The sequence below is a fragment of the Arcobacter sp. L genome, from assembly GCF_000284235.1.
Lineage (GTDB): Bacteria > Campylobacterota > Campylobacteria > Campylobacterales > Arcobacteraceae > Aliarcobacter > Aliarcobacter defluvii.
Genome location: NC_017192.1, coordinates 288,358 through 403,700, shown reverse-complemented (window position 1 = coordinate 403,700; position 115,343 = coordinate 288,358). Strand labels below are relative to the sequence as shown.

The 115,343-nt window shown below is 26.6% G+C and carries 121 protein-coding genes (2 of these 121 only partly in view); 47 read left to right on the top strand and 74 right to left on the bottom strand.

Translation table 11 applies throughout. The annotated features are described in order from the left end of the window. The 4 genes from ABLL_RS02160 to ABLL_RS14605 all read left to right on the top strand — a co-directional run. Nucleotides 1–930, top strand: the 3' portion of a protein-coding gene (locus ABLL_RS02160) for a citrate/2-methylcitrate synthase (protein ID WP_014473137.1). 180 nt of this gene lie to the left of the window's left edge; the window shows 930 of its 1,110 coding nt (coding positions 181–1,110); its start codon lies beyond the left edge, outside the window; the stop codon is at nucleotides 928–930. 90 nt (nucleotides 931–1,020) lie between these two features. Further along, nucleotides 1,021–3,630 (top strand): Fe/S-dependent 2-methylisocitrate dehydratase AcnD, encoded by a 2,610-nt coding sequence (gene acnD / locus ABLL_RS02155; protein WP_258239363.1) that lies wholly within the window; start codon nucleotides 1,021–1,023, stop codon nucleotides 3,628–3,630. A gap of 117 nt (nucleotides 3,631–3,747) precedes the next feature. Then, the gene (prpF, locus tag ABLL_RS02150) at nucleotides 3,748–4,926 is read left to right on the top strand and encodes a 2-methylaconitate cis-trans isomerase PrpF (RefSeq protein ID WP_014473135.1); all 1,179 of its coding nucleotides are present in this window, start codon (nucleotides 3,748–3,750) and stop codon (nucleotides 4,924–4,926) included. Between the two features lie 109 nt (nucleotides 4,927–5,035). Further along, nucleotides 5,036–6,040, top strand: a complete 1,005-nt coding sequence (locus tag ABLL_RS14605; protein WP_014473134.1) for a GGDEF domain-containing protein — start codon at nucleotides 5,036–5,038, stop codon at nucleotides 6,038–6,040. A 6-nt stretch (nucleotides 6,041–6,046) separates the two neighbouring features. Here the strand turns inward: ABLL_RS14605 and ABLL_RS02140 are convergent, their stop codons facing one another. From ABLL_RS02140 to gdhA, 6 genes are all read right to left on the bottom strand, one after another. Next, nucleotides 6,047–6,589 (bottom strand): hydrolase, encoded by a 543-nt coding sequence (locus ABLL_RS02140; RefSeq protein WP_014473133.1) that lies wholly within the window; start codon nucleotides 6,587–6,589, stop codon nucleotides 6,047–6,049. Nucleotides 6,590–6,631: 42 nt separating this feature from the next. Continuing rightward, entirely contained in the window at nucleotides 6,632–7,570 is a 939-nt protein-coding gene (gene hemC, locus ABLL_RS02135) for a hydroxymethylbilane synthase (RefSeq protein ID WP_014473132.1), read from the bottom strand. 18 nt (nucleotides 7,571–7,588) lie between these two features. After that, entirely contained in the window at nucleotides 7,589–8,428 is an 840-nt protein-coding gene (locus ABLL_RS02130) for a thioredoxin domain-containing protein (protein WP_014473131.1), read from the bottom strand. Between the two features lie 66 nt (nucleotides 8,429–8,494). Next, nucleotides 8,495–10,501: a DNA polymerase III subunit gamma/tau gene (locus ABLL_RS02125; RefSeq protein WP_014473130.1), complete on the bottom strand. Its 2,007-nt coding sequence runs from the start codon at nucleotides 10,499–10,501 to the stop codon at nucleotides 8,495–8,497. After that, a complete protein-coding gene (gene murI, locus ABLL_RS02120; protein ID WP_014473129.1) occupies nucleotides 10,498–11,286 on the bottom strand; it encodes a glutamate racemase in 789 nt (262 codons plus the stop codon). The genes ABLL_RS02125 and murI overlap by 4 nt, the downstream gene beginning before the upstream one ends. 112 nt (nucleotides 11,287–11,398) lie before the next feature. After that, nucleotides 11,399–12,751, bottom strand: coding sequence for an NADP-specific glutamate dehydrogenase (gdhA, locus tag ABLL_RS02115; protein WP_014473128.1), 1,353 nt, complete (start codon nucleotides 12,749–12,751; stop codon nucleotides 11,399–11,401). Nucleotides 12,752–12,871: 120 nt separating this feature from the next. On the opposite strand from gdhA, the gene ABLL_RS02110 reads away from it, so the two are divergent. Further along, on the top strand, nucleotides 12,872–13,537 hold the full coding sequence (locus tag ABLL_RS02110) for a uracil-DNA glycosylase family protein (protein ID WP_014473127.1): 666 nt from the start codon (nucleotides 12,872–12,874) through the stop codon (nucleotides 13,535–13,537). A gap of 16 nt (nucleotides 13,538–13,553) precedes the next feature. Here the strand turns inward: ABLL_RS02110 and rho are convergent, their stop codons facing one another. Then, a complete protein-coding gene (rho, locus tag ABLL_RS02105; RefSeq protein WP_014473126.1) occupies nucleotides 13,554–14,882 on the bottom strand; it encodes a transcription termination factor Rho in 1,329 nt (442 codons plus the stop codon). A 177-nt stretch (nucleotides 14,883–15,059) separates the two neighbouring features. Further along, nucleotides 15,060–15,656, bottom strand: coding sequence for a peroxiredoxin (locus tag ABLL_RS02100; RefSeq protein ID WP_014473125.1), 597 nt, complete (start codon nucleotides 15,654–15,656; stop codon nucleotides 15,060–15,062). A gap of 250 nt (nucleotides 15,657–15,906) precedes the next feature. On the opposite strand from ABLL_RS02100, the gene ABLL_RS02095 reads away from it, so the two are divergent. The 6 genes from ABLL_RS02095 to ABLL_RS02070 all read left to right on the top strand — a co-directional run bounded on the left by ABLL_RS02095 (nucleotide 15,907) and on the right by ABLL_RS02070 (nucleotide 19,303). Further along, nucleotides 15,907–16,179: an NADH-quinone oxidoreductase subunit I gene (locus ABLL_RS02095; RefSeq protein WP_014473124.1), complete on the top strand. Its 273-nt coding sequence runs from the start codon at nucleotides 15,907–15,909 to the stop codon at nucleotides 16,177–16,179. A 112-nt stretch (nucleotides 16,180–16,291) separates the two neighbouring features. Then, nucleotides 16,292–16,705, top strand: a complete 414-nt coding sequence (gene ndk / locus ABLL_RS02090; protein ID WP_014473123.1) for a nucleoside-diphosphate kinase — start codon at nucleotides 16,292–16,294, stop codon at nucleotides 16,703–16,705. Between the two features lie 68 nt (nucleotides 16,706–16,773). Beyond that, nucleotides 16,774–17,109 carry a hypothetical protein gene (locus tag ABLL_RS02085; protein WP_228712349.1) on the top strand — a complete coding sequence of 112 codons (336 nt, stop codon included), beginning with the start codon at nucleotides 16,774–16,776 and terminating at the stop codon, nucleotides 17,107–17,109. 11 nt (nucleotides 17,110–17,120) lie between these two features. Further along, the gene (rpmF, locus tag ABLL_RS02080) at nucleotides 17,121–17,273 is read left to right on the top strand and encodes a 50S ribosomal protein L32 (protein WP_004510349.1); all 153 of its coding nucleotides are present in this window, start codon (nucleotides 17,121–17,123) and stop codon (nucleotides 17,271–17,273) included. Then, nucleotides 17,273–18,277 (top strand): phosphate acyltransferase PlsX, encoded by a 1,005-nt coding sequence (plsX, locus tag ABLL_RS02075; protein WP_014473121.1) that lies wholly within the window; start codon nucleotides 17,273–17,275, stop codon nucleotides 18,275–18,277. Before rpmF ends, plsX begins: the two co-directional genes overlap by 1 nt. 27 nt (nucleotides 18,278–18,304) lie before the next feature. Further along, complete coding sequence (locus ABLL_RS02070; RefSeq protein WP_014473120.1) at nucleotides 18,305–19,303, top strand: beta-ketoacyl-ACP synthase III; 999 nt, start codon at nucleotides 18,305–18,307, stop codon at nucleotides 19,301–19,303. Nucleotides 19,304–19,321: 18 nt separating this feature from the next. On the opposite strand, the gene ABLL_RS02065 is transcribed toward ABLL_RS02070, so the two are convergent. Genes ABLL_RS02065 through ABLL_RS02055 form a run of 3 tightly spaced genes read right to left on the bottom strand, consistent with a single transcriptional unit; the run spans nucleotide 19,322 to nucleotide 20,771 of the window. After that, a complete protein-coding gene (locus ABLL_RS02065; RefSeq protein ID WP_014473119.1) occupies nucleotides 19,322–19,645 on the bottom strand; it encodes a branched-chain amino acid transporter permease in 324 nt (107 codons plus the stop codon). Further along, nucleotides 19,638–20,324 carry an AzlC family ABC transporter permease gene (locus tag ABLL_RS02060; protein WP_014473118.1) on the bottom strand — a complete coding sequence of 229 codons (687 nt, stop codon included), beginning with the start codon at nucleotides 20,322–20,324 and terminating at the stop codon, nucleotides 19,638–19,640. Before ABLL_RS02060 ends, ABLL_RS02065 begins: the two co-directional genes overlap by 8 nt. Nucleotides 20,325–20,336: 12 nt before the next feature. Continuing rightward, nucleotides 20,337–20,771 carry a hypothetical protein gene (locus ABLL_RS02055; protein WP_014473117.1) on the bottom strand — a complete coding sequence of 145 codons (435 nt, stop codon included), beginning with the start codon at nucleotides 20,769–20,771 and terminating at the stop codon, nucleotides 20,337–20,339. 40 nt (nucleotides 20,772–20,811) lie between these two features. On the opposite strand from ABLL_RS02055, the gene ABLL_RS02050 reads away from it, so the two are divergent. Beyond that, on the top strand, nucleotides 20,812–21,453 hold the full coding sequence (locus tag ABLL_RS02050; protein WP_041654625.1) for a transglutaminase-like cysteine peptidase: 642 nt from the start codon (nucleotides 20,812–20,814) through the stop codon (nucleotides 21,451–21,453). On the opposite strand, the gene ABLL_RS02045 is transcribed toward ABLL_RS02050, so the two are convergent. The 3 genes from ABLL_RS02045 to ABLL_RS02035 are packed head-to-tail and all read right to left on the bottom strand — an operon-like array spanning nucleotide 21,435 to nucleotide 23,869. Continuing rightward, nucleotides 21,435–22,007: an aminotransferase class IV family protein gene (locus ABLL_RS02045; RefSeq protein WP_014473115.1), complete on the bottom strand. Its 573-nt coding sequence runs from the start codon at nucleotides 22,005–22,007 to the stop codon at nucleotides 21,435–21,437. The two genes, ABLL_RS02050 and ABLL_RS02045, sit on opposite strands and share 19 nt — an antisense overlap. 11 nt (nucleotides 22,008–22,018) lie before the next feature. Beyond that, nucleotides 22,019–22,987, bottom strand: coding sequence for an aminodeoxychorismate synthase component I (locus ABLL_RS02040; RefSeq protein WP_014473114.1), 969 nt, complete (start codon nucleotides 22,985–22,987; stop codon nucleotides 22,019–22,021). 3 nt (nucleotides 22,988–22,990) lie between these two features. Then, nucleotides 22,991–23,869, bottom strand: coding sequence for an aspartate carbamoyltransferase catalytic subunit (locus ABLL_RS02035; RefSeq protein ID WP_014473113.1), 879 nt, complete (start codon nucleotides 23,867–23,869; stop codon nucleotides 22,991–22,993). Nucleotides 23,870–23,965: 96 nt separating this feature from the next. Between ABLL_RS02035 and ABLL_RS02030 the strand changes: the two genes are divergently transcribed. The 3 genes from ABLL_RS02030 (at nucleotide 23,966) to ABLL_RS02020 (ending at nucleotide 28,731) form a co-directional block, all read left to right on the top strand. Continuing rightward, nucleotides 23,966–26,296 (top strand): fatty acid cis/trans isomerase, encoded by a 2,331-nt coding sequence (locus ABLL_RS02030; RefSeq protein WP_014473112.1) that lies wholly within the window; start codon nucleotides 23,966–23,968, stop codon nucleotides 26,294–26,296. A gap of 61 nt (nucleotides 26,297–26,357) precedes the next feature. Beyond that, nucleotides 26,358–27,557: an aspartate aminotransferase family protein gene (locus tag ABLL_RS02025; protein ID WP_014473111.1), complete on the top strand. Its 1,200-nt coding sequence runs from the start codon at nucleotides 26,358–26,360 to the stop codon at nucleotides 27,555–27,557. Then, nucleotides 27,529–28,731: a TolC family protein gene (locus ABLL_RS02020; RefSeq protein ID WP_050989840.1), complete on the top strand. Its 1,203-nt coding sequence runs from the start codon at nucleotides 27,529–27,531 to the stop codon at nucleotides 28,729–28,731. The genes ABLL_RS02025 and ABLL_RS02020 overlap by 29 nt, the downstream gene beginning before the upstream one ends. Nucleotides 28,732–28,752: 21 nt before the next feature. Here the strand turns inward: ABLL_RS02020 and pyk are convergent, their stop codons facing one another. Beyond that, a complete protein-coding gene (pyk, locus tag ABLL_RS02015; RefSeq protein ID WP_014473109.1) occupies nucleotides 28,753–30,219 on the bottom strand; it encodes a pyruvate kinase in 1,467 nt (488 codons plus the stop codon). Nucleotides 30,220–30,346: 127 nt separating this feature from the next. Here pyk and ABLL_RS02010 point away from each other — a divergent pair, with 127 nt between their 5' ends. The 8 genes from ABLL_RS02010 (at nucleotide 30,347) to mqnE (ending at nucleotide 36,016) form a co-directional block, all read left to right on the top strand. Then, entirely contained in the window at nucleotides 30,347–31,072 is a 726-nt protein-coding gene (locus ABLL_RS02010; RefSeq protein WP_014473108.1) for an OmpA family protein, read from the top strand. Nucleotides 31,073–31,115: 43 nt separating this feature from the next. Continuing rightward, the gene (locus ABLL_RS02005; protein WP_014473107.1) at nucleotides 31,116–32,123 is read left to right on the top strand and encodes an SAM-dependent methyltransferase; all 1,008 of its coding nucleotides are present in this window, start codon (nucleotides 31,116–31,118) and stop codon (nucleotides 32,121–32,123) included. A 52-nt stretch (nucleotides 32,124–32,175) separates the two neighbouring features. Beyond that, on the top strand, nucleotides 32,176–32,376 hold the full coding sequence (gene thiS / locus ABLL_RS02000) for a sulfur carrier protein ThiS (RefSeq protein ID WP_014473106.1): 201 nt from the start codon (nucleotides 32,176–32,178) through the stop codon (nucleotides 32,374–32,376). Nucleotides 32,377–32,380: 4 nt separating this feature from the next. Continuing rightward, the gene (locus ABLL_RS01995) at nucleotides 32,381–32,713 is read left to right on the top strand and encodes a YraN family protein (protein ID WP_014473105.1); all 333 of its coding nucleotides are present in this window, start codon (nucleotides 32,381–32,383) and stop codon (nucleotides 32,711–32,713) included. A gap of 180 nt (nucleotides 32,714–32,893) precedes the next feature. Next, on the top strand, nucleotides 32,894–33,991 hold the full coding sequence (locus tag ABLL_RS01990; RefSeq protein ID WP_014473104.1) for a pyridoxal phosphate-dependent aminotransferase family protein: 1,098 nt from the start codon (nucleotides 32,894–32,896) through the stop codon (nucleotides 33,989–33,991). After that, complete coding sequence (locus ABLL_RS01985) at nucleotides 33,985–34,638, top strand: carbonic anhydrase (protein ID WP_014473103.1); 654 nt, start codon at nucleotides 33,985–33,987, stop codon at nucleotides 34,636–34,638. The genes ABLL_RS01990 and ABLL_RS01985 overlap by 7 nt, the downstream gene beginning before the upstream one ends. Then, nucleotides 34,628–34,948, top strand: coding sequence for a hypothetical protein (locus tag ABLL_RS01980; RefSeq protein ID WP_014473102.1), 321 nt, complete (start codon nucleotides 34,628–34,630; stop codon nucleotides 34,946–34,948). The genes ABLL_RS01985 and ABLL_RS01980 overlap by 11 nt, the downstream gene beginning before the upstream one ends. Nucleotides 34,949–34,954: 6 nt before the next feature. After that, a complete protein-coding gene (gene mqnE, locus ABLL_RS01975) occupies nucleotides 34,955–36,016 on the top strand; it encodes an aminofutalosine synthase MqnE (protein ID WP_014473101.1) in 1,062 nt (353 codons plus the stop codon). A 13-nt stretch (nucleotides 36,017–36,029) separates the two neighbouring features. On the opposite strand, the gene ABLL_RS01970 is transcribed toward mqnE, so the two are convergent. The 4 genes from ABLL_RS01970 to ABLL_RS01955 are packed head-to-tail and all read right to left on the bottom strand — an operon-like array spanning nucleotide 36,030 to nucleotide 39,804. Further along, complete coding sequence (locus tag ABLL_RS01970) at nucleotides 36,030–37,595, bottom strand: hypothetical protein (RefSeq protein WP_014473100.1); 1,566 nt, start codon at nucleotides 37,593–37,595, stop codon at nucleotides 36,030–36,032. 20 nt (nucleotides 37,596–37,615) lie between these two features. Continuing rightward, nucleotides 37,616–38,170: a lysophospholipid acyltransferase family protein gene (locus ABLL_RS01965; RefSeq protein WP_258239362.1), complete on the bottom strand. Its 555-nt coding sequence runs from the start codon at nucleotides 38,168–38,170 to the stop codon at nucleotides 37,616–37,618. A 56-nt stretch (nucleotides 38,171–38,226) separates the two neighbouring features. After that, the gene (gene miaB / locus ABLL_RS01960) at nucleotides 38,227–39,537 is read right to left on the bottom strand and encodes a tRNA (N6-isopentenyl adenosine(37)-C2)-methylthiotransferase MiaB (protein WP_041654623.1); all 1,311 of its coding nucleotides are present in this window, start codon (nucleotides 39,535–39,537) and stop codon (nucleotides 38,227–38,229) included. 24 nt (nucleotides 39,538–39,561) lie between these two features. Then, on the bottom strand, nucleotides 39,562–39,804 hold the full coding sequence (locus ABLL_RS01955) for an HP0268 family nuclease (protein WP_014473097.1): 243 nt from the start codon (nucleotides 39,802–39,804) through the stop codon (nucleotides 39,562–39,564). A 151-nt stretch (nucleotides 39,805–39,955) separates the two neighbouring features. On the opposite strand from ABLL_RS01955, the gene nusA reads away from it, so the two are divergent. Together nusA and cysS are read left to right on the top strand one after the other, a co-directional pair. Then, complete coding sequence (gene nusA / locus ABLL_RS01950) at nucleotides 39,956–41,134, top strand: transcription termination factor NusA (RefSeq protein WP_014473096.1); 1,179 nt, start codon at nucleotides 39,956–39,958, stop codon at nucleotides 41,132–41,134. Between the two features lie 4 nt (nucleotides 41,135–41,138). Further along, nucleotides 41,139–42,542, top strand: a complete 1,404-nt coding sequence (gene cysS / locus ABLL_RS01945; protein WP_014473095.1) for a cysteine--tRNA ligase — start codon at nucleotides 41,139–41,141, stop codon at nucleotides 42,540–42,542. Nucleotides 42,543–42,616: 74 nt separating this feature from the next. On the opposite strand, the gene rpsR is transcribed toward cysS, so the two are convergent. The 4 genes from rpsR to holA form a co-directional block, all read right to left on the bottom strand. Continuing rightward, complete coding sequence (rpsR, locus tag ABLL_RS01940) at nucleotides 42,617–42,883, bottom strand: 30S ribosomal protein S18 (protein WP_014473094.1); 267 nt, start codon at nucleotides 42,881–42,883, stop codon at nucleotides 42,617–42,619. A 14-nt stretch (nucleotides 42,884–42,897) separates the two neighbouring features. After that, on the bottom strand, nucleotides 42,898–43,401 hold the full coding sequence (locus tag ABLL_RS01935; RefSeq protein ID WP_014473093.1) for a single-stranded DNA-binding protein: 504 nt from the start codon (nucleotides 43,399–43,401) through the stop codon (nucleotides 42,898–42,900). Nucleotides 43,402–43,420: 19 nt separating this feature from the next. Further along, a complete protein-coding gene (gene rpsF / locus ABLL_RS01930) occupies nucleotides 43,421–43,777 on the bottom strand; it encodes a 30S ribosomal protein S6 (protein WP_014473092.1) in 357 nt (118 codons plus the stop codon). An 81-nt stretch (nucleotides 43,778–43,858) separates the two neighbouring features. Continuing rightward, nucleotides 43,859–44,839, bottom strand: coding sequence for a DNA polymerase III subunit delta (holA, locus tag ABLL_RS01925; RefSeq protein ID WP_014473091.1), 981 nt, complete (start codon nucleotides 44,837–44,839; stop codon nucleotides 43,859–43,861). Nucleotides 44,840–44,905: 66 nt separating this feature from the next. Here holA and fliW point away from each other — a divergent pair, with 66 nt between their 5' ends. Next, complete coding sequence (gene fliW, locus ABLL_RS01920) at nucleotides 44,906–45,280, top strand: flagellar assembly protein FliW (protein ID WP_014473090.1); 375 nt, start codon at nucleotides 44,906–44,908, stop codon at nucleotides 45,278–45,280. Here fliW and ABLL_RS01915 read toward each other — a convergent pair. Further along, the gene (locus ABLL_RS01915) at nucleotides 45,270–47,120 is read right to left on the bottom strand and encodes a ribonuclease R family protein (protein WP_014473089.1); all 1,851 of its coding nucleotides are present in this window, start codon (nucleotides 47,118–47,120) and stop codon (nucleotides 45,270–45,272) included. The two genes, fliW and ABLL_RS01915, sit on opposite strands and share 11 nt — an antisense overlap. A 134-nt stretch (nucleotides 47,121–47,254) precedes the next feature. Here ABLL_RS01915 and ilvC point away from each other — a divergent pair, with 134 nt between their 5' ends. The 3 genes from ilvC to ABLL_RS01900 all read left to right on the top strand — a co-directional run bounded on the left by ilvC (nucleotide 47,255) and on the right by ABLL_RS01900 (nucleotide 50,322). After that, nucleotides 47,255–48,277, top strand: coding sequence for a ketol-acid reductoisomerase (gene ilvC, locus ABLL_RS01910; protein ID WP_014473088.1), 1,023 nt, complete (start codon nucleotides 47,255–47,257; stop codon nucleotides 48,275–48,277). 173 nt (nucleotides 48,278–48,450) lie between these two features. Beyond that, on the top strand, nucleotides 48,451–49,506 hold the full coding sequence (locus ABLL_RS01905) for a divergent polysaccharide deacetylase family protein (RefSeq protein ID WP_014473087.1): 1,056 nt from the start codon (nucleotides 48,451–48,453) through the stop codon (nucleotides 49,504–49,506). 42 nt (nucleotides 49,507–49,548) lie between these two features. Next, nucleotides 49,549–50,322 (top strand): DNA-processing protein DprA, encoded by a 774-nt coding sequence (locus ABLL_RS01900; RefSeq protein WP_014473086.1) that lies wholly within the window; start codon nucleotides 49,549–49,551, stop codon nucleotides 50,320–50,322. Between the two features lie 27 nt (nucleotides 50,323–50,349). Here ABLL_RS01900 and nhaA read toward each other — a convergent pair whose 3' ends face one another. From nhaA to ABLL_RS01875, 5 genes are read right to left on the bottom strand one after another with little or no spacing between them, the layout of a single operon-like run. Then, entirely contained in the window at nucleotides 50,350–51,531 is a 1,182-nt protein-coding gene (gene nhaA / locus ABLL_RS01895; protein ID WP_014473085.1) for a Na+/H+ antiporter NhaA, read from the bottom strand. Between the two features lie 54 nt (nucleotides 51,532–51,585). Further along, the gene (gene murC, locus ABLL_RS01890) at nucleotides 51,586–52,893 is read right to left on the bottom strand and encodes a UDP-N-acetylmuramate--L-alanine ligase (protein ID WP_014473084.1); all 1,308 of its coding nucleotides are present in this window, start codon (nucleotides 52,891–52,893) and stop codon (nucleotides 51,586–51,588) included. Beyond that, the gene (locus tag ABLL_RS01885; RefSeq protein WP_014473083.1) at nucleotides 52,894–53,475 is read right to left on the bottom strand and encodes a hypothetical protein; all 582 of its coding nucleotides are present in this window, start codon (nucleotides 53,473–53,475) and stop codon (nucleotides 52,894–52,896) included. Next, complete coding sequence (locus ABLL_RS01880; RefSeq protein WP_014473082.1) at nucleotides 53,468–54,598, bottom strand: succinyldiaminopimelate transaminase; 1,131 nt, start codon at nucleotides 54,596–54,598, stop codon at nucleotides 53,468–53,470. Before ABLL_RS01880 ends, ABLL_RS01885 begins: the two co-directional genes overlap by 8 nt. A 19-nt stretch (nucleotides 54,599–54,617) precedes the next feature. Continuing rightward, on the bottom strand, nucleotides 54,618–56,045 hold the full coding sequence (locus ABLL_RS01875) for a COG3400 family protein (RefSeq protein ID WP_014473081.1): 1,428 nt from the start codon (nucleotides 56,043–56,045) through the stop codon (nucleotides 54,618–54,620). Nucleotides 56,046–56,183: 138 nt separating this feature from the next. Between ABLL_RS01875 and tgt the strand changes: the two genes are divergently transcribed. The 3 genes from tgt to ABLL_RS01860 are packed head-to-tail and all read left to right on the top strand — an operon-like array spanning nucleotide 56,184 to nucleotide 57,991. Then, nucleotides 56,184–57,305, top strand: coding sequence for a tRNA guanosine(34) transglycosylase Tgt (tgt, locus tag ABLL_RS01870; RefSeq protein ID WP_014473080.1), 1,122 nt, complete (start codon nucleotides 56,184–56,186; stop codon nucleotides 57,303–57,305). Between the two features lie 44 nt (nucleotides 57,306–57,349). Beyond that, nucleotides 57,350–57,640 carry an Asp-tRNA(Asn)/Glu-tRNA(Gln) amidotransferase subunit GatC gene (gene gatC, locus ABLL_RS01865; protein ID WP_014473079.1) on the top strand — a complete coding sequence of 97 codons (291 nt, stop codon included), beginning with the start codon at nucleotides 57,350–57,352 and terminating at the stop codon, nucleotides 57,638–57,640. A gap of 9 nt (nucleotides 57,641–57,649) precedes the next feature. Continuing rightward, a complete protein-coding gene (locus tag ABLL_RS01860) occupies nucleotides 57,650–57,991 on the top strand; it encodes an arsenate reductase family protein (RefSeq protein ID WP_014473078.1) in 342 nt (113 codons plus the stop codon). A 25-nt stretch (nucleotides 57,992–58,016) separates the two neighbouring features. On the opposite strand, the gene ABLL_RS01855 is transcribed toward ABLL_RS01860, so the two are convergent. The 5 genes from ABLL_RS01855 to serB form a co-directional block, all read right to left on the bottom strand. Then, nucleotides 58,017–58,448, bottom strand: coding sequence for a hypothetical protein (locus tag ABLL_RS01855; RefSeq protein WP_014473077.1), 432 nt, complete (start codon nucleotides 58,446–58,448; stop codon nucleotides 58,017–58,019). 96 nt (nucleotides 58,449–58,544) lie between these two features. Next, nucleotides 58,545–59,384 (bottom strand): outer membrane protein OmpK, encoded by an 840-nt coding sequence (locus tag ABLL_RS01850; RefSeq protein WP_014473076.1) that lies wholly within the window; start codon nucleotides 59,382–59,384, stop codon nucleotides 58,545–58,547. A gap of 79 nt (nucleotides 59,385–59,463) precedes the next feature. Further along, nucleotides 59,464–60,825 carry a class II 3-deoxy-7-phosphoheptulonate synthase gene (locus ABLL_RS01845; protein ID WP_014473075.1) on the bottom strand — a complete coding sequence of 454 codons (1,362 nt, stop codon included), beginning with the start codon at nucleotides 60,823–60,825 and terminating at the stop codon, nucleotides 59,464–59,466. A gap of 67 nt (nucleotides 60,826–60,892) precedes the next feature. Continuing rightward, nucleotides 60,893–61,885, bottom strand: coding sequence for a transaldolase (locus ABLL_RS01840; protein WP_014473074.1), 993 nt, complete (start codon nucleotides 61,883–61,885; stop codon nucleotides 60,893–60,895). 24 nt (nucleotides 61,886–61,909) lie between these two features. Continuing rightward, entirely contained in the window at nucleotides 61,910–62,533 is a 624-nt protein-coding gene (gene serB / locus ABLL_RS01835; RefSeq protein WP_014473073.1) for a phosphoserine phosphatase SerB, read from the bottom strand. An 80-nt stretch (nucleotides 62,534–62,613) separates the two neighbouring features. Between serB and ABLL_RS01830 the strand changes: the two genes are divergently transcribed. Further along, a complete protein-coding gene (locus tag ABLL_RS01830) occupies nucleotides 62,614–63,525 on the top strand; it encodes a methylenetetrahydrofolate reductase (protein ID WP_014473072.1) in 912 nt (303 codons plus the stop codon). Beyond that, entirely contained in the window at nucleotides 63,522–63,902 is a 381-nt protein-coding gene (gene ruvX / locus ABLL_RS01825) for a Holliday junction resolvase RuvX (protein ID WP_014473071.1), read from the top strand. Before ABLL_RS01830 ends, ruvX begins: the two co-directional genes overlap by 4 nt. Here ruvX and acpS read toward each other — a convergent pair whose 3' ends face one another. Next, nucleotides 63,903–64,253 carry a holo-ACP synthase gene (gene acpS / locus ABLL_RS01820; RefSeq protein WP_014473070.1) on the bottom strand — a complete coding sequence of 117 codons (351 nt, stop codon included), beginning with the start codon at nucleotides 64,251–64,253 and terminating at the stop codon, nucleotides 63,903–63,905. A 170-nt stretch (nucleotides 64,254–64,423) separates the two neighbouring features. On the opposite strand from acpS, the gene ABLL_RS01815 reads away from it, so the two are divergent. The 5 genes from ABLL_RS01815 to tilS all read left to right on the top strand — a co-directional run bounded on the left by ABLL_RS01815 (nucleotide 64,424) and on the right by tilS (nucleotide 69,420). Next, nucleotides 64,424–65,176, top strand: a complete 753-nt coding sequence (locus ABLL_RS01815) for a CHAD domain-containing protein (protein ID WP_014473069.1) — start codon at nucleotides 64,424–64,426, stop codon at nucleotides 65,174–65,176. A gap of 71 nt (nucleotides 65,177–65,247) precedes the next feature. Further along, nucleotides 65,248–66,207, top strand: coding sequence for an ABC transporter permease (locus ABLL_RS01810; protein ID WP_014473068.1), 960 nt, complete (start codon nucleotides 65,248–65,250; stop codon nucleotides 66,205–66,207). Between the two features lie 19 nt (nucleotides 66,208–66,226). Beyond that, a complete protein-coding gene (panC, locus tag ABLL_RS01805) occupies nucleotides 66,227–67,045 on the top strand; it encodes a pantoate--beta-alanine ligase (RefSeq protein WP_014473067.1) in 819 nt (272 codons plus the stop codon). A gap of 51 nt (nucleotides 67,046–67,096) precedes the next feature. Then, the gene (gene rimO / locus ABLL_RS01800) at nucleotides 67,097–68,437 is read left to right on the top strand and encodes a 30S ribosomal protein S12 methylthiotransferase RimO (protein ID WP_014473066.1); all 1,341 of its coding nucleotides are present in this window, start codon (nucleotides 67,097–67,099) and stop codon (nucleotides 68,435–68,437) included. 2 nt (nucleotides 68,438–68,439) lie between these two features. Continuing rightward, entirely contained in the window at nucleotides 68,440–69,420 is a 981-nt protein-coding gene (gene tilS / locus ABLL_RS01795) for a tRNA lysidine(34) synthetase TilS (protein WP_014473065.1), read from the top strand. On the opposite strand, the gene ABLL_RS01790 is transcribed toward tilS, so the two are convergent. From ABLL_RS01790 to ABLL_RS01740, 11 genes are all read right to left on the bottom strand, one after another. Beyond that, a complete protein-coding gene (locus ABLL_RS01790; RefSeq protein WP_014473064.1) occupies nucleotides 69,409–69,678 on the bottom strand; it encodes a hypothetical protein in 270 nt (89 codons plus the stop codon). The genes tilS and ABLL_RS01790 overlap by 12 nt on opposite strands. Beyond that, nucleotides 69,654–70,010 carry a flagellar export chaperone FliS gene (gene fliS, locus ABLL_RS01785; protein WP_014473063.1) on the bottom strand — a complete coding sequence of 119 codons (357 nt, stop codon included), beginning with the start codon at nucleotides 70,008–70,010 and terminating at the stop codon, nucleotides 69,654–69,656. Before fliS ends, ABLL_RS01790 begins: the two co-directional genes overlap by 25 nt. A 100-nt stretch (nucleotides 70,011–70,110) precedes the next feature. Beyond that, a complete protein-coding gene (gene fliD / locus ABLL_RS01780) occupies nucleotides 70,111–71,457 on the bottom strand; it encodes a flagellar filament capping protein FliD (protein WP_014473062.1) in 1,347 nt (448 codons plus the stop codon). A gap of 11 nt (nucleotides 71,458–71,468) precedes the next feature. Further along, nucleotides 71,469–73,355 carry a flagellar hook-associated protein FlgK gene (gene flgK, locus ABLL_RS01775; protein ID WP_014473061.1) on the bottom strand — a complete coding sequence of 629 codons (1,887 nt, stop codon included), beginning with the start codon at nucleotides 73,353–73,355 and terminating at the stop codon, nucleotides 71,469–71,471. Nucleotides 73,356–73,408: 53 nt separating this feature from the next. Continuing rightward, nucleotides 73,409–74,116 carry a flagellar basal body L-ring protein FlgH gene (locus ABLL_RS01770; protein WP_014473060.1) on the bottom strand — a complete coding sequence of 236 codons (708 nt, stop codon included), beginning with the start codon at nucleotides 74,114–74,116 and terminating at the stop codon, nucleotides 73,409–73,411. Then, the gene (locus ABLL_RS01765) at nucleotides 74,103–74,534 is read right to left on the bottom strand and encodes a hypothetical protein (RefSeq protein WP_014473059.1); all 432 of its coding nucleotides are present in this window, start codon (nucleotides 74,532–74,534) and stop codon (nucleotides 74,103–74,105) included. Before ABLL_RS01765 ends, ABLL_RS01770 begins: the two co-directional genes overlap by 14 nt. Next, nucleotides 74,534–75,064, bottom strand: a complete 531-nt coding sequence (gene fliL, locus ABLL_RS01760; RefSeq protein WP_014473058.1) for a flagellar basal body-associated protein FliL — start codon at nucleotides 75,062–75,064, stop codon at nucleotides 74,534–74,536. Before fliL ends, ABLL_RS01765 begins: the two co-directional genes overlap by 1 nt. A 1-nt stretch (nucleotide 75,065) precedes the next feature. After that, nucleotides 75,066–75,554: a hypothetical protein gene (locus ABLL_RS01755; RefSeq protein ID WP_014473057.1), complete on the bottom strand. Its 489-nt coding sequence runs from the start codon at nucleotides 75,552–75,554 to the stop codon at nucleotides 75,066–75,068. Continuing rightward, nucleotides 75,544–75,972, bottom strand: coding sequence for a hypothetical protein (locus ABLL_RS01750; protein ID WP_041654619.1), 429 nt, complete (start codon nucleotides 75,970–75,972; stop codon nucleotides 75,544–75,546). Before ABLL_RS01750 ends, ABLL_RS01755 begins: the two co-directional genes overlap by 11 nt. A gap of 1 nt (nucleotide 75,973) precedes the next feature. Beyond that, nucleotides 75,974–76,234, bottom strand: coding sequence for a flagellar biosynthetic protein FliQ (locus ABLL_RS01745; RefSeq protein WP_014473055.1), 261 nt, complete (start codon nucleotides 76,232–76,234; stop codon nucleotides 75,974–75,976). 2 nt (nucleotides 76,235–76,236) lie between these two features. Beyond that, the gene (locus ABLL_RS01740) at nucleotides 76,237–77,427 is read right to left on the bottom strand and encodes a hypothetical protein (RefSeq protein ID WP_014473054.1); all 1,191 of its coding nucleotides are present in this window, start codon (nucleotides 77,425–77,427) and stop codon (nucleotides 76,237–76,239) included. 91 nt (nucleotides 77,428–77,518) lie between these two features. On the opposite strand from ABLL_RS01740, the gene ABLL_RS01735 reads away from it, so the two are divergent. Then, nucleotides 77,519–78,574: a flagellar basal body P-ring protein FlgI gene (locus ABLL_RS01735; RefSeq protein ID WP_228712348.1), complete on the top strand. Its 1,056-nt coding sequence runs from the start codon at nucleotides 77,519–77,521 to the stop codon at nucleotides 78,572–78,574. A gap of 1 nt (nucleotide 78,575) precedes the next feature. After that, nucleotides 78,576–79,673 carry a flagellar motor switch protein FliM gene (gene fliM / locus ABLL_RS01730; protein ID WP_014473052.1) on the top strand — a complete coding sequence of 366 codons (1,098 nt, stop codon included), beginning with the start codon at nucleotides 78,576–78,578 and terminating at the stop codon, nucleotides 79,671–79,673. Between the two features lie 19 nt (nucleotides 79,674–79,692). Here fliM and pyrC read toward each other — a convergent pair whose 3' ends face one another. The 5 genes from pyrC to ABLL_RS01705 form a co-directional block, all read right to left on the bottom strand. Next, a complete protein-coding gene (pyrC, locus tag ABLL_RS01725; RefSeq protein ID WP_014473051.1) occupies nucleotides 79,693–80,721 on the bottom strand; it encodes a dihydroorotase in 1,029 nt (342 codons plus the stop codon). Continuing rightward, a complete protein-coding gene (locus tag ABLL_RS01720; RefSeq protein WP_014473050.1) occupies nucleotides 80,721–81,059 on the bottom strand; it encodes a P-II family nitrogen regulator in 339 nt (112 codons plus the stop codon). Before ABLL_RS01720 ends, pyrC begins: the two co-directional genes overlap by 1 nt. A 53-nt stretch (nucleotides 81,060–81,112) precedes the next feature. After that, nucleotides 81,113–82,300 (bottom strand): ammonium transporter, encoded by a 1,188-nt coding sequence (locus ABLL_RS01715; protein ID WP_014473049.1) that lies wholly within the window; start codon nucleotides 82,298–82,300, stop codon nucleotides 81,113–81,115. A gap of 120 nt (nucleotides 82,301–82,420) precedes the next feature. Further along, nucleotides 82,421–82,759 (bottom strand): P-II family nitrogen regulator, encoded by a 339-nt coding sequence (locus ABLL_RS01710; RefSeq protein WP_014473048.1) that lies wholly within the window; start codon nucleotides 82,757–82,759, stop codon nucleotides 82,421–82,423. A gap of 13 nt (nucleotides 82,760–82,772) precedes the next feature. Further along, complete coding sequence (locus ABLL_RS01705; protein WP_014473047.1) at nucleotides 82,773–83,987, bottom strand: ammonium transporter; 1,215 nt, start codon at nucleotides 83,985–83,987, stop codon at nucleotides 82,773–82,775. Nucleotides 83,988–84,170: 183 nt separating this feature from the next. Here ABLL_RS01705 and ABLL_RS01700 point away from each other — a divergent pair, with 183 nt between their 5' ends. Both ABLL_RS01700 and ABLL_RS01695 read left to right on the top strand, forming a co-directional pair. Next, nucleotides 84,171–86,090, top strand: coding sequence for an ankyrin repeat domain-containing protein (locus tag ABLL_RS01700; RefSeq protein ID WP_014473046.1), 1,920 nt, complete (start codon nucleotides 84,171–84,173; stop codon nucleotides 86,088–86,090). Nucleotides 86,091–86,180: 90 nt separating this feature from the next. After that, on the top strand, nucleotides 86,181–87,065 hold the full coding sequence (locus ABLL_RS01695; RefSeq protein WP_014473045.1) for a hypothetical protein: 885 nt from the start codon (nucleotides 86,181–86,183) through the stop codon (nucleotides 87,063–87,065). Nucleotides 87,066–87,101: 36 nt separating this feature from the next. Here the strand turns inward: ABLL_RS01695 and ABLL_RS01690 are convergent, their stop codons facing one another. After that, nucleotides 87,102–87,869 (bottom strand): ATP-binding protein, encoded by a 768-nt coding sequence (locus ABLL_RS01690; protein WP_014473044.1) that lies wholly within the window; start codon nucleotides 87,867–87,869, stop codon nucleotides 87,102–87,104. Between the two features lie 16 nt (nucleotides 87,870–87,885). After that, a complete protein-coding gene (locus tag ABLL_RS14600) occupies nucleotides 87,886–89,643 on the bottom strand; it encodes a sensor histidine kinase (RefSeq protein WP_014473043.1) in 1,758 nt (585 codons plus the stop codon). 195 nt (nucleotides 89,644–89,838) lie between these two features. On the opposite strand from ABLL_RS14600, the gene ABLL_RS01680 reads away from it, so the two are divergent. Then, nucleotides 89,839–90,591, top strand: coding sequence for a sigma 54-interacting transcriptional regulator (locus tag ABLL_RS01680; protein WP_014473042.1), 753 nt, complete (start codon nucleotides 89,839–89,841; stop codon nucleotides 90,589–90,591). Further along, entirely contained in the window at nucleotides 90,588–93,128 is a 2,541-nt protein-coding gene (locus tag ABLL_RS01675; RefSeq protein ID WP_014473041.1) for an HD domain-containing protein, read from the top strand. Before ABLL_RS01680 ends, ABLL_RS01675 begins: the two co-directional genes overlap by 4 nt. 10 nt (nucleotides 93,129–93,138) lie before the next feature. Here ABLL_RS01675 and ABLL_RS01670 read toward each other — a convergent pair whose 3' ends face one another. The 7 genes from ABLL_RS01670 to ABLL_RS01640 all read right to left on the bottom strand — a co-directional run bounded on the left by ABLL_RS01670 (nucleotide 93,139) and on the right by ABLL_RS01640 (nucleotide 100,680). Next, entirely contained in the window at nucleotides 93,139–93,882 is a 744-nt protein-coding gene (locus ABLL_RS01670; RefSeq protein WP_014473040.1) for a CRISPR-associated endoribonuclease Cas6, read from the bottom strand. A gap of 91 nt (nucleotides 93,883–93,973) precedes the next feature. Further along, entirely contained in the window at nucleotides 93,974–97,453 is a 3,480-nt protein-coding gene (locus ABLL_RS01665; RefSeq protein WP_014473039.1) for an acyl-[ACP]--phospholipid O-acyltransferase, read from the bottom strand. Between the two features lie 12 nt (nucleotides 97,454–97,465). Next, nucleotides 97,466–98,092 carry a lysophospholipid acyltransferase family protein gene (locus tag ABLL_RS01660; RefSeq protein WP_014473038.1) on the bottom strand — a complete coding sequence of 209 codons (627 nt, stop codon included), beginning with the start codon at nucleotides 98,090–98,092 and terminating at the stop codon, nucleotides 97,466–97,468. Between the two features lies 1 nt (nucleotide 98,093). Then, nucleotides 98,094–99,026 (bottom strand): phosphatidate cytidylyltransferase, encoded by a 933-nt coding sequence (locus ABLL_RS01655; protein WP_014473037.1) that lies wholly within the window; start codon nucleotides 99,024–99,026, stop codon nucleotides 98,094–98,096. Beyond that, nucleotides 99,026–99,676 (bottom strand): CDP-alcohol phosphatidyltransferase family protein, encoded by a 651-nt coding sequence (locus ABLL_RS01650; RefSeq protein WP_014473036.1) that lies wholly within the window; start codon nucleotides 99,674–99,676, stop codon nucleotides 99,026–99,028. Before ABLL_RS01650 ends, ABLL_RS01655 begins: the two co-directional genes overlap by 1 nt. A 12-nt stretch (nucleotides 99,677–99,688) precedes the next feature. Continuing rightward, nucleotides 99,689–100,042, bottom strand: coding sequence for a hypothetical protein (locus tag ABLL_RS01645; protein ID WP_014473035.1), 354 nt, complete (start codon nucleotides 100,040–100,042; stop codon nucleotides 99,689–99,691). Then, a complete protein-coding gene (locus ABLL_RS01640) occupies nucleotides 100,042–100,680 on the bottom strand; it encodes a MerR family transcriptional regulator (protein WP_014473034.1) in 639 nt (212 codons plus the stop codon). The genes ABLL_RS01645 and ABLL_RS01640 overlap by 1 nt, the downstream gene beginning before the upstream one ends. A 172-nt stretch (nucleotides 100,681–100,852) precedes the next feature. Between ABLL_RS01640 and ABLL_RS01635 the strand changes: the two genes are divergently transcribed. Then, nucleotides 100,853–102,343: a SulP family inorganic anion transporter gene (locus ABLL_RS01635; protein WP_014473033.1), complete on the top strand. Its 1,491-nt coding sequence runs from the start codon at nucleotides 100,853–100,855 to the stop codon at nucleotides 102,341–102,343. A gap of 43 nt (nucleotides 102,344–102,386) precedes the next feature. On the opposite strand, the gene ABLL_RS01630 is transcribed toward ABLL_RS01635, so the two are convergent. The 11 genes from ABLL_RS01630 to ABLL_RS01580 all read right to left on the bottom strand — a co-directional run bounded on the left by ABLL_RS01630 (nucleotide 102,387) and on the right by ABLL_RS01580 (nucleotide 109,208). After that, the gene (locus ABLL_RS01630; protein ID WP_014473032.1) at nucleotides 102,387–103,181 is read right to left on the bottom strand and encodes a sulfite exporter TauE/SafE family protein; all 795 of its coding nucleotides are present in this window, start codon (nucleotides 103,179–103,181) and stop codon (nucleotides 102,387–102,389) included. 53 nt (nucleotides 103,182–103,234) lie between these two features. After that, nucleotides 103,235–103,477 (bottom strand): thioredoxin family protein, encoded by a 243-nt coding sequence (locus ABLL_RS01625; RefSeq protein WP_014473031.1) that lies wholly within the window; start codon nucleotides 103,475–103,477, stop codon nucleotides 103,235–103,237. 8 nt (nucleotides 103,478–103,485) lie between these two features. Beyond that, nucleotides 103,486–104,448 carry a permease gene (locus ABLL_RS01620; RefSeq protein WP_014473030.1) on the bottom strand — a complete coding sequence of 321 codons (963 nt, stop codon included), beginning with the start codon at nucleotides 104,446–104,448 and terminating at the stop codon, nucleotides 103,486–103,488. Next, nucleotides 104,449–104,850, bottom strand: a complete 402-nt coding sequence (locus ABLL_RS01615) for an arsenate reductase ArsC (RefSeq protein ID WP_014473029.1) — start codon at nucleotides 104,848–104,850, stop codon at nucleotides 104,449–104,451. It abuts the gene before it with no gap. 11 nt (nucleotides 104,851–104,861) lie between these two features. Beyond that, a complete protein-coding gene (locus tag ABLL_RS01610; protein ID WP_014473028.1) occupies nucleotides 104,862–106,112 on the bottom strand; it encodes an arsenic transporter in 1,251 nt (416 codons plus the stop codon). Further along, the gene (locus tag ABLL_RS01605) at nucleotides 106,113–106,469 is read right to left on the bottom strand and encodes a gamma-glutamylcyclotransferase (protein ID WP_014473027.1); all 357 of its coding nucleotides are present in this window, start codon (nucleotides 106,467–106,469) and stop codon (nucleotides 106,113–106,115) included. Nucleotides 106,470–106,471: 2 nt separating this feature from the next. After that, a complete protein-coding gene (locus ABLL_RS01600) occupies nucleotides 106,472–106,786 on the bottom strand; it encodes a metalloregulator ArsR/SmtB family transcription factor (RefSeq protein WP_014473026.1) in 315 nt (104 codons plus the stop codon). 86 nt (nucleotides 106,787–106,872) lie between these two features. After that, nucleotides 106,873–107,586: an LrgB family protein gene (locus tag ABLL_RS01595; protein WP_014473025.1), complete on the bottom strand. Its 714-nt coding sequence runs from the start codon at nucleotides 107,584–107,586 to the stop codon at nucleotides 106,873–106,875. Continuing rightward, nucleotides 107,576–107,929, bottom strand: a complete 354-nt coding sequence (locus ABLL_RS01590; RefSeq protein ID WP_014473024.1) for a CidA/LrgA family protein — start codon at nucleotides 107,927–107,929, stop codon at nucleotides 107,576–107,578. The genes ABLL_RS01595 and ABLL_RS01590 overlap by 11 nt, the downstream gene beginning before the upstream one ends. A gap of 23 nt (nucleotides 107,930–107,952) precedes the next feature. Then, nucleotides 107,953–108,345, bottom strand: a complete 393-nt coding sequence (locus ABLL_RS01585) for a tautomerase (RefSeq protein ID WP_014473023.1) — start codon at nucleotides 108,343–108,345, stop codon at nucleotides 107,953–107,955. 11 nt (nucleotides 108,346–108,356) lie between these two features. Beyond that, complete coding sequence (locus ABLL_RS01580; protein WP_014473022.1) at nucleotides 108,357–109,208, bottom strand: NAD(P)-dependent oxidoreductase; 852 nt, start codon at nucleotides 109,206–109,208, stop codon at nucleotides 108,357–108,359. Between the two features lie 88 nt (nucleotides 109,209–109,296). Here ABLL_RS01580 and ABLL_RS14595 point away from each other — a divergent pair, with 88 nt between their 5' ends. Next, nucleotides 109,297–109,785: a DUF4405 domain-containing protein gene (locus ABLL_RS14595; protein WP_014473021.1), complete on the top strand. Its 489-nt coding sequence runs from the start codon at nucleotides 109,297–109,299 to the stop codon at nucleotides 109,783–109,785. Between the two features lie 19 nt (nucleotides 109,786–109,804). On the opposite strand, the gene tkt is transcribed toward ABLL_RS14595, so the two are convergent. From tkt to ABLL_RS14590, 3 genes are all read right to left on the bottom strand, one after another. Next, nucleotides 109,805–111,721 (bottom strand): transketolase, encoded by a 1,917-nt coding sequence (tkt, locus tag ABLL_RS01570; protein ID WP_014473020.1) that lies wholly within the window; start codon nucleotides 111,719–111,721, stop codon nucleotides 109,805–109,807. Between the two features lie 83 nt (nucleotides 111,722–111,804). After that, nucleotides 111,805–112,605 (bottom strand): sensor histidine kinase, encoded by an 801-nt coding sequence (locus ABLL_RS01565; RefSeq protein ID WP_014473019.1) that lies wholly within the window; start codon nucleotides 112,603–112,605, stop codon nucleotides 111,805–111,807. Between the two features lie 66 nt (nucleotides 112,606–112,671). Next, nucleotides 112,672–115,343, bottom strand: the 3' end of a protein-coding gene (locus ABLL_RS14590) for a vWA domain-containing protein (protein WP_014473018.1). It continues 3,223 nt past the right edge of the window; only the last 2,672 of its 5,895 coding nucleotides appear in the window; the start codon falls outside the window, past its right edge — the gene reads right to left on this strand; its stop codon occupies nucleotides 112,672–112,674.

Genomic DNA, 115,343 nt, shown 5'->3' with positions numbered 1-115,343 from the left:
AGAAGAAAAATTATTGCAGGAAGAGAATTACCAATTAGCGTTAAAAACGTATTAAAATCAATTCCAGCTTCTTCTCATCCAATGGATGTTATGAAAACTGCAACTTCTGCTTTAGGTTGTGTTGAACCAGAAGCAGAAGATTTTTCTGATCAAATGGCAAAAATCATTAGATTATTAGGTGCATTCCCATCATTTTTAGTTTACTGGCATCACTGGCATAAACATGGTAAAGAAATTGATTTAATTTCTGAAGAAACTACAATTGCTGGTTATATCTTAGAAAGATTAAAAGAAACTAAACCAAAAGCAGTTGAAGTTAAAGCTATGAATGCAATGTTAACTTTATATGCAGAGCATGAATTTAATGCTTCTACATTTGCAAATAGAATTACAGCTTCTACATTATCAGATATTTATTCTTGTATGACAACTGGAATTGGAACTTTAAAAGGTCACTTACATGGTGGAGCTAACGAAGTTGCTATCAAATTTGTATTACAATTTGATAATGTTGAACACGCATTAAAATCAGTTGATGAATTATTTGCAAAAAAAGAAAAAATCATGGGATTTGGACATAGAGTTTATAGAAACTTAGACCCAAGATCTCCAGTAGGTTTTGAATTAGCTTCAGAATTAAGAGAATTAGAAACTTCTGATCCAAAACTATTTGATATTGCAAAAGCAATTAGAGACAAAGTAAAAGCTGATAAAGGTTTACCAGATAATATCGACTTCTTTGGTGGATTAATTTACCACTATATGGAAATCGAAAGATTATACTATACACCATTATTCATTATGTCAAGAGCAGCTGGATGGGCAGCTCATGCATTTGAACAAAGAGCAAATAACAGAATTATCAGACCAAGTTCTGAATATACTGGACCTGAGCCAAGAGCATTTGTTTCTTTAGAAGATAGAAAATAATTTTATTTTCAAATTTAAGTTAGCTTTTTGCTAACTTAAAAAACTGGTGAATATTAAATATTCCAAATTCTCAATAATAAACTTCAAAATATGGATATAAAAACAATGACAAACGAAAAATATCTTAAACAACTAGATGGTTTAGATGTTAAATATTATGATGTAAAAAGTGCTGTTGAAGACATTACTCCAGGTTCTTTTGCAAAACTTAACTATACATCAAGAGTTTTAGCTGAAAACTTAATAAGAAAATGTCCAAGTGAAGATTTAAAAGATTCACTTATTCAATTAATTGAAAAAAGAACTGATAAAGATTTCCCTTGGTATCCATCAAGAGTAATCTGTCATGATATTCTAGGATTAACAGCATTTGTTGACTTAGCAGGTCTTAGAGAAGCTGTAGCATCAAAAGGTGGAAATCCTGATAAAGTTAATCCTGTTGTTCCTACTCAATTAATTGTTGACCACTCATTAGCAGTTGAATGTGGTGGATATGATCCAGATGCATTCCAAAAAAATAGAGATATTGAAGATAGAAGAAATGCAGATAGATTCCACTTTATTAACTGGACTAAAGAAGCATTCAATAACGTAGATGTTATCCCTCCAGGTAATGGTATTATGCACCAAATTAACCTTGAGAAAATGTCTCCTGTTATTCACAACATTAATGGTATAGCAAGTCCAGATACATTAGTAGGAACAGATTCACATACTCCTCACGTTGATGCACTTGGAGTTATCGCTGTTGGTGTTGGTGGATTAGAAGCTGAAAATGTAATGTTAGGAAATCCTTCTTATATGAGAGTTCCTGAAATTATCGGTGTTGAAATTGTTGGAACAAGAGCTGAAGGTATTACAGCAACAGATATTGCATTATCTTTAACTTCTTTTTTAAGAGAAAACAACGTAATTTCTGCTTACTTAGAATTCTTTGGACCTGGTATTAAATACCTTAATTTAGGTGATAGAGCTACTATTGCTAATATGACTCCTGAATACGGTGCTAGTGCGGGAATGTTTGCAATTGATGAACAAACTATTGATTACTTAAGAGTAACTGGTAGAAGTCCTGAACAAATTAAATTAGTTGAAACTTATGCTAAAGCAAATGGTTTATGGGCAGATGCATTTGAGCAAGCTACATATGCAAGAACTTTAAAATTTGATTTAACATCTGTTACAAGAAGTTTAGCTGGTCCTTCTAAACCACATAAATTAGTTCCAACTTCAACATTAAAAGCTGAAGGAATTATCAAAGATTTCAAAATTGATGGTGATAAAATGCCAGATGGTGCTATTTTAATTGCTGCAATTACATCTTGTACAAATACTTCAAATCCTAGAAATGTTGTTGCTGCTGGTTTACTTGCAAAAAAAGCAAATGAGCTTGGATTAACTAGAAAACCATGGGTTAAATCTTCTTTAGCACCAGGTTCAAAAGTTGCAGAACTTTATTTAAAAGAGGCTGGATTATTACCTGAATTAGAAAAATTAGGATTTGGTATTGTTGGATTTGCATGTACTACTTGTAATGGTATGTCAGGTGCATTAGATCCTAAAATCCAAAAAGAGGCAGTTGATAACAATATTTATACAACAGCTGTATTATCAGGAAATAGAAACTTTGATGGAAGAATCCACCCTTATGTAAAAGAAGCATTTTTAGCATCTCCTGCACTTGTTATTGCATATGCATTAGCAGGAACTATTAGATTTGATATTGAAAATGGTGTTTTAGGTAAAGATAAAAATGGAAATGATATTAAACTAAAAGATTTATGGCCAACTGATGCTGAAGTTGATGCAGTTGTTAATTCTGCTGTAAAACCAGAAATGTTTGCAAAAATTTATGATCCAATGTTCGCAAGAAATGGATTAGCAGGTATTAAAGTTGATCCATTCTATAAATGGAATACAAAATCTACATATATAAATAAACCTCCTTATTGGGAAGATGAATATATGCAAATGCCAGCACTAAAAGGTATGAGACCATTAGGTGTATTCCCAGATAATATTACAACGGATCACTTATCTCCATCAAATGCAATTTTACCAACATCTGCATCTGGTGAATATTGTTTAAAAATGGGATTACCTGTTGAAGACTTAAACTCTTATGCTACGCATAGAGGAGATCATCATACAGCATCAAGAGCTACATTAGCAAATCCAAAACTTTTTAACGAAATGGTTAAAAATCCAGATGGAACAGTTAAACAAGGTTCATTAACAATGATTATGCCAGAAGGTAAAGAATCTAGAATGTGGGAAGCAATTGAAACTTACACAAATAGAAAACAACCTTTAATTATTATTGCTGGAACTAACTATGGACAAGGTTCATCAAGAGACTGGGCAGCTAAAGGTGTAAGACTTGCAGGTGTTGAAGTATTAATTGCTGAATCAATTGAAAGAATTCACAGAACTAATTTAGTTGGAATGGGTGTATTACCATTACAATTCAAAGATGGAGAAACAAGACATACTTATAATATTGATGGTTCTGAAACATTTGATATTGAAGGTGAAATTACTCCAAGATGTGATTTAACTGTTGTAATGACAAGAGCAAATGGTGAAGTTGTTAAATTCAAAGTTTTATGTAGATTAGATACTTCTGCTGAAGTTGAAGTTTACAAAAATGGTGGTATTTTACAAAAATTCGCTAAAGATGTTATTGCATCTTCAAAATAATTAAATATCTAAAAAGCATCATTGATGCTTTTTAGAATATAAAACTGTTGAAAGAAATCAAAAGATTTTTTTTAACAGTTTTTAAAATCAAAAAACTAATTTTTAAGGAACTAAAATATGAGTAATTATAAACCACAATTTAAAGTTAAAGCTACATATATGAGAGGTGGTACATCAAAAGGTACTTTCTTTAATATTGCAGACTTACCAAAAGAAGCTCAAGAAGACCCAAAAAAAAGAGATAGACTACTTCAAAGAATTGTAGGAAGTCCTGATGTTTATAAACAACAAATGGATGGTATGGGAGGAGCTACTTCTTCTACTTCAAAAGCAATTTTAGTAGGTAAATCAACTGTTCCAAATCATGATGTAGATTACTATTTCTGTCAAGTTGCAATTGATAAAGATTTTGTAGACATGAGTGGAAACTGTGGGAACTTATCAAGTGCAGTTGGTCCATTTGCTATTAAAGAAGGATTAGTTGATAATGTACCTGAAAATGGTGTTTGTTGTGTAAGAATTTGGCAAGCAAATATCAAAAAAACTATTTTGTGTTATGTAACTATGGTTGATGGAATGGTTAAAGAAATGGGTGATTACTACATTGATGGTGTTGCCTTCCCAGCAGAAGAAATCGTTTTAGAATTTGCTGAACCTGTTGACCCAAGTGAAGAATTATTCCCAACTGGAAATTTAGTTGATGATTTAGAAGTTCCAGGAATTGGTACATTTAAAGCAACTATGATTACTGCTGGTATTCCTACTTGTTTTGTTAATGCAGCTGATATTGGATATAAAGGAACTGAATTACAAGTTGATATAAACAATGATGCCGAAGCACTTGCAAGATTTGAAGTAATCAGATCTTATGCTGCTTTAAAAATGGGATTAATCTCTGATTTAAAAGAAGCAGAAACAAGACAACATACTCCAAAAATTGCATTTGTTGCACCTAAATCTGATTTTACAACTTCTAGTGGTAAAGAGGTTAAAGCAGATGAAATTGATTTACATGTACGTGCTTTATCTATGCAAAAATTACACCACGCTATGATGGGAACTGCTTCGGTTGCTATTGGTGTTGCTGCTTGTATTCCTGGAACTTTAGTTAACTTAGCTGCTGGTGGTGGAGAAAAAACTGCTGTTGAATTTGGTCACCCATCTGGAACTTTAAAAGTTGGTGCAGTTATCAAACAAGAAAATGGAAAATATGTTGTTGATAAAGCAACTATGAGTAGAAGTGCTAGAATAATTATGGAAGGAAATGTATTCGTTCCAGCTGGTACAATGGAATAATTCTAATTTCCTTATTTGAAAAAAGGTCTAGGTTATATCTAGACCTTTTTTTATTTCTAATTAAAAATTTTATGCTAATATAATCCAAAAATTTAATGGAGCAAAAATTTTGGATAATAAATTCAAATTCAATCCATATGAAGCTTTAAAATCGATCTTAGAAATAACATCTTATCATACAGGTGATGAATTTATAGCTAAAACTGCAATTGAAATAAAAAAATTATTTCAAGCTGATTTAGTTTATATTACAAAAGCTATTGATTATTCACCAACTACAAAAGTTGAAGTTATTTACTCTACAAATACAAAAATTCCTAAAATAATAGACCTAAATGGTGTTCCTGGTAAATTTGTTTTTGACAATAAAATTATAAAAATAAAAGAGCATGTACAATACAACTTTCTGGATGTAATAAATGAAAAATATGAAAGTTTTTATGGTATTCCAATAACCGATGGTAAAAATAATTGTATAGGACATATCGCAATTTATTCAAAAAAAGTAAGAGATTTACCTGAAGAATTAAATGATATTGCATTAATTTATTCAAGAAAAATTGAAAGAGAAACAAGAAGAATTGCTTTAGAAAAAGAAAATCTTCTTATAAGAAAACAATTAGAAGAGTTGACAATTACTGATACATTAACAACTTTATACAATAGAAGATATTTTGTAAAAATTTGCTCAGATATTTTTGCTCAAGTAAAAAGAGCATCTACACAAGCAACTTTAGCTTACATAGATATAGATAATTTTAAAAGTATAAATGATAAATTTGGTCATGATGGTGGAGATTTTGTATTAAAATATTTTGCAGATATTTTGAAAGAAGAATCAAGAAAAGGAATAGACTATATTTTTAGGCTTGGTGGAGAAGAATTTTGTATTATTAGTTTAAATACACCATTAAATTATGCTTATGAATATATGGAAAGAATTATGAATCTAACATCAAGAAAATTCTTAACAACAAAATTTGGTAAGATTACGCTAAGTATTGGATTAGTTGAATTTAATAAAGATTTTAATTCATATGACGAAATATTAAATCTTGCAGATAAAAAAATGTATAAAGCAAAAAAAGAGGGAAAAAATTCTATAGTAAAATAGAAAATTCTATTTTACTAAGCTTGAGATTTCTTTAAAACAAGGGTTTTTTGCATTTAAAGTTAATTCAAATAATAAAGATTCATAAGTAGTTGGAATAACTCCTGATTGAATCAATCTTTGGAAAGCAATATCAGTATCTTTTTGTTTTCTAGAGCTACAACAATCCGTTACTAAAACAACTTCGAATCCAGCTTCTATTAAATCAATACAAGTTTGTAAAACACAAACATGTGTTTCAATTCCGGCAACAATAACTACTTTTTTATTAGTAGCTTTAATCGCATCCATTGTTGGTTCATTTTGACAACATGAAAAAGTAGTTTTTTCAAATGAAGGATAAGAATCAACTAATTCTTTTAAAGAAGGAATTGTTTCACCTATTCCTTTTTTATACTGCTCATTTACAATAAAAGGAATATTTAAAACTTTCAAACCTTTTACTAAAATCAATAAATTCTTTTCTAGTTCTTCTTTATTTGCAATGTGTGGAAATAATTTTTCTTGAACATCAACCAAACAAAAAAGTGCATCATCAATATTTATTCTCATTTTCTCTCTCCTTAAAATGGTAAAAAATATTTTACAATTCTTTTATTTAAAAGCTGTTTTTTCTGCTCTTTCTAATAAATCTTTTGCACCTTGGTCTATAAAAGTTTGAGCTAAATTTTGTCCAATTTTTTCATAATCTTTAATATCAGCAGTTATATCTTCACTTAGATATTCACTGCCATCTGGCATTCCTACAATTGCTTGAACTCTTATAGAATTTTTATCAATAATTGTTGCTTTTACACCTATTGGAACTTGACAACCACCTTGTAATGTATCTACAAAACTTCGCTCAATTGTTGATTCGATATGAGCATTTTCATCATTTAATACTTTTACTATTTCTAATACTTCTGGATTATTTGTAGTTTCAATTCCAAGTGTAGCTTGTCCCATTGATGGAATCATAACATCAGTTGAAATTGGATTGAAGTATTTAACTTCATTTTCAATTTTTAGCTTTTGAATACCAGTAGCTGCAAGTATAATTGCATCATATTCACCTGCATTTAATTTAGCAATTCTAGTATTTATATTACCTCTTAAATCTTTAAGTACAATATCTGGTCTTAAAATTTTTAAAGCCATTCTTCTTCTTAAACTTGTAGTTCCTACAACTGCACCTTGAGGTAATTCTTCAATAGAACTATATTTATTACTTAAAATTGCATCTCTTGGGTCAAATCTTTTAGTAACAGCAGCAAGAGTTAATCCATCTTCAAATTGAGTTGGTACATCTTTTAATGAATGAACTGCAAGATGTGCACTTCCTTCTAACATTGCAACTTCAAGTTCTTTTGTAAAAAGCCCTTTTCCACCTATCTTAGCAAGAGGAACATCTAATATTTTATCACCCTTTGTTACAAATTCTTGTAATTCTATTTGCATATCAGGATAGTGTTCTAAAAGTAGTGATTTTACATATTCACTTTGCCAAAGAGCTAATTGACTTCTTCTTGTTGCTATTACTAATTTTTCCATATTACCTTCTTATAAAATTTATTTTTTCCCTAAAGTTTCATATTTTTGTCTTGAAGAATCTTTTACTCCATTTACAAATATAGTTGGTGTTCCTTGAACCATAACTTCTTCGCCCATTGACATATCTTTTTGAAGATTTTCATTTACTTCTTTTGTATTAATCTCTTCAAGTTTAATATCTGTTTTAAACTCTTTATTAAATGCTTCTAAGATTTTTTTCTCATCAGTTGATTTTGCTGTAAAATATGGTTCCCAATTTATTTGATATGTTTTTAACTCAACATCTTTTAAACCTTTACTTTTTGCAACTTCTATTATTTTTGCTAGAGGTGCAGCTGCTGGATGTAATCCAATTAATGGGAAATGATAATAATATAAAGCTACATTATCACTATTTTTATTTACATAATTTATAACATCAGGAACATAATCTATACAAAATGGACAAAGTGGGTCAGAAAAAATTACAATTTTGTCTTTTGCATTGTGATTTCCTGCTATTAATTTTGATTTATCATAATATTTAGCTGTTAAATTCGGAGTAACTACATCTTTCAATGATTTTCCTGTTTTAGAATCAATTAAATCTAAAGCAATATATTTACCATCACTGAATAAAATATCTTTTACATTAATTTCTTTACCTTGAACATTTGCTTGAACATCCAAAATGTATCCATTCCATCCACTAAGAGGTAACTCTTTTTTTGTATTTACTTTTACGTCATTTACTTTTACATTTGGATTTTGAGCTACTCTTGTTTTTTCAAAATTTACAACAACATCATCACCACTATTTGCATATAAAGTTGCTGATAATAGCACACTTAACGATAATATCTTTGAAAGCTTATTCATATAATTTTTCCTTTTTAAAAATTAGGGATTAGTCTATCTTTTTTACATTAATAAAAAGTTAATATTCTAACTTCTTGCTTTTACTGTAATTTTTCTGATATCAAATAATTCTTTTGCTTTATCAAGCATTTTAGAATTTAAAATATCATTTAATTCTAACTCTTTTTGAGAAGGTCTTACAACAGAACTTTTAGTCATATCTGCTACACAACCTGCACCCATCTCAATAGCTTCTAACATAGAACTTGTTTCTTCTGTAGCTGTTTGGTTTGTTTCATCTTCATCAAAATTTTCTTTATTCTTTTCAGTTTCTTCTTTAACTAAATTAATTTCTTCTTTTGTTTCTAGTACGGAGGGTTCTTCCTTTTTAAAATCTAGTTCAACATCATTTCCAAAAATATCTTGAGCAAAAGTTTTTATAATCCCAAAATGTTTATATAAAAGCTTTCTATCTTCATCTTGTGCATAAGAGATTATAAAAAGTTTATTATTTTCAAATCCATTGAAAATAAAATTCTTTTCAAAACATTCTCCTAAAGCATAATCTCTATCATAAACTTTTGATGTTAACTGTTCATATAACTCATTTTTTAAAGAAATTTCTTCTTCAACTTCATCTTCAAAAGGAACTACTTCTATCTCTTGCATTACATTAACAGAAACCTCTTTTTCAAAAGGAATTTCTTCTATTTCTATCTCTTTTATTTCTTCTATTTGTTTATTTTTTATTTCAATTTCTTCAGGTTTTTGAATAGGTAATTCATCAAAAGGAGTTGAATAATCCACAGTCTCAATAGAATCCATAATACCTAAATCTATAATATTATTAGTTTCTATCATAACCTCATCAAAAGGAGTAACTTCCTCTATTTTTGTCTCTTCTTCAATAACTAATGTTTTTTCTTCAACTTTTATCTCTTCAACTATTTCAATTTTTTCTAAAATTGGTTTTTCCACTATTTTTTCAATAATTGGTTTTTCTACAATTAAATCTTTTTTTGCTTCTATTTTTTCTACTTGATTGATAATATCATCAATAGATTTTAAATTCGTAGCTTCCATCATTTTCATAAATGTTAAAATTAATACAAAAGTTCCATCACTATTTATTGCTAATAAATGTTTAGCATCACTTAAAATTCTAAAGAATCTATCAAATAAAAGTAAATCAAATCTTCTATCTTTTGAAATCATTTTATCTTTTAGATAAATTGTCATTTCATCACAAATTTGAGAAACTTCATATATTTCTAACTCTTTGATAATTTCATTTACATCACCCTTATTTAAAATGATTGAAAAAATATTATCCATTAGTTTTGGATCAATAAGTCCTAACATATCAACAACACTTGTTGTATTTACTTTTCCTTTTGAAAAAATTATAGCTTGGTCAAGAAGTGTTAATGTATCTCTTAAACTTCCTTGTCCACTTCTTGCAAGTATTTCTAATGCATCTTTTTCAAAATCAATATTTTCTTCATTTAAGATATGTGATAAATGATGAATAACATCACTTTGTGCTATTTTATTAAATCTAAAATGTTGTGTTCTAGAAAGAATTGTTGCAGGAAGTTTTAGAGGGTCAGTTGTTGCAAGTATAAATTTTACAAATCCAGGAGGTTCTTCTAAAGTTTTTAATAAAGCATTAAAAGCTTGAGTTGTAAGCATATGAACTTCATCGATGATAAATACTTTAAATCTTGCGCTACTTGGTTTATATTTTGTATGCTCAATTAAATCTTTAATATCATCAATTCCACGATTACTTGCAGCATCCATTTCAATAATATCAAGATGTCTATTTGAATTTGCACTAATACAATTAGGACAAACTTCACAAGGTTTTGAAGTAGGACCATTTGAACATAATAAAGCTTTTGCCATAATTCTTGCAGTACTTGTTTTACCACTTCCTCTTAAACCTGAAAAAAGGTAAGCATGTGATAATCTATTCAAATCTAATGCTAAAGATAAAGTTTGCGAAACTGTACTTTGTCCAACTAAATCCTCAAATCTTCGAGGTCTATATTTTAAAGCTAAAACTTTATCTTCTAAGTTTTCATTATTCATATTTCACATTTCCTAATTTCAATATTTTTATTTTCTAAAACAATTTGTATCATATTTATATTTATATTTCCTGTATGTAAAATCAAAATTTTTAAATCACCTTGATTTATATGATGAGCTTTTTCATCACTTAAACATAAAAGTCTTTTCGCAATTGCATCACCTGTTTCAATTAAAGTAACATCTTCACCCATAATTTCTTTTATTAGTTTATCAACTAAAGGATAATGAGTGCATCCCAGAACTATCGTATCTACATTATTATGTTTCATTGGTTTTAACCAATTTTCTAACATATCATAAGTTTTTAAACTATTTATTTCACCTTTTTCTATCTGTTCAACCAAACCAACACAAGCTTGTTCATAAAGTTTTACCTCTTTTATAGAAGATAGTTTATCTACTAAGAGTTGATATTTATCACCTTTTAATGTAGCCTTTGTTGCAAGAATTCCTATATTTGATGTTTTTGTATTTAAAATAGCTGGCTTAATTCCTGGTTCTGTTCCAATTACTATAAGAAAAGGATATTTTTCTCTTAAGTGTTTAATTGCAGCACTTGTTGCAGTGTTACATGCAACAATTAAAGCTTCTATTCCATAATTTTCAAGTAAATAAGTTGTGATTTTATCACATCTATCTAAAATCTCTTGAGAACTTTTTTCTCCATAAGGAGCATACGCTGTATCAGCAATATAGAAAATCTCAGCATTTCTAAAAACTTTTAAAATAGATTTTAGAACTGTTAATCCTCCAAGCCCAGAATCAAATACACCAACTTTCAAGTTATACCTTTATTAGTAATAAGCGATTATTTTAACATAAGTTTTTAAATAAAATTATTAGAAAGAAATAAGAAGTAACAATACTCTTTATTAGAGTATTGTTAAAAAAGAATTATACTAAACCTTGCTCTATCATAGCATCAGCTACTTTTCTAAATCCTGCGATGTTTGCTCCTAAAACTAAGTTTGTTGGTTGTCCAAATTCAGCTGCAGTTGAACTTGCTGATTCAAAAATATTTTTCATAATTTGTTCTAATTTTGCATCAACTTCTTCAAAAGTCCAAGAAAGCATTGAAGCATTTTGTGCCATTTCTAATTGACTTGTTGCAACTCCACCTGCATTTGCTGCTTTTCCTGGTCCATAAGCAATCTTTGCGTCTACAAATAAATCAACAGCTTGAGGAGTTGATGGCATATTAGCACCTTCACTTACACATTTACAGCCATTTGATAATAATGTTTTTGCATCTTCTAAATTTAATTCATTTTGTGTCGCACTTGGAAATGCTGCAAAACATGGTATTGACCAAACCATATTTTTTCCTTCTGGATACTCTTCAATAGGGATATATTTAGCATTTGGTCTATATTTTACATATTCAGTTAATCTTACTCTTTTATTCTCTTTTAAATCTTTTAATAAAAGTAAATCTATTCCTTCTTCATCTAAAATCATACCTTTTGAATCACTACAAGTAATAGGTAATGCACCAAGATGATATAATTTTTCTATAGTATAAATAGCAACATTTCCTGAACCAGAAACTACACATCTTTGTCCTTCTAGACTCTCTCCTCGTGCTGCAAGCATATTTTTTGCAAAATATACACATCCATAACCTGTAGCTTCTGTTCTAGCTAAAGAACCACCCCATTTTAATGATTTTCCAGTAAATACGCCTTCATATCTATTTGCAAGTTTTTTATACATCCCAAACATATAACCTATTTCTCTAGCACCAACTCCAATATCACCAGCTGGAACATCAGTATTTGCACCAATATGTCTATATAATTCACTCATAAATGCTTGGCAAAATCTCATGATTTCATTGTCTGATTTTCCTTTTGGATTAAAATCACTTCCACCTTTTCCTCCACCAATTTGAAGACCTGTTAGTGCATTTTTAAATATTTGTTCAAATCCTAAAAATTTAATCACTCCAGCATTTACACTTGGATGAAATCTAAGACCACCTTTATATGGTCCAAGTGCTGAATTAAATTCTATTCGAAAACCTTTATTTACTTGAATTTCTCCATTATCATCAAGCCAATTTACTCTAAACATTATTTGTCTTTCCGGCTCAACTATTCTTTCAATAATTTTGTGCTTTCTATATTGAGGATATTTGTCAAGCAATGGTTGCAATGAATATAACACTTCTTCTGCTGCTTGATAAAATTCTGTTTGGGCTGGACTTGTTCTTTTAAGATAGTTAAAAACTTCTTCTAAATATGGCATACTTCTTCCTTCATTCTAAATTGAAAAAATATTTTATCAAAAAATGATTATATTTTATACAATATCTATAAATTTTAATCATATATATAAAAATTAATCTATATACGTTAAAGGATTTTTATGATTTTTCACTATCATCCATACTTACCAATTTTAAATGATGATACAAAAATATTAATTATTGGTACTCTTCCACCTCCAAGATTTTGCACTAAAGAATTAAAGATAAAAGATGTAGATTTCCCATATGGCTCAAAAGACAATCTTTTTTGGCAAATTCTTGATAAAATTTTTAAACTAAATCTTATATATAATAATTCATTAGAGGCAATAAATCAAAGAAAAAACTTTTTAATAAAAAATAAAATTGGAATTTGTGATATTGTAGAAAATTGTAAAAGAATTAAATATGATGCAAGTGATTTAACTATGCAAGATATTGTACTGAGAGATATATTATATTATTTAAAAAATTATAAAAATATATATAAAATCATATTTACGGGCGGAAATTCAAAAAATAGCCCAGAGTATTTTTTCAGGAAAATTTTAAAACAAAATAATATAAAAATAGAAATTATAGATAAAGATACACCAAAAATTAATAAATTCACTTTTGATAATAGATCTTTTACAACTATATCTTTAACTTCTCCATCCAATAGCGCCAATAAAAGCATAGGTTCAAATAATCATTATAAACAAAAAAAAGAGAAAGATGACAAATATACAACTTTTGATTTTAGAGTTGAGCAGTATAAAAAAGTATTTAGAAATTTTGAATAAAAAAGAAAAATCTTTTTTATTCATTCATTGAGTTAAAAAACTCTTCATTATTTTTTGTTTTCAGCATTTTTGAATATAAAAATTTAAGTGCTTCAACTTCATCCATTTGAGAAATCGCATTTCTTAAAATCCAAGTTTTTTGTAAAACATCTGGACTTAAAAGCAGTTCTTCTTTTCTTGTTCCAGATTTAATAATATCAAGAGCAGGATAAACTCTTTTATTTGCAGCATTTCTACTAAGAACAACTTCACTATTTCCTGTACCTTTAAACTCTTCAAAAATAACTTCATCCATTTTTGAACCTGTTTCAATAAGTGCAGTAGAAATAATAGTTAAACTACCACCCTCTTCTATATTTCTTGCAGCTCCAAAAAATCTTTTTGGTTTATGTAAAGCATTAGCATCAACTCCACCAGAAAGAACTTTTCCAGAACTTGGTGTTACAGTATTATAAGCACGAGCAAGTCGAGTAATAGAATCAAGTAAAATTACAACATCCTTTTTCATTTCAACAAGTCTTTTTGCTTTTTCAATAACAATTTCTGCGACTCTTACGTGATTTTGAGCAGGTAAATCAAAAGTTGAAGAATAAACTTCACCTCTTACACTTCTTTGCATATCAGTAACTTCTTCAGGTCTTTCATCAATTAAAAGAACCATCAAAGTAACTTCTGGATGATTTCTACTTATTGCATGTGCTAATTCTTTTAAAAGTTCAGTTTTACCTGTTTTTGGAGGAGCTACAATAAGTCCTCTTTGTCCTTTTCCCATTGGTGCAAAAAGGTCAAGCATTCTTCCTGTCATTTTTTGTGAATCATATTCAAAATTAAATCGTGATGTAGAATAAAGTGGAGTTAAGTTATCAAATAAAGGTCTATTTTTAGACTCTTTTACGGGTAAGTAATTTATAGCTTCTATTTTTAATAAAGCATTATATTTTTCACTCTCCTTATTTGGAGGTCTAACTTGCCCTGAGACGATATCTCCAGTTCTTAATGCAAATTTTCTAATTTGAGTTGCACTTACATAAGAATCATTTGAAGTATCTGAAAAATTTCCATCAATTGCTCTTAAAAAACCAAATCCGCCCTCTTTAATCTCTAAGATACCTGTAAATAAAATAAATCCGCCTGCATCTATTTGAGATTTTAAAATCGTAAACATTAAATCTTGTCGTTTTAATTCTTGAGGATTTTCAACATCTAGTTCATTTGCTATATTAATTAATTCTTCTAAAGGAAGTTCCCTTAGTTGTTCTATTTTATAACCTTCAACAGGGATATGAGTTCTTGTTTTTTTTGAATTTGTTGTTTTTACTTTCGTTTCTTCTTTAGACTCTTCCATGAGTATGTTTGCCTTTGATTTTACATAATTAAGTATGTAGTGTAGTTTTTTGTAGTTTTTAAAGTATTTTTGTTATTGTAGTGTTTATTTCAAAAATTGTCAATAAATTATAAAATACATAAAAAAAGGTATCTTAATTGATACCTTTTTATTATAAATATAAATTAAATTTATATATTATAATTTACCTTCATTTTTAGCTAAATATTCAGCAACACCAGCAGTGTTAGCTTTCATACCTTCATCACCTTTTGCCCAACCAGCAGGACAAACTTCACCATGCTCATTTGTAAATAACATTGCATCTACCATTCTTATCATTTCATCAATATTTCTTCCTAATGGTAAATCATTAATTACTGCATGTCTTACTGTTCCATCAGCATCAATTAAGAATGAACCTCTTAATGCCACTGACTCACCAAATAATACATCATAATCTCTAGAAATTGATTTAGATAAATCTGCTACTAATGGAAATTTAACTCTACCAATTCCACCATTTTCAACTGGTGTTTCTCTCCATGCGAAGTGAGAGAATTGAGAATCAACTGAACAACCAATTACAGAAATTCCTCTTGAAGAAAATTCGTCAATTCTTTTTGAGAAAGCAATAATTTCAGATGGACATACAAATGTAAAATCTAATGGGTAAAAGAATAATACTGCACCTTTTTCACCAATGTTTTCATATAAGTTGAAATTTTCTACTATTTGACCATCTGCAAGTACAGCTTTTGCTGTAAAATCTGGAGCTTTTTTTGTTACTAACATATTTTATATCCTTTAAATATTTTTTAATGTGATAGAATTATATAACAATATTTTGTAAAACAAACTGTAAATAAGCTTAAATTTCTAAATTTATAAGAAATATTATTTTATGATAATATTTCTCCTTTCTACTATATATTTATATTTCCGTTACAATTATATTAATCAGTTAATCATAAATCAAATATTTTAAAGATAATTTTATATTTACTGTGTTAAAGTTTGTTAAAATTTAATAAGGAGATATACAATGGCAGTAAAAATTACTGATATCTGTATTAGTTGTGATGCTTGTTTAGATGAGTGTCCAGTAGAAGCAATCGTTGATAATGACGAAAATCCAACAGGTGAAGATACATATTACGTATATGCTGATAAATGTGTTGAATGTGTAGGTCATAATGATAGCCCTGCATGTGCTGATGCATGTCCAACTGAAGGATGTATTGTATGGGATGAAGCTGGTTCTGGTTCAATTGAAAAAGAAGATAGAGGAACTCCTGGTACTCCTGTAGTTGAATAATAAATTTTATTAAATTTAACATATATTAAAAAGGCAAGTAGTTTTACTACTTGCCTTTTTTTGTTTTTTTAGATATAATCCGCGACTTAAAAAAAATCGAGGAATATAAGCAATGGAACAAACATTATCAATCATTAAACCAGATGCTGTAGCTAAAAATGTAGTTGGAAAAATCTTAGATAGATTTGAATCAGCTGGATTAAAAATTGCAGCAACAAAAAAAATGCAATTAAGTAAAGCAGATGCTGAAGCTTTTTATGCAGTACATTCAGCAAGACCTTTCTTTAAAGATTTAGTTGAATTTATGATTTCAGGTCCAGTAGTAGTTTCAGTTTTAGAAGGTGAAAATGCAATGGCAAAAAATAGAGAATTAATGGGTGCAACAAATCCTAAAGAAGCTGCTGCTGGAACAATTAGAGCAGATTTTGCAGAATCAATTGATGCAAATGCAGTTCATGGTTCTGATTCATTAGAAAATGCAAAAAATGAAATAGCTTTCTTCTTTGCACAAAAAGAAATTTGTTAATTATCTATTAATTTATTGATTTTATAATGAAAATTGAATTTAAAAAAGTACCTCAAACTACCAAGGAATTGGTTGTTGAATTTAATTCAGTTAAAATTGAAGGTACTTTTTGTAAAATATCGCCATCATTAGTGAAAGTTGAAGCAGTACTAAAAGGTACTACTGAAATTGATTGTTGTAGATGCGGAATAACAGAAATTAAAGAAGTTGATGAAGAACTTAATTTACTGTTAAGTGATGGTATCTATAAAGGTAATGAAGAGGAATATTTAGTAATTGAAGTAGAAAACAGTTTGATTGACTTTGATGAAATTATTAATAGTGAATTAAACAGTATAAAAAGTGACTACCATATTTGTAAAGAATGTATAAAATATGGTGATAATTTTGAAAAAGAATTTTAAGGAGAATTAAAATGGCAGTACCTAAGAGAAGAGTATCTCATACTAGATCAGCAAAAAGAAGAACTCACTACAAAATAACGTTAAAAAAACCAGTTAAAGATAGTGATGGTTCTTGGAAAATGCCTCATATGGTTAATCCAAATACTGGTGAATATAAAAACTAATGCTAAGAATTGCAATAGATGCTATGGGTGGGGACTTCGGTCCTGAACCTATTATAGAGGGCTTGATAACAGCTCTTAAAAAAAACAACAACTTTTCAGCAATTGCGGTTGGAAATAAAACACAACTTTTACAACTTATCCCACAAAACTTTTTATCAAGAGTCGAAATATTAGATACAAATGATGTAATTAGTATGAGTGATTCTGCAACTGATGCACTAAAAAGAAAAGATTCAACAATTTTTAAAGCCATAGAACTTGTACGTGAAGGAAATGCAGATGCAGTAGTTTCTGCTGGACATTCTGGCGCGACTATGTCTCTTGCAACTTTGAGAATAGGAAGAATAAAAGGTGTAAGTAGACCAGCAATTGCAACATTAATGCCAACGAGTGAAAATCAAAATACTTTAGTATTAGATGTTGGAGCAAATGTGGATAGTGATGCAAAAAATTTATTTGAATTTGCAGTAATGGGACAAGTCTATGCACAATATGCACTAAGACTTGATGAACCTATTGTTGGATTATTAAGTAATGGAGAAGAAGATAGTAAAGGAAATGAAGTAACTAAAGAAGCTTATAAACTTATATCTAAAATTCCTAATTTTGCAGGTAACGTTGAAGGTAGTGATATTTTCAAAGGTACAGTTGATGTTGTTGTTTGTGATGGTTTTGTTGGTAATATATTACTTAAAACAGCCGAAGGTGTTGCAGACACAATTGGAAAAATAATTAAAAAGAATTTAAAAAGATCGCTAATTTCTATTGCGGGTGCAGTTCTTATGAGAAAAGTATTTAAAAACTTAAAAGTAAGAGTTGATTATGCAGAATATGGTGGTGCACCACTTCTTGGGGTAAAAGCACCTGTCATTATTGCTCATGGAAAATCAAATCCAAAAGCAATTCAAAATGCAATATTTCAAGCAATTAATGCCGCAAGTTCAAATTTAGATAATATAATTGAACAAAGATTAGCAAAATATGGTAGTACACAAGAAAACTAACTACTATATAAATTTAAGGATATGTAAATGACATATGCAGCTTTTAGATCTATAGGAGCTTATATTCCTCCTAAGATTATGACAAATGCAGATTTTGAAAAAATTATTGATACTAGTGATGAATGGATTACAAAAAGAACTGGTATTAAGGAAAGAAGAATTTCTGAAGTTGGTGAAGCTTCATCTGATTTAGGTTCACGTGCAGCTGAAGTTGCAATTCAAAGAGCTGGAATTTCAAAAGATGAAATTGACTTAGTTATTTGTGCAACTGTTACTCCTGATTATTTATGTATGCCATCAACTGCATGCTTAATTGCTTCAAAATTAAATCTTCCTCCTGTTATGGCTTTTGATGTAAGTGCAGCATGTACTGGTTTTGTATATGCACTTAGTATAGCTAAAGCTTTTGTTGAATCAGGAATGAAAAAGAATGTACTTATTATTGGTGCAGAAACTTATAGCTCAATATTAGATTATACTGATAGAGGGACTTGTTTTATTTTTGGTGATGGAGCAGGAGCTGCTATTATTAGTGCAACAACAAATAAAGATGAAGCAATTATCGATATAAATTGTTCAAGTGATGGGAATTATGAAGATTTAATCAAAACTCCTGGTGGAGGAAGTAAACATCCTTGCTCACAAGAAGTTTTAGAAAATAAAATGGCTTGTATAAAAATGAAAGGAAACGAAACTTTCAAACTTGCTGTAAAAACATTAACTTCAGATGTAAAAATCATGATGGAAAAACATAATCTTTCAAATGAGGATATAACTCACTTTATTCCTCATCAAGCAAATTATAGAATTATAAAAGCTGTAGGTGAAGCTTTAGGATTAAGTGAAGAGCAAACTGTAGTTACTGTTGATAAATATGGTAATACTTCTGCTGCTTCTATTCCTATGGCAATGAACTATGCATATGAAGAAGGTAGAATAAAAGCTGGTGATACAGTACTTTTTGATGCCTTTGGTGGTGGATTAACTTGGGGTTCTGCTCTATTTAAATTTGCTCCTAAAAAATAAAATAGGTTTTAACCTATTTTATATCAACTGAACTAAACTCATATAAAAGACTGTCCCTAAAAAAATTGAAATTAAATAATTTTTAAATAATAAATGTAAAATTGCTGTTACAAAAATTCCAACTATTTCTTTTAAACCATAAGGTACTATAGAAAAATCAACATCTTTTAAAGTGAATACAATCAATATAGTTATAATAATTGAAGGAAAATACTTACCAATAAATAAGAAATAATGAGGTAATTCTTCTTTATTCCTAAAAAAAATAAATGGTAAAGCTCTTGTAAAATAACTAATTATTGACATAATTGCTATTGCTATAAATATTTCAGAATTATTCATTTTCAATTTTTCTTTCAAATGTAAATAATAAAATCAAAGCAAAAACAATTGATACAAGCAACATTTTATCACTAGGAATAAAAATCAAAGAAAAAATTGATGAGATAAAACCAATAAAAAATGGAAAAATATTTTTAAGACTTTTATATTGTTCAATACAAAGAACAACAAATAATGCAGTTAATGAAAACTCTAAACCTTGAGTATTAAACTTAATATTACTTCCAAAAATTGCTCCCATTGTTGAACCTAATAACCAATAAGATTGACTAAAAAAGAGTAAAAAAAAGTAATACCATTTTTTATTTAGATTTTCATCATCTTTAATTGAAGTTAAAAGTGCATAAGTTTCATCAGTCAATGCAAAAATCAAATAAGGTTTTAATTTTCCTGTTTTATTAAATCTTTTTATTAAAGACAATCCATAAAAAGCTTGTCTTATATTTATAAACCAAGAAGCAATTGCTATATCAACATATCCTGCTTTTATATTAAAAAAATTTATAGCAACAAATTGTAGTGCACCTGTATAAATAAAAAAAGACATAATTGGAGCCAAATACCAAGAGTAATCAAAAGAGACTAACAATAAGCCAAAAGCAAAACCTAAAACAATATATCCCATCATAATTGGGATTGAAATATGAAATGCTTTTTTTAATTCATTTTTATATTTCAATATTTTTTATCTTTAGTTAAATTTTTTATTATTTGGATTATTTTTAAATACATCAAATGAATTTTTTTTCAAATTCTTATTAAATTTTTCAACTGTCGCAACTGAATTTAAATATAAAATTGATTCATCTACAATTATTTGAAAAACTGCATGAAGAGGTATTTTCACCACACTTCCAAAATTTTCATTTCCAAATCCTGCTTCAAAACTCAAGAATTCATCATCAACCTGAATTGTACTATAAGTATAATTACTCAAAATAAATAATGAAAATTTATGCATTTGCTCTTTTATAACTTTTGGTAATTCGGGAGTAAAAGTAATTGGTTCTATATTTGCTGTTATTGAAAATTCCTGATTTTTTTCTAATAAAAAAAGAATATTCTCACATATTTGTTTTTCGACTAAATTTTTATAATCTTCACTTTCTATTATATTTTGAATCATAATTAATTCCTATTTTAAAAATTTGATGTTATTATAACTTATGAAACAACTAATTTTCCTTATCTTTCTAATCACATCACCTTTGTGGGCTTATGAATTTAAATTAAACAAAAATGATATTGATTATATAAATAAATCTCCTAAAAAATCATTTATATTAAATCGAATTGAGAAATATCAAACATTAAAAGAAAAAGTAAAAGATTATGAGCTTATAAAAAAGCTCTCTTATGTTAATTCTTTTATAAATAAAATACTTCCTGCTCGTGATATTTCAACTGCTTCATCTATTGATTATTGGGCAACACCAAAAGAATTTTTACTTCAAGGTCATGGGGATTGTGAAGATTATGTTATTGCAAAATATTTTACACTTTTAGAAATAGGTATTCCAAAAGAAAAATTATATTTTGCAATTGTAAATATAAAAGGTCAAAAAGATGCTCATATGGTTTTACTATATATAGAAGACAAAAATTCCTCTCCATTAGTTTTAGATAATCTTAGTTTTAAAGTGATTCCATTTACAAAAAGACCTAAATTAATTCCAAAAGTGGCTTTTAATGAAATAGATTCTTATGTATTTACTCCAACAGGATTTACAAAAAAAGCAACAATAAATTGGGGGAAAGATAATAAATGGGAAAAACTTCTTAATCGAGTTTATAATTTAAAAGAATAATTTTCAATAATATTAAAATCTATCATTGCATTCATTAGTGCAATTTTTGATGCATTATATAACATATCTAATGTAATATCTTTTTCTATTAACTTTTTTTCTTCGAGTAATCTAGTTCTAGTTGTTCCTATTAATAAACAATTTTTTGAAGTTATCCAACAGCCATCATAAAAGATTGCAACATTTGCAATAGTAGTATCAGTTACAATATCATTTTTTACAATAATAATTTCATCACAACCATTTCTTTTTTCAAACAACTTATCTAGCTTAGTTCTGTCTAAATATTTTTTTGAATAATCTATCTCATCATCAATAATTATCTTAAAGCTTTTTATCTCTCTTTTTTTATATGGGAAATATAAAACATCAATTATTTCATCTTTATCATAAACAACTTTACATCTTAAAAGTTCATCAGATATTGGATAAATATACTCTTGCAAATTTATATTTAATCCTATTGTATTTGATATTCTTTTATTATGATATTCTAAATTAAAAATTTCAAAATCTTCACATTTAATTGTTTCAAAATATTTTATTGTTTCCACATTTTTCCTTTTTAAAAAGCTAAATAAATTTTGTCTATAAGTTCTTTATATTCAGCTAAGACATCACTATCACAAGTAATCCCACCACCACTTTTATAAAATAAATTTCCTTTTTCATCAGCTTCAATAAATCTTATTAGAACAAAAGAATCAAAACTTTTTCCATCAAATATTCCAAAAATTCCTGTATAAAAATCTCTATCATAATCTTCAACTTCTTTTAGTATTTCAACTGTTTTTTTCTTTGGTGTTCCTGTTATTGAACCTGCTGGTAATATAGAAGTTATGATATCTCCAATATTTTCGTACCAATTTTCTTTCAAAGTTGCAGAAATTTTTGAACTTACTTGTAATAACTCTTTATCTCCTGCATTTATTGTTTCAATATATCTAAACTCTTCAACTTTTACATTTAAGCCAACCATTCCCAAATCATTCCTAAGTAAATCAACAACCATTGTATGTTCTGCCATCTCTTTTTGATTTGCTAAAATCTTCTCTTTTGCATTTTGAACTTTTGAATCAATTGTTCCTTTCATAGGATATGTAAAGATTCTATTTCCTTTAATTTCCACAAATTTTTCAGGTGAAAAACATACAAAATCTTCTTTTTTATTTTTAAATCTTAATTTATATTTACTTTTAGTATTTTTATAAATTTCATCTAAAGAGAAAGTTGTATCTATTTTAGTTTTTGCAGTTAAATTCAAAAGATAACTATTCCCTTTTTTTATCTCTTCTTGTATTATTTCAAACTTCTTTTTATATTCTTCAAATGAGATAGGAAATTTTTCTAGTTTTGTTTTAAGAGTTGTTTTAGAAAAATCTTCTTTTTGATTTAATTGGAATTTGATAGAGGCAGGAAGATTTGATAATTTTTCTATGTAAAATTTAGTAAAGTCGTATGATATTACAAATAAAAATGGTTCTTTTAAAGAACCAAATTTATTTAATTTATCTTTTATTAGTTTTTTATTCAATTTTTACTTTAAAATAAGTTTTTTAAGAACAGCAGCTCTTATAGCAACACCATGAGTTACTTGTTTTAAAACTTTTGATCTTGGATCTTTTAACATTTCATCACTAATATCAACATTTCTATTAACTGGTCCTGGGTGTAAAAGGATAATATCTCTATCTCCTACAACTTCATTTGTAATACAATAATCTTTTGCATATTCTTGTAAAGATTCAAAATATATTTGATTATGTCTTTCAAGTTGTGTTCTTAAACTCATAATAATATTAAGTTCATCTATTATTTCATTGATATTATTATATTGTTTAAATTCATCTCCTTCATATTTAAAACAATCAGGAGCAACTAAATTTACATCAATTCCAAATCTTGGTAGTAACCTTCTATTTGAACCTGCAACTCTTGAACTTTTTACATCTCCAACTATTGCTATTTTTTTACCTTCAGTTTTTCCTTCAAAATGCTCATAAATTGTAAATAAATCTAAAAGAGCTTGAGTTGGATGTGAATGTTTTCCATCACCTGCATTTATTATAGGACAATCTACAAAACCTGTTAAACTTTCTGGTAATCCACATTCACTATGTCTAATAATAATTGCATCTGGTTTCATAGCATTTATATTTGCAACTGTATCAAAAATTGTTTCACCTTTATTTGTAGAAGATGTTCCTACATCAAGTGATACAACCTCAGCTCCTAATCTCTTAGCTGCAATTTCAAATGAACTTCTAGTCCTTGTAGAATTTTCAAAAAACAAAGTAACTATAATTTTACCTTTTAAAATTTCATTTGGTTCAAATTTTAAAAACTCTCTTGCATCATCAAAGATGCCCATTATCTCTTCTTTTGAAAAATCCGAAGTTCTAATCAAATGCTGCATTTTTTTCCTTTAATTTTAGTTTGGATTTTAGCAAAAAGGAGTTTAAAAAATAAAACTTTTTGTATAATACAAAACTTTATTTTTTAGGACATTTTTATGAAATTACAATTAATAATTATTTCTTTATTTACTCTTTTATTTACAGCGTGTTCAGTAAAACCTCTTGAGCCTGTAAGTTTTGAAACTGTAAATAAAGAAATATCTTTCACAAATGATATTAAACCCATTTTAGATAATAGATGTGTATCTTGTCACTCATGTTACAACTCTCCTTGTCAATTAAAACTCTCTTCTTATGAAGGACTTGAAAGAGGTGGTTCTAAAGCTGATGTTTATGCAAATAGAATGAATGCAGATAGTCCAACAAGATTATTTATTGATGCTATAAATCAAAAAGAATGGAGAGGGAAAGGCTTTTTTTCTGTTGTTGATTATTTAGAAAACTCTAATGAATCAATAATGATGCAATATCTTTTTCAAAAAGATAAAAATCCTTTAAATTTAGGAAATTATTCTCCAGAAGAAGATGAACTTAGTTGTACAAAAGATAAAGATGAATTAGCTTTATTTTTTGAAGATAACCCACATAAAGGAATGCCTTATGGATTTCCAGCACTTAAAAAAGAAGAATACAATCTTCTAATGACTTGGTTAAAAGATGGTGCAATTGATGATACAAAAAAAGATGATATTAATAATTTTGAAAAAGAACAAATCAAAAAGTTTGAAGCGTTTTTAAATAATAAAGAGACAAAATATCAAGTAACTTCAAGATATATTTATGAACATCTATTTTTAGCTCATATAAGTTTTGATGAAAAAAGTGGCAATTTTTTTGAATTAATACGTTCAACTACGCCAACTGGTTTTAAACCAAAAATTATTGCTACAAGATTTCCTTATGACGAAGTAAAAGAACCATTTTATTATAGATTTAGAAAAATTGAATCAACTATTGTTCATAAAACACATATGGTTTATGAATTAAATGATAAAAAACTTGAAAGATATAATGAACTTTTTATAAAACCAACTTGGGAACAAAAACCATATTTACCACCTTATGATAGTAAAATTTCTGCAAATGCTTTAAAAATTTTCGAACAAATTCCAGCAAATAGTAGATATCAATTTTTACTTGATGATATTCATTATATTATTATGACATTTATTAGAGGTCCTGTTTGTAAAGGGCAAATTGCTTTAAATGTAATAAATGACCATTTTTGGGTAATGTTTATGGATCCAAAATACGATTTAAGTCTACAAGATAAATATTTTTTACATGATAATATTCCAAATTTATCTATACCAAATGAGTATGGAGAAGATCCTAGCTTATTTAAAACATTCAAAGCTTTAGATAATTATGAATTAGCAAAAAAATATGAAACAAATAAAGCTTCTGTATATAAACAATATTATCCAAATGGGTTAAATTTTAATGCAATTTGGAAAGGAAATCAAACTCAAGAAAATGATTCAATATTAACTATTTATAGACATTTTAATTCTGCTTCTGTTCATAAAGGTGCTTTTGGAGATATTCCTAAAACTTTATGGGTTATTGATTTTCCTTTATTAGAACGTATTTACTACTCTTTAGTTGCAGGTTTCGATGTATTTGGAAATACAGCACACCAATTATTAGTACGAACTCATATGGATAGACTTAGAATTGAAGGAGAGAGTAATTTCTTAGAATTTTTACCAAAAGAGTCAAGACAAGAATATTTTAATTCTTGGTATGAAGGTTGGTTAGCTCAATATTTATCTGTTTATATTCCTTCAGATAACAATGTTGATATAAAATATCAAACTAAAGATTTCAAAAAAGAGTTTGCAAATAAAGTTTTAGACTATACAAATACCAAAAGAGATTCTATAAATTTTATAGAAGATGGTTATAAACAAAATGAAATTAAAAAAGTTTATAATACTAAAGAAGAAATTGAAAAGACATTTAAAACTTTAACTTTACCTAATAGTTCAAAAATTATAAAACATTTTACAGATGGAGAATCAAATTTAGCTTATATTAGAATCAAAATGAACTCAGGAGAGAATTTTGTATATACTTTAGTTATAAATAGATGGCATAAAAATGTTGCTTTACTTTTTGATGAAGAATCAAGGTTAGAGCCATCAAAAGATAGAATAAATTTTGTAAAAGGATTTATAGGTTCTTATCCAAATCTTTTTGTAGTTGTAAATCAAAATGATTTAAATGAATTTTTCAATCTTTTACAAAACTATAAAGATACTCCAAATGATGATAAAAGAATATCTAAATTTGTTATAAATCGGGCAGATTCAAATTTTTGGGAAAATTTTGATTGGTTTAATAATGAGTTTAAAAAACAAGATTCTTTACAATATGGATTATTTGATTTAAATCGATATTATAGTAAAGCAATTAATCAATAAGTATAAATATATTTTGGATATAATCTTGCCAAAATATATCTAAATTTTTTTAGGAAAAGAAATGAATGAACAATTAGAACAAATGGACAAAGAGTATGTACTTCATACTTATGCAAGAAATTATGTAAATTTCAAAAAAGGTATCAATGCCACGCTATTTGATGAAAATGATAAAGATTATATAGACTTTACATCTGGAATAGCTGTAGTTAGTGTTGGACATGGAAATAAAAGAGTTGCAGATAAAATATATCAACAAATATCAAATATAACTCATATTTCAAACTTATATGCAATTGAACCACAAGCAAAACTTGCAAAAAAAATAAGAGAATTAAGTGGTTATGATATAAGAACATTTTTCTCAAATAGTGGTGCTGAAGCAAATGAAGGTGCTATAAAAATTGCTAGAAAATATGGTGAAACAAAATTTGAAAATAAAAGATATAAAGTTATCACATTAGAACACTCTTTCCATGGAAGAACAATTACAACTGTAAAAGCAACTGGTCAAGAATCTATGCATACACCAAATTTTGCTCCTTATCCAGAAGGATTTTCATATCATAATAAAATAGATGATATTTATAATGCAATTGATAATGAGACAGTTGCTGTTATGATTGAACTTGTTCAAGGAGAAGGTGGAGTTCAACCTTTTAATAAAAAAGATATTCAAGAATTAGCAAAATTTTTAAAAGAGAATAATATTTTATTAATCATTGATGAAGTTCAAACAGGTGTTTTTAGAACAGGTGAATTTTTAGCTTCTAATCTTTATGAAATTGAACCTGATATTATCACTCTTGCAAAAGGTCTTGGTGGTGGAGTTCCTATTGGGGCTGTTTTAACAAAACATAAAGATATTTTTTCTCCAGGTGATCATGGTTCAACTTTTGGAGGAAATTATTTAGTTACAACTGCTGCTTTAGAAGTTTTAGATATTTTAGAAGAGTTAAAAGATACTGGAACATTAGATGAAACTATCATTTATTATAATTCTAAATTAAATGAATTTTTTGAAAACAATAGAGAAATATTTACTGAAAATGTAGGTCTTGGACTTATGAGAGGATTAAGAGTTAAAGATGCGGAAACTTTGGCACTTGTGATTAAAACAGCTTTTGAATGTGGAGTTTTAGTTTTAAAAGCGGGAAAAAATACTCTAAGACTTCTTCCAGCACTTACAATCTCAAAAGCAGAAATTGATGAAGGTTTCAAAAGGCTGCAAAATGCACTTGATAAAATCAAGCAAGGTTAAACTACTATTTTGTAGTTTAATCTCTTTAAGTCTTTTTGCATCAGATGATACAAAAGATGCTTTTGATACAAAAATAATTTCAGAAAAAAGATTAAAAAATATTGAGTTATCAAAAGAACAAATAAAAGAAGATAGCTCTAAACTAAGAAAAGATTGGATAAATCCAATAACTTATCAATATACTAAAAATTTAGGTGAAGATGAAAAAACTGAGCGTTCACTTATTTCTATAAATCAGCCAATTTTTCAAAGTGGTGGAATTTATAAAGCCATAAAATATGCAGATTCAACTTATGATTATGCAGCACTTGAATTGGACCAACAACAAAAAGACCTTGTAAAACAAGCTTTACAATATCTTTATAATATTGAAAAAACAAATTTAAATATTCAAAAAGCAAAATATACTTTAGAAAATGCAAAAATAGATGTAAATAGAAAAAAAGAACAAGTTCTAAATGGTTTTTTAGATACTTCTTATTTAGATGATGCACTTCTTACACTAAATAGTTCAAAACATAATTTAGTTGATTTAAAGTATCAAAAACAAGATTTAATCAATAGTTTCAATAATATTTCATCACAAGATTACACAAAATTTGAACTTCCTATATTTAAAATATTTAGCCAAAAAGAGTTTTTAGAAAATAATATCGAACTAAAAAAAGCTCAAGCTGATATTGAAAAAAAAGGTAATTATTCTTATATGACTATGGCAAAATATTTACCAAGTGTAAATGCTTATTATACTTACTCAAAATATCATGATACAGATAATAGTATAAAATATACAAAAGAAAATGACCAAACATTTGGATTGACTTTAAACATACCATTTGATAGTAGAACATTCAATGATATTCAAAGTACAAAAATCGATTACTTAAAATCAAAATTAAATTTAGAAAATAGTGAAGATGATGAAAAAACTTTTTTCAAAACAAAACTTGAAAAAATATCTATGCTTGATGAGAGACTACAAATAACAAGAGAAGATTTAGATGTTTATGACTCTATTTTAAAGATCATAAATGAAGAAAAACAAGCACAAATCAAAACACAAAGTGATGTTGATACTTTACAAAACTCACAGAAAATCAAATCTTTAGATTTAAAAATATTTGAAGTTGAAAAACAACTAGAACTTTTAGAACTGTATGCAAAACTTCATTAGAAGTTTTTGCATACAAATATATTATTTAGATTTTTTATCTTTTTCTTTACTTTCTTTATAATTTAAGTAATATTCCATTTCTGATGGAGTTAAGATTTTTATTGTATTTGTACTTCCTGGCATTCCAACTGGATAACCTACTGTTGCTACATATAAACCTTTTTTATTTAATAAACCTTTTTCATCTAAAGATTTCAACATTTTTTGAAACATTTTTGAAGCTTGAGCTTCTTTGATAATTCCAACTGGTTCAACTCCCCAAACAGCTGTTAGAGAATTTAATATTTTTTTCTTATGTGTAAAAGTATAAATAGGAGTTTTTGGTCTATATCTTGACATTTTTGTTGCTGATTTTCCAGAACTTGTAAGTGCTAAAATACCATCTGCTTTTAAATCATCTGCAAGTTTTGTTACTGTTGCTTGAATAACATCAAATTCATCCAAATAAGGGAACTTATATTGTTTTTCATAATTATAAATACCTTCAGTTTTTGCAATGATATTATGCATTGTATCAACTACATTTATTGGATCTTCTCCAACTGCACTCTCTTCACTAAGCATAACAACATCTGTTCCATCTAAAACTGCATTTGCAACGTCAGAAATTTCAGCTCTTGTTGCTCTTTCATTTTGAGTCATTGATAAAAGCATTTGAGTTGCAGTGATTACTGGGATTCCTTTTAAATTTGCTTTTTTAATAAGCATTTTTTGAATAGTTGGAACATCATAATAAGGAACTTCTATTCCTAAATCTCCCCTTGCAACCATCAATCCATCACTAGCTTCTATAATTTCATCAATATTTTCAACTGCATCAAATTTTTCAATTTTTGCTATTAATTTACCTTTATATCCATTTAAAAGATTTCTAGCTTTTCGCATATCTCTTGCATTTTGAACAAATGAAATTGCAAAATAATCAACTTCATGCTCAACACCCCAAGCTATATCTTTTTCATCTTTTTTTGTAATTACATCAATATCAATTACAGTATTTGGGAAATTTACACCTTTTCGTGAAGATAAAGTTCCATGATTTTCAATTCTAGCTTTTACTTCTTTTCCTGTTTCAATAACTTTTGCTCTAATTGTTCCATCATATAAATAAATATATTCATCAATTTTTACTTTATCTAAAATATCTGGATAATTAATAGATACAACATACTCTTTATCTGCTTTTTTATATCCAACCATTTCATCTTTTAAAAAAGTAATTACATCATCTCTATAAAGTGAAAAAGGCTCTTTTAAATCTCCAATTCTTACTTTTGGACCTGAAATATCTTGTAAAATTCCAACCGTTTTCCCTGTATTTTTCATAGCTGTTCTAATATTATTTAATGTTTCTAAATGATATTCATGGCTTCCATGCGAAAAGTTTAATCTAAACATGTTTGCACCAGCTTTAATCAATCCTTCAATCATTTCTAAACTATGGCTTGCTGGGCCTAAAGTTGCTAATATTTTTGTTCTTTTTTCCATAGATTCTCCTTCAAAAAGTTATTTTTATTATAACATAATATTGTTACAATAGAGTAACTATATTGTTTCACTATTCTTACATAATTTTTATGTTAAAATCGCTTATTACATATAAAAAGAGGTTATTATGAAATATCTAAATTTTAAATTTTTATTATCGACTACCGTAATTGCAAGTTTATTAACTGGTTGTGCTCAAAGAACCGGAAACGAAACTTATGACAATAATCAAAATGCAATTATTGGAACAACTCTTGGAGCAATTGCAGGTATTGTTTTAGGAAATAATATTGGTGGTGGGAACAAAGGACGAAATAAAGTAATTGGTGCAGTTGCAGGTGCAGCAATTGGTGGAGCAATTGGTTATAGTATGGATAAACAAGCTCAAGAAGTTGCTCAAAGTTTAAATACAAATGTAAATAATAATCCAAATGCCGTTTTAGATCCAAATCAAGATTTAATCGTTTCAAATACTGATAACTACGTAAAAGTTATGTTCAGAGATGATATGATGTTTGAAACTAATTCTGCAAATCCAACATATAGTGCCCAAACAAAAATATCTAAAATAAACTCTGTTTTACAAAAATATCCAAATACATTAGTTCAAGTTGTAGGTCACACAGATAGCCGTGGAACTCATGCTTATAATCAAACTCTATCTGAACAAAGAGCTTCAAATGTAGGAAATATTATATATAATTCTGGTGTTTCAAATCAAATTTTTTCAAGAGGTTGTTCTTTTGACAAACCAGTTGCATTAAATAATAGTGATGCAAATATGGCTCTAAATAGAAGAGTTGAAGTTTATTTATATCCAAATCAACAATCTGTTATAGATGTTTGTAAATAAAAGGTAAAACCTTTTATTTACAGCTTTTTTGATACAATCATATATGATTAGATTTAGTACATATTTTAATGATTGGCTTTATGGCAAAAATGGATATTATTCAAACTACAAAGAAATAGGAAAAGATGGTGATTTTTTCACTTCAGTTTCTACTTCTTCTTTTTTTGGTGGCACAATTGCAAAAAAAATTATTAGCTCGATTGAAGATGGATTTCTACCAAACAATACAACAATTTTAGAAATTGGTGCTCATCATGGATATTTACTTGCAGATATAATCCAATTTATATATACATTAAAACCCAAACTTCTTGATACTCTAAATTTTGCAATTGTTGAAAGATTTGAAAATCTTCAAAATCAACAAAAAAAATATTTACAAGAATCTTTTGGAAATATTATCAAACTAAAACATTTTAATGATATTTCAGAGGTTAAACTTGAAAATGCATATATTATTGCAAATGAGATTTTTGATGCTTTTTCTTGTGATTTAGTTTATACAAATGATAAAAATATTTTACAAATTGCAATGGTAGAAAATCATAAAATAGAGTTTATTGATTGTGTTGATAAAGAAATTTTAAGTCATTGCAAAAAATACAGTATCACAAAAGGTGAAGTTGCATTGTCTTACAAAGATTTTGTAAATACGATTTGTAAAAATATAACTCATTTTGAATTTCTAACTTTTGATTATGGAGATAGATTTCCAAGAAATGATTTTAGTACAAGAGTTTATGAAAAACATGCAGTTTATCCAATTTTTGAAGAAAATTTAAATTTAGAAAAACTCTTTAAAAATTCTGATATTACCTATGATATTCACTTTAATTATTTAAGTGATTGTTTTAAAGAAAATGGAATAAAAGATATAGTTTTTAATACTCAATTAAAATCTTTAGTTGAATTTGGTATTTTAGAATTATTAGAAATTTTAAAAGCAAATGTAAATGAAAACACTTATTTAAAAGAGACTCAAAAAATAAAAGTTTTACTAGAGCCAACTGGAATGGGTGATAGATTTAAAACATTGAATATAAGAAAATAAGTTAAGTGTTTGTATAATCAAACTTTATAAAAAATATAAAAAGGTTTAAATTATGATACTAATTATAAATGGTGAAACAAAAGAGTTTGATAACTCATTAACACTTCAAGACATAATAACAAATTTACAAATTGAAAACAAAGTAATGGCAGCTGCTATTAATATGAATATTGTAAAAAAAGATGATTGGAAGAATTTTATTCCAAAAGAAAATGATAAAATCGAATTACTTCAATTTGTTGGTGGTGGTTGATTTTATGAGTAGAGAAAAAGGAGAATTTGCTGAAAAAAGAGCAATCTCTTTTTTAGAAGATTTAAATTTTAAAATCATTGAAAAAAATTTTTATGCTAAAAAACTTGGTGAAATAGATATTATTGCTAAGAAAGAAAATATATATCACTTTTGTGAAGTAAAATCTGCACCTGATTATGAAACTGCTATTAATAATATAACCCCTTCTAAACTTTCAAAAATAAAAAGAAGTATAAATTACTATTTACAAATAAAAAAATTGGATATTTCTTATTCAGTTGATGCTATTATAATCACAGATGAAAATATTGAATTAATTGAAAATATAACTATATGATTAAGCAAGGGATGAAGGTCGCAAAAACACCCCTTACTGTTCTAAACTGTATCTAAAATTAGTAGAAAAGAATTATAACAATTCAAAGTAGCAATAAACTAGCAAAAGTTGATAATTGTAAAATTTAACTTTTTCTTAGAAATTATTAGATACTATTCAAAAATACTTACGGAGAATTTTTTGTACTCAAAAGAACTTGAATCTATTAAAAAGTCTAACCGTTTTAGAACAAGAGATATATTCGATGATAATCTTATTGATCTTGCCTCAAACGATTATTTAGGTCTTTCTACAAATAAAAATCTTTTTCAAAAAGCTTACGAAAACGTTTTAAATCAAAATTTCCACTCTCCTCGTGCTTCAATGTTAGTAAATGGCTACAATAAAATCCATAAAGATTTTGAAGATAAATTGTGTGAGGTAAATAAATTTGAAGCAGGAATCACTGTTGGTTCTGGTTTCTTAGCAAATATCTCAATGATTGAAGCACTTGTTAGAAAAAATGATACATTATTTATTGATGAAGAGTATCACGCAAGTGGAATACTTGCTACAAAGTTATTAAAACCTGAACAAGTAATTGTTTTTAAACATAATGATTATGAAGATTTAGAAAAAAAGATTTTAGAAAATAAAAGAGTTGGAAGAAATATTATAGCTATTGAAGGTGTTTATTCAATGGGTGGAGATATTGCACCAATTGAAATATTTAATCTAGCTGAAACATATAAAACTCTTCTTATTGTGGATGAAGCTCATAGTTCTGGAGTAATTGGAGAAAATCTTTTAGGTATTTTTGACTATTATAAAATAAAACCAAATAAATATCATATAAAAATGGGAACATTAGGAAAAGCTTATGGTTCTTATGGAGCTTATATTTTAGCTTCTAAAGAGATTATAGATTTTTTAACAAATAGAGCTAAACCTATTATTTATTCTACTGCTCCTTCATTATTTGATACCGCCCTTGCACTTGAATCTTTAAATTATATTATAAATAATAAAAAAGATTTAAAGGAAAAAATAAATACAAATTTAAATATTATTTACGAGATTTTAAAAATAAAATCTCAAAGTTTAATTATTCCAATTGAAATTGGTGATAATAAAAAAGTAAAAAAAATTCAAGAAATTTTAAAACAAAATGGTTTTCTAGTTGGAGCAATTAGACAACCAACCGTAAAAAGTGCAATTATTAGATTAATTGCAAAAATTGATATAAATACTAACGATTTAATTAGTGTCTGTAATTTATTAAAGGATTTGAAATGCTAATAAATGATTTAATTAAAGGTAATAAAAAATTTAGAGAAGCAAGTTTTTCTAAATATGAAGCTGATTTAAAACAATTAGTTGAAACAGGGCAAAGACCTGAAGTACTATTTATTGGGTGTAGTGATAGTAGGGTAACTCCTGATTTAATGCTAGATACAAAACCAGGTGATATGTTTATTTTAAGAAATGTAGGAAATTTTGTTCCACCATATAATCCAGATAATGATTACCACGGAAGTTCAGCTGTTATTGAGTATGCTGTAAATATTCTGGGAGTAAAACATATCATTGTTTGTGGACATTCACACTGTGGGGCTTGTAAAAGCTTATACCAAGACTTTGGAAATTCTCCTGATTTAATTAATATTAAAAAATGGTTAGATTTAGGTAAAAAAGCAAAAGAATATACACTATTGGCAATTCAAGATAAAACTGATAAAGAGAATATTTATAGAACTACAGAAAAAATTTCTATTGTCCATCAAATGGAAAATCTTTTGACTTTTCCTTACATTGAGAAAAAAATAAAAAATGGTGAAATCCAAATTCATGGTTGGTATTACAAAATTGAAGATGGAACAATTGAGTATTATGATGGAAATGAATGTTCTTTTAAACCACTAATTGAGAATACAAATGAACAATAATGAAATTAGAAGATTACCGAAGAAAACTATTTTTATAATAGGATTATTAATTGTAATTGGTCTTGCTTTCTTTTTATTTCTAAAAAGTTTAAAAGAACAAAAACTTACAGAAGTTCTTAATACAATTGGTCATGAAAATATAAAAGATTTAAAAGTTATAAATAAAATGAGTGTAGAAGACACTCAAACAAGATATAAAAGTACTGTTTATAAAGTTATGTTTTATGACAATAATTTAAAACAAACTTGTATAGGTTTTATTCATAGAGAAAAAGATGCGCACTATACAAAAGATATTGATTGTAAGTAGGAAAAAATGAGTATTATTGAAAAATTAGAAAAAAATGAAAGATTAGAATATGAAGATGCAATTAAATTATATGATTTAGATTTGTTTACATTAGCTTCATTTGCAAATAAAATTAGAACTGAAAGACATGCTAAAAAGACATATTTTAATATAAATAGACACATAAATCCAACAAATATTTGTAAAGATGTTTGTCAGTTTTGTGCCTATAGCGCAAGTAGAAAAAATCCTCACCAATATACAATGAGCCATGAAGAGATATTAGAAATTGTAAAAAACTCTTCGAAAAACAATATTAAAGAAGTTCATATTGTTTCAGCTCATAATCCACATACTGGATTACAATGGTATATGGATGTATTTAAAAAGATTAAAGAGAATTTCCCATCAATTCATGTAAAAGCTTTAACAGCTGCAGAAATTCATTTTTTAAGTACAGAATATAATCTATCATACGAAGAAATTATAAATATGATGATTGCACATGGAATTGATTCAATGCCAGGTGGTGGAGCAGAGATTTTTGATGAAACTGTTAGAAAAAGAATCTGTGGAGGGAAAGTTAGTTCTGTCCAATGGTTAGAAATTCATAAACTTTGGCATCAAAAAGGAAGAAAAAGTAATGCAACTATGCTTTTCGGTCACGTAGAAGATAGAAATCATAGAATTGATCATATGTTAAGATTGAGAAAATTACAAGATGAAACTGGTGGATTTAATGCATTTATTCCTTTAGTTTATCAAACTGAAAACAATTATTTAAAAGTAAAAGAAGCATTAACTGGGCAAGAGATATTAAAAACTTACGCAATTGCAAGAATTTTACTTGATAATATTCCAAATATAAAAGCTTATTGGGCAACTTCAACTGTAAAATTAGCATTAATTGCTCAAGAATTTGGTGCAAATGATGTTGATGGAACAATTGAAAAAGAATCTATCCAAAGTGCTGCAGGTGCTGGAAGTGCAAATGGTATTGCTCAAATGGAATTTGTTGATTTGATAAAAAATTCTGGATTTATTCCAGTTGAAAGAGATTCTGTTTATAACGAACTAAAAACTTGGTAAAACAAGTTTTTAGTTATTTTAATTGATTAAATTCTAAATTAAACTCTATTTCTATTCCTGCTTCCGTTTTTATCATACTTATTGGATATGAAATATTTATAGAATATAACTCACTATTTAGAGTTGATATTAAATCAAAAAATTCTTTTGGTTCTTTTACTAAAATATTAATTGTATAATCAAATTTATTTATTCCTTGATTTATTGTCGATATATATTTTATTATTGCATTTTCAGGCATTAAAATCTTTAATTGTTCAGTAACTCTTTCAACAGACATTGTTTCATCTGTTATATATGCTTTATCGAAATTTTTATAACTAATATTTAATTCATTTTCATCTTTTGCTATAATTGTTGTATCAAAATCTATTTTTTTCTCTGGATCAACAAGTTCAAACTGAGTATTTTTATACAATTTGTCTAAAGCAGGTTTTAATAATACTAAATTTTCTTCTTTTAAAGAAAATACTTTTAATTCTAAATTATTTGGAACGATTTTCATTTCTTTAATCATAACACCTACTGGTATTGTATTAAAAATGACTCTTATTCTTTGTTCAATTTTATCATTTAAATTAATATGATTAGGTAATGTTGTTAATTTTTCTTCTATCTTAACTTTTTCAATTCTTTCTTTCTTGAAAAGTTTTTCAAAATCTATCATCGTATATATTTTATATAATCCTAAAGATAAAACAGCTAATAATAAAATCAAATAAAGATATTTAAAATCTCTTTTCTTTTTCTTCTTTCTAGGCTTTATAAAACTTTTTTTTAAATGTTTATCTCTTGACAATTCAAAAACTTCTTCATCAATGTTTATTGGATGATAGTCAACTTTTAGCATTAGTTCTTGAGAAAGTTGTTCTATTTCTTCAGAGCTTAATTGTTTCAATACATAAAGAATTGTAATTTTTTCTACAAAAACCCCATTCTTTTTACTATAAAAATCATTCAAAGTATTATGTATAATTTCATTTAATTCTAAATAATAAATTTCATCAAAAAGTTTTTGCCCCTCTAAATCATCTTCATAAAAATGAGTTTTTTTAACTGATTCAAATGTTGGTAAATCTACTGTTTCATGATATACAATAATTCCAGATTGATTAAGTATTAAAATAAATGCTTTATTATTATATAAAAGAAGTAAGAGTTCATTTCTACAAACATTTTTTTCTATATGTAAACTCATTATATGAAAAGCTGAATAAATATAATCTATCCCTGTTTTAACAAAATAATTCTTTGTTTCAAAAAGAGTTGTTTTTAATACAGCAATATCAAATTCATCATTAAACTTTCCAATCTCACAATCTTTTAATTTTGATGATAATGACTTAGGAACAAGTTTAGTAGTATCACTTATTAGAAGAGTTGAGATATATGTAAAATCTATCTCTTCTTGTGAAGTATTTATTTTTTGCGCAATATCTAAAGGTAAAATTTCATCATCTACTAGAAAAACTGAATTATTCGCATCGATTATCTCTTCATTATTGAGTTTTTTGAAATCAAGCTTTAATTGAGTATCATATTTAATTGCATTGATATATAAAGATTCTTTAGTAAACATTTATCCCTACTTACTTAATTTCAAGGCATTGAGTGTATCAACATTTTTTCTTTGATAAATTCCCTTGCTTGCTCAAATTCCATATTTTTAATATCAAATGGTTCACTGATATAAAAATCTATTCTACCAAAAGGTTTTGGTAAAACAAATTTATCCCATGAGTTAAATTGCCAATATTTTGTTGGTATAGTATTGAAACATACAATTTTAGATTCACTCTTTTGAGCTAAAGCTATTACTCCATCTGCAATTGAGTATCGTGGACCTCTTGGACCATCAGGCGTAATAGCCAAATCATTTCCTAATTTTAACTCTTTTATTGCACTTATTAAAACTTTTGCTGCACCTTTTGATGAAGATCCACGAACTGCTCCAATTTTAAAATTTGAAGCTAATTTTGTTATGATTTCTCCATCTTTATTGTGACTTATCATTGCTTTTACAATTCCATTTTTTCTAAATCCAAAATAGTTGTATATTTGAGATATCAAATCTCCATGCCACATACATATAATAATTGGTTTTCCATCATCTTTTGGATGATGATAAACTTTTTTATTTGTTGCATATATCATTTTAACTAAATAATACAACAAATAAGGAAGTATATTTAATTTAAAATATTTTAACATTAGCTTATTATTTCACCCTTTAAAGATGTTCTTGTTGCTTCAACAATTTTTACATCCACAAATTTACCTAGTAATTCATCACTGCCTTTTGTAAACACTTGTAAATAACTATCTGTAAATCCACAAACTTCACCATTTGGTTTTAAACTCTCAACCAATACATTTAAAGTTTTTCCAACATAAGTAGGCATTGTGTCTTCAAGATGTCTTTTGTGAAGTTCAATTAATTCAATTAATCTTGCGCTTCCAATTTCATCTAGAATCTCTTTATCAGCCAAATTTAATGCTTCTGTTCCGGGTCTTGGAGAATATTTAAAGTTAAAAATTTGATCAAATTTAACTTGATTTACAACATCTAATGTATCTTCAAAATCTTCTTGTCTTTCTCCTGGAAACGCAACAATTATATCTGTTGTAATTCTTAAATTAGGAATTAATTCTCTCATTTTTGCTGCTCTATTTAAAAACCACTCTTTTGTATATCCTCTTTTCATAGCTTTTAAAACTTCAGTTGAACCGCTTTGTAAAGGCATATGAATACATTTTGAAATTTTCTCATTTCTTGCAAATTCTTCAATAAAATCATCATCCATATGTAAAGGATGAGGAGAAGTAAATCTAATTCTTTTTAATCCCTCAACTTTAGAAATATCTTGTAAAAGTTTTGTAAATGTATATTTTTCTCTTTTATCACTAAATCTTCTACCATAAGAGTTAACATTTTGTCCAAGAAGCATAACTTCAACTGCACCTAGTTCAACTGATTTTCGCACCTGCTCAACAATCATTTCAGGTGGAATAGAGATTTCTTCACCACGAGTACTAGGAACAATGCAATAAGTACATTTTTTATCACAACCAATAGAAATATTTACACTTGCTCTGTATTTATTTGTTTTAGCTGTTGAAAATTCATAAGTTGATTCATCATTGTCAATTGCTACTTCAACTGCACCTTTTACATCAACTACATCTTTTATTTTTGATATATTTCTTGCCCCAACAACAAAATCTACATAAGGTGCTCTTTTTATAATATCATGCCCTAAATGTGATGCTGTACATCCACAAACACCAATTTTTGCACCATCTTTTTTCTTTTTATTAAATTGACCTATTTCTGAAAAAAGTTTTTGAACAGGCTTTTCTCTAACTGAACATGTATTTATAATAATTAAATCAGCATCTTCAATATTTTGTGTTGGTATATAACCTTTGTGTTTCTCTAGTTCAGCTTGAATATGTTGACTATCAGTGTCATTCATTTGACACCCTAGAGTTTGTATAAATAATTTTTTGTTTGAACTCATAATTTTTATAACACTATTAATAGATTAAAGTGCATGAACCTCATACATATATTCATCATCAGCTAAACCATATTTTACTTCTCTAAAATACACGTTGTTTCCATCAGCTTCTAAAGCATCTACTAATGCCATCATATCTTTATGTGAGTTATCTCTATCAAAATAAAATATTTTTTGTCCATCTTTGTTCAACTCTTCTTTTATTTTATCTAATTGCACTTTTTTTGGTTTTTCATTTAACTCATTTCTTGCAAATAATAATTCCATTTATTAAGCCTTTTTCTTTGTTTATTAATTGTACATTTTAGCTCAAAATTACTTTAATTTCTATAAAAGGCTATTTTAGATATACTATACATCTATACTACATTGAAAATCATCCTAATCATTTCAATGTCAACAAACAAGAGGTTATTTAATGGATAAAATAATAGATATTTTAGATTCAATCGCATATGAGAAAGGTCTCAAAATTGATGATGTTGAAAATGCACTAAAAGAAGCTTTAATTAAAACTGCACAAAAAATGGTAGATGCTACTTTAGTTTTTGATGCAAATATTGATAGAGCAAACAAGAGACTTGAATTATTTCAAAAAATTGAAGTTGTGGATGAAGATGATGAAAGATTACTTGCAAATGCAATTAATAAACAAGGTTTACCTGTAAACTATGAAAATTTCATCACTTTAGAAGAAGCAAAAGAAATCGACCCAGATTTAGAAATCGGTGATTTTATGAATTATGATTTAGAATTTGAAAATATGGGAAGAAATGCAGCCACTATTTTACATAGTAATTTTGAATTTAGACTTCAAAGATTTATTGAAGAAAATATTGTTAATAAATATAAAGAAAAAATAGGAAAAACAGTTTCAGGAACTGTTACAAGAGTTGATAAATCAGATAATACATTTATTGAAATAGGTGAAGTAAAAGGTATCCTACAACGAAAAAGTAGAATTAAAGGTGAAACTTTTAAAGTTGGTGATGTATTAAAAGCTGTTGTAAAAGGTGTTAATATTGATAAAACAAATGGATTATTAATTGATATTTCAAGAACTTCTCCTAAATTTTTAGAAAATCTTTTAACTTTAGAAGTTCCGGAATTAAAAGATAAAAAAGTTATCATTGAAGCAAGTGCAAGAATTCCAGGAACTAGATCTAAAATAGCACTTTCTACAATCGAACCACAAATTGACCCAATAGGTGCAGTAGTTGGAGTAAAAGGTGTAAGAATTAGTTCTGTTTCAAAGCAACTTCATGGAGAAAATATTGATTGTGTTGAATATTCAACAATCCCTGAAATGTTCATTTCAAGAGCATTATCTCCTGCAATGGTAAATAGCGTTAAAATTGAAAAAGCTCCAATCAATGGAGAAAAAGGAAAAGCTATTGTTACAATTCCAAGTGATCAAAAATCAAAAGCAATAGGAAAAGCTGGCTTAAATATTAGACTTGCTTCAATGCTTACAAAATATGATATTGAATTAGTTGAAATTGCTTCAATAAATTCAAATTCATCAAATAATGAAGCAACTTCATCTAATGAAGAAAAAACAACTGATACTGCATCTTTAGAAGCTCTATTTAAGTAAAAAAATGAATAAAATATTTATCTATGATTCAGTTAAAAAGGAAAAATTAGAGTTTAACTCTATTTTTCCAAATGTAGCAAAAATTTATATTTGTGGACCAACTGTTTATGATGATTCTCATTTAGGTCATGCAAGAAGTGCAATATCTTTTGATTTACTGCATAGAGTTTTAAAAATAAATGGCTATGAAGTAATTATGACTAAAAACTTCACTGATATTGATGATAAAATCATAAAAAAAATGTATGATTCAAATAGAACACTTGAAGATATTACAAAGCAATATATAACAGCTTATAAAGCTGATATGAAGGCTTTAAATATCTTAGATAATTCTATAGAACCTAAAGCTACTGAAAATCTTGATGTTATGAAAGATATGATTTCAAACCTTATTTCAAAAGACATTGCATATAAAACATCTGATAGTGTATATTTTGATACTTCAAAAGATTCACTTTATGGAACACTTTCACATAAAACTAATGATGAAAATTCAATTGCAAGAGTTGAAGAAAATAAAGAAAAAAGAAATAGTGCTGATTTTGCTTTATGGAAATTTGAAAAAGCAAATGACGTAAGTTTTGATGCTCCTTTTGGAAAAGGAAGACCAGGGTGGCATATAGAATGTTCTGCGATGATTGAAAAACATTTAGCTTATAAAAATACTCCTTATCAAATTGACATCCATGGTGGAGGTGCAGATTTACTTTTTCCACATCATGAAAATGAAGCTGCGCAAACAAGATGTTCATCAAATCAACAATTAGCAAAATATTGGATGCATAATGGTTTTGTAAATATAAATGGAGAAAAAATGAGTAAATCATTGGGAAACTCATTTTTTTTAAAAGATGTTTTAAAATCTTATAGTGGAGAAGTTGTAAGATTCTATCTTATGTCAACACATTATAGAGCAAATTTTAATTTCAATGAAGAAGATTTAATCTCATCAAAAAAAAGACTTGATAAACTTTACAGACTTAAAAAAAGAGTTTATGGATTAGAAGGTTCAATGGTTAATAAAACATTTAAAGAAGCTATTTTAAATGCTTTAAATGATGATATGAATACTTCAATTGCTTTATCAATTATTGATGAGATGATTAATACTTCAAATGACAAATTAGATGCAAATCCAAAAGATAAAAATCTAAAAAAAGAGTTAATTTCAAATATTTTATTTATTGAAGAAATTCTTGGAGTTGGAGGAAATGACGCTTATTCTTATTTCCAATTTGGAATTGATGAATCGACAAAAGAAAAAATTGAAGATTTAATTAATAAAAGAAATGAAGCAAAAATCAGCAAAGATTTTCAAACTGCAGATAAAATTAGAGATGAATTATCAAAACTTGATATTTCACTTATGGATACTGCTAATGGAACAGTTTGGGAAAAACTATAAATTTTATTTTTATTAAAAAAATAAAAAAAGGGAAGAAGTTGAACTTCTTCCCTTTTTATTTACTAAAATAATTCTTAGTAGAATGATCTTGCATATGCAGAATCAGTGATATTTTTAGTATCAACAATATAAGGAACTAATGCCATATGTCTAGCTCTTTTGATTGCTTTTTCTACCATTTCTTGTGCATTTTTAGAGTTACCTGTAAGTCTTCTAGGCATAATTTTACCTCTTTCACTCATAGATAATTTTAATAAATCTGTATTTTTATAATCGATGAAATCAACTTTCATTTCAGTATATTTACAATATTTTTTTCCGTATTTTCTTCTTTCAGCCATTTGATTTTCCTTTTCTAAAACGGTATTTCGTCTTCGTCTATATCAATTTCAGGTATTCTTTGTTCAATCTTTGGTTTTGATTGATTCATACCACCATAACTGTCATGAGAAGTTGGCTCGTCATATTGAATTGGTGCTGGTTGAGTGTATCCCTGAGGATTATAACCTTGGTTTTCAGTATTTCCTGAATCACCTTTTGTATCTAACATTTTCATAGTATCAACTCTTAAAGAGTGTCTACTTCTTGTTGATCCATCTTGAGCTGTCCATTGTTCAAAAACAAGTCTTCCTTCTAATAATACTTTAGAACCTTTTTTTAAGTATTGGTTAGCAACTTCTGCAGATCTTCCAAAGATATTAAAATCTAAAAAACAAACTTCATCTTTTTGTTCTCCAGTTGAAGATTTGTATTTATAAGATGTTGCAATTGCAGATTTTGCAATAGCAGAACCTGAAGGTAAATATCTTAATTCAATATCTCTTGTTAAATTTCCTACCATTATTACTTTATTATACATGTAAGGTTCCTAATTATATTTATTTAGCAGCTTTTTTAGCAGCCTCATCACTCATTTTTGTCCAAGAAACAACTTCTTTTTTGCTTTCATATTTAATGAAAATAAATCTGATAACATTTTCGTTGATTCTATAATTTCTTTCGATTTCAGCAATTCCAGCTGGGTTACCTCTGAAGTAAACTACATAGTAGTAACCTCTTTTACATTTTTCGATTTCGTAAGCTAATTCTCTAATACCTACGTTTTCAACAGCTGCAATTTCTCCACCATTTTTTTCGATGATTGCTTTAAGTCCATCAATTTGCGCTACAGTTTCTTCTTCAGTTAATGTAGGTTTTAAGATAAACATTGTTTCATAATGTTTGATTTTTGACATTAATTCTCCTTATAGATTGTGCCGGTATTCTTTACATTTCCTAATATCAGCAAGGATTTCTTTTTTGTAAAGTTTGTGATTTTATCTAAATAAAACTGTAAACTTTCTTAGAGCAGACTGAAGATATAAACTTTGATTATCAATTTTTGAAGATTTAAAATCAAGTTCTATATCTAATAAATATTCTAAAATATTTTGAAAAGTTTCAGGTTTTATATTTATTGCTAATTTTGATTTTTTTTCCCAAATATTTTTTGGTGGAACAAATCCTAAAATTTCTTTTGGATTTGGTTGTCCCATTGTTCTTGCATATGAGCTAATCATAAATAATTGTTGAACAAAAGAAGTAACTTGATTTAATAAAAATATCTCATTCATTCCCTCTTCTAAAACTAAAGTTAAATCATCACTAATATCTTTACCATTTATTAAATCATATAAAAAATCTTCAAAATTAACTGTACCTATTCCAAAGCAATTATTATCAACAACATTTATTGTTATTAATTGATTTAAGATAGCTAACTTTTTTAAATCATTAACACATAATGCTAAATCATTTTTATGCATAAAATAAAGATGATTTAAAGCACTCACTTCATATTGCATCTGAAGCATTTTTGCTTCATATTCTAAAAATTTTGTTGCTTCCAAATCTGTTGGCTGAAAAAATCTAACAGCAACAGAATTTGTTTTTAAAGAAAAACTATTTTCCATTGTTTTAAAATCTCCATCACCCATACATGCAAATATAAGTGTACTATCAGGATTTACATTACAAGCTTCAATTAGTGCATCAACTTCTTTTTTAGGTATTTTTTTTTCAACTTTTATTAATAAAATATTGTTTGAAGAAAAAAGTGATGATTGTAATAATTTATCTTTTGCATATTTAAAATCATAATCATCAAAATATAGTTTTTCAATTTCATCACTTTCACCAAACATTTGAGCAATCACTAAAGAATATTGTTCAATTAAAAAGATAGATTGTCCATAAAACATATAAGCTTTAAATTTTTTATTTTGTTTTAAATAGTTATCGAATTCGTTTTTATACATAATAAAATAATAACCTAAGTTTACTTTTAATACAATTTATTTATTCATATTAAAAGGGGTTAAGCCATGTATAAGATTGTACTTCCAATATTAGGTTTTGAAAGTTTCGACAGTTTATCAATTGAAAAAATTGATGAATTTTTCTCTTTTTTAGTTTTTGATGAAAATACAAAAATAACAGTTGTAAATATCAATGTTTTGACAAAAGTTTCATTTGATTTTCAAATTGATTCAAATGTTTTAGAAAAATTAAAAATTAAATCTAAAGAAGATTTTTCAACTTATTTTGCTGTTGTTTCTCAGAATCCTATAGAACACTCAATTATAAATCTTGTTTCTCCTATATTTATAAATGAAAAAGAGAAACTTATTGGTCAATATGTAACTACTGAAAAAGTAGAACCATATTTAGCTTCTATTGATAAGTGTGCTACATTATAGTTACAACTATAACTTTTGTAGCAATATCGGCAGATTTTATTTTCACTCTCATTTTTGAAAATAATTTCTGTCCTCTATAATTTTCTAAAATTACTTTCATTCCAATAATTTTTTCATAACAAACAGCTTTTGCTTTTTCTGTATCAACAACTTTTACTTTTAGTTCTTCACCTAAATGAGAAGCTGCCCATCTTGCATATTTTCTATCTTCAAAATCCCAAACAAGTTGATCAACTTTTCTTTCATTTAAAGAGATATGTTCACAAATATCATCTATATTTTTTGGAGTTTGTTTTGTCTTTAAAATTCTATGTAAGACTAAATCTGAATATCTTCTAATTGGTGATGTAAAATGAGAATAAGAAGAGAATCCTAAACCAAAATGTCCTAGATTTTTTGAACTATATTTAGCTTGTGTTTGAGCTTGGATAATTAGTTCATCAATTTCTGCACTCATCATTGAATTTTTTGCTTTTTCTTGAATGTGTGTTATTGTTTCATGAACATCACTTTGAAGTTTTACATTAACTCCCAAAATATTTACATCATCTACAAGTTTTGAAATTGCTTTAAAAGGTGGTTCTTCATGAATCCTATATATTCCAACTGTATTTACTTTTTTACTTGCTTCTATATTTGCCATTAACATACACTCTTCAACTAACTGATGAGATGCTGTTGATGTTTCAACATCAATAGATTCAAGTTCATCATTTCTTAACTTTAATCTATTTTCAGTTGTTCTAAAATCATAACCTTTTAATAATCTTCTTTTTCTAAATTTTTTACTAATTTCATATAAAGGAATTAAATAGTCAAATATCTCTTTTTCAACTTTTGAATATTGGTCAAGATGTCCTTCAATAACCCTATCAATTCTTCCATAAGAGAAATTTTTGTGGGAATTTATAACTGCTTCAAAAAGCTCAGCTTTTTTCACACTAAAATTTTCTAAATCTAAATACATTTTAAAAACATAAGAGTATCTATCAACTCCTTCTTTTAATGAACACATCTCTTCACTCAAAATTGGAGGAAGCATTGGTAAAACTTTTGTAGGAAGATAAATAGAAGTAGATTTTTTAAATGCTAAAATATCAAGTTCACTACCCTCTTTTACAAAATATGAAACATCTGCAATCGCTACATATAAAATATTTTCATTTTTATCGAAATAAATTGCATCATCGTGGTCTTTTGCACTATTTGGGTCAATCGTACAAAATGCTAAATCTCTTAAATCAACTCTTTGTTTTTTATCATCCATTAAAGCTTTTACATCTAAATGTTTTTCTAATCTATAAAGTTCTTCATATAAATATAAAGAGATAAATTCATCTATTTTTGAATCATTTAAATTTCCAACATTTTTAATCAAATCAAATGATTTATTATCAACAATTAAAACATCTAATTCTTTATATTTTAAAGCATTTTTATTATCAAGTCTAATATTTTCTTTTAATGTATAAAAAGCTTTATCTTTTACATAAACTAAAAGTTCAGCTTTTTTACTTTCAAGTATTTTTACAATTTTTGCTTTAGTTTTACTTCTTGGGTTAAAAACTCTTTTTGCTAATACCAAATCACCATTATAAGCGCCATTTAAATCTTCTAATTCAATTTTTATATTTTTTAATTCACTTACTAAATCTTCTAAAATTACAAAATTTTTTCCGATATTTACAATTGCAATTTTATATTTAGAATTTAACTCAAAATTGCCATTTTGATTTTTTATTATGATTTCATCTTTTAAAAATTTTTCTATTTCATTTAATTCATCATTCGAATAATTTTTACATTCTGTTTGAATTTTTATAAATAGTTCTCTTAGCAAAATAAATCCTTTTTAAATAATCACATAATAGTATCTAAACTATCTCTACACTTGCCTTTAATTTTCAAGTTATCTAATATTTAGATAGTTTTTTGTATAATCTGCAAAAAATTTTTTAATTAGAGGAAAGAGTAATGGCATTAAACGTTTACTATGATAAAGATTGTAATATCGAATTAATTAAATCTAAAAAAGTTGCAATGATTGGATTTGGTTCTCAAGGGCACGCTCACGCTGAAAACTTAAGAGATTCAGGTGTAGAAGTTATCGTTGGATTAAGAAAAGATGGTTCATCTTGGAAAAAAGCAGAAGCTAAAGGTTTTGCTGTAAAAACTGTAGCAGAAGCAACTAAAGAAGCTGATGTTGTAATGATTTTATTACCTGATGAAAATCAAGCTGATATTTATGCAAAAGAAATCAAACCAAATTTAAAAGCTGGTGCTTATTTAGCATTTGGTCATGGATTTAACATTCACTATAAAAGAATTATGCCTGATGCAAACACTAACGTTATGATGGTTGCTCCAAAAGCTCCAGGTCATACTGTTAGATCAGAATTCACAAAAGGTGGAGGGATTCCTGACTTAATTGCTGTTTATTCTGATCCATCTGGAAATACTAAAGATGTTGCATTAGCTTATGCATCTGCAATTGGTGGAGGAAGAACAGGAATTATTGAAACTACTTTCAAAGATGAAACTGAAACTGACTTATTTGGTGAGCAAGCAGTACTTTGTGGTGGAGCAACAGCTTTAGTTCAAGCTGGTTTCGAAACTTTAGTTGAAGCTGGATATGAACCAGAAATGGCATACTTTGAGTGTTTACACGAATTAAAATTAATCGTTGACTTAATGTATGAAGGTGGAATTGCAGATATGAGATATTCTATTTCTAATACTGCTGAGTATGGAGATTATGTATCTGGTCCAAGAGTTATCAATGATGAGTCAAGAGCAGCTATGAAACAAATCTTAAAAGAGATCCAAAATGGTGTATTTGCAAAAGATTTCATCTTAGAAGGTCAATCAGGATATCCAAGAATGAATGCTGAAAGAGCTTATACTAAAGCTTCATTATTAGAGCAAACTGGTGTTAAATTAAGACAAATGATGCCTTGGATTGCATCTAAAAAAATCGTTAACCAAGAAACTAACTAAAAATTACATTAGGGAAGATTTTTCTTCCTTAATTGAAACTATCATTAATGAACCCAAAAAAGACAAAATCAAAAAGCAAGCGTACAAATAAAATTTCTCAAAAAAGATTAGTTAAAATCTTTATTTTCATATTCTTATTTACTTCATTAGCTTCAATTAGCAGCTATTTTTTAATGTCTAATAAAAAAGATAATACTTTAGAAAAAACTGATAATATTTTAGAAACAAAAAATGAAACAAAAAAAAATAAAACTTTTGATGAATTAAAACTATTTGAAACAAAAAAACCTGAACAATATTTTGATGAAGTTATCCCAAAAGATGACTCCTATGATAAATTTGAAGAGTATACACAAGCCTTAGAAAAAGATTTTTTAGAAAAAACTCTTGAAGATGAACAACAAATAAATGAAAAAATTGTAAAAAGAATTGAAGAATTAAAAGAAGATAAGAGAAAAGAGAAACAAAAAGAAGAAAAAATAAAAGAAACAAAAAAGGAAAATGAAAAACAAACAAGTAAAGTTGATGATAAAGCTATAATCACAAAAAAAGATACTTATATCTTTAATAAAAGTGATAAACCCAAATTAGTAATTATTATTGATGATGTTAGTACAAATACACAAAAAGAAAAAATACAAAATATAGGTTATCCAATAACAATGGCTTTTTTACCTCCGACTCCATCTCATAAAGAATCTGCAAAAATTGCACAAAATCTAAAATTTTATATGATACATTTTCCTATGCAAGCATCAAGTGCATTTAAAGGGGAAGAAATAAATACTTTAAAAATAACAGATTCTTATGAAGTTATTGAAAATAGAGTAAAACAATTAAGAGCTTGGTACCCAAATGCTATATATACAAATAATCACACAGGTTCTGTTTTTACTGAAAATGAAGAAGCAATGGATAAATTATTTCGTGCTTTAAAAAAATATAATTTTATTTTTGTTGATAGTAGAACTAGTGCAAAATCTGTGGCAAAAAAATATGCAAAAAAGTATGAAATGCCTTATATTGTAAGAAATACTTTCATTGATAATGATAGAAATTTTACTGCTATTCAAAATCAATTAAAAAAAGCAATTGAAATAGCTAAAAAACAAGGTTATGCCATAGCAATTGGTCATCCTCACGATATAACACTAAAAGTTTTAAAAGATTCAAAACATCTACTTAAAGATGTTGAACCAATACTTGTAAATAAACTTCCTTATTTGTAAAAAATCAGTTATAATAATTTTATTTATTATAACTGGATTTATATGATTAAACAAATAAACTTTAAAATTGAAGAGTTATCTTCAATGAAAAAATATCCCAATGAAATCTTTTATATAGGAAACTTGGATCTTTTAAAAAGAAAAAAAATTGCAATAATAGGAACCCGTAGACCTTCTTCTTATACAAAAGAATTTACATATAAATTATCATCTAAACTCTCTTCAAACAATATTTGTATTGTAAGTGGTGCTGCAATGGGAGTTGATGCTATCGCACACCAAGGTGCAAAATCTAATAATACAATTGCTGTTGTTGCAAATGGCTTAGATATAAGATATCCAAGTATAAATAAAAATCTAATTCAAGATATTGAAAATAATGGATTAATCCTTTCAACTTATAAAGAAAAAGAAAAAGCTAAAAATTATACTTTTATATTGAGAAATGAGCTTGTAGTAGCACTAGGAGATATTTTGATTGTGACAGAAGCTGATAAAAACTCTGGTAGTTTAAGTTCTGTTGAGTTTGCATTAAAGATGAAAAAAGAAATTTATACATTACCTCATAGATTAAATGAAAGTCTAGGAACCCAAGAACTTGTAAAAAAGAATCTAATAAAAGTAATATATGATATTGATGAATTTATTGAAAAAATCACTTTAAAGAAAACAAAAATTATAGAAGATGAAGTTTTACTTTTTTGTAGAAATAACCCCACTTATGAAAGTACAATAGAAAAATTCTCAAGCAAAATATTTGAATATGAATTGGAAGGAAAAATCAGTATAAAAAATGGAAGAGTTTATTTAAACTGATATATTCCTTTCTAATTAAACTTTCACTTAAATACTTTTTTTGTTAGAAACTTTTAATAAAATAAAATATCCAATTACTGCTGATATTAATGAAGCTAGTAAAATTGCTAATTTATCTGTATAAAAAAATATATTTGAATCTTCATATGCTAATGAATTTATAAATAAACTCATTGTAAATCCAACTCCTGTTAGAATTGTAACTCCATAAAACTGAATCCAATTCACACCAGTTGGTAATTTTGTAAATTTTAATTTTACAGATATAAAAACAAATAAAAATACTCCTATTTGTTTACCAATAAATAGCCCAAAAAATATCCCTAAAAATACATTATTATCAATCTGCGCTAAGGAAATATTTCTTAAATCTATTCCAGCATTTACAAATGCAAATAGAGGTAAAATAAAAAAAGCAACCCAACTATGAATATAATGTTCTAAAGTCCTCACAGGAGAAATATGTTTTCTTTTTTCATTAATTAAACTAAGTGGTATTGTAAAAGCTAAAATTATTCCTGTTAAAGTTGCATGAACTCCTGTTTTTAGAACACAAATCCATAAAATAAATCCAACTAACATATAAAGACTTAGATATGATATTTTCAAGCGATTAAATATAAAAAGTATTAATATACATATTGTTGCTAGAATTAAAGAACTTAAAGATAATTCAACAGTATAAAAAAAAGCAATTATTAATATTGCACCTAAATCATCAAATATTGCTAATGCCATTAAAAAGATTTTAAGTGAAGTTGGAACTCTTTTTCCAAGAAGTGATAAAATTCCTAAAGCAAAAGCTATATCAGTTGCTGTTGGTATTGCCCAACCACGAAGTGCAAAATTATCATTTATATTTAAAATAAAAAAGATTAATGCAGGAGCTATCATTCCTCCTAATGCACCAATTAAAGGTAAAGTTATATTTGAAAAACTTGATAAATGTCCTAAAATTAATTCTCTTTTTATTTCTAAACCTATCATTAAAAAGAAAATCGCCATTAGTCCATCGTTTACCCAAAGTATTAAAGGTTTAGATATTTCAAGAATTGTTCCAACTTTTAATTCAATTTTTGTATGTAAAAATTCTGTATAAAAAGGGGATAAAAAGCTATTACTAAAAATTAAAGCTATTATTGTAACAAATATTAAGATTATTCCAGAAGATGATTCATTCTCTAAAAATTTCCCTACTAATGTTTTCATAAATTTTCCTTTATGAGTATATTTTAGTAAAGAAATCTTTAGTTATTGTTAAATTTATTTATATCTTAATTGGTAAGTTATATCTCCAGCCCCGACACCAAGGAAGATTCCCTCATCATAACTTTTGATAATTTTTTCATCTTTTATTAGTTCAATTTTTCCATTAGTTGCTATTATTTTATCTGCAAAAATTGGATTATAAGAGGCGAACTCTTTTTCAAAATCTATATCTATTTTTTTCTCACCAGGAATTGTCCATAAAGGAAGAATTACAAGTTCATCACATCTTCTAAAACATTTTTTAAAACCTTCAAGATTATCACTTGTTCTAGAGTATTTATGTGGTTGCCAAAGAACTATTCTTTTATTTAAATTTGTAAGATTGTCATATAACTCTATTGATTTCATAGTTGCTTCAATCTCAGTTGGATGATGTGCATAATCATCAATTACCACAAATTTTTCATTTGATTGAACAATATCAAATCTTTTTTTAATCCCTTTATAGTTTAAAAGATTTTTTCTAATTGTTTCAACATCTAGCTCATTTAAAGCTGCAAGTATTGCTAAAGAGGCATTTGTAGCCATATGGAAACCAAATCCCCAAACTTCAAAAGTTCCTAAATCTTTTAAATAAAATTTAGTGCAAGGTTGATTATCTTTTAGTGTATAACAAAGATTTTTAATATCTTTTGATGGATAAAGGTAAGTAGCATCTTCTATTTTTAGTTTTTGAACATCTTTATCTTCACCATTTACAACTCTTTTTTTTGCAAGACTTAAAAATTTTTCATAAGACTCATAAAACTTATCATAATCATAGTGATAATATTCCATATGTTCAGGTTCTGCATTTGTAACTATTGCACAATAAGGGCTTGAAAGTAAAAAAGAGGCATCAGATTCATCTGCTTCAAAAGCGACTAAATCATTTACATATCTAAAATTTGAACCAAAATCTTTTGAAATTGCACCAATTAGAGCTGTACTATTTAAAATTGAAGCTAACATTGCTGTTGTTGTTGATTTTCCATGAGCTCCAGCAACACAATAATTTTTCTTATCACCTAAAATAATAGGTAATGCTTCTTTACGTGAAAGAGTTCTTATTTGTTTAAGTCTTGCCTCAATTAATTCAGGATTCTCATCTGTAACAGCTGCTGAATAGATAACTAAATCTACATCATCTTTTATATTAGTTGCATCTTGGGGACAAAATACTTTTATTCCCTCTTCTTCTAAAGCTCTTGTAATTGGTGAGCTTTTCATATCTGAACCAGATACTTCATGACCATCAAAATTTAAAAATCTAGCTAAGGCAGAAAGCCCTATCCCACCGATTCCTATAAAATGTACTTTCAATTAATTTCCTAATAAATATTTTAAATTTTTATACTCTTTTTCTAAAACATTTCTATTCTCATTTAAAAATTCTTGATTATCAAACTTAAATTTTATAATAAAATATCCATATTTTTCATCATCAATATCAGCTTCTAAATCAACTCTTGTATCATAAAAATCATCAAGTTCTATATTTGAAGCTAAAAAAACAATCAATACATTTAAAGCTTTTTCTAAAACCTCATCTTCAATGATATTTGCAATTACAAAAATCAATTCTTTTGCACCTTTAAAATTTCCATTTGACCATTTTTCAATAGCATGTTCATATAAAGCTCGAACATATAAAAGATTATCAGCTTCAAGTTTTAGTTTTTCATGATTTTGTAAAATCTTTTCAACATTTGAAAAAGATGTTTTTAAAATCTGTTCATAAAGTTTGTTTATATCTTCTTCATCAAGTCCTAAAACTAACATAGAATCTAAAGTTTCATACATCAATCCTATATCTTCAGCTTTCATAGAATTAACTCTTGTCTCTTCTAAATATTTTAAAAAATCTGGATTTGTTCTTGCTTGAAATAAAGCTTCTTTATCCATCTATAAAATCCTTTAATCTTTTTAAAGTTTCTCTTGTTTTTTCTTCATTTTCAACAAGTGCTATTCTTACATAACCTTTTCCTAAACCATTTCTTCCTAAAAAACTTCCAGGTAGTACTTTGATATTTTTTTCTTTATATAAATTTTTTGTAAATTCAAGTTCATCTTTTACTTCTAACCAAATATAAAAAGTTGCTTTTGGGATATCTGTTCCTAAAATCTCTTTTGCAATTTCAAAATTCTTTTTATAGATTTTTCTAAATTCAGCCACATGATTCTGATCATTCCAAGCAACAGCCGCTGCTTCTTGAAGTGGAACAGGAGAAGCACAACCAACATAAGTTCTATATTGTAAATAATCTTTTAAAATAGTTGCATCACCTGCTATAAATCCACTTCTAAGTCCTGGTGCACTACTTCTTTTTGAAATTGAGTTCATTACTAATACATTTTTAAATTCAGTATTTCCAACTTTTATACTAGCTTCTAAAAGTGAAGCTGGTTTTGTCTCTTCTTCAAAATATATTTCACTATAACATTCATCATTTATAAGTATAAAATCAAATTCTAATGCTTTTTTAACCCAAATTCCTAACTCATCAATATCCATTGAAGCTGATGTTGGATTATTTGGGAAATTTAGAACTACTAAATCACATTTTTTTAACTCTTCATCACTAAGCATTGCTTTAAAATTATTCTCTTTTGTTAAATTTATATGAATAACCTCAGCACGACTAGCAATTGCTGCACCTTCATAGATTTGATAAAAAGGATTTGTAAAAGCAATTACTGGATTTTTTTTATCAAATAAAGCAAATTGAGGGAAGTTAAATAAAACTTCTCTTGTTCCAAAAGTTGGAACAATTTGATTTATTTCTAAAGATACATTGAATCTATTTTTTACAAAATTAATCATAGATTCTCTTAAAAATACTTCACCTACTGTTGAGGGATATTTTCTCAAAAGAGGTGTTGTTTCTTTTAATTTATCTTGGATGAATTGTGGTGTTTCAAATTTTGGTTCACCTATTGTCAAAGCTGATAGTTCAAATTTATCATTTGGAACCACATCTTTTAATAACTCATTCAATTTTTCAAATGGATATTTTTCAAAATTCATAAATTTTATTTCCTTATTTTTATTCTTCAGATATTGGGATTAGTAATTGATTAAATTTATTCATATCAAATGCAATAAAATCACTATTTGTATAGAAAAATTTAAATGAAAATCTTTTTTTAAACATATCTTGTTTTAAAGGTAAGATTTGTAGCATATTTCTTTGTTTTTTTAACTCTCTGATTGGATTTTCACCACTTGTTACTATTTCTAATTTTTCATTAAATATTTTTGCTAAATTTTCAAAATGATCTAAAAGATTAGATTTTCCTTCTTTTTCACCAATTGGGTCTAAATCAAATATTTTTGTTTTTATTTTTAATTGACTTGAGATATCAAATACTATTGGTGAAATTTGCTCATAAGAATTTGTATCATTTAATATAATTACTGTTCTTTTTACAGATTTTAACTTTTCTTTTCCAAATTTAAATACTGGAATTTTAAGTTCCATAACACTTTTTGTTCTCTCTTTATCTTTGAACATTTCATGTGTCAACATAATCATACCAATATTATATTTTCTATAATCTTCTTTTACAATTTTTGAAAAACCTTTATTTGCATAATCAATTTGTAAAATAATAGTAGGAAAATGTCTTAACTCATTTTTAATTAAATCCATAATTTCAACTGTTGTAGGTCTTGTAACTCTAACTATTAATAAATTATTTTTCAATTTTTGATTTAAATATTTTGCTTCATCAATAGCTTTTTTTACACTATTTTCATCTTCAAGATATAAATCTAAATATAGATAAATATTACTTCCAAATGGCATAGGAAATTGCCCTTGCGTTTTTCCAATTACATTATAAACTTGCATTAAAACATCAGGTTTTCCAATAACTAAAATTACATCATTTGGTTTTAAAACTAAAGAAGGTTTTATATTTATCATCTTTTGATTTCTGTAAAGCCCAAAAATTCTCCACTCTTTTTGCTCAATTGAACCAATGTATCTATAAGCATAAGAACTTCCAAATGGAATTCTTATCTCCATAATTTCACCTTGTTTTAATCCAATATTTTGCGCTAAAACTGGAACATTTGGGAGTTTTTCAACCATTCCATTTGCTAAAACTTCAATTCCTCTATAAATATTTACTAAAGAATCATTTACTTTTATTCCCCAATAATCCAAAACTGTCATTTGAAGATTTTTTGTGTGTTCTCTAATATTTTTAATTACATTTAAAGTCTCATCTTTAGAGTTAAGTGCAATTAAAACTTCTGTATGAATATTTTTATCTAAAACCATTGAAAGTTTTGATTTTGAAGTTGGATCAAACTTATAAAATGTAAAGTTAGAAGGCTTTTGTACTGGTAAAATTACATCACTCATATATATTACATCATAACTATTGTCACCTGTATTAGCTTCAATAATTCTTTGCATTAATTTTTTTGCAACAATACCATCTAATATAATTAATATTTTTTTCATGACTAAAATTATATCCTAAAAAAATTAATAGTAGATTTTTATTTATAGCTAATTTTTAGCTTTATATTTTACTATCACAAGATATAAATCTTAGTTTAGGTACAATTATAATTATCTAAAAAAAGGTTTTTAAGATTTATGGAATTTAAAATAGACGCAACATCAAATGGTGCTAGAGCTTGTACAATAAAAACTGCTCATAGTACTATTTTAACTCCTGTTTTCATGCCAGTGGGAACACAAGGAACAGTAAAAGCTCTGGATGCAAATGATATGCTAGAACTTGGAGCAAAAATTATACTTGGAAATACTTATCACTTATATTTAAGACCAGGAAGTAAACTAATCAAAAAATTTGGTGGACTTCATGGATTTTCAAAATTTCCAAACTCATTTTTAACAGATAGTGGAGGATTTCAAGCATTTTCACTAAGTGATAATAGTAAACCAGATGAAAATGGAATTACTTTTAAATCACATATTGATGGGAGTAAACATTACTTTACTCCACAAAGTGTTCTTAATACTCAATATGATTTGGGCAGTGATATTATGATGATTTTGGATGATTTAGTAGCCTTACCTAATACTAAAGAGAGAATCCAAAAATCAATAGAAAGAACTACTAAATGGGCTAAAGAAGCAATTGAATATCATATGTCTCAAAAAGAAAAAGGTATTGGAGTAAATCAAAATATCTTTGCTATTATTCAAGGTGGAACAGACAAAGAGTTTAGAAAAATGAGTGCTGAACAACTTTGTGCAATGACAGATTATGATGGTTATGCAATTGGTGGACTAAGTGTTGGTGAACCAAATGCTGATATGTATGAAACTGTTGAATGGACAACTCAATTTATGCCAAAAGATAAACCACGATATCTTATGGGTGTTGGAACGCCTGAAGATTTAATAGAAAATATCGAGCGTGGTGTTGATATGTTTGACTGTGTAATGCCTACAAGAAATGCAAGAAATGGAACTTTATTTACAACTTTTGGAAGATTAAACATCAAAAAAGCTGAATTTAAAGAAGATACTAATCCAATAGATAACGCATGTGAATGTTATACTTGCAAAAACTTTTCAAGAGCTTATCTAAATCATTTATTTAGAGCTTCTGAAATAACATATTTTAGACTTGCTTCAATTCATAATATTCATTACTATTTACAATTAATGAGAGATGCAAGAGAAGCAATTTTAGCAAATAATTGGACTGAATTTAAAAAAGAGTTTTACGCTAAAAGAAGCAAATAAACTCTTTTTTGATAAAATAAAATATATTAAAAATAAGGATACTTATGACTGTTGATGATAAATTAATTGCAAAATTAGAAAAATTATCAAGTTTACAGGTTGATGATTCAAGAAAAGAGAAATTGAAATCAGAATTAGCTGATATTATTAACTTCGTTGAAAATTTAAATGATATTGATGTAAGTCATATCGAAGCTACATTTACTACAATTGAAGGGGGTACACCTTTAAGAGAAGATGTTTCAGTTCAAAATTTAGAATTATCAAATCAAATTTTAAAAAATGCTCCAAAATCTGAAGATGGATACTTTATAGTTCCAAAAATCATTGAATAGGACAATTTTATGATTACAGTTTACGGTATAAAAACTTGTGGAAGTGTAAGAAATGCTTTGAAATTTTTTAAAGATAATAATATCGAAGTTGAATTTTTTGATTTTAAAAAAGAGACTCCAAGTGCAGATAAAATAAAGATTTGGACTACAAAAGCTGATATAAATGTTCTTTTTAATAACAAAGGTACAAAATATAAAACATTAAATCTAAAAGAGTTAAATCTTGATGATAATGGAAAATATGAATGGCTTTGTAAAGAACCATTACTTTTTAAAAGACCAGTTATTGAATTTGATGATAAATTAGTTGTAGCTTGGGATGAAGAGCTTTATAAAAAAACTTTTTTATAGAAAGTAGTAACCTACTTTCTATCTATCAAGACTCAATTGTAGTCTTTGTGTTTAATTTTAAATCTTCTATTTGTTTTGAAGTTGAAGAAACTTTAATCCAAAATAAAATCATACAAACTAATAATACTAGTGCTCCTAAAATAGGAATCCATGTATAAAGTAAACCTAAAATAACTATCCAACCAATTGTTGCAGGATATTTTATTTCTTTAAAAGGTAATTTAAATTCTGATTCCAATGCTCTTGATGCAGTGTCTGCTTTAATATTAAATACAATTAAAGCAATAAAGCCCCAAAAAGGAATCACTTGACTCCAAACCCAAATTTTACTTATAAAAGTTTGAGGTAAACCATCAACTCTCATTACATTGACTAATTTATTAAGGCTTAATAAAAATCCTAACCAAACTAGAAAAATAAATAAAAAAACAAATAATCCAGCTCCTACTGCTGCCATATTTTCTCCTTGCGTATTAATGAAGAAAAATAATACACAAAGAATTACTCATAAATGACTCATTTTTTTATTTTAAAATAATTTTTATGAAATTAATTAAAATTTATATCCTATATTAAAATAGTGAGCATATCCAGAAGTTTTTGTCTCTTTACCATTTAAAACTTCACCATCTTTCCATTGAGTCATATTTTTATAAACTTTTAGTCCATATCCAGCTGTCCATTTTTTATCATGTACCCAAAGTCCTAAATAAGATTGTAATGAATCACTTGTTCTATATTGTCTTTCAAAACTGTTATTATCTAAATCACTTCCAAACTCATAATCTAAATAACCTTGAAAAGATAAAAATCTTGAATCCGTAAAATTATATAAAGGTTTGAACCAATTTATATGAGCAACATATCCATCAAAACTATTTTCATTACTTGCACCATAATTTTCTTCTACATATCTAGTATAAAAATTCACACCACTAATTCCAAGCCATGGAATATCTATGTCACTTCCTAATCCCATCCAAACTATCTTTAATCCATCTCCATTTGGCTCATCTGCATAATAGATATCAAAAGCGATAAATAACTCTTGTAAAGCACCATAAGATAAATCAGTATTTGTTAAATAGTCTATTGAAATTCTTGGTTCAATATCTGCAAAGAAGTTGTTTTGTCCATGCTTATCACTTGTTGAACTGTTTAAAGCATCTATAAAATCTATATATCCATATAAATCTAACCATTCATATCTTCCACCAAACTCAAACTCCACATAATCATCATCAAATGCAAAAGGACCTGCTTTTTGATTTTCTCCATGGTAAAGATGTAAAGTTTCCCAATGTGAATTAGTAATATTATTAATATCTTTTGAAAAAACATTTATTACAAAAAGAAATACAACTAAAGTAACTCTTACTATGAGATTTTTCATTATTAACACCTATTTAAATTCATAAAAAAAGGAGAAAGTAAAAACTCTCTCCTTTTGATTATTTCAATAATTTATACAATTACGCTAAATCTTTTCTTGCTTCTTTTAAAGTATCAGCAATCATAAATGATAACTCTAAAGCTTGGTCAGCATTTAATCTTGGGTCACATTGAGTATGATATCTACTTGATAGACTTTCTTGAGTTACAGCAGAAGATGCACTTCCTGTACATTCTGTTACATTTTGTCCTGTCATTTCAAGATGAATTCCACCTGCATAAGTACCTTCTGCTTTATGGATTTGAAAAAATTGTTTTACTTCACTTAAAATTGCTTCAAAATCTCTAGTTTTATATCCATTGTCAGCTTTTATTGTATTTCCATGCATTGGATCACTTGACCATAATACATTTTTACCTTCTGCTTTTACTCTTTGTAAAAGTTTTGGGAAGAAATCACCAACTTTATTTGCACCCATTCTAACAATAAGATTTAATCTTCCAGCTTCATTAGTAGGATTTAAAGTATCAATTAATTGAATTAATTCATCCTCTTTCATAGTTGGACCTACTTTACATCCGATTGGATTTTTAATTCCTCTAAAATATTCAATATGAGCATCTTTTAAATCTCTTGTTCTATCACCAATCCATAACATATGAGCAGCACAGTTAAACCAATCACCAGTGATTGAATCTTTTCTAGTTAGTGCTTGCTCATAATTTAACAATAGTGCTTCATGTGAAGTAAATAGTGTAGTTTGATTTAATTGTGGAGTATTTTCACTTGTAATTCCACAAGCTTTCATAAATGTTAAACTTTCACTAATTTTATTTGCAAGTTCTTCATACTTTGCACCTAAATAATTATCTTTTACAAAATCTAAATTCCATATATGAACCTGATTTAAATCAGCCATTCCACCTCTTGAAAAAGCTCTTAAAAGGTTCATTGTTGCTGCACTTTGATTATATGCTTTTAATAATTTTTTAGCTCTTGGATTTCTTGCTTTTTCAGTAAATGCAATATCATTTACAATATCACCTCTATATGAAGGCAAGCTTACCCCTTCTATTTCTTCAAAATCAGCACTTCTTGGTTTTGCAAATTGACCTGCAACTCGTCCTACTTTTACAACTGGACAACCACCAGAAAAAGTTAAAACAACTGCCATTTGCATCATTACTTTAAATAAATCTTTTATATTTGCAGCATTAAATGATGTAAATGATTCTGCACAATCTCCACCTTGAAGTAAAAAAGCTTTACCATTTACAACATCAGCTAATTGTTTTTTTAAATTCAGTGCTTCTCCTGCAAAAATTAAAGGAGGATAAGATGCAAGTTCTGATTCTACTTTTGCAAGTTTTTCTAAATCATTATATGTTGGTTGCTGTTTTATAGGAAAATCTCTCCAGCTATTTGGAGTCCAAATATTCATTTATTCTACCTTTTTATTATATTTTATTATTGGAAAAATTTTATCCAATAATTTCTTAAACAATTTTTTAATTTATTAATTTTGAAAGCAAATCTCTAAATGAAACTTTGAATGCTTCTAAACCATCATTTAATAGCTTATCATAAATTGATTGCATCTTGATTCCTTTTGATTTTAAAAGTTCAAAATATTTATCACAATCAACTTCACTCATAATTGGTGTTGGTTCTTTTGAACCATCAGTTAACCAATCTTCTATTGTTGCTAGTGGTGCTGTATTTACTGAATTTGGATAAATTAAATTATCAATATAATAACTAGGACTTAATTCATTCCCTTTTACACCTGTACTTGCAAATAATGTTCTAATATTTGAGTTTCCAAATTTATTTACTTCATAGTAACATTTTGTTGCATTGATAATCCCTAATTTCGAAGCTTGTAAACCTTTTAAAATCAAATCAGCATCCATCATTCTGTCAAATCTTGAAACAAATACTGAAATAACAGCTTTTATATCTTTATTTGAATCTTTTATTCCTTCATCTAAAGCTTGTGCACATTTAATTGCTTGTTCAGGTGAAAAAATCAATGTTGCATTTACATTTATTCCTCTTGAAGTTAATTCCCTCATTGCTATATATCCAGCTTCTGTTGCAGGAACTTTTATCATTACATTATCTGCATTAATCGAAGTATATAATCTTACTCCTTCTTCAATAGTACCAGCAGCATCATCACATAAAAGTGGGTCAACTTCTATAGAAATAAATCCATCATCTGCATCTTTTTTGTGTAATTCATCAAGTAAAAAAGCTGCTCTTTTAATATCAGTTAAAGCAAGCTCTTCATAAATTGTTTTTGCATTATTTGCTTGTAACATATCAAGTTGTTGTTTGTATGCAACAGAGTTTGTGATTGATGATTCAAAAATAGCTGGATTTGAAGTAGCACCTTGAATAATCCCTTTTTTAATAATCTCTTTAAATCTATTTTCTAAAAAATCTCTTTCAATAAAATCACACCATAAAGAGTAATTAATATCTTCTTTTAAACTCATCTTTTCTCCTTGTAAGAATAAAACCTATTTTATATAATCTAGAATTTTTGTTAAATCTTTTGTATCTACAATAACATTTGCTTCTTTTTTAAGTATCTCTCTTGCACAAAAAGCAACTCTTGTATCTGCATGTGCAAACATACTTAAATCATTTGCACCATCACCACAAACTAAAGTTTCAGCTCTTGTTATTCCCATTAAAGATTGGATTCTTTGTAACATATCACCTTTTGAATAACCAAACATCATATCTCCACCAACAAGTCCAGTCAAAATGCCATTTTTTTCGTGTAAAACATTTGAAAAATCTGCATCTAAACCTAATTTTTCACGTGCTGGAGATGTACCAAGTCTAAATCCACCAGAAAAACACACTACTTTGTATCCCATTTTTTGAAGTTCTGGTACAAGTTCATATGAGCCTGGCATTAAAGGAAGATTTGCACAAATATCTACAACTTTTTTATAATCCATTCCTTTTAATAAAGCAACTCTTGTTGTTAAAGATTCAAAAAAATCAAGTCTTCCACTCATTGCTTCTTCTGTAATCTTTTTTACTTGCTCACCTATTCCTAATTCAACTGCTAAAAAATCAATAGTTTCCCCATCCATTAAAGTTGAATCAAAATCAAAAACAGCTAATTTCATCAATTTTCCCTAGTTTTAGTCTTTAAAAGGTATAATATTAGCTAAATTTAACTAAATATCTAAAAGGAACATATTTTTAAATGTTTGAAACACTTATACAAAAACTTCAAGAAGATAGATTTTTAACACTTGAAACAACACCTCAACATGAACCTTCTATGCATAATATTATTGAAAGAATTAAAAAATTTAAATTACAAGATAGAGTTGATGGTTTTTCGTGTACAGATAATCCTCTTGCCAAATTAAAATACAATGCTTTATTTGCCTCATTAAAATTACAAACAGAATTTAATAAACCTGTAATTGCAACTATGAGTATGAGAGATAGAAACAAAATTGCATTACAATCAGATTTAATGGGAGCAAATGATTTTGATGTGAGAGCTATTTTAGCACTTACTGGTGATCCTGCAAAAATGAGTGACCAACCTCATGCAAAAGGAGTTTTTGAAGCAAACTCTTTAATGCTTTTAAAAATTATTAAATCATTTAATTATGGAATGGATATGTCAGGTCATCCTTTTAAAATAGAACCTAAACAAATTTTTCCTTTTGCTGTTACAAACTCTTATGCAAAAAATTTCTCAACTTTAGAGAAAAAAATGAATTTAAAAATCCAAAATGGTGCTGTTGGAATTATTTCTCAACCTGTTTTTGATATTGAAAATGCTAAAAAACTTTTAGAATCATTTAATATTGCGAAAGAAGGAGTTGAAGGAGACAAGAAAAAAGCTCAACTTATTTTTGGAGTTTTTCCAGTAACAAAACTTAGGACAGCTCTATTTTTATCAGCACAAGTTCCAGGTATTCATGTACCACAATTTTGGATTGATGCCCTTGAAACTGCACATAATATTTCAGAAGAGGAAGAGTACAAAGTTGGAATGCAATTAAGTCAAGATTTATTCAGAGATTTAAATAAACTTCATCCAAAAATCCATCTAATGACAGCAAATAGATTTGATGTTGCAAATGAGATTATCTCTTGAAATTAGCTTCAATTGATGTAGGACTAAAAAGAATAGGAGTTGCTATTTGTTTAACTTCAAATATCGTAACTCCTCAAACTGCCATTTTGAGAAAAAATAGAGACCAAGCAGCACATGATGTAAACTCTTTTTTAAAAGAGTGGGAAATTGAAAAACTAATAGTTGGATTTCCAAGTGCAAGCGAAGATATGCAAAAAAGAATAAAACACTTTGTTTCTCTTTTAAAGCTTCAAATTCCTTATGAATTCCAAGAAGAAAATATGAGTTCAATTGAAGCTGAAGAGTTAATTAAAGGTGAAATAAAATATAAAAGAGATGGAAGAGTTGATTCTCTCGCAGCTAAAATAATACTTGAACGTTATTTAGCTAAAAAGTAATTATTTTAAAACATTTACAACAACAGCTATTGCAAAACCTGCATCATGTGTTATTGATAAATGAGATTTTTTTATACCAAATTTTTTTCTAATCTCTTTTTTATACTTTATTTTAGGTGCTCCAAATTTATCTTTTTTTATTTTTATATCATGAAAAGAACAATTAGCACCAATTCCTGTTCCTAAAGCTTTACTAGCTGCTTCTTTTGCTGCCCAAAATCCAGCTGCTGTTTCTATTCTTTTAATTAGTTCAATTTCATTGGGATTTAAAAACTTTTTATATGCTTTTATTCCAAATCTTTCATACATTTTTTTTATTCTATCTAAAGATGTAACATCTATTCCTATCATTCTAAACCTATATTTAAATTATTAAAACTTTCAAATTAATATTATATCTCATATTTATTTAGCTTTTATAAGTCCAAATAAACTTAATAAGAGTAAAATTAATTATCGGGAAAATTTTTAGGTATTACACAATTAAAAGCATATAATTATGTCAAAGGTAAACCAACATAATGAAACAATTATCTATTTTAAACAATTATCTTTTATTAACTATAAAAAATAGTATTAAATTACTCAAAAAATTAGATAAAAAAGAACAAAATATTGAAGACTTACATAATTTTCGTCTTAATATTAGAAAAATTCGTTCTTTATTAAATCTTTTTTTTAAAGATAAAAAATCTATAAATTTAAAATTAAAAAAAATATTTCTAAAAACCAACTCTTTACGAGAGTTTGATATTTTTATCAAAACACTTTCAAAAGACAAATATCCAAATCTTCATAAAAAAATAATTCTTGAAAGAAAAAAATATTTAAAAAAATATTGGAATAAAAAATCAACAAAAAAATATTTAAAAAAATTAAAAAGAATCAAAAATAAAATTTCTAAAATAAAATATTCTTATTCAAACCAAGAATTAATAAAAATAACACATAATCATTTTGAAGAAAGTATAGATTTAGCAAAAAAAATAGATGCAAAATATAGTAATAAAAAACTCCATAAAATCAGAATACATTTTAAAAAATCAAGATATTCTTTAGAGTTTTTAGAAAATTGTCATATAAGTAATGAAAAAAATAAAATAAAAATATGTAAAAAAGTTCAAAATAATTTTGGAGAAATTCAAGATATTAGAAATCAAATTGGTTATTTAAACAAATTAAAAATTAAAAAATGTTCTAAAAAAGAGTGTAAAAAACTTTTAAAAAATAAAAAAGATGAATTAAATAAACTTAAAAGTAATATTTATGAATAACTCTTACTTTAATTTGGATATTATTCTTTTTCTCATAATTTTATGAATATAAAAGGAATTTTATAAACAATATGAAACTGTTTATCCGAAAATTTTTCTATTTAGTAATTATGCTATTTATAATCAGTCTAATATCTTTTATTGCAATAAATGCTGCACCAAACTCTTTTTTTGCAAGTGGAGAACTAAATCCAAATATTACACCTGAATCAATTGAACAATTAAAAGCAATTTACGGACTTGATAAACCTTTATATGTCCAATTCTTTTCTTGGATTATTTCTATTTTACAACTTGACTTTGGAATCTCTTTTTCAAGTGGAGAAATGGTAAAAAATGAGATATTAAGTAGAATTCCTATTACTTTAACTATAAATATTGTTTCAATGGTACTAATTTTTATAATTTCACTATATTTTGGAATAAAATCAGCTTTAAATAAAAACTCTTTTTTTGATAAATTTACAGGTCAATTATCACTTCTAAGTTTTTCAATGCCTTCATTTTATTTGGCACTTATTTTAGTTTTAGTTTTTGCTATAAATTTTGAGATTTTTCCAATAGCAGGATTACATAGTATTCCTAATGACGGGAGTTTTAATTACTACTTAGATTTTGCTTGGCATCTAATACTTCCAATTTTTATTATTGTTTTTGGGGGAATTGGTAGTTTAATTTTATATATAAGAGGTTTAACCATCGAGATACTTAAATCTGATTATATCTTTTTTGCAAAATCACGTGGTTTAACTCAAAAACAAATACTTAGATTTTATATTTTACCCAATTTATATCCACCTGTTATAACTTTACTTGGGCTTTCACTTCCTGGAATAATTGGAGGTTCTGTAATACTTGAAACTATATTTTCAATAGATGGGATGGGATTACTTTTTTATCAAAGTGCATTAAGTCATGACTATCCTGTAATTATGGGGATTTTAATAATTGGAGCCTTTTTGACACTAATTGGTAATATGATTGCTGATTTAGTTTTACTAAAACTAAACCCAAATTATGAAGAAAAATAAATTTATTAAAGGATAAATATTGCAAGTTTTAAAAACAATTGAAGAATTGCAAGAAGTTAGAAAAAATTTAACTGGTAGTGTTGGTTTTGTTCCAACAATGGGAGCTTTACATAATGGACATATTTCACTTATCAAACAAGCAAGAAATGAAAATGATGTTCTTATTGTATCTATATTTGTAAATCCAACTCAATTCTTACCGGGTGAAGATTTAGATGCATATCCACGAAAAGAGGAAGCAGATAAAAAGATTTGTCAAATGTGTAAAGTTGATTATGTTTTTATGCCTGAAATCTCAACTATGTATACAAAAGAAGAAGTTTTAGTAAAAGCTCCAAATAAAAGTTATATTTTAGAAGGTAAAACACGTCCAGGACATTTTGATGGAGTATTACAAGTTGTTTTAAAACTATTTAATTTAACACAACCAACAAATGCTTACTTTGGGAAAAAAGATGCGCAACAACTAACACTTATTCAACAAATGGTAAGAAATTTCTTTTTACCAATAAATATTGTTCCATGTGATATTGTAAGAGAAGAAGATGGTTTAGCACTTAGTTCAAGAAATATTTATCTAAATCCAACACAAAGACAAGATGCACTTTTAATTTCAAAATCACTTTATATGGCAGGTTCAGTTATTTCAAAAGGTGAAAGAAGTGTTAAAGTTGTAAAAGATAAAATTTATGAAGTTATGAAAACATTGGATGTTGAGTATGTAGCAATAGTTGATAGAGAATTTAATGAAATTGAGATTATTGAACCTAAAAATACAATTATCTTGGTAGTTGCTAGATTTGGAAATACTAGATTACTTGATAATATTTGGCTTTAAAAAAAGATTATGTTAGAATCACAAAAAAATTTAAGGTAAATAATAATATATATGAAATTTTCAATACAAAAACCTAAAAAAACTTTGCATATGGTAAGTCTTGGTTGTACTAAGAACTTAGTAGATAGTGAAGTTATGCTTGGACGATTAAATGAATATCAACTAACAGATGATGCACAAAATGCAGATGTTATTATAGTAAATACTTGTGGGTTTATTGACAGTGCAAAACAAGAAAGTATTAATACAATTTTAAATCTACATGATGACAGAAAAAAAGAATCTGTTCTAGTAATGGCTGGATGTTTAAGTGAAAGATATAAAGAAGAATTGCAAAAAGAACTTCCAGAAATTGATGTTTTTACGGGAGTTGGTGATTATGACAAAATCGATGAACTAGTAAATGAAAAAAGAAGTAATTTTACAACAGAAGTATTTCTAGCAAGCGAAAACAATGAAAGAGTAATAACAGGTTCTTCATATCATGCTTATGTAAAATTAAGTGAAGGATGCAATCAAGCCTGTTCATTTTGTGCAATTCCTTCATTTAAAGGAAAACTTCACTCAAGAACTTTAGAATCACTTGTAAAAGAAGTAAAATCACTTGTAGCAAAAGGATATGTTGATTTTTCTTTTGTATCTCAAGATTCTTCATCATTTTTAAGAGACCTAGACACGAAAAATGGTCTTGAACTTCTAATAGAAGAAGTTGAAAAAATAGAAGGTATCAAAACAGCAAGAATTTTATATCTTTATCCATCAACTACAACATTAAGTTTAATTGACAAAATTGCTGATTCAAAAGTATTTGTAAATTATTTTGATATGCCTTTACAACATATAACTCCTTCAATGTTAAAAATCATGAAAAGAGGAAAAGGTGTTGAGCAATTAAATGAATTAATGAATCATATGAAATCAAAACAAAACTCTTTTGTAAGAACAACATTTATTGCTGGACATCCTGGAGAAACTCAAGAAGATTTCGAAACACTTTGTAATTATGTAGAAAACTTTAAATTTGATAGAGCAAATGTATTCTCATACTCTGATGAAGAAGGAACAACAGCTGCAACAAGAAATGATAAAGTTGAACAAGAACTGATTGATGAAAGAGCTGAAGTTTTAGGGGAAATCATCTCGAAAACTACACAAGAATCACTTGAAAATGAAGTTGGAAAAATTTTTGAAGTTTATATTGATGGAGAAAGTGATGAACATGAGTATCTATTAAGTGCAAGAAAAACTATCTGGGCACCAAATATTGATGGGGAAATTTATATCAATGATAATGAATTAGCTGAGGGTGAACAAATCAAATTTGGACAAATTTACACTGTAAAAGTTACAGAACTTGTTGGTGATAAATTACTTGCAACAGTAATTAAATAGTTATGAATTTAGATTTTAGTGCTGTAAAAGAGTCAAGAAATCTTCTAGCATTTTCTGCTGGTGTTGACTCTACTGCACTATTCTTTTTACTTTTAAAACAAAATATTCCTTTTGATATTGCAATTGTAAATTATAATGTAAGAGTTCAATCAAAAGATGAAGTCTCTTATGCAAAAGAGTTAGCTTTAAAATACAATAAAAAAATCTTTATAAAAGAAGTAAAATTAGAAGCAACTTCAAACTTTGAAAAAACTGCAAGAGATATAAGATACTCTTTTTTTGATGAGATTATAACTCAAAATTCTTATGTTACTTTAATCACAGCTCATCAATTAAATGATAAATTAGAGTGGTTTTTGATGCAATTTACAAAAGGTGCAGGATTAATTGAACTAATTGGATTTAATGAATTTGAAGAAAAAGAAAACTACAAAGTCTATAAACCTTTATTAGAAATTACAAAAGATGAGTTAGAAAACTTTTTGAAACTAGAAAATATAAAATATTTTATTGATAAATCTAATTTTGATGAAAAATATAAAAGAAACTATTTTCGACATAATTTTTCTGATAAACTTTTAAACGAATTTAAAAATGGAATAAAAAATTCTTTTGTATATTTACAAAATGATTTAAATTCTTTAAATATCAACTTAAATCCTATAAAAAAAATACATGAACTAGAAATCTTTTATAATCAAAATAGCGATAATTTAAATATTAGAATCATAGATAATAGTTTGAAAAAAAGAGGAATTTTATTAAGTTTTGCACAAAGAGAAGAAATACTTAAGCAAAAAGAGATAACTATTTCTCACAAAATAAATATTTCTATTACTGAAAAGTTTATCTGGATAGCACCAAAAATTGAAAAAAGCATGGATAAAAAATTTAAAGAATTGTGTAGAGTAAATAATATACCTAAAAATATTAGAAGTTATATTTGTACTTCTAATATAAATTTAAATGAATTAATTTTTTAAAAATCTTTTCATTTTTTGTATTTTTATTAATTCCTGTCGAGTATCTTCTTTATGTTTTTTCAGGAAATTTATATTTTTAAAAAAAAGTTCTTCAAGTTTTTTTAAATCACTTAACTCTAAATCAAAGTTTTCAATTGAATCATCAGTTAAGTAATCTTTGTACCATCTAACTAAAGCATCTGCTTTTTCAAATGAATCAAGCGAATCAATATATGTTAATTCACTTAGTGCTTTTATAGACCTGTTTCTTCTTTCCATGCGTCAATCAATCCTTGAGTAACTTTCATAACTTGATTAACTGAATTAATATTATCATCAATTCCAGCAGCAAATAGAGTTTCAATTTGATATAAGTATAAACCATCTAAATAATATGCAACTTCTCCACCATCAAAATCTAACACATTTCTTAATTCATCAAAAATTGCAATTGTTTTGTTTATATAAGTAAATTTTTGCTCAACATCACCATCTTGCATTGCATTTTTTACAAAAGAGAGATATTTAATAATCCCTTCATAAAGTTTTAGTACTAAAACATATGGATCATCAGATATTGCATTTTGTTGATTGTATACTTCTATTCCCATTAATCATTACTCCAAATTAATCATTTTTCTTTTATCAGTATATAATAGATTTACTTAAATAAGAAGAGAAAATAACTATTTTCAACTTCTTATTTTAATACTAATTACTTACTGTTGACTGTTGTATCAACATCTTTAATCCAGAAAATGAAGACTCCATCTGATTAATTATTGTTCCATATGAACTAAATTGTAAAGATAAAAGCTCATATTTTGCATTTAAAGCTTCTTCTGCTTTATTTTTTTCAGTATTTAAAGTTGTTTCCCTTGTTGTCATTGATTTTGCATACAAATCTAAAGTTCCACCAGTAAAAGTCATTTGATCAATAGTTTCTTTTAATACTGTTCCTAAACCTTTTTTTTCTGCTGTTCCTAAAAATAAATCTTTTAATCCTGTCATATCATTTTGAACTGCATCATTAAATTTTGTTGAATCTAAAGATAAAGAACCATATCTATCAAGTTCTATTCCATAGTTAAATACTGATTTATCGCTAGAAGAACCATATGAACCAAATAATTTACTTTTTACTTGATCTATTATATCTCTTATTGAAGATTTATCTCCTAGTTTAGAATCTGCATTATATACTTCTCCATCAACTAAAGCTACTAATTCATTGTATTTTGTAATGAAATTTTGCATTTGTGTCTCAACTTGAGTATTATCTTCTACTATATTTATTGAAGATGTACCTTCTTTATTAGCTGTTATTTTTAATCCATCAACAGTTATTGTATTTGAAGAAACATCATATGTAACTCCATCAACTTTTGCAATCATATTTTTAGCTTCTAATATGTGATTTGAGGTATTAACTGTAATTTGATCTGTTGTATATCCTAAAGCTTGACTTGCTTGACCACTAATAGATAAAGCATTGTCAAGTCCAGTATCTTCACTTTTAATAACTAATCTAAAAGAATCTGTACCTACTTGCTCTATTGAAGCATTCATTCCAGATTTTGTACTTATTTCATCAGCTAACTGTTGATAAGTTTTTCCATTTGTATTAAATGTTTCGCCATTAATTATTAAGTCGCCTTGATCAACAGTTCCATCTTTTATTGTTGAATTAAAACTATTTGATTGGTAAACATCTTTTTGAGCTAATTGTGTTACTTCAACACTTGTAAATCCTTTTTTTAAGGATTTAACATCTGCAGCATCAAAAGTAACTGAATCACCAGAAGTTGTTGCCGATTTTTGTTCAAATGCACTTACTCCACCAGATACAAATAAATCAAAAGGTTTTATTGCATTTAGTAACTCAGAAACTTTTGTTTCAATACTTGAAAAAACTTCTTTTTCTTTTGTAATATTCTCTATTTTTGTATCATATGGTTCAACAGTAGCTTTTCTTTCTGCTGTTTTTAATTTTTCAATTAAATCACTATTTAAAGAAGCTGCTTGTCCTGAACCTAATCCTAATATTCCACTAGCCATGATTTATCCTTTTATCTTTTTAATCCAAGTAAAGTTTGTAACATTTCATCTATTGCAGTTACAATTTTTGCATTTGCTGTGTATGCTGCTTGGAATTTCATTAAATCTAACATTTCTTCATCTTTATCAACTTTTACAAGCTTATCATAAGAACTTTGTACTGATTGTTTTATATCATTTTGTGTTTCTTGTAAAAATTTTGTATTTTCTTTATCTGCGGAAATACTTACTCTTAAATCTCTATAAAACTCCAATAAAGATGTAGTTTTAGAAGAAGTAATATTTTGAGCTTTTCCATCATAAGATAAGTTACTTTTCCATTGTATAGTTGCTAAATAATCTAATTCTTCTTGTTTTAAATCATTCACTGCATTTTTACTAAATTTCAATGTTTTAACACTTGCTCCGCTAAATAATCCTAGAGAATTTATTATCCCTAAAGATTCATCACTTGCAGCCTCTCCATAAATATAATCATTTGGTCCTGATTTTATATATTTATCTGTTATATCAGCTAAAGTTTGAGCAAATTCATCTAATTTATCAAGGTAAACTTGATATTTATTATTAGGTGATGTTGAAGATAAATTATCAAGTTGAGCTTTTATCATTCCATTTTTTAATGTAATTTCTCTATCATAAGTTGCTATTGAAACTTCTGATTTAGGTTCTTTACTCTCACTCTCATTTTTATAAACTGATTCTCTACTATCAACTATTGTAGAATCACTATTATCTCTTTTTTCTATACTTACTCTTGCTTCAAATTCATTTGATATTCCAGGTAAATTTGATTCTATTCTTAAAAAATTATCTTGATTATTATTTATGATTTTATTACCATTGTCATCAATTGAATAATCACCATTATATGCAGTAACATAATTTTTTAAATCTGGATCAGAATTAATTTTATGTACCATTGCTCTTGTAAGATTTGATTCTGATACAACTTCTGTTGTCTCACTTCCATCTCCATTCCAATCCATTGTGATTGATTCACCAATAGTAACTGAAACTTCAAATTCATTATTTAATTTATAAGTTACAACATCATTTAAATCAAGATTTTTTGATGTAAAATCTTCATTATATTTCAAAGAATCATAAACTTCAAATGTATTATTACTATTATATTTTACATAATTAAATTTATCCACTTGAGGTGTATCATTTTCTAAAACACTTATTGTTCTTACAATAGTATTATTACTAATTGCAACTGTATCACCAATTTTTAGTTCATAAAAGTTGTCTTCTCTACTCACACTTATATCAACATAACTAGATAACTCTAATTCTAATTGATCCCTTTTATCAAATAAATCGTTTGTTGCTGTTGCATACTTTTGTATTTTATCATTAACATCACCTATTTCTTTTAATAAAGAATTTATCTTTTCAACATTTGCATTTAATTCTGTTTTTTCAAATTCTTGTTGTTTCTCAACACTCGAATAAAGATTTTGCAAAGAATCTACTAAAATAGAACCTTGACTCTTTAATGCACTTTGATAAACTTCTGAATTTGGATTTGTTCTTAAATTTTCTACTGCTTGAAAATATCTATTTAAATCAACAGAAAAACCACTATCTTCTGTCTCTTTAAATGTTGCTTCTACATTTCCAAGCATATTTGATAACTTACTATAATAACTTGACTTTGAATTTTCACTCATAAGCTTATCATATACATATTGGGATGTTACTCTATAAACACCATCAACGTTTACACCACGAGCTGCAAATAAAGAATCTATTTGACCTATTTCACTAAGTCCAACCACTCTTTTTTTATATCCAGGAGTATTCTCATTAGCTATGTTATTAGATACATTTTCAACTGCAGTTTTTGCAGCACTAAGCCCAGTATATGACACGTTCAATGTACTTAACATAGTGACTCCTTTATAATTTATAAAATTATCGCATTACATTTCTTAAAATTAGATTAAAATGGCCAAATTGCTCTTACAAATTTTAATCCCCAAGGGGTATCTAAAATATCTGATTCAACACCATCTTTATTATACATAAGTTTTAGATTTGCGATTTGTGATGAATTAATTGAATTATCTGATGTTATATCATAAGGTCTAATAACACCACTTATAACAATTTCTTGTTTTTGACCTTCAATTAACATCTCTTTTTTTCCCTTAACATAATAGTTACCATTTTGATAAGTTTCTTCAATAATTGCAGAGATTGTTGTATCAAAAGTTTCATCTAATTCTGTTTTAACTTTTCCTTTATCAGAAGTTGAACTATTTGTTCCAAAATTAACACCAAGATTTGCATTTAAGTTTTTTGTTACATTTCCTGCTACGCCACTTAAAGCATTTGTACCAGTTGCAGAGAATAAGCCTCCACCTAAACTATTATCTCTAGTATTAGTTAGTTCTCTTTTATTATTACTTTTTGAAGTTAGATCTTCGCTAATTACAATTTGAATAATATCACCAACTTGTAAATCTTTCTTGTCAGCAAATAAAGATGTTCCTTGCATTGAGTATAAAGAACCTTTATTTTTTCTTGCTTCAGGAGCTTTTTTAGGAATTTGTATTTCGGGTTTTTTAAATTCTAATTCCGGTTCTGATGTACTACATCCAACAAAAAAACCTAAAAAAAATATTAGTAGAAGATTATTTTTTTTCATTTGATTTACTTTTTAAAATAAAATTTATATCAACAGCCACAATTACTTCAGTCAAAGTTCTTTTTATCAAAGCCATAACTCCATATCTAACAATCAAGGCATCTAAATTTGTATCTGGCTCACAAACTATTACAACTTTGTTTTCAATTAATTTTACATGTTTAATATGTTCTTGACCAACTAAGTCAACAGCTTTTTCTACTTCAGAAAGAATTGCTCTTTCCAAATTTTTTTTAGCTTTTTCTTTTTTTTCTTCTTCAATTTTTAAAGCTTGTTTTTCTTGTAACTCTTGTTTTTGTTTTTCTTCAAAAGTTTTATTCATATAATAGTAATAGGCACCAAACATAGCAACTAATACAACTAATGATATTAGTTTAATAAATTTTTGTTTTCGATTTCTTTTTACTGCAACTATCATTATTTAATTACAAAAGTAGTAAATAATATCGTTTGAACACTATTCCGAGCTATTTTACTATTTGATTGTGTAACATTATTTATTACATTATTTATATCTTGAATCAATTCATCTTTTAATAAATTTTTTCCACCCACTGTCAATAATTCTTCTGAACTTCTTGCGCTTATTTGAGAAATTACAACATCAATTATCTCTGCTTTGTACTCTTCTACAATTGCAGCAATTGTTGGTTCTGTACTTTTTATAGAAAAAGACAATTTCATTAATTTTTCTTTTCCTCTAGAATCAGTTAAATTAAGTACCAAATCATTTATGTCAGCTTTAAAAGAATCTCCTTTATCTGAGGCTTCAGCTTTAACTTCTTCTTGTGTAGTCTGATTATTACCACTTAAAACACCTTGTGAATATAAAAAATAACCTCCTCCTACAACAGCTACTAATAAAATTACAACTAAAGCGATTAATACAATAATTAATCCTTTTCCTCCTCCAGATGAACTTTTTTCTTGATTATTTTCTTCTGCCATATTAATCCTTTTTCTCATTTTCTATATTGTAATTCTCAAGTTTTTGAGTAAGTATAGAAGCATTTGGTACACTTAAAAATTTCATTATTTGAGTTACATTATTCTCTTTTAATTTTAAAATTATATCAAAAACATCATCAATTTTGCCTTCACTGATCATTTGATTAAAAATTTCAGCAGCATTTTTTGCTTTCATTGCATTGTATATTTTAGAAGTTTTACTTTCAACTTCTCCTTTTATATCCTTCAAAATTTCAAGATTATCATCATGTAATTTTTTTATTTCATTTTTCTCTTTTTCTATTTGAGTAAGAATATTTTCTAACTCTTTTTTTCTATCTTGATACTCTTTTTCTTTTTCATTATAAAAATTATTTAACTCTTTTTTTAATTCCATAACCTCAATTTTCTGTCTAGTCAAAGAACTACTTGTTTCCTCAGCATTTAGATAAAGTCCTAAAAAAACTATTATTAATATTTTATTGAACAAATTTATTTTCTCCTTTATCTTTTATATATTTACTTTGCATATATTCACTAGATGCTTCCTCTTCGGCTAATAATACCTTTTTAAATGCTTCTTTCTTTTCTTCATCTAAAATATATTTAAATTGTTCAGCTTCTTTTTGTAATTCAATTATCTCTTTTACAAGAACCTCAAGTTGTTTATTTAAACTTGTTTTTTCATTTTTAAGATTTTGAATATACATTTTCATTGTGTTTTTATGCATTGTTAAAATCATAAAATCTGATATAGCACCATGTTTTTCAACTGTTGCTGTATCAATTTTGTTTTGAGTAAAAGATATTTCTAAATCTATTTTTTCTATTTTTGTTTCAATTAATGCCTTTTGCATTAATTTTTGATCTGTTTGATTTTTTTTTAAATTATATAATTTTTCAATCAAATTAATTACCAAATACTAAAATTAGATTCCATAAATCTTTAGTATATGTTTCAATGTGATCCCCAATCCAAGGAAGAGAAATTAAAATAAAAGCAGATACAAAAATCATTTTAGGAACAAAAGATAAAGATGCATCACTTACTTGTGTTACAGCCTGAAAAATAGATATTATAAGTCCTATAATCATACTAACTATTAGTGATGGTAAACCAAGAATCAAAATTATTTTCACAGTATTTTCAGAAATAGCTATTAAATCCATACCTAATCTTTAATTTTTATTGTTATTTCTAATGTTTTGTTATTTAATAATTTAGAAATTAATAATGAAAGATCATCAACATTTGAACTACTAATATTTAGAGTTTCGCTATTATTTTTCACAATTTCTTGTTTAGATTCTATTTTTTCACTCTTCGATTCATTTGTATCTGTACAATTTAATGCTTCTAATAAATCTTTTTCATTCAATGAATCTAACTCAAAAAATTCATCATCACTCATTTTTTCTCCTTTTAAAGGTTCAATATCTTTTAACTCTGTTTTTTTCTCTTCAAAAAAATTTATATCATCAAGATCTTCATCTTTTTCTTCTACAAAATTCTCAAAATCATCAGTTTTTTCATTTTCATTTTTATCTTTTTTAGCAAAAATTTCTTCTAAAAAATCAACATCTTCAAATACTTCTTCTATTGAATCTTCTTCATCTTCAATATTTTCATCTAATAAGTTCGCAAGTATATCTTCATCATTTAAAGGTTCTTCTTGCTCACTTAAAATATCTTTATCATCATAGTCAAATGATATATTATTTAGTCCAAAATTATCATTAAAATCTAAATTTTTATCAGATTCATTATCAAAAATATTTGCATTATTTTCTTCATTTTTTCCAATTAAATTCTCTAATTCATCTAAATTTACACCTGAACCCATTGTATCAAACAAATCATCTAAATTTTCTTCTTTTGACTCTATAATATTTTTTTCTTCAGGAATTGGTTCTTTGACTAAAAGTTGAGCTAATTCTTCATCAAGTTCAATACTTTTATTTTTTCCTTCTATTCCATCTTCATTTTCTAAAGATACGTTTTTATCATTTTCTTCTAAATCTTTTTGTTCTTCATATTTTCTAATTATGTATTTAGGTATCTCTTTTAAAGAATCTATTGATAAATCAGCAATTCCATTATCAAGTAAAAATTCTTCTTCTATCCCATCTTTTGGTATAAAAAATTTTAATTTTTTATTTAATGAGTTTTTTTTAATTATTTTTTCATCATCAATTAAATATATTTCTTTTGGATAAGTTCTAATAGTTTGTTTTAATTCAGATAATTTATTTATTTCTTTAATTGAAGTATCTGTATCGAGTTTAAATTTAATATTTGAATGTTCTAATGTTTCAAGAATCTCTTTTTTAAAACTTTGATTACCATATATATAAATATTCAATACTAGAACCCTATGTGATGATTTTATTATGATAGATTATACCTTTTTTTATTAAATTTTCGATAAAATATTTCTTACTTAATAATGGAGGATGATATTGAAATATTTTTTTATACTTACACTATTTTTATCATCTTTGTATTCGCAGACTATCAAAGATATTTCAAATGTAATTGGAATACGTGAAAATCAATTAATTGGTTATGGTTTGATTGTTGGACTTCCTGGAACTGGTGATAAATCAAAATTTACAATGCAATCTTTACAAAATCTCCTTAGAAATTCTTACATAAAAATTCCTGCTGGATCAATAAATTCAAAGAATATTGCTGCTGTTATGGTAACAGCAGATTTACCACCATTTTCTAGACAAGGTGATAAAATAAAAGTAAAAGTTTCAACTATTGGTGATGCTAAATCTGTAGATAATGGAGAATTATTAATAACACAATTAAAAGGTGTAGATGGTAATGTTTATGCATTAGCTCAAGGAACGATTGTTTCAAATGAAAATAACAAAACTACTGGATTTATTTATGATGGGGCAACAGTTGAAAATGAGATTGATTATAATTTAAAAGATGAAAATTCTATTCAATTGAGTTTATTAAAAAATTCTGCAAGAAATGCTGATTTAATTGAAACAAAAGTAAATGAAAGATTTAATAAAAAATTAGCAACTGCTCTTGATACAAGAACTATTGAAATTATGAAACCAGAAAATATTTCTATGGTTAAGTTTTTATCTATTGTCCAAAATATAGAATTAGATTCTACATTTAAAAAGAAAGTTATTATTGATCTAAGTAGAGAATCTATAATTACAGGAGGAGATATTCCAATTGATCCTGTTACAATTGCAAGAGATAAATTTACAATTAGAATAGATAAATCACCTTTAAATGATAATGATTGGAATGATTCAAAAAAGAATCCAGGTGTTGATATTGGAGACAATGTTAAAATTGCAGATAAACCTATAATAAATATTGATAATGCAATGATAAATACTAAAGGAACACCTACAATATCTGATTTAGTTCGTTCTATGAAAGTTATGAAATTACCAATGACAGAAATTATTGATACGATAAAAATGATAAAAGAAATGGGTGCAATTGACGTAGATATTGAGGTAAGAGGATAATATGGCTGAATTTTTAAGTCAAGATGAAATTGATGCTCTTTTAGACATTGCTGAACAAGGAGAGGATATTGATGGTACTAATCCTCTTGATAAAGTTGTATCAAAAGAAAAAAATTACTCTATTTATGACTTTAAAAAACCAAATAGAATTACTGTTGACCAATTAAAAGCTTTTTCTACTATGCATGATAAGATGCTAAGAGATTTTATTAATGACTTATCTTCTATGCTTAGAAAACTTGTTGATATAAAGTTATATTCTATTGAACAAATGACATATGGAGAATTTATTTTATCAATTCCCCAAATAACATCTTTAAATACTCTTTCTATAAAACCACTTGATGGAAGAATTGTTGTTGAATGTAATCCTGCAATTTCACATAAAATAATTGCTGATTTATTAGGTTCAGGTGCTGTTAATACAACAGATAATATTGATAGAGAATTAACAGAAATTGAAGTTGAAATTCTTGAACATTTCTACAAAATGTTTATTAAAATATTATATAAAACTTGGAGTGATATTTCAAGTCTAAATTTTAAAATAGAATCAAGAGATACAAATGCAAATGCAATACAAATAGTTTCTGATCATGAAATTGTTTTACTTGTTGTTTTAGAAATAACAATTGATGAAGAATCAGGTTTTCTCTCTATTTGCTACCCTATTTCATATTTTGAACCTCTTTTAAATAAAATTGTTGAAAAAATATTTAGTGAAGGTAAAAATAGAAAATCAAGTAGAAAAAGAGATATAAAAACTTTAATCTCTGGTGCTAGAATGAAAATCGAATCTATTATGGCAGAAACTGAATTAACAACTCAAGAAATTTTAAATTTAAAAGAAAATGATGTTATAGTTTTCAATAAAAATGCAACTTCTTCATCAGCTACTATTTACATAAATAAAAAAGAAAAATTTTCTGCAATATCTGGAATATCAAATAATAGAAAAGCTATACAAATTAAATCAAATTTAGATAAAGAAAAACAAGAAACTCTAGAAAATCTAAGAGCTATGAGAGAAGAAAGAGAAATAAAAGCAAAAGAGACAGCTGAAAATATTAGAAAACTTTTAAATCAAAGAAATAGTTAATTTCTAACTATTTCCTTTTTTAATTGATACTTTCAACACTCCATGAAATTGTTTCTCCTGCATACATAGGAACTACATTTTCATTTTTATATCCATAAATTGCTGGAACTACAAAATCTTTTTTTACTAATTTGATAGTTTTTTTCTCTAAAGATAAATTATAAATTCTTTGTGCATTTAATGATACGAAAGCATTTAGTTTGTCAAGTGCATTATGTTTCTCAAAAAGTTCAGTCAAAACCTGTAATGCAATTGGTGATGTAAATACACCAGCTGCACAGCCACAACACTCTTTTTTATGTTTTGGATGAGGAGCAGAATCACTACCAAACATGAGTTTTGGATGAGCTTTTAATGCGGCATTTAATAATGCACTTCTATCTTCTGGTCTTTTTGCAATTGGTTTACAGAATAGATGCGGATTTAACATTCCTCCTGCAACATCATCTAGTGTGATTATTAAATGATGAAGAGTAACTGTTGCAAATAGATTGTCGTATTTATCCAATAATTCTATTGCATCTTTTGTTGTAATATGTTCCATTATGATTTTTAAATCAGGAAAAGATTTTGCAATAGATTCATAAATTGGCATAAATTCTTTTTCTCTATCCATTACAAACCCATTTGTTTCACCATGAATACATAATGGAATTCCTAATTTACTCATAGATTCTAAAGTTGGTCTTAGAACTTCAACATCCATTGAAGCAACACCTGTTTCTGAATTAGTAGTAATTCCAGCAGGATAAAGTTTTATTCCAATAATATCATTTTTTACATCTGATAAAAACTCATATGAATAATCATTTTTAAAAAACAGTGTTACATATGGTTCAAATTTATCATCTTTACAAGCTTCTTTAATTCTTTGTTTATATGATAATAATGCTTCTTTTGTAGTAATTGGTGGTACTAAATTTGGCATAATTAGTGCACCACTAAATGTTTTAGAAGTTAATGGACCAACAAGTTTTAACATATCTGCATCTCTTAAATGCAGATGCATATCTAATGGTTCATTAATTTCAAATGTCAATTCAGCCATTAAATAGCTTCCTCGTCTTGCTCACCTGTTCTAATTCTTACAATTTTTTCAACTGGTGATACAAAGATTTTTCCATCTCCAATTTTTCCTGTTTTTGCAGATTCTATAATTACTGAAATAATTGCATCAACACTTTCGTCTGCAACAATTAATTCTAATTTAATTTTTGGCAAAAAATCGACTACATATTCTGCACCTCTATAAAGTTCACTATGACCTTGTTGTCTTCCATAACCTTTTACGTCTGATACAGTCATTCCTGTTACACCAGCTTGTGCTAATGCATCTTTCACATCTTCTAGTTTAAATGGTTTAATTACAGCTTCAATTTTTTTCACTATTAATCCTTTTTTTAGTTCTTATATTTTAACAAAATTTTTTTAAATTAATATTAGAATGCTCGCTTAAACTCAGGATAAGCTTCAAGTCCACATTCTCCAACATCTAATCCTTGCATTTCATCATCATTTCCTGCACGTAGTGGAATTATTTTATTAATTAAAAATAAAACAATATATGAACTAACAAATGCAAAAATTGCAACAATTAAAATTCCCTTTAATTGTCCTAACAGTGTTATATCATTTCCATTTGAGGCAAAGATACCAACAGCTAATGTACCCCAAATTCCATTTACTAAGTGAACAGATAATGCTCCAACTGGATCATCAATTCTCAATCTATCAAACATTGGAACTGCAACTACAACTAAAATTCCACCTATTGAACCAATTAAAATTGGTGTATAAATATCATATAAATCTGGACCAGCTGTAATTGCAACTAAACCACCTAATGCTCCATTTAAAATCATTGTTAAATCAAGTTTTTTATAAATTATTTGCATAATTATCGCAACTATTATTGCACCACTTAATCCTGCTGTATTTGTATTCATTATTGTCAATGCAACTAAATCTGCATTTTCTTTTGATGCTATTGAACCTACACTTCCACCATTAAATCCAAACCAACCAATCCATAATAAAAATGCACCTAATGTTACTAAAGGAATATTCGAAGCAGGAATTACTCTAATTCCTCCTTCAGGAGTGTATCTCCCTTTTCTAGCACCAATAATTAATATTGCAGCTAATAATGCCCAACCTCCTGTACTATGAATCACAGTTGAACCAGCTAAATCATACATTGATAATTCTAATATTGTTCCTTCAAGAAAATTTGCTCCCCAAGTTACATTGACAACAATTGGATATAAAATTGCAGCCATAATTATTGTAAATATCGCAAGTGGTATTATTTTTGCTCGTTCACTAACTCCACCACTCATAATATTTATAACTTTTCCTACAAAAGCCATTTGAAATAAAAATGCTGCATACTTACTCATCGTATCGCTTCCTAAATCACCAAAAGCCAATGAATAACCAAATAATAAAAAAGATAATGATGCTATTGCATAAATAAGTGTATTTATAGTTAATACTGCTGTAACATTTTTTGTTCTTACAATTCCTGCTTCTAACATAGCAAAACCGGGAACCATAAAAATAATCAACGTCATTGCAAAGATTGCATACAAAGTATCAATTATGTAAGATAATGATTCTATACTCATAATATTCCTTATTCTTTTTTGAATATTATAACAGTATATATTTTATATTTTAAGAACTTAATGTATATATTTTATACAATATAGTAAGGAAAGGTTATTTCCTTACTACAAGTAGAAAAACTAAACTGCTTCACTTCCTCGTTCTTCAGTTCTAATTCTTACAACTTCATCTAAAGATGAAACAAATATTTTTCCATCTCCAATTTTTCCTGTTTTTGCTGAATTAACGATTGCATTAATCACAGTTTCAACCATTTCATCTTTTACAACAACATCTATTTTGATTTTTGGTAAAAAATCAACTACATATTCTGCACCTCTATAAAGTTCACTATGTCCTTGTTGTCTTCCATAACCTTTCACATCATAAACACTCATACCTGTAATACCTGCTTCAACTAAAGCATCTTTTACATCTTCTAATTTAAAAGGTTTAATTATTACTTCAATTTTTTTCATCATTTATCCTTAATTACGCTCTTTTAAATTCTGGATAAGCTTCTAATCCAGTTTCATGAATGTCAAGACCATTAACTTCTGTTTCTTCATCAACTCTTAATCCCATGATTAAATCTAAGATTTTCCATACAATGAATGATGATATGAATACAAATGCTCCAATTACAACTATACCTTTAACTTGAGCTAATAAAGCAATTTCAGGATTGAAGATACCTACAGCTAATGTTCCCCAAATACCTGCAACTAAGTGAACAGATAATGCTCCAACTGGATCATCAACTCTTATTTTATCAAAGAATGGTACAGCAAATACAACTAATGCACCACCAATTAATCCTTCAATAAAGGCAATGTTCATACCTAAATCTGGACCTGCAGTACAAGAAACTAACCCTGCTAATGCACCATTTAAAACCATAGTTAAATCAACTTTTTTATAAATTAGTTGAGTTAAAATTGCAGCCATTATAGCACCTGCACAAGCTGCCATATTTGTACTTGCAACTACTGAAGCAATACCATCAATATCTTCTTTTGAACCTAAAGCTAATTGAGAACCACCATTAAATCCAAACCATCCCATCCATAAAATAAATGTACCTAAAGTAGCCAATGGTAAATTTGAACCTGGCATTGGTTTTACTTGACCATCTTTAGTATATTTACCTTTTCTAGCTCCTAAGATTAATACACCAGCTAATGCAGCCCATCCACCAACAGAGTGAACAATTGTTGATCCAGCAAAGTCAGAGAATCCAGCAATTAAACCACCTAATTCACTTCCTCCCCATGTCCAGTGACCTTGAATTGGGTAAATTAATCCAGATAAAAACACTGTAAATATTAAGAATGGCCATAATTTCATTCTTTCAGCAATTGTTCCTGAAATAACTGATGCAGCTGTTGCTACGAAAACAACTTGGAAGAAGAAGTCAGCCATTACTGGATAACCCATTTCTTCATTTGTTTTTCCAGATAACATTGCTCCACTTCCAATAAATGCACTTCCATCACCATACATAAAGTTATATCCTACAAAATAGAACATGATACAAGAAATAGCAAATAAAGCAACATTTTTTGTTAATACTGTTGCTGTATTTTTAGTTCTTGTTAAACCTGATTCTAGCATTGCAAAACCTGCTGCCATCCACATTACAAGGATTCCTGCAAATACAAACAGAAAACCATCTAAAATATATTTTACATCAGTAAAATTTTCCATAAGACTCCTTTGTCAATTTATCTAAACAAATTATAGGAATTTCTAAACAATATGTAAATATATATTTGTATATTTTTTATACAATATAGTTGTTTTCTAATTTTATTCTGACATAAAACAAAAAATTTAAATTTTTTATTATATAATCACAAATAAATTATCATAAAAAAATGGGCAAAAATAATGTTTAGCAAACTTCTTAAAAAGACTAAATTTACGGAAGAAGAATTTATAAAAGAGTTAATATCCTCTTCATTAGATTTAGAAAAAATAACTAAAATATACAATCAATTAGATATTGATTTAAATTCATATTATTATAAAGATGAACATATCTTACATTATTGTTGTAAAAAAGATTTATATGAATCAGTATTATGGTTATTAAATCAAGGAGTAAGTCCTGAAATTGAAAATAATCAAAAAGAAACAGCTATATTTTATGCTATTCACTCAAAAAGTAGTGCTATTATGCAACTTCTAATCGAACATAATGCAAATATAAATCATTTAAATATTTATAGAAGAACTGCATTACAAGATGCTGTAATTAGTGCAAGCAATAGAATAGTAAATTTTTTAATTGATGTAACTACAAATTTGGGAAATTGTGATATTCATGGAAATAATTTGATTTTTGATGCGATAGCAAATGGAAACTTAGAGATTATCAAAAAAGTCGCTTCCTTACAAGAAATAAATATTAATCAAATAAATGAAGAAGGAAATACTATCTTACAAAAAGAGATAGTTCTAAAAAACAATAATCTTGCTTTATTATTATTAGATTTAGGTGCAAATCCTACAATATTAGATAAAAATGGAAAAAACTTCTTATTTTATGCCATTACTAAAGGTATAGAAAACATTAGTATTATTCAAAAAGCAGTTGAATTGGGTTGTAATATAAATAGTAAAAGTTCACAAAACACTACTTTATTAATGGAATCAATCAATTATTTTTTAAATGCAAAAGATGAAAATGAAAAAATTAGCCATTTTGAAATGATTAAAGAACTTATAAATTTAGGAGTTAATGTCGAAACATTAGACAATAAAGGAGAAAATGCTTTCTTTTTAGCGACAAAAAGTGAAGATAGAGAATTAATAAATTTATTTCTTGAAAATTCTAATGTTAATTTAAATCATGAAAATATTGATGGAGAAACAGTTTTATCAATTTTAGTATTAAATGGTATAAGAAATAGTGATTTAATAAAACTTTATTTGGAAAAAGGAGCTAATCCAACACTTGAAAATAAATTTGGCAAATCAATTATAGAAATCTTAATAGATATAATTTTACATGTTCAAAATAGAAAAGAGTTAGATTTTGAATATGAGATACTTTTAAATGAAGATGCTGAATATCCAACTGTTTTAGAAAATCTTCTAAGAAATTGCAAAATAGATTTAAATAAACTAAATTCAAAAGGTGAACCAATTTTCTTTCAATCGATCTTATATTTTAACTTCAAATTGTTTAAAATTCTAAGAATAAAAAATATTAATCTAAATCAAAAAGATAAAGATGGCAATAACATTGTATTTAAACTAATGCAATATAACTATCAAGGTAAAATAAAAGATAAAAAACTATATTTAAACACTTTAAAAAGTCTTATTAATTCTGGTGTAGATATAAATGCAAAAAATAATGAAGGTCTTACAGCTTTACATGTTGCAGTTACTGAAAAATGTGAATATACAATTAGATTATTATTAGAATTACGAGCTGATTGTTTTATCACTGATTCAAAAGGAAGAAGTATCATTAATAATTGTATTTTAAAAAATACTACAAAATATTTCAAATTAATTCATCACTATAATAAAGATATTGTTGATATTCCTGATATATTTGGAGTTAAACCTATAAATTATGCAGCTTTTATGGGAAAAAAAGATTTAGTTATTGAAATGTTAGATGAAGGTGTATCTGTTAATAATCCATCTAAAAAAGATCCTAAAATATTAAAATTTTTAGAAAAATTTCACCAAAATATTATTGATTTATCAAAAGGTGTAGAAAAAGAGTTAGATAAAGCAAATCTAAATTTACTTGCAAATAATATGATAAAAGAATTTAACATTACACAATAAAATCAACATCTGATTAGTTATTATACAATGGTTTTTAACTTACTAATCAAATTCTTTTATATAATATAATAAAAAATATACAGGATTACTATGAAAGAATTTTTTGAAACTTATACGCAACATCAAGAAGATATAGAATATTTTTTGCAAGAGAGTTTAAAAAATATTGGAAATCTATCAATCCACAAAAAAAATGATTTTAAACAACTTTATAAAATATTTCCTTCTCTTGAACTTGTTTATATTATAGATAAAGAGACAAAAATCCAAACTTCAAATAATTTTTATCGATATAAAGTCGATGAAAGTGCAAAAAATAAAGACCGTTCACATCTAATTTCTAAATTACATTTTAAAGAATCAAATATGGCTTTTTCAAAACCATATATAAGTAGTGCAACAAAAAGTACTTGTGTAACGGTTACAATAAAAGAAGGAGATGAAATCTTTTTTTTAGATTTTCAAATTGATGTATTATTACAAAAATTAAATCTAATTGAATTAAATAAACCTTTTCATAGTGTTACTAAAGGTTTCTATATACTTGCAGGATTTTCAATGATGATTTTAGCTCTTGCAACAATTTTATTTTCTTTATACGATTTTATTCTTTATATTTTTTCTAAACATGATATTGCATTAGAAATGATATTTAAACCTATAATTGCGTTAACTTTAAGTATAGCTATTTTTGATTTAGCTAAAACTATTTTAGAACAAGAAGTATTTTTTAAATCATATTCAAAAAATTCAAGAGTTGAAACAAAATTATTAACAAAATTTTTAACTACGATTATTATTGCTTTATCTATTGAAGCTTTAATTGTCGTATTTAAAATTGCGATTAATGATTATGATAAGATGATTAATGCTTTTTATTTAATTGCAGGAATTGCTTTAATTCTTATCTCTTTAACTGTATTTATATATTTTTCATCAAAAAAATATAAACAATCTTCTGATTCACAAAATTAAGAAATTTATTTTTAAATAAATTTCTTAACTTTAAAATTATTTCATCTCTTTATTAAAATAAGTGTTATAAAACTGTTTTGCAGTTCTTGCACTTTTACTTGCTCTTAATTGAGCAAATCTTAATGCTTCTTTATATAGTTCTTCTTTATCTATCTCACAATCTTTAAAATAAAAATCTACAACTTTTAAATAATCATCTTGCGTTCCATGATAAAAAGATAACCATAATCCAAATCTATCACTTAATGAAATTTTTTCTTCAACACTATCTGAATAATGAATTTCACCATTATTTCCAATTTTTGTACCTTCATTATCTTTTTGATATTCTGTTATTAAATGTCTTCTATTTGATGTTGCATATATTTTTATGTTTGAAGCTGGAGCTTCAATAGAACCTTCTAAAATTCTTTTTAAACCTTTATATCCTTTTTCGCCCTCTTCAAAAGATAAATCATCACAAAAAATTATAAATTTATATGGTTTTTCTCTTATCAAATCTGATATTTCAATCAAGTCATCCAAATCATCTCTATCAATTTCAATAAGTCGTAATCCATCTTTTTTAAACTTGTTTAAAATTGCTTTAATTAATGATGATTTTCCTGTTCCTCTTGCTCCCCAAAGTAAAACATTATTTGAGGGCAATCCTTTTAGGAATCTTTTTGTATTTTCAATAATTGCATCTTTTTGAGTATCTATTCCCACTAACTCATCTAATTTTATTTTATCAAGATGTTTTACAGGTTTTAATAACTCTTTTTTAGCTCTATATATTGCTGCATAATTCTTTTTCCATTTCATTTGTATCTCCTTTAAATTATGATAGAGGAATATTTATTTCAAACATTGCACCAATATACTCTTTGTTATTATAAATATATCTTTCATTTGAAACACTAATAGTCCCCTTCATATGCTTTTTGATTATTTCTTCACACATATAAAGTCCTATTCCAGTACCTTTACTTTTATGTTTTGTTGTAAAATATGGTTCAAAAATTCTATCTATTATCTCTTCATTTATTCCATTTGCATTATCTTTTATAGAAATTTTCAAATTATTCTTTTCTTTAAATAATTTTATAAATATATATTTCTCAAAATTCTTATCTTTTTTTATTAATTCATCTTCTGCATTGTTTAATATATTTATTATCACTTGTAATAACTCATTTTCAAAAGTTAAAACTTCACAATCTTCTATCTCTTTTATAATCTTTATTTCATTAGTATTAAATGAAATTTTTACAATATTTAGTGCTTTATCTATCAAATCTTTACTTTTAAATAAATTCTCACTTCTTTCAGGTGAAAAATAATATCTGAAATCATCTATTGTATTTGATAAATAATTTGCTGTATCAATTATATAATTAAGAGATTCTTCACACTCTTTTTCTTCTAAAATTCCATACTCTTTTTTTAGCTTTATTGAAGAAGCAGAAGTTGTTATAATAGAAAGAGGTTGTCTCCATTGATGGGCAATATTTTCTATCATTTCACCCATTGCTGCCATTTTATTTTGTTGAAATAAAAGTTTGTTTTTTTCATCATTTTTTATTATTTCATTGTTAACTGTTTGTTGTAAATATTCATTTAACTCTTTTAACCTTTTAGAATAAATATAATAACTTATAATCAAAACTGTCAAACATAGAAGAATCAAAAATAAAATCAAATATAAAAAAGCATGTTGTTTAAATTTTGTTATTTCTGATATATCAATTAAATTCAAATCTTTAAATATTAAAATATCTGCTAATTTTATATCGTCTTGATAAATTTTGAAAGTTGTAATTATTTTTCCATCTTTTATTACATAATTATTTATTTCCAAAAATTTTTTTATATCTTCATTTTCCAAATAAGTTAGTAATTCTTTTGAAACATCAACATTTGGAATATAATAATCTTTAAAAAATATTTTACTAAAACTATTTTGTTTTAATTGTTCTGTAAAAAGTTTATCAACTAAAATTATTGGTTCTACTTTATCAATATCCTTTAAATCTTTTGTTATAGAATTAAAATGTGTTATTCCTTCTAATGTTCCAATAAAATCGTTATTTTTATAAATAGGAACAATTGATTTAAATGTCATATCATAAATTCCAACACTTATTGTATTTTTTATTTTTGGTTCTTCCAATATTTTTTGCAAATCTAATCTATATAATTTTATTTCATCATTCTTATTTTCTGTCCAACTTCTATAAACAGAAATTCCATCTTTATTGATAATTTGAAACCAAACATTTTTAAAATCTGTATAATCTTTTAATTTTTTACTTAAATTATTTAAATCATAAAAATTAGTTTCTTTTTTATTTAGAATAATTTTTTTAATATTTTCATTTTCAGATAAAGTAAGAGTTATAGCTAAAGTTGCATTCTTTTTTGAAAGAATTAAAGAATTAATTTTATCTTTTATATTAGTTGTTAAACTATTATATTTTTCTTCTAAGAGTTCTTTTTCTTTTTTAAGTATAAATTCTATTCCACCAAAAGCTGTAATAAAACAAAGAAAAATCAATACAAAAAAATTTATTAAAATATATTTACTTTTCTTCTTCAAATAGAACCTTTTTATTTATTATTATATTATTTAGAGTATTACATATTCTTTATTAAATAATAATTTGTTTAAATTATCATTACAATTGTTTATTTTTTATACATTTTTTTACTTTTTTTTCATTTTTATACAGTATAATATTTTATAAATGGTAAATCATCTACAAATTTTTAGAGTTAAAAGAGGTAATATAATATGCAAGAATATATAGCAAAAGATAGTATTTCCAAAGAGATTTTAAATTCAGCAAAACTTTTACAAGCAGTAGAAGTAAATGCTTTAATCTTAGGAGAAAGTGGTGTAGGAAAAAAATCTTTAGCTAAATATATTTTACCCCAATCAGAAGTTTATGAAGCAAAAAATTTACAAAAAGATATTGCAGATGATGTTTTAACTTTGCAAAATGATGCAATAATTATAGATAAAATAAATGAAATTACAAATATTGATTTATTTTTAAAATGGATTGAAGAAAATGCAATTAGAATTATTGCTATATCGCCAACTGAGAATTTAAATCAAAAATTAAAAGATATTTTTTCGATTAACTTAGAAATTCCTATTTTAGCAAAAAGAGAAGAAGATACAAAAGCTTTAGTAAATAAATTCTCACAAGAGGCAAGTTCTATTTTAGATATGCCTTTAATTCCACAATCTAAACTTATTATTAATATTTCAAACAATACTCATAGTTTAAGAAAATCTATCTATTTTTCATATCTTTTTGAAACAATTGGTGAGCATGAGATTTTAATGTTTTTAGAAAAATATATAAGTGAAAATCTATACGGAGAAAATTCTTATAAAGATTTATCATATATTTTTGAAGTTCCTTTACTTAAAGCTGCAACAAAAAAATATAAATCACAAGTTCAAGTGGCAAAACACTTGGGATTAAATAGAATTACTTTAAGAAAAAAATTGGAAATTTATAAAGATTTATTATGACAGAGCTTAATTTACAAATTGAAGAGTTAATTTCAAATAATGCTACAGATTTTCAAATCTCAAAAGTTTTTAAGACATATTATAAAAACTATTTAGAATCAATTGATACAACAGTTGAAACAACGGGTGGAAAAGATTTTTTCATAAAACACACAAAACATACAGATAAATTTTTAATCCTTTTATACAAATATATCTTAAGAAAAAACTTTGGTTCTCATCAACCAATGAGTACATCAATTCCAATTTCTTTAATTGCCCTTGGTTCTTATGGAAGAGAACAATTATGTATTTACTCTGATATTGATATTATGATTTTATATGAAAATATCAAAGGCTATAATCTTAAAGATATTATGGAAGAATTTATAACTTTAGCTTGGGATTGCGGATTAAAACTCGGTTCAAGAGTTCATGAATTAAAAGAGATAAAAGAAGCAGTAAAAGAAGATATAACAATAAAAAGTTCTATTTTAGAATCAAGGATGATTTATGGTTCAAAGATTTTATGGTTTAGTTATGAAAATGTTCTAAAAATCATTAGAAAAACAAATCAAAAAGAGTTCATTTTAGACAAACTTGAAGAACATAAACAAAGATTGCTAAAATATCCACTAAAGATGGAACCAAATATCAAAGATGGATATGGTGGAATAAGAGAAGCAAATATGATGTATTGGATGGCTAATATTTTATATGGAGTTACTAATACAAAAGATTTGATCGGAACTCAATTCACAGAAGATGAATATAAAAAATATAGACAAGCTTTAGAATTTATTTTTCAAGTTAGAAATGCTTTACATAATATTGCTAGAAAAAAATTAGACCAAGTAACTTTTGATATATTACCTGATTTAAGTTCTAAACTCGGATTTAAAAATACATCAAGATATACAAAAGATAGACTTTGTATGTCAAAAATCATCTCTTGTTTACATATAATTCATAGTTTCACAGCAACAATGGTAAAAAAATTTACAAGAGTTGCTTTTTTTGAAGCATCAAATATAGCAAAACTAAAAACTCAAAGATATAAAAAAAATCTTTATATAATTGACAATGAACTTTATTGTTCATTTAGTGCAAAATCTCAATCTTTAAATTATATGCTTAAAGAACTTATTGAATTACCAGCAAATGTAGAAAAATTTGATAGGTCATATATTTACTATTTAAGTAAAGCGAAACTTCCAAAGGTTCAAACAAAAGAGTTAAAAAAAACTGTTAAAGCTCTTTTATGTAAAACAAATTTATACCCTATAATAAAACTTATTTATAATGCTGGATTATTCAGAGCTGTTCTACCTAGTACAAAAACTATGATTGATTTACCACAATTTGACGGTTATCATGCGCATCCTGTTGATATTCATTCTATTAAAACTCTAAAATTTGCTCAATATATAGAAAACGATTTTATTAAATCTATATTTGATGAACTTACAAATGAACAAAAAATAATAGTAAGATTGGTTGCTTTCTTACATGACATTGGAAAGGGAAGAAAAGAAGATCATCATATTGTTGGAGAAAAATTATTTAAAAGTATGATGAAATCTTTTGATTTTGATGATGAATTTATAAAATTAGGTTCAAGATTAGTTAGATATCATAATATGATGTCTTATATGGCAACTCATGAAGATATATATTCTGAAAAAACTATTTTAAACTTTACTGGATTGATTAAAACAAAAGATGCATTAAAAATGTTGTACGTAATTACTTATTGTGATATTTCAGCTGTTGGGAAAAATATTTTCAATAGTTCAACAGCATCTTTATTAAAACAGTTATATTATCAATCATTACCAGCATTTGAAGATGAAGAATTTTTAAATGAAAGTAAAAGAAGAATCGTAAAACAAAATGCAATAAAAAATTTGCCAAGATATAAAGAACTTCCAACTATTTTACAAAAGAAAATAATGTACATAGCTTCAAATCAAATCTTCTTAAGATTAAAAGCTGAAGATATTTTAGATATTGCAATAAAAGCAAAAGATGTAGATAGCTATATTTATAAAATAACAAATGAGGCACAACTTACTATTAGAATTATCAGAAAATCTCCACTTAATCTTGGATATTTACTAGGTAAATTAGAGTTTTTAAATATTGCATCTATGAATATTTTTAAACTTTATGATAATAAAAAAGCTTTTGAGATCTCTTTTTCTGAAAAAGTTGATAATGAAGACATTTATTTTATTGAAGAGATTATCAAAGACTCTTTTGATATGAATAAAACAACAAATTTAATTACTCCAATTATAAAAAAAGAAAATGTAAAAATAGATTGTAATCATACTATTTATCTAGCATCTATGCATATAGTTGCAAAAGACCAAAAAGGTTTATTTGCATATATAGCTAAAATCTTTGATGATTTTAATGTTGAAATTGAAAGTGCTAAACTTCATACTCTAAAAGGTTATGCAAAAGATTTAATTTTAATTGAAAAAAATGGGAATTTCTGTTCAAATCAAGATGAAATTATAGATTTAATATGTAAAGGCGATAAAACAGAATAATTCTGTTTTATTAAATTCCTCTACTCAAACAAAATCCACCACCTAAACTACTTTTTTCACCTAAACCAACTGCTAAAGATAAAAAAGCTAATTTTTGAGATATTACATCTTTATTTGGTACAATTCTTAATTTATTACCAATTAATCTTACAATCTTCTCTTTTTTATCTTTTGTAGTTTTAAAATAAATAGATTGAGGTTTTTGATTTTTTAATTCAATCTCTTGAATAAAACTTGTTGATTCACTCACATCTTCTTGATAAAACTGTTTTAATTTTTTTTCCAAATTATTATGAAGTCTTTTTTGTAAAGACAATATATCTCCATTATAATGTAAAGACCAGAAAAGTTGTTTTCCCTTTTCATCTCTTTTATCAGAAACGATAACTGGTGTTGCACTATATAATTCATGAATAAAAAATTGATCAATTACTTTTTTTTGTACATTTAAAACTTTAAGAAAGATATTATTTGTATTTTTACAAAGTAAAATCTCTAATTCATTAATCAATTCTCTATCAATACTTCTAATTACAAATTTATATATTTTGTCTTTTTTATAAATTCTATCACTTTCTGTTGGATAAAAATTACTAAAACAATAGTTATTTATTGATTTATCTTTATTCTCAAGATCTAATCTTTTACTTTGATATATCGTAAAATTTATATATTTTGACAATACATCAAAGCTCTCTTTTAATTCAATAAAATTTTTTAAGTATGCTTCGCATTTTAGTTCAAATATTTTCATTTAAAACTCTTTGTTTCAATCTCTTCTGTTAATAAAAAATTGTAACAAACAAATGACTCACAAATGACTCTTTTTTAGAAATTGAAAATCATCACTCTTTTGCTTTTAACTTACAAGCATTAAAATCTTTCTTCCCACTACCAAGTTTTGGTATCTCATCAACAATTTTTATATCAGTAGGAATCATTAATTTATTTTCAAAATTCTTTAATATTTTATCTTTTAATGTTAAAACATAATCTTCACTTACATGGGAGATTAACAATACTATTTTTTCACCTTTTTTTTCATCTTCAATACTTGTAACAATAAAATCTACTAAACTATCATCTTTTAAATCTAATAATTTTGATATTTTCTCTTCAACTGCACCAAGACTTATCATTTCTCCACCAAGTTTTGCAAATCTTGAATATCTATCAACTATAGTTAAAAAACCATCTTCATCTATTTTCCCCTTATCTCCAGTTATATAATAAGTTTTTCCTTTTATAGTTTTTAAAACTTCTTTTGTTTTTTCTTCATTTTTTAAGTATCCCTTCATTACTTGAATACCTGAGATTAAAATCATTCCTTCTTCATTTGGTTCTAATTCTTTATATGTTTCTGGATTTACAACTTTTATTGTAGTTCCAGGAATTGCCATACCAACTGTTCCAGTTTTTTGTCCAACTTGAACAGTAAAATCAGAAGCTAAAACATCAGGAAGATTACAACTTGCAACTGGTGAAGTTTCAGTTGCACCAAAACCTTCAAGAATATCTTTTCCAAATCTTTTTTTGAACTCAAACTTTACATCTTCTCTTAATTTTTCAGCACCTGCAACAACTAGTCGTAAACTCTCAAACATCAAAGGATGAATTTTTTGATTTTTTGCATATAATCTAAAGAAAGTTGACGTTCCACACATAATTGTTGCTTTATACGAACTAACTAATTTTGCAATTCCCAGTCCATCTGTTGGGTCTGGATGAGCAACACATTTTATACCTTCAATTAATGGTAAATATGTTGTAACTACTATTCCAAAAGCATGAAATAAAGGTAAAGAACCAACTATTGTATCTTCATTACTTACATTTATAATATTTGCAATTTGTTGTGCATTTCCTAAAATATTATCACCACTTAGTTCTACACCTTTTGGTTTTCCTTCACTTCCAGAAGAGAACAATATCATTACCGTGTCATCTTTATTTGTTTTTGTTAAATGTATCGATTTTAAAATACAAGCAGGTAAAAATTTAACACTTAAATATGTAAATAAGCCTTTATTTTTAGAAATCTTAGTTTTTAATTCCTCTAAATAAATTACCTCAACCAATTCTAAAATCTCTTTTATATTTATACCTTTTGATTCAAGTTTTTCAACAAATTTTTTTGAAGCTATTATTGTTTTTATTTCTGCTAATTCAATAGAAGATTTTAAAGAGTTTATCTCACTTGTATAGTTTAGATTTATTGCTGTTTTTCCCATCATTAATACTGTGTAATTTATAAATGCACCGCTGGCAGTTGAGGGAACTAACAGACCTATATTTTGACCTTTTATCTCTTTTTTCAATAAATCTTTAAAAAGTATTGATGCAGTTAAAAACTTACTTCCTGTCATCTCTAAACCTGTTGAATCAGCAAAAACAATCTCTGAAGAAACTTCTTTTAATCTATCAAATATAGTTTCATTTAAAGGTTTTAGATTTCTTATATGCTCTTTCCAAGATTTTGAAGATAATTCAAAAACCTCTTTTTTTACACTAACAATATTTGCTCTTTCTTTCGTCATACTTCTTGCAAAAGATACCGTAACACTATTAGTTTTCTTTGATTTTTTGAACTTTTTATTAGCTCTACTAAACATAGATTCCCAAAGTCCTCTAATATAAAAAGGAATAACTTTTATCTCTGTTTGTGTTAATTCTAATACTTTTTCAAAACCTTTTTTAAACTCCCCTAAATGTCCGTTTCTTGTAATACTTCCTTCAGGGAAAAGTACAACAACACTACCATTGTCCAACTCATTTGCAATAAGTTGAATAGTTGATTTACTTGAAGCATTTGATATAGGAATTGCTTTAAACATTTTTAGTATCCAAGTTATATACCATTTGCTATAAATTGTTTTATCCATAACAAACTTAACTTCTCTTGGAACTGCCATTAAAATTATTGCCCAATCAAGCCAAGAAATATGATTTCCTAAAAGTAAAACTCCTCCTGATGAAGGTATATTTTTTATTCCATCAACTTCTAATTTATATTTTAATCCCACAATACTTTTTAAGAATAGTAAAATCAAAGATTGAGGTAATTTATAAATTGTATATGCTGTTCCTATTACAATTATTAGTAATATTAAATATATAGTTTTTAATGGATCTAAATCAAAATAAGATACGATTGTTGTCATACAAAGCATTAAAAACATAGACAATGAATGAAACCAATTATTCCCTGCTAATATTGTTCCTAAAACCTTTTTCTTTGCATTAAATTGAATTAAAGCATTTAATGGAACAACAAACATTCCACCAAAAACTCCAAACATCAAAAATGAAATTGCCAATAAAAACGGAGTTTGAACAACTGTTGAAACATATAAAGAAAAAGCCATACCAAAAGATGCTAAAGGAATAGTTCCTACTTCAATATAGTGTTTTGATATTCTTGAATATAATACTGAACCTATAGCTATTCCAATTCCTGAAGCTGCTATAACTCCATTTATTAAAAATACATCTGTAATATTTAAATATTGTTTTACAAAAGATGGAAAAACAGCCATTGTAGCTTGAGAAACTCCCCAAAATACAGACAATCCAATAACTGATAAAAAAATCACATCATGTGAAAAAATTGTTCTTATATTTTTAACTAATAACTTACCTTTAAAAAATTCATCTTTGTCTAAAGTCAAATTTTCATCTTTTACATAAACTGTATTTATTCTTCTTAAAAATAAAAATGAAACTACCATTTCTAAAAAAGCAACTGGTAATATATAATAAGTCAATGGCAAAATTGCAGTTAATAGTTCTTCTTTTGAAGTTAAATTTTGAAGATTATTTACATTGTAAAAATTTTCAAAAACAAAAGATGCAACACCAATTGAAAATAATATAGCAATTATTGAAATTGCTTGTAAAGCAGCATTTCCACGTGAAAGATTTTTTTTACCATAGATATCAAGAATAAGACCAAATTTAGCTGGAGAATAAATAGCACTTTGAACAGCCAATAAAACTAAAGAGAACATTGCAAAATAAAAATTTTCACTCATATATGAAATTATCATCAAAACTGATAATAAAAAAGATGATGCCGCACCATAAACCATAATATTTTTTTTATTATATTTATCAGATAAATATCCACTTAGAGTAAATAGAAGTAAAAATGGGATTATAATCATTGCATTGATTACTGAAATCCAAATTACTTGTGTTGTTCCATCAAAAACTTTGAAAGCAATATTTTGTAGTAATACTTTATGAGCAACATCAACGACAGCATTACAAAAAACCACAAATAAAAATGCAATTTTTATTGATAAAAGATTATTTATTTTTGTCATTAGTTATCCTATTTAATTAAATTGATTTAAATTTGTTTCAAAAAATTCTTTTAAATTTTCATTTAATATTTGAGAATTTTCTGGAATATTGATTTGCTCACCTATAAATACTTGACAATTAAAAGGAACAAATAAAGCTTCTCCTTTTGGTAAAGAATTACCTAAACCTTGCATTGCTATAGGAGTAATAGGTATATCTTTTTTATCTTTTAATAAATAATATAACCCTTTTTTTAATCTTGTCATTTGTTCTGGTTTTCCCCTACTTCCTTCTGGAAATAATATTAAAATATCTCCATTATCTAAAGCTTCATGTGGCTTTTTAAATAACTCTTCTTGAGAACTCGCACCCGTTCTATCTAAAGGAATTATTCCTATACAATAAGTTGAAATCCAAGATATAAATTTATTTCTCATAAAATAATCTGCTGCTGCAACTGGACGAATTTTATCTATCATAGACAAAGGATATAGACTCATAATTACTAAAGTATCTAAATGACTATTATGATTAGGAGCAATAACAGCTCCACCCTTTAAAGGTAGATTTTCTCTTCCTCTAATATTTAATCCTAAAATAACAAATACAATAGGTTTTACTATAAAAGCAAAAAATAAAATTTTAATAACTCTTTTCATATTAATAACTCACATAATATAAGAAATGGAAAAATGCTGGTGCTGTATACATTAAACTATCAATTCTATCTAAGATCCCACCATGACCAGGGATAAATGTACCTGTATCTTTTATTCCGATATCTCTTTTTACACTTGAGATTACAACATCTCCAAAAAATCCGATACAAGAGATAATAAATCCTGCAATAAATCCATAATACATATCTAAAGGTGTTAAATAAGGTGCAATTATTCCAGAAATTAATGTAACACTAAAAACTCCTCCTAAAAATCCTTCCCATGTTTTATTTGGACTAACTTTTGGAATAATCTTATGTTTTCCAAATAATTTTCCAAAAACATATTGTGATACATCATTAAACTGTGTCATTATCAATAAAAATAAAACTGGACCAATATTTCCAGCTAAACTATTGTGAACTGGCAATGCCATAAGATAAGCAATATGACTTATACTAAAAACTGTTAACATTGTTGCCCATTGGATTATACTTGCTGATTTTATAAAACCATTTGTTTCTCCAATTAAAACCAATCTTATAGGTATAAATAAAAACAGATAAACAGGAATGAAAATTATAAACATTCCATACCAACCAATACTAATCCAATAATATTGCAAAGGAATAGATAAATAAGCCCAGAAGATTGCTCTTCTATCTACATATCTAACAGAAACAATTGATAAAAACTCTTTTAGAGCTAGAAATGATAAAAAAGCAAAAAATATTAAAGCAGATTTTAGACTAATACTTAATGCTAAAAAAACAATAGCAATCATCCACCACCAAGATTTTATTCTTAATCCTAATTCATTAAAATCCTTATTTGGATTTTTAACTTTTTTGTATTGATATATCAAAGTTGATATAACTAAAACAACAATGGTAAAAGCCATTGCATACAATGAATTTTGTGCAATATCAAACATTATTTTCCTTCTAAAGTGTTATAAATAGTCTTTGTTCTATTAACTATTGTTAAAAATGAACCAATTGTTATTACAAATAAAGTAATTGTCAAAATATAATCTGAATTAAAATATGAAAATTCAAATGGAGTTAATATTAAAGCTGTTGTCAAAATAGCCATTCTATGTTGTTTTGCCATTGGTCCTTTAAAGCAACTTCCAGCTTGCATACTTGTACCTAAAACTCTTACATAAGCTGTTAAAGCTGCAAAAAGTGCTGCTAAATATCCAAGTTCTATTCCAAAAGAAATATTTGTTATTGAATATCCTAAAGCTATAAAAAGTAAACTATCAGAAACTCTATCTGGAATATCATTAAATAATTCTCCTGATTTTGTACTCTTACCACCTTCAAGTGCAACCATTCCATCAAATAAATTACATAATAACCGCATTTGTATAAATAATGCAGCTAATATTGGAGAAATCCAAATAGTAAAAAAATTATCATTTGAGATAAACAATATAAAAATTGAAGCTATAAAAGAAGCTACAATACTACCTATTGATATTTGATTTGGAGTAATATCCTTTTTGCTTAAATAACTTGCGAACTTTTGACTCCAAACACTTCCTCTAACTTTTAGTGGTCTTCTGTTATTATTTTCCATATTTTCCCTTTCTTAATTTATTTTTGATACTTTTTTTGCCATAAAAACAGAAAATAGTAAGGAAACTATAACTGTTGGTGCAATAGTATAAAAAATATTTTGTGTATTTATCAATAAATGTCCTATAAAAACTATACTTGAAGTAATCATTACAGTTAATATTGCAACAACATAAGCTGAACTATTTATAAATAATCTGTTAAAAAAAACTATTAAATGAACCATAAAAATTGTTATTAAAAAACTAGCTATTCCTTGAAAAAAAGATGAAACAAATCTATTTTCATCTTTTATATTTATAAAATACGACCAAGTTCCCCATAAAATAAAAGCAAAAATTGCTGATATATATTTCTCTTTTTTCATTATCTAGCCTTTTTAAATTCAATAATAGTATGTCGATTGAAAATATAAGGTTTAAATGAATTAAGTATATCAAGAACTAAAACCTCAGGTAAATATCCATTTTTTTCTAAAACTTTACTTGTTAACTCTTTTTCAAGTAATGCAAGTTTTTTACTTGTATTTACATATTCACTTATAAGTTCCGTTGAGATGTCATATTTTCTTAACTCATTGAAAGTGTTTAAAACTTCTATTTCTGTTTTAAAATATACTTCTTTATCATCTAATAAATCAAGTTTTATAGCTTCATCTATATTTTGATTTATTAAATCTTTTTTTAAAATTGGATTTTTAATCTCACTACTAAGCATCTGTATAGATTGTAAAATTAAATCTGATCTGTCATCAAAATTTATTTTGTAATAATCAAAAAGTTCTTTTATATAATCAATTGAAAAATTTAGATTATCTTTGAAATATTTAATCAAATTTAAAACAGTGATTGTGATTTCAGGATAATATTTCATATTTTTTGATGTGCTTAAAGTATTTGGTAATAAACCTTTTTTATCATAAAATGAAATTGTATGATTACTTAAAGCTGTTAAATCAACCAATTCTGACATTTTATAATAGTTTTTATTCTCTATTATTTTCATAATTTTTCCTTTAAAGTATAAAGTTAAACTCTTTACTTTTGAAAGTTTATAAAAATTAATTTAAAAAGTCAAGAGTTTAACTCTTTACTTTTTATTTATCAACTATTAACCACTTATTAGATAAAATCTGATTATCTATCAAAATAAAAAATAATCATTATTAAGGAATTATATGTACCAAACCATGAAAAAAGAGTGGTTTTCAAATATTAGAGCTGATTTTTTATCAGGTCTTGTAGTTGCACTTGCACTTATCCCTGAAGCAATTGCTTTTTCTATTATTGCAGGAGTTGACCCAAAAGTTGGACTTTATGCTTCATTTTCTATGGCAGTTGTAATTGCATTTGTGGGAGGACGACCTGCAATGATTAGTGCAGCTACTGGTGCTATGGCTCTTGTGATGGTAACTTTAGTAAAAGAACATGGATTACAATATCTTCTAGCTGCTACACTTTTAACTGGTGCCATTCAAATATTTTTATCATATATTGGTATTCATAAACTTATGAGTTTTGTTGCACGTGCTGTTGTTGTTGGATTTGTAAATGCACTTGCAATTTTAATCTTTTTGGCTCAACTACCTGAACTAACTAATGTAACATGGCATGTTTATGCTTTAACTGCCGTTGGTCTTGGTATCATATATCTATTTCCTTATGTTCCAAAAATAGGAAAACTTTTACCCTCACCTCTTATAACAATTGTAGTTCTTACTATATTTGTATATTTTATTGGTTGGGATGTGAGAAATGTTGGAGATATGGGAGAATTACCAAACACTTTACCAATATTTTTATTTCCAGAAATTCCTCTAAATTTTGAAACTTTACAAATCATTTTTCCATACTCTTTTGCTTTAGCAATTGTTGGACTTTTAGAGTCATTTATGACGGCAACCATTATTGATGATTTAACAGATACTAAAAGTAATAAACAAACAGAAGCCAGAGGTCAAGGAATCGCAAATATAGCAACAGGTTGTATTGGTGGAATGGCAGGTTGTGCTATGATTGGACAATCTATTATCAACTTCAAATCAGGAGGTCGAGGAAGATTATCTACTTTTATTGCCGGTTTTTTACTTTTGATAATGGTTGTATTTTTAAGTGATATAATTTCTATTATTCCTATGGCTGCACTTGTTGCTGTTATGATAATGGTTTCTATTAGTACATTTAATTGGTCTTCAGTAAAAGAGTTAAAAACACTTCCAATTTCAACAAATCTTGTAATGTTATCAACAGTTTTTGTTACAGTTTATACACACAATCTTGCGATGGGAGTAATCACAGGAGTTTTACTTGCTTCTTTATTTTTTGCAAATAAAATTTCACACTTTATGTACAATGAAACTTCATATAATGAAAATAAAACAATAAAAACTTATAAATTTGTAGGGCAGGTATTTTTTAATAGTGCTGATAAGTTTTATGAAATGATTGATTTCAAAGAAGATATTAAAAAAGTTATCATTGATGTTTCAAAAGCTCACTTTTGGGATATTTCAGCTGTTTATGCTTTAGACAAATCAGTAATTAAACTGCGAAAAGAAGGTAAAGAAGTTGAAGTTATAGGACAAAATGAAGCAAGTAAAACTATCATAGATAGATTTGGAATTCATGATAAACCTGAAGAAATAGAAAAAGTTATGGGTGGTCACTAAAATAGAGAAAAACTTCTCTATTTTGGACTAAAAAGTTCTAAAATTAATCATTTATTTTAAAAACTTTCCAAGCTGAAATAAGCAAAATAATTCCTAATATCATAGCTATATATTCTGAATTCACATAATCCAATAACATTGCTCCAATAAAAGAACCAATAAATGACCCAATAATCATATATACTATAAATGTTTTTTCTTTTAGTATTTGTTTAAATTGTTGACTTTTTGAATACCTAAAAAATGCCATAAGCATAGTTGGTAAACTTATACATAAAGAGATACTCCCAGCTAGTTTTGGCTCTAACCCAAAGAGTAAAATTAGAGTTGGAATTATAAACTCTCCACCAGCTACTCCTAAAATTGCTGAAATAACACCTATTAACACACCAGATATTACACCAACTATAAAAAGAATTATTTTGTTTGAAAAAAGAGCTTCTCCATAACTCAAATAATTATGTCCTATTAACATACTTAAGGCTAGGATTATTAATAATACAAATATAATTTTATTTAAGATGACTTCTCTTAGATTCATAGCATAATTAGCGCCTATATATGCACCAACCAGACTACCAATTAAAATATTTATTATGATGGAAGAATAAGGGATAATCTCTTCAAAACCTATAGTGTGACTTCTAAAAAAAAGTGAAAAAATCACTACAGCTAAAGAAACTATTTTATTTATGATTATTGCACTTAAAGTTGCAAAACCAAAAAACTTAACCAAAATAGGAAGTCTAAATTCAGCACCACCTAACCCAATTAATCCACCTAACGTTGCTACACTTCCACCTGTCAAAAAGGAAAAGAAATTTTTATTTTTGTACATAAATCCCTCCAATAATGGATTTGTATATACAGTTATTATTCCTTTGAAAGATTTTAGTTATTTTTTTCTGTAAGTAAATTTACTATTTCATCAACATTTAACTGTTTTCCAGTACTTTTTACTATTCCATCAACAACTAAAGCTGGTGTACTCATCACTCCATAATTCATTATTTCTACAATATCTTCAACTTTTTTAACTTCATGGAAACCACCAATTTTTGCAACTGCTTGTTTTACAGCTTCTTCTAAAGCTTTACATTTTGAACATCCAGTTCCTAAAACTTCTATCTTCATTTTTTCTCCTATAAAATAGTATTAAATAAATAACCTGTCATTAAAATAGAAACACCAACTATTCCAAAGAATATTGAAATAAGTTTTAAACTTAATACTCTTTTTAAAATCATAGCTTCTGGCAAACTAAGAGCAACAACTGCCATCATAAATGATAGTGCTGTTCCTAAAAGCATTCCTTTTTGTGTTAAAACTTCAACTAGTGGTAAAATTCCTGCTGCGTTTGAATACATTGGTATTCCCATAATAACTGCAACTATTGGAGCATACCAAACATCTCCACCTGCATATTTACTTATAATTTCTGTTGGAATATATCCATGAATAAATGCACCTATTCCAACTCCAATTATCACATAAAGATAAATCTTCTTAAAAATATCTGCTGTATTATCCCAAGACTCTTTTAATCTTTGATTAAATAAAGTTTCATCACTATTTGAACCATTGCAACAACTATTTACAGGTTTTACTTCTATTAAAACTTCTTTTTCTAAATTCATACTTCCAATAACAAGTCCTGCAATAATAGCTATTAATAAACCTATTCCCACATATAATAAAGCAATTTTCCAACCAAAAAGTGAAAACAACATAGCAATTACAACTGCATCACTTAGTGGTGCAGAAATCAAATATGAAAAGGTTACTCCTAAAGGAATTCTAGCTTGTAAAAAACCTAAAAAAAGCGGAATTGCACTACATGAACAAAATGGTGTTATAACTCCAAAAATAGCAGCCATTACATGACCAACTATTTTGTGTTTACCACTTATGTAATCTCTTGCTTTTTCTATTGGGAAATAACTTCTTAAAAATGTAACTATATAAATAATAGTAATTAATAGGATAAATATTTTAATCGTATCATAAATAAAAAAATGCAACGCATCACCTAAATGACTACCTTTAATCAATCCTAAAATATCAAATACAAATATTGAAGTTAAATTTACAAGCCAATCAAACATCTATTTTAATACCTCAACAATTTTTGGAAGAAGTTTTTCTTCTATCTCTTTATATGTTTCTTCAAAAGCCTCAAAACCTTTTCCATCTGGATCTTCAAATCCCACATGAATAACTTTTATAGCTTTTGGAAACATTGGACAAGTTTCATTTGCATGGTCACAAACTGTTACTACTAAATCATACTCATTATCTATTACTTTGTCAATTGTTTTAGAATGATATTCTTCTTTCCAAATTCCTTTTTCTTCAAGAAGTTTTTTTGCATTTGGATTTACTTTTCCACTTGCTTTTACTCCACTACTATCTGCACTAATTCCATCTAATTTAGCATTAATCAAAGCTTCAGCTATAATACTTCGACAAGAATTTCCTGTACATAAAATTAAAACTTTTTTATTCATTATTTTTCCTTTTAAATTGATAATAAAACTATTAATAAAACTGGAGGAGTTATAATAAGTCCAAATTTACTATATTCCCAAAAGCTAATTTTTACACCTTTTTTTGCTAAAACATGAAGCCAAAGAAGAGTAGCTAAACTACCAAATGGAGTCATTTTTGGTCCAAGGTTACACCCAATAACATTTGCATAAATCAATGCTTGATTTGAAATATCAGTTAAAGCTATATCCATAATCATTACTGTTGGCATATTATTCATAATTGCACTTAAAAATGCAGCTATAAATCCTGTTCCAACAACAGCAACCATATCACCTTTTGTTGCAAGATATTGTAAAATTTGACTTAATTCATCTGTCAATCCTGCATTTTTTAAACCATAAACAACAATATAAAGTCCAATACTAAACCATACAACTTGCCATGGTGCTTCTTTTATAATATGTTTTGCTTTTACAGTTTTTGAAATAGTTGCAATTATTAAAAATATAACTGCTCCACCTAAAGCAAAAATAGAAATAGGTAAATCGTAAGCATCTCCTAAAAAATATGCACATAATAAAAAACCTAAAAAGAACCAAGAAAAATAAAAAAGTTTCATATTTTTGATTACACTTTTTGGCTCTTTTAACAAAGTTATATCCACAGTTTTGGGAATATCTTTTCGTAAAAGTAACCATAAAAAAACTATTGAAGTGATTACACTTACAATAAATGGAATTATCATATTAAAAAAGTATTCCACAAATCCAATACTAAAATAGTTCGCTGTTACTATATTTGTTAGATTTGAAAATACGAATGGTAAAGAAGCACTATCACTTATAAATCCACCTGCAAGTAAAAAAGCAACTATTGTTTTTGTATTTAGTTTTAGTATTCTCATTTTTGCTAACAAAATTGGAGTTAAAATTAACGCTGCTCCATCATTTGCAAAAAGTGCAGAAACAAAAGCCCCAAGTAAAATAGAATAGATAAACATCAATATTCCATTTCCATTTGAAAACTTTGCCATTTTAAGTGCAGCCCACTCAAAAAATCCTATTTCGTCTAAAATCATAGATAAGATTATGATTCCAATAAATGCTAAAGTTGCATCCCAAACTATATTTGTTACAGCAAGTACATCATCAAAATTTACAACTTGAAAAATCAAAGCAACAATTGCACCTAAAATTGCAGTTGTTCCAATTTGTAAACCTCGTGGTTGCCAAATTACAAATATCAAAGTAATCAAAAAAATTAAACTTGCAATTAACATCTATTTTTCTTCATGCATTTCTAAAATCTCTGATTTTAAAGTATAAATATAAGAATCAACTTCAATTTCATCAAATCTTTCTACTGTTACAGCTGTTCTTTCAAACTCGGCACCTTCAAACTCATCTAAACTATCCCAATGATTTATAAGGTTATCTGAATAAAATAAAAATCCATGAATAGTATCCTTTCCAGCATCAAGCCTAATCCCAGGATAACCCATACTTGCACTCCAACCAGCATCTATTAATTTTCCATTTACAGTTGCAGGAACAAATTTCCCAACTATATTTTCTAATACATAAGCATTTGGACAATTTGGCATTAGTGTTCCATATACAAAAAGTGTCTCTTTCAATTTTATTCCTTAATCTCACAAACTTTTTTTAGAGTTGGCAACTCTATTTGAAGTGTCATTATCTCTTTTATACAACTTTGTCTAAACTCATCTAAAGGTGAACGAATACTATAATAAGCCCATCTTCCATCACGTTCTAGTTTTAAAAATCCAGCTTCTTTTAAAATCTTTAGATGACGTGAAAGTCTTGATTGAATCATTTCAAATGAGTTTTCCAAATCACAAACACAACATTTTCCATAAATATTTATGAACTTAATTATCTTTACTCTTGTCTCATCATTTAAAGCACTAACTGTTTTTAAAAATATATCCATACTTGCTCCTTGATGATTTTTGAAAGTTTAACATAAAAATATTAATATATCAACATATCTTGATATATTAATTATAAAAATAGTAATTACTTAAAAAAAGTAATTACCATTGGAAGAAAAATTGCAGTAAATATTCCACTTAAACCCATTGCAAGTGCTGCAAAAGCTGCTGCTTTTTCACTTATTTCTATTGCCCTTGCAGTTCCAATTCCATGTGATACAAGTCCAAGAGCAAAACCTTTTGAAGTTTCATATTTTACTTTAAAAATTTTAAACACTATTGTTCCAAATAAAGCTCCAACAATTCCTGTAATTAAAACAAAACCAACAGCAAGTGAAGGAATAGCTCCAATTTGTTCTGAAGTTATAATTGCTATTGGAGCAGTTATAGATTTTGTAGTCATTGATAAAATAGTTGGAAGATGTGCTCCAAAAATATAAAGTAAACTAATTGCAATCACTATTGAAAAAACACCAGCTATAAATAGAGTTAAAACTATTGGTAAAAAAAGTGATTTTATATATTTCAAATTTTTATAAAGTGGAAGAGCAAGTGCAACTGTTGCAGGGCCTAAGAAAAAATGAATTATTTCAACACTTTTAAAATACTTTTCAAATGATGTATTTGTATAAACAATCAAAGATAAAATAATCACATAAGCTATAATAATTGGTTGTAATAAAGTATGTTTATTAAACTTTTCATAAATTATTATTCCTAATTTAAATGCTGCTAATGTGATAATTAGCCAAGTAAGTGGTGTAGAACTAATATAGTTTGTCAATGCTTCATAATTCATTTTTATTCACCCTTGAAGTTAGAAAATCCATAAATTTAGCTGCAAAAACTAAAGCTATTAAAGTTCCAAAAAATAGAGCTATAAATATAGCCCAAAACTCTTTTGTAATAATATCTATTTGAGTAATTATTCCCATTGCTGCTGGAATAAAAAGTAATGGAAGATATCTTAAATGAAGTGCAACTGCATTATCAAGACTTATAAAACTTCCTTTTCTAATCAATAAAAAAAATAACAATAAAACCATTCCAATTACAGGTCCAGGAACTAATAACTCAAAGAATTTAGCTATACACTCCCCTAAAAATTGAAATACTAATAAAACTATAATACCTTTTAACAAATCTATTTCCTTAAATTTATCTTTTAATTAAGTGGATCTTCTCCACTTTGCCATGTGGCTAAATATTTTTCAATTAAATGAAAATCTTCACCTTTATGTTCAGTAAATGTTATATACTGATTTTTTGGATTTATTCCAAAGTTATCTTTAATTACATCCATAAATTTTAAAGCTAATTCTCTTCTTTTTTCAATTGTTCTGCCTTCTCTTATATCAAGATTCATCAAACAAATATCATCAGTAACATTTGCTCTTCCAATAGTTAAACTATATTTATCATACTCTCTTAAACTAATAGCAATATGATCTGTTTTTGTATCCATGATTTGAGCAAAACTATTTCTTATCTCTTTTACAAACTCTTCTTTAGTTTCATTTGATACTTTTTTATTCAATTCAAACTGTAAATGAGGCATTTTTTATCCTTTTAGTTTTTAAATAATTGATAAATTGAAGAAAAATCTTCGTCACCTTTTCCTAACATTTTCATTTTAGAGAATAACTCTTTTGGAATTGCTGCACTAAAAAGTGGCTTTTTTAATTCATAAGCTAAATTTTGTAATAAATGTAAATCTTTATTTATTGCATTATTTGAAAAATGTGCAGAAAAATCTTCATCTATCAATTTTTGTGTTTTAGCTTTAAGTACAAGTGATTGACCACCACCAACTCCAAGTATTTCTAAAGCTTTAGATTTATTTATATCACAACTTTCAGCCATTGCTGTACATTCCGCAATTGTGACCATAAATGAACCTAAACAAAGGTTATTTATAAGTTTCATTTTTGTAGCACTTGAAGGTACAGGAAGATAAAAAATCTCTTTTGCAATCTTTTCTAAAATTGGTTTAACATTTTTAAATATTTCTTCTTTTCCAGAACTAACAACAGTTAATTCACCTTTAAGTGCAGGTGCAACGGAACCAAAAACTGGATTTTCTAAATAATTTCCACCCATACTATTAATTGCGTCATGAAATTCTAAAACATCTTTATAATCATTTGTTGTCAAATCTATAATTGTTTTTCCTTTTATTTCATCACATAAAAGCCCATTTTCTCTTGACAAAATATGACTTACTGCATCACTATCAAATAAACACATAAAAATCACATCACTCTTTAAAAGTAGTTCTCTTGGTGTATCAACTTTTTCATAAGGTAAATTTTCTATTTTTTCTTTATTTCTATTATAAACAATTAATGTCTCACCAACATCACTTAATCTTTTACAAATTGCTTGACCTAAATTTCCAAGTCCAATAAATCCTATTTTCATTTATATCTCCCTCTTATCTTTATATATGATTATATTAAAAATTCATTAAAATTACTTTTGTATAATTACCTTTTTAAAAGGGGAAAAAATGAATAAATTTTTAAAAAGAGATATTGCAACATCTTTTACAACATTTTTATTTTTAGTTATGGGAATAACTGGTGTTTTAATGTATTTTCACATTTTGGATAATTATACAAAAGAAATGCATGAAATATTAGGTTTAGTTTTTGTTTTAGTAATCTTCTTTCATGTTTTTTTTAATTGGAAAGCAATGAAAAGTTATTTTAGCAAAAAAGTTTTTTTAAGTGCTGGAATAATAATTTCTATCGTGGCTTTAACATTTATTTTAAATGCAAAAACAGGTGAAAATCCAAAAGCAATATTGATAAATAAAACATTAGAAGCACCCATTGAAACTTCATTTCTAATTTTTAGTAAAAATATTGAAAATGCTAAAGAGAAACTTGAAAAAGCAGGAATAAAACTAGAAAAAGCAAACTCTTTAAAAGAACTTGCTTCAATAAATAAAACTTCACCTTTTGAGATTATAAATATTTTATCTCAAGATAAATAGATAAGAGAAAAACTCTTATCTATTTTTTAAAATCTGCAACAATTTTAGCCTTTAAAGTATCAATTGTAAATCCAAATTCTTTGAATAAATCATTTGCAGGTCCAGATGCTCCAAATGTTTCCATACCAAATACAACATCAGCATACTTGTAGTATTCTAAACCACGCGCTGCTTCTACTGCATATACTTTAGTTTTTGGGTCAATGATTTTTTCTACATACTCTTTACTTTGTTCCATTAATAAATCAAAACAAGGAACAGAAACTACGTTTGCAATAATTCCTTCTTCTTCTAAAGAACAAGCTGTTTGAAGAGCAAGCATTAATTCACTTCCACTTGCCATGATAGTGATATTTGCATTTTCTCTTTGTTTTAATAAATAAGCTCCATTTGAAACATTTCCATAAGCTCTTTCATCTTTTAATACTTTTAAACCTTGTCTTGAGCAAACAAAAGCAGTTGGTGCTTTCATTTTAAGTGCTACTTTCCAAGCTTCAACATTTTCACTTGCATCTGCAGGTCTAAATGTATAAAAGTTTGGTAATGCTCTAAATTGAGATAAATGCTCAATTGGTTGGTGTGTTGGTCCATCTTCTCCAACACCAATAGAGTCATGTGTCCAAATAAAGTGTTGAGGGATTCCTGCAAGTGCTGCTATTCTTGCACTTGGTTTTAAATAATCACTAAATACAAAGAATGTTGCAGAATAAACTCTAAATAATCCGTATAAATTCATCGCGTTTGTAATTGCTGCCATTGCATGTTCTTTGATACCAAAATGAATATTTCTTCCATTTGGGAAATCACCCATATCTTTTAATTCAGTTTTATTTGATGGAGCTAAGTCAGCACTTCCACCTAAAAATCCTGGAATTGCAAGTGCTATTGCATTTAAGATTTTGTGATTTGAATCTCTTGTTGCAACACTTGAATCAACTTCAAAAGTTGGATAAACAATAGAATCAAAATTTGGATTTTTTAACTCTTCAATTTTCGCTTTTGTTTCAGCTGAAAGTGATTCAGTCCAAGCATTTTGTGCAGTAGAACCCACGATTAACTTATCAAAAGCACCTTTCACATCTGCTGGTACAAAGAATTTTTCTTTTGGATCAAATCCGGCTTTTTCTTTTGATTTAGCAATTTCATCTTCACCTAAAGGTGCACCATGAGAATGATGACTTCCTTCCATAGTAACTGCACCTTTTGCAATTGCAGTTTTTGCGATAATAATTACAGGTTGAGTTGCAGCTTTAGCTGTAACTAACGCTTTATCAATTTGCTCAAAATTATGTCCATCAATTTCAATTACTTCAAAATCAATAGCTTGGAATCTTTTTTTAACATTTTCACTCCAAGCTATACTTGTATCGCCTTCTATTGTAATAGAGTTTGAATCATAAATTATTACAAGATTATCAAGTTTTAGATGCCCTGCTGTTGAAGTTGCTTCATAAGAGATACCTTCTTGTAAATCTCCATCACCACATAAACAATAAACTTTATGGTTAATTACATCACGTCCAAGAAGATTTTGTGCATATTTTCCAGCCATAGCAAATCCAACTGAATTTGCAATTCCTTGTCCTAAAGGTCCTGTTGTTATTTCAATTCCATGAGTATGTCCATATTCTGGATGTCCTGGAGTTTTAGAGTGAGTTTGTCTGAAGTTTTTCATATCATTTACTGATACATCAAATCCCCAAAGGTGTAATAAAGAGTATACTAAACCTGTAGCATGACCACCACTAAATACTAATCTATCTCTATTTAGCCATTTTTCATCAGCTGGATTTACATTTAAATGTTTACTTAATACTGTTGCAATATCAGCTAATCCCATAGGTGCACCTGGATGTCCTGAGTTTGCTTGTTGCACCATATCAGCTGCTAAAAATCTGATAGTATCTGCTTGTTTTTGTAATAATTGTTTTGACATGATTATCCTAATAATGAGTGAAGTTTTCTAAATTTTTAGGATTATATCTAAAATTGATTGAATAAAAAATGAATTGATTTAGTTTAGTTTTTTGGAATAATTATTTTAAAAAATGCACCTGTTGAAGAATTTTTTGCAGTTAATTTTCCATTCATATTTTTTTCTATTATTAATTTTGACATAAAAAGACCAATTCCTGAACCATTAATTTTTTCATATGTAAAAAAAGGTTCAAATATTTTTTCAATAGGTTCTACTTTTATTCCTTCTGCATTATCTTCTATTGTTGTTACAATATTATTATTTTCTTCATAAATAGTTATTTTTATGTATGGCTCTTTTATATTTCGTTGAACTAATACATCTTTTGCATTGCTAATAATATTAATTAAAACTTGAGAATAATCATTTTTATATCCAATTAATTCAGGATTTTTTTTGATTATAATATCAAGTTTAATACTATTTGCTTTTAATCCACCACTTATAATATTTATTGTTGAATTTATTTGTTCTATTAATTTGAATCTTATTTTTTCTTTATCTGTTGCAAAAAAATCTTTAAAATCATCTATTGTATTAGACATATATTTTGTTATATGATTTAATTTATCTATTGATTCCAAAATTTCTTCCTTATTTAAAGTTTCACCTAATGCAATTTTTGCTTCAATTGGTAGAAATAAAGAATTGATTTCCATCAAAGGTTGTCGCCATTGATGAGAAATATTTCCTAACATTTCACCTAAAGAAGCAAGTTTTGCTTGTTGAAACATCAATTTGTCTTTTTCTCTATTCTTTGCAACTTCTTCTTTTATTCTTTTTTCAAGTTCTTTATTGTGATGTTCTAATTCTAGGAATTCATCAATTCTCGTTTGTCTCATATTTAAAAAAATCCAACTTTATAAAAAATTAAAAGCTATACAAATAGGAATTTTTCCTATTTGTATTTATATATCAGGTGTAATATCTATATCATCTTCAATTAATAATTTAACTGTTGAATTTTCTCCTGTTCCTGTATAAACATTGTAGTTTATACCATCTAATTGTTCTGTTCCTGCATTTGACCAATCACTTGGATTATCTAGTTCAATTACATCACCATCATCACCTTTGATTACTAATTGTTTATCTTCTTGAACTAACATATCTTCTAACTCTATAGTTATCTTATCATTAGTAGAATTTTCTAAATTAATAACATCTGTATTTTTTGTGATAACAGTTGTTAAATCAATATCTTCACCCATTAAGTTTTGGATATTTGATGTTTCTTCTTGAACAATTTTTACATTTGCACTAACATCAAATGATGTTTTGTCTCCATCTGAATCTGAAGCATTTACTTTAAATGTTTCAATTTCTTCTATAAAGCTTGATGATTTTGCATAATATTTATAATCACCTGTCTCAAAATCAAATGTAAATTTAATATCATTATCACCTAATAATAAACCATCTTCAGGGAAGTCATCTTTTGTATATTCTTTTCCATCTACTTCTATACTATCTATAGAAATTTCACCATCTCCTCCAACAACATTATTAATTACATTTCCATCAACTAATAACTCTTGTACTGTATTTTCAAGTGTATTACTTAAATCATTTGCATCACTAATAATTATTACATCTTCATTTGGATTTTGTGATATTTCTCTCATATATGTATTTAATTCACTTGTTCCAATACCTATAGAATACGTTTTATCAATATCTAAATCTTTCCATTGATTAACTATTTTATCATTTACATCTGTTGTTGCTGAACCATTTCCATCTCTATACCAATTACCCCAATAATCTTGAGTCATTCCATAAGTTGGTACTCCATCAGATACAAAATATGATATTGTTTTTCCATCAAGTGGTGCAGGATTATTTTCTAATGCAGTAATATTTTTTAATAACGCATCATCATAATTTGTTCCACCACCAGCACTAATTGCATTAATTAAACTAATAGCTTTAGAAGGATCTACCCATACACCTTTAATATCACCATAAGCATTAAACACATTTAATAATACTTTAACTTCACCTAAATCATCATATTTGTTTATCAAATTAACCATTGCAGCTTTTGCTAAAGTAATTTTATCACCTTTCATACTTCCTGAATTGTCTATTGTTAATACAAGATTATATTTAAATTCTTGCATATTAACTTGCTCTGATTCATTAACCGCATAAATTGTTGCATCTGAATCTATTGACTCAGAAGAAGAACTATTACTTTGTTCTGTAGATTTTGCTGTGATTTGTAAATCTACATATTTTACTTCAGATGGAACTGTCATTTTAATATTATTGTAATTGATAGATGTTTCACCTTGAGGTACAACTACTTCCCAAATTCCATTTCCTAAATTTGTCATATTTGATAAATCAAATGTTGCTCCTTCAGGTACTCCACTAATTTGTATAGTTAAAGTTTCACTTCCATCTGTATCAACTAATGCTGCACTCATATCAACTTCATAATCTACTGTTGTTGAAGGTGTTGTAATAATTTCTACTTCTCCTAAAGTTTTACCATCAGCAAATATAATACCTTCGATATTATTAATATATAATGTTCCTATCACTTGAGTATGTGCTTCATCGGCATATTGAGTTATAGTTCCATCCATTCCTGTTTCACCACTGTGAACGTTTACATTCCAACTATAATAGCTAGAATCTTTTCCTAAATATAATGTATCCGTTCCAGCACTATCATTAATTGTACCATTAATTAAATTTCCAAGAATAGCAATAAAATCATTCCCACCCATTGGTTCAATCTTAGCACCACCAGAAATATCTCCATTAATTACAATTATATTATCAGATGATGAAGTTTTTAAGAAATCATTACTATCTAAATTTTCATTAACAACTATATTTTGTGCAGCAGTTTCTGTATTATTTCCAACATTTTTTACTTCTGCATATGTATTTTTGTTTACTAAAATATCTGCAATATCATACGTCGATGTTCCAACTTTAACTACCAATTCTTCTGAAATTGAAGAAGATGTAACTTTTGTTACATTTATACTTGCAACAGGCTCATCTGCAACAGCAATTATTTCTATAGCTGTAGTATATTCATTACTAAAGTTTCCATTTCCATCACCAACTTCAAATTTAAGATTTCCATCAATGTCACTATTAGAAGTTGGTTCAAATATTAATTTTCCAGCTCCAACATCTGCTAAAGTAATGATTTGACCTTTATAAATCTCAATTTTTGTATCCTGCGTTACTGTAATTAAATTACCTTCTTTATCAATTATAGTTTCACCTTCTTTAACTAATAAATAAAGTTTACCACTATCTAAGTTTGGTAATTCAGTAATTTTAAATTCTTTTGTATTAACTGAAACATCTCCAAAATCATTTACTTTTAAAATATATGGAGTATCTTCATTTGTAGTTATACTATCATCAGAAGATTCTAAAACAGGTGTAAAGTCAAAAGTTTTTTCAACTTGATTTACTTTTTCATAATTTCCACCATTTATTTCAATTACTTTAACAACTACATTAGATAAATCCCCTAAATCTTTACTATCAACAGTAATTGTTGCTCTTCCAGTTGCATTTATGATAACATTTTCATATCTTACACCAT

Excerpts from the sequence above, each read along its gene's own strand:
- ilvC (WP_014473088.1), top strand. The coding sequence starts at position 47,255 with ATGGCATTAAACGTTTACTATGATAAAGATTGTAATATCGAATTAATT.
- acpS (WP_014473070.1), bottom strand. The coding sequence starts at position 64,253 with ATGATAGGAATAGATGTTACATCTTTAGATAGAATAAAAAAAATGTAT.
- ABLL_RS01620 (WP_014473030.1), bottom strand. The coding sequence starts at position 104,448 with ATGTTTGATTGGCTTGTAAATTTAACTTCAATATTTGTATTTGATATT.
- ABLL_RS01855 (WP_014473077.1), bottom strand. The coding sequence starts at position 58,448 with ATGGCAGCAGTAGGAGCTGGATTATTTGTTTTTTTATTTATTTTTCTA.
- ABLL_RS02030 (WP_014473112.1), top strand. The coding sequence starts at position 23,966 with ATGAAATTACAATTAATAATTATTTCTTTATTTACTCTTTTATTTACA.
- ABLL_RS01635 (WP_014473033.1), top strand. The coding sequence starts at position 100,853 with ATGTACCAAACCATGAAAAAAGAGTGGTTTTCAAATATTAGAGCTGAT.
- flgK (WP_014473061.1), bottom strand. The coding sequence starts at position 73,355 with ATGTTAAGTACATTGAACGTGTCATATACTGGGCTTAGTGCTGCAAAA.
- fliL (WP_014473058.1), bottom strand. The coding sequence starts at position 75,064 with ATGGCAGAAGAAAATAATCAAGAAAAAAGTTCATCTGGAGGAGGAAAA.
- thiS (WP_014473106.1), top strand. The coding sequence starts at position 32,176 with ATGATACTAATTATAAATGGTGAAACAAAAGAGTTTGATAACTCATTA.
- ABLL_RS01580 (WP_014473022.1), bottom strand. The coding sequence starts at position 109,208 with ATGAAAATAGGATTTATTGGACTTGGAAATTTAGGTCAAGCAATTTGT.
- ABLL_RS01585 (WP_014473023.1), bottom strand. The coding sequence starts at position 108,345 with ATGCCTCATTTACAGTTTGAATTGAATAAAAAAGTATCAAATGAAACT.
- ABLL_RS01615 (WP_014473029.1), bottom strand. The coding sequence starts at position 104,850 with ATGAATAAAAAAGTTTTAATTTTATGTACAGGAAATTCTTGTCGAAGT.
- fliS (WP_014473063.1), bottom strand. The coding sequence starts at position 70,010 with ATGGGAATAGAAGTATACAATCAACAAAATGCAATATCTGATGATCCA.
- ABLL_RS02055 (WP_014473117.1), bottom strand. The coding sequence starts at position 20,771 with ATGATTCAAAATATAATAGAAAGTGAAGATTATAAAAATTTAGTCGAA.
- ABLL_RS01860 (WP_014473078.1), top strand. The coding sequence starts at position 57,650 with ATGATTACAGTTTACGGTATAAAAACTTGTGGAAGTGTAAGAAATGCT.
- ABLL_RS01645 (WP_014473035.1), bottom strand. The coding sequence starts at position 100,042 with ATGAAAAAAGAGAAATATATATCAGCAATTTTTGCTTTTATTTTATGG.
- rpsR (WP_014473094.1), bottom strand. The coding sequence starts at position 42,883 with ATGGCTGAAAGAAGAAAATACGGAAAAAAATATTGTAAATATACTGAA.
- mqnE (WP_014473101.1), top strand. The coding sequence starts at position 34,955 with ATGAGTATTATTGAAAAATTAGAAAAAAATGAAAGATTAGAATATGAA.
- ABLL_RS02140 (WP_014473133.1), bottom strand. The coding sequence starts at position 6,589 with ATGAGAATAAATATTGATGATGCACTTTTTTGTTTGGTTGATGTTCAA.
- ABLL_RS02100 (WP_014473125.1), bottom strand. The coding sequence starts at position 15,656 with ATGTTAGTAACAAAAAAAGCTCCAGATTTTACAGCAAAAGCTGTACTT.
- rpsF (WP_014473092.1), bottom strand. The coding sequence starts at position 43,777 with ATGTCAAAAATCAAACATTATGAAACAATGTTTATCTTAAAACCTACA.
- prpF (WP_014473135.1), top strand. The coding sequence starts at position 3,748 with ATGAGTAATTATAAACCACAATTTAAAGTTAAAGCTACATATATGAGA.
- ABLL_RS01610 (WP_014473028.1), bottom strand. The coding sequence starts at position 106,112 with ATGTTAATTGCAAGTTTAATTTTTTTGATTACTTTGATATTTGTAATT.
- tgt (WP_014473080.1), top strand. The coding sequence starts at position 56,184 with ATGGAATTTAAAATAGACGCAACATCAAATGGTGCTAGAGCTTGTACA.
- ABLL_RS01670 (WP_014473040.1), bottom strand. The coding sequence starts at position 93,882 with ATGAAAATATTTGAACTAAAATGCGAAGCATACTTAAAAAATTTTATT.
- ABLL_RS01660 (WP_014473038.1), bottom strand. The coding sequence starts at position 98,092 with ATGAAAAGAGTTATTAAAATTTTATTTTTTGCTTTTATAGTAAAACCT.
- ABLL_RS02065 (WP_014473119.1), bottom strand. The coding sequence starts at position 19,645 with ATGAATAATTCTGAAATATTTATAGCAATAGCAATTATGTCAATAATT.
- ABLL_RS02010 (WP_014473108.1), top strand. The coding sequence starts at position 30,347 with ATGAAATATCTAAATTTTAAATTTTTATTATCGACTACCGTAATTGCA.
- ABLL_RS01650 (WP_014473036.1), bottom strand. The coding sequence starts at position 99,676 with ATGGAAAATAATAACAGAAGACCACTAAAAGTTAGAGGAAGTGTTTGG.
- ABLL_RS02005 (WP_014473107.1), top strand. The coding sequence starts at position 31,116 with ATGATTAGATTTAGTACATATTTTAATGATTGGCTTTATGGCAAAAAT.
- ABLL_RS02125 (WP_014473130.1), bottom strand. The coding sequence starts at position 10,501 with ATGAATAATGAAAACTTAGAAGATAAAGTTTTAGCTTTAAAATATAGA.
- ABLL_RS02020 (WP_050989840.1), top strand. The coding sequence starts at position 27,529 with ATGCACTTGATAAAATCAAGCAAGGTTAAACTACTATTTTGTAGTTTA.
- ABLL_RS01905 (WP_014473087.1), top strand. The coding sequence starts at position 48,451 with ATGTCTAATAAAAAAGATAATACTTTAGAAAAAACTGATAATATTTTA.
- nusA (WP_014473096.1), top strand. The coding sequence starts at position 39,956 with ATGGATAAAATAATAGATATTTTAGATTCAATCGCATATGAGAAAGGT.
- ABLL_RS01815 (WP_014473069.1), top strand. The coding sequence starts at position 64,424 with ATGAAACAATTATCTATTTTAAACAATTATCTTTTATTAACTATAAAA.
- gdhA (WP_014473128.1), bottom strand. The coding sequence starts at position 12,751 with ATGCCATATTTAGAAGAAGTTTTTAACTATCTTAAAAGAACAAGTCCA.
- ABLL_RS01790 (WP_014473064.1), bottom strand. The coding sequence starts at position 69,678 with ATGGAAAGAAGAAACAGGTCTATAAAAGCACTAAGTGAATTAACATAT.
- hemC (WP_014473132.1), bottom strand. The coding sequence starts at position 7,570 with ATGGAAAAATTAGTAATAGCAACAAGAAGAAGTCAATTAGCTCTTTGG.
- holA (WP_014473091.1), bottom strand. The coding sequence starts at position 44,839 with ATGTATAAAAACGAATTCGATAACTATTTAAAACAAAATAAAAAATTT.
- ABLL_RS01885 (WP_014473083.1), bottom strand. The coding sequence starts at position 53,475 with ATGGATAAAGAAGCTTTATTTCAAGCAAGAACAAATCCAGATTTTTTA.
- ABLL_RS02025 (WP_014473111.1), top strand. The coding sequence starts at position 26,358 with ATGAATGAACAATTAGAACAAATGGACAAAGAGTATGTACTTCATACT.
- ABLL_RS01630 (WP_014473032.1), bottom strand. The coding sequence starts at position 103,181 with ATGTACAAAAATAAAAATTTCTTTTCCTTTTTGACAGGTGGAAGTGTA.
- ABLL_RS01700 (WP_014473046.1), top strand. The coding sequence starts at position 84,171 with ATGTTTAGCAAACTTCTTAAAAAGACTAAATTTACGGAAGAAGAATTT.
- nhaA (WP_014473085.1), bottom strand. The coding sequence starts at position 51,531 with ATGAAAACATTAGTAGGGAAATTTTTAGAGAATGAATCATCTTCTGGA.
- ABLL_RS01880 (WP_014473082.1), bottom strand. The coding sequence starts at position 54,598 with ATGAATTTTGAAAAATATCCATTTGAAAAATTGAATGAGTTATTAAAA.
- fliM (WP_014473052.1), top strand. The coding sequence starts at position 78,576 with ATGGCTGAATTTTTAAGTCAAGATGAAATTGATGCTCTTTTAGACATT.
- ABLL_RS01565 (WP_014473019.1), bottom strand. The coding sequence starts at position 112,605 with ATGAGACAAACGAGAATTGATGAATTCCTAGAATTAGAACATCACAAT.
- ABLL_RS01640 (WP_014473034.1), bottom strand. The coding sequence starts at position 100,680 with ATGAAAATAATAGAGAATAAAAACTATTATAAAATGTCAGAATTGGTT.
- ABLL_RS01710 (WP_014473048.1), bottom strand. The coding sequence starts at position 82,759 with ATGAAAAAAATTGAAGTAATAATTAAACCTTTTAAATTAGAAGATGTA.
- ABLL_RS01595 (WP_014473025.1), bottom strand. The coding sequence starts at position 107,586 with ATGAATTATGAAGCATTGACAAACTATATTAGTTCTACACCACTTACT.
- fliW (WP_014473090.1), top strand. The coding sequence starts at position 44,906 with ATGTATAAGATTGTACTTCCAATATTAGGTTTTGAAAGTTTCGACAGT.
- ABLL_RS01965 (WP_258239362.1), bottom strand. The coding sequence starts at position 38,170 with ATGATATATGCAACAAATAAAAAAGTTTATCATCATCCAAAAGATGAT.
- ndk (WP_014473123.1), top strand. The coding sequence starts at position 16,292 with ATGGAACAAACATTATCAATCATTAAACCAGATGCTGTAGCTAAAAAT.
- ABLL_RS02050 (WP_041654625.1), top strand. The coding sequence starts at position 20,812 with ATGAAACAACTAATTTTCCTTATCTTTCTAATCACATCACCTTTGTGG.
- ABLL_RS01840 (WP_014473074.1), bottom strand. The coding sequence starts at position 61,885 with ATGAGTTTAAAAGAAGATATTAATTACTCTTTATGGTGTGATTTTATT.
- ABLL_RS01675 (WP_014473041.1), top strand. The coding sequence starts at position 90,588 with ATGACAGAGCTTAATTTACAAATTGAAGAGTTAATTTCAAATAATGCT.
- ABLL_RS01715 (WP_014473049.1), bottom strand. The coding sequence starts at position 82,300 with ATGAGTATAGAATCATTATCTTACATAATTGATACTTTGTATGCAATC.
- ABLL_RS01900 (WP_014473086.1), top strand. The coding sequence starts at position 49,549 with ATGATTAAACAAATAAACTTTAAAATTGAAGAGTTATCTTCAATGAAA.
- acnD (WP_258239363.1), top strand. The coding sequence starts at position 1,021 with ATGGATATAAAAACAATGACAAACGAAAAATATCTTAAACAACTAGAT.
- ABLL_RS02130 (WP_014473131.1), bottom strand. The coding sequence starts at position 8,428 with ATGAATAAGCTTTCAAAGATATTATCGTTAAGTGTGCTATTATCAGCA.
- ABLL_RS01680 (WP_014473042.1), top strand. The coding sequence starts at position 89,839 with ATGCAAGAATATATAGCAAAAGATAGTATTTCCAAAGAGATTTTAAAT.
- fliD (WP_014473062.1), bottom strand. The coding sequence starts at position 71,457 with ATGGCTAGTGGAATATTAGGATTAGGTTCAGGACAAGCAGCTTCTTTA.
- ABLL_RS01980 (WP_014473102.1), top strand. The coding sequence starts at position 34,628 with ATGAACAATAATGAAATTAGAAGATTACCGAAGAAAACTATTTTTATA.
- gatC (WP_014473079.1), top strand. The coding sequence starts at position 57,350 with ATGACTGTTGATGATAAATTAATTGCAAAATTAGAAAAATTATCAAGT.
- ABLL_RS01665 (WP_014473039.1), bottom strand. The coding sequence starts at position 97,453 with ATGACAAAAATAAATAATCTTTTATCAATAAAAATTGCATTTTTATTT.
- ABLL_RS01995 (WP_014473105.1), top strand. The coding sequence starts at position 32,381 with ATGAGTAGAGAAAAAGGAGAATTTGCTGAAAAAAGAGCAATCTCTTTT.
- ABLL_RS02035 (WP_014473113.1), bottom strand. The coding sequence starts at position 23,869 with ATGCAGCATTTGATTAGAACTTCGGATTTTTCAAAAGAAGAGATAATG.
- ABLL_RS01625 (WP_014473031.1), bottom strand. The coding sequence starts at position 103,477 with ATGAAGATAGAAGTTTTAGGAACTGGATGTTCAAAATGTAAAGCTTTA.
- ABLL_RS01695 (WP_014473045.1), top strand. The coding sequence starts at position 86,181 with ATGAAAGAATTTTTTGAAACTTATACGCAACATCAAGAAGATATAGAA.
- ABLL_RS01745 (WP_014473055.1), bottom strand. The coding sequence starts at position 76,234 with ATGGATTTAATAGCTATTTCTGAAAATACTGTGAAAATAATTTTGATT.
- cysS (WP_014473095.1), top strand. The coding sequence starts at position 41,139 with ATGAATAAAATATTTATCTATGATTCAGTTAAAAAGGAAAAATTAGAG.
- ABLL_RS01985 (WP_014473103.1), top strand. The coding sequence starts at position 33,985 with ATGCTAATAAATGATTTAATTAAAGGTAATAAAAAATTTAGAGAAGCA.
- ABLL_RS01830 (WP_014473072.1), top strand. The coding sequence starts at position 62,614 with ATGTTTGAAACACTTATACAAAAACTTCAAGAAGATAGATTTTTAACA.
- ABLL_RS01935 (WP_014473093.1), bottom strand. The coding sequence starts at position 43,401 with ATGTATAATAAAGTAATAATGGTAGGAAATTTAACAAGAGATATTGAA.
- tilS (WP_014473065.1), top strand. The coding sequence starts at position 68,440 with ATGAATTTAGATTTTAGTGCTGTAAAAGAGTCAAGAAATCTTCTAGCA.
- ABLL_RS01955 (WP_014473097.1), bottom strand. The coding sequence starts at position 39,804 with ATGGAATTATTATTTGCAAGAAATGAGTTAAATGAAAAACCAAAAAAA.
- ABLL_RS01600 (WP_014473026.1), bottom strand. The coding sequence starts at position 106,786 with ATGGATATATTTTTAAAAACAGTTAGTGCTTTAAATGATGAGACAAGA.
- pyrC (WP_014473051.1), bottom strand. The coding sequence starts at position 80,721 with ATGGCTGAATTGACATTTGAAATTAATGAACCATTAGATATGCATCTG.
- ABLL_RS01735 (WP_228712348.1), top strand. The coding sequence starts at position 77,519 with ATGATATTGAAATATTTTTTTATACTTACACTATTTTTATCATCTTTG.
- ABLL_RS01770 (WP_014473060.1), bottom strand. The coding sequence starts at position 74,116 with ATGAAAAAAAATAATCTTCTACTAATATTTTTTTTAGGTTTTTTTGTT.
- ABLL_RS01655 (WP_014473037.1), bottom strand. The coding sequence starts at position 99,026 with ATGTTTGATATTGCACAAAATTCATTGTATGCAATGGCTTTTACCATT.
- ABLL_RS01845 (WP_014473075.1), bottom strand. The coding sequence starts at position 60,825 with ATGAATATTTGGACTCCAAATAGCTGGAGAGATTTTCCTATAAAACAG.
- ABLL_RS01850 (WP_014473076.1), bottom strand. The coding sequence starts at position 59,384 with ATGAAAAATCTCATAGTAAGAGTTACTTTAGTTGTATTTCTTTTTGTA.
- miaB (WP_041654623.1), bottom strand. The coding sequence starts at position 39,537 with ATGAGTTCAAACAAAAAATTATTTATACAAACTCTAGGGTGTCAAATG.
- ABLL_RS14595 (WP_014473021.1), top strand. The coding sequence starts at position 109,297 with ATGAATAAATTTTTAAAAAGAGATATTGCAACATCTTTTACAACATTT.
- rpmF (WP_004510349.1), top strand. The coding sequence starts at position 17,121 with ATGGCAGTACCTAAGAGAAGAGTATCTCATACTAGATCAGCAAAAAGA.
- ABLL_RS01875 (WP_014473081.1), bottom strand. The coding sequence starts at position 56,045 with ATGAAAAAAATATTAATTATATTAGATGGTATTGTTGCAAAAAAATTA.
- ABLL_RS01970 (WP_014473100.1), bottom strand. The coding sequence starts at position 37,595 with ATGTTTACTAAAGAATCTTTATATATCAATGCAATTAAATATGATACT.
- tkt (WP_014473020.1), bottom strand. The coding sequence starts at position 111,721 with ATGTCAAAACAATTATTACAAAAACAAGCAGATACTATCAGATTTTTA.
- pyk (WP_014473109.1), bottom strand. The coding sequence starts at position 30,219 with ATGGAAAAAAGAACAAAAATATTAGCAACTTTAGGCCCAGCAAGCCAT.
- rho (WP_014473126.1), bottom strand. The coding sequence starts at position 14,882 with ATGGAAGAGTCTAAAGAAGAAACGAAAGTAAAAACAACAAATTCAAAA.
- rimO (WP_014473066.1), top strand. The coding sequence starts at position 67,097 with ATGAAATTTTCAATACAAAAACCTAAAAAAACTTTGCATATGGTAAGT.
- ABLL_RS02070 (WP_014473120.1), top strand. The coding sequence starts at position 18,305 with ATGACATATGCAGCTTTTAGATCTATAGGAGCTTATATTCCTCCTAAG.
- ABLL_RS01765 (WP_014473059.1), bottom strand. The coding sequence starts at position 74,534 with ATGATAGTTGCAGTAAAAAGAAATCGAAAACAAAAATTTATTAAACTA.
- ABLL_RS02095 (WP_014473124.1), top strand. The coding sequence starts at position 15,907 with ATGGCAGTAAAAATTACTGATATCTGTATTAGTTGTGATGCTTGTTTA.
- ABLL_RS01690 (WP_014473044.1), bottom strand. The coding sequence starts at position 87,869 with ATGAAATGGAAAAAGAATTATGCAGCAATATATAGAGCTAAAAAAGAG.
- plsX (WP_014473121.1), top strand. The coding sequence starts at position 17,273 with ATGCTAAGAATTGCAATAGATGCTATGGGTGGGGACTTCGGTCCTGAA.
- ABLL_RS02110 (WP_014473127.1), top strand. The coding sequence starts at position 12,872 with ATGATTTTTCACTATCATCCATACTTACCAATTTTAAATGATGATACA.
- ABLL_RS01705 (WP_014473047.1), bottom strand. The coding sequence starts at position 83,987 with ATGGAAAATTTTACTGATGTAAAATATATTTTAGATGGTTTTCTGTTT.
- serB (WP_014473073.1), bottom strand. The coding sequence starts at position 62,533 with ATGAAATTAGCTGTTTTTGATTTTGATTCAACTTTAATGGATGGGGAA.
- ABLL_RS01810 (WP_014473068.1), top strand. The coding sequence starts at position 65,248 with ATGAAACTGTTTATCCGAAAATTTTTCTATTTAGTAATTATGCTATTT.